105 protein-coding genes, 4 tRNA genes and 1 pseudogene (1 of these 110 running past the window's edge) are annotated in these 113823 nt (G+C 70.1%); 55 read left to right on the top strand and 55 right to left on the bottom strand.

The window, feature by feature from the left end:
• Positions 1–75 precede the first annotated feature (75 nt).
• The 4 genes from desA to CG723_RS16070 are packed head-to-tail and all read left to right on the top strand — an operon-like array spanning position 76 to position 5156.
• On the top strand, positions 76–1527 hold the full coding sequence (gene desA, locus CG723_RS16085; RefSeq protein WP_100594088.1) for a lysine decarboxylase DesA: 1452 nt from the start codon (positions 76–78) through the stop codon (positions 1525–1527).
• Positions 1511–2791 (top strand): lysine N(6)-hydroxylase/L-ornithine N(5)-oxygenase family protein, encoded by a 1281-nt coding sequence (locus CG723_RS16080; protein WP_100594087.1) that lies wholly within the window; start codon positions 1511–1513, stop codon positions 2789–2791. The genes desA and CG723_RS16080 overlap by 17 nt, the downstream gene beginning before the upstream one ends.
• A complete protein-coding gene (locus CG723_RS16075) occupies positions 2788–3348 on the top strand; it encodes a GNAT family N-acetyltransferase (RefSeq protein ID WP_100594086.1) in 561 nt (186 codons plus the stop codon). The genes CG723_RS16080 and CG723_RS16075 overlap by 4 nt, the downstream gene beginning before the upstream one ends.
• Positions 3345–5156, top strand: coding sequence for an IucA/IucC family protein (locus tag CG723_RS16070; protein WP_100594085.1), 1812 nt, complete (start codon positions 3345–3347; stop codon positions 5154–5156). Before CG723_RS16075 ends, CG723_RS16070 begins: the two co-directional genes overlap by 4 nt.
• An 82-nt stretch (positions 5157–5238) precedes the next feature.
• Here CG723_RS16070 and CG723_RS16065 read toward each other — a convergent pair whose 3' ends face one another.
• The gene (locus CG723_RS16065) at positions 5239–6933 is read right to left on the bottom strand and encodes a beta-N-acetylhexosaminidase (RefSeq protein WP_100594084.1); all 1695 of its coding nucleotides are present in this window, start codon (positions 6931–6933) and stop codon (positions 5239–5241) included.
• A 204-nt stretch (positions 6934–7137) separates the two neighbouring features.
• A complete protein-coding gene (locus CG723_RS16060; protein ID WP_100594083.1) occupies positions 7138–8718 on the bottom strand; it encodes a purple acid phosphatase family protein in 1581 nt (526 codons plus the stop codon).
• Positions 8719–8930: 212 nt separating this feature from the next.
• Here CG723_RS16060 and CG723_RS16055 point away from each other — a divergent pair, with 212 nt between their 5' ends.
• Together CG723_RS16055 and glmS are read left to right on the top strand one after the other, a co-directional pair.
• Entirely contained in the window at positions 8931–9188 is a 258-nt protein-coding gene (locus CG723_RS16055) for a hypothetical protein (RefSeq protein WP_100594082.1), read from the top strand.
• A gap of 17 nt (positions 9189–9205) precedes the next feature.
• Positions 9206–11023 (top strand): glutamine--fructose-6-phosphate transaminase (isomerizing), encoded by a 1818-nt coding sequence (glmS, locus tag CG723_RS16050; RefSeq protein WP_100594081.1) that lies wholly within the window; start codon positions 9206–9208, stop codon positions 11021–11023.
• A gap of 128 nt (positions 11024–11151) precedes the next feature.
• Here the strand turns inward: glmS and CG723_RS16045 are convergent, their stop codons facing one another.
• Together CG723_RS16045 and CG723_RS16040 are read right to left on the bottom strand one after the other, a co-directional pair.
• The gene (locus CG723_RS16045) at positions 11152–11721 is read right to left on the bottom strand and encodes a GPR1/FUN34/YaaH family transporter (RefSeq protein WP_100594080.1); all 570 of its coding nucleotides are present in this window, start codon (positions 11719–11721) and stop codon (positions 11152–11154) included.
• Positions 11722–11869: 148 nt separating this feature from the next.
• Complete coding sequence (locus CG723_RS16040; protein WP_100594079.1) at positions 11870–12394, bottom strand: universal stress protein; 525 nt, start codon at positions 12392–12394, stop codon at positions 11870–11872.
• Positions 12395–12724: 330 nt separating this feature from the next.
• On the opposite strand from CG723_RS16040, the gene CG723_RS16035 reads away from it, so the two are divergent.
• The 4 genes from CG723_RS16035 (at position 12725) to CG723_RS16020 (ending at position 15507) form a co-directional block, all read left to right on the top strand.
• The gene (locus CG723_RS16035; protein ID WP_442802561.1) at positions 12725–13081 is read left to right on the top strand and encodes a hypothetical protein; all 357 of its coding nucleotides are present in this window, start codon (positions 12725–12727) and stop codon (positions 13079–13081) included.
• A gap of 407 nt (positions 13082–13488) precedes the next feature.
• Entirely contained in the window at positions 13489–14700 is a 1212-nt protein-coding gene (locus CG723_RS16030; protein ID WP_100594078.1) for a helix-turn-helix domain-containing protein, read from the top strand.
• Positions 14701–14710: 10 nt separating this feature from the next.
• A complete protein-coding gene (gene orn / locus CG723_RS16025; RefSeq protein WP_100594077.1) occupies positions 14711–15313 on the top strand; it encodes an oligoribonuclease in 603 nt (200 codons plus the stop codon).
• Between the two features lie 121 nt (positions 15314–15434).
• Positions 15435–15507: transfer RNA gene (locus tag CG723_RS16020), tRNA-His, on the top strand.
• Positions 15508–15609: 102 nt separating this feature from the next.
• On the opposite strand, the gene CG723_RS16015 is transcribed toward CG723_RS16020, so the two are convergent.
• On the bottom strand, positions 15610–16656 hold the full coding sequence (locus tag CG723_RS16015) for a LacI family DNA-binding transcriptional regulator (protein WP_100594076.1): 1047 nt from the start codon (positions 16654–16656) through the stop codon (positions 15610–15612).
• 254 nt (positions 16657–16910) lie between these two features.
• On the opposite strand from CG723_RS16015, the gene CG723_RS16010 reads away from it, so the two are divergent.
• From CG723_RS16010 to CG723_RS15995, 4 genes are all read left to right on the top strand, one after another.
• A complete protein-coding gene (locus CG723_RS16010) occupies positions 16911–18239 on the top strand; it encodes an ABC transporter substrate-binding protein (RefSeq protein WP_100594075.1) in 1329 nt (442 codons plus the stop codon).
• Positions 18236–19267, top strand: a complete 1032-nt coding sequence (locus CG723_RS16005) for a carbohydrate ABC transporter permease (protein ID WP_100594074.1) — start codon at positions 18236–18238, stop codon at positions 19265–19267. The genes CG723_RS16010 and CG723_RS16005 overlap by 4 nt, the downstream gene beginning before the upstream one ends.
• Positions 19264–20166 carry a carbohydrate ABC transporter permease gene (locus CG723_RS16000; protein WP_100594073.1) on the top strand — a complete coding sequence of 301 codons (903 nt, stop codon included), beginning with the start codon at positions 19264–19266 and terminating at the stop codon, positions 20164–20166. Before CG723_RS16005 ends, CG723_RS16000 begins: the two co-directional genes overlap by 4 nt.
• A gap of 66 nt (positions 20167–20232) precedes the next feature.
• The gene (locus tag CG723_RS15995) at positions 20233–21699 is read left to right on the top strand and encodes a GH1 family beta-glucosidase (protein WP_100594072.1); all 1467 of its coding nucleotides are present in this window, start codon (positions 20233–20235) and stop codon (positions 21697–21699) included.
• Positions 21700–21989: 290 nt separating this feature from the next.
• Here the strand turns inward: CG723_RS15995 and CG723_RS15990 are convergent, their stop codons facing one another.
• From CG723_RS15990 to CG723_RS15980, 3 genes are all read right to left on the bottom strand, one after another.
• The gene (locus CG723_RS15990; protein ID WP_100594071.1) at positions 21990–23471 is read right to left on the bottom strand and encodes a glycoside hydrolase family 18 protein; all 1482 of its coding nucleotides are present in this window, start codon (positions 23469–23471) and stop codon (positions 21990–21992) included.
• 173 nt (positions 23472–23644) lie between these two features.
• On the bottom strand, positions 23645–25045 hold the full coding sequence (locus CG723_RS15985) for a sensor histidine kinase (protein ID WP_100594070.1): 1401 nt from the start codon (positions 25043–25045) through the stop codon (positions 23645–23647).
• Positions 25042–25749 (bottom strand): response regulator transcription factor, encoded by a 708-nt coding sequence (locus CG723_RS15980; protein WP_199841786.1) that lies wholly within the window; start codon positions 25747–25749, stop codon positions 25042–25044. Before CG723_RS15980 ends, CG723_RS15985 begins: the two co-directional genes overlap by 4 nt.
• 119 nt (positions 25750–25868) lie before the next feature.
• On the opposite strand from CG723_RS15980, the gene CG723_RS15975 reads away from it, so the two are divergent.
• Positions 25869–26402: a hypothetical protein gene (locus tag CG723_RS15975; protein WP_199841801.1), complete on the top strand. Its 534-nt coding sequence runs from the start codon at positions 25869–25871 to the stop codon at positions 26400–26402.
• A gap of 4 nt (positions 26403–26406) precedes the next feature.
• Here the strand turns inward: CG723_RS15975 and CG723_RS15970 are convergent, their stop codons facing one another.
• Both CG723_RS15970 and CG723_RS15965 read right to left on the bottom strand, forming a co-directional pair.
• Positions 26407–27288, bottom strand: a complete 882-nt coding sequence (locus CG723_RS15970) for a spermidine synthase (RefSeq protein ID WP_100594069.1) — start codon at positions 27286–27288, stop codon at positions 26407–26409.
• A gap of 78 nt (positions 27289–27366) precedes the next feature.
• A complete protein-coding gene (locus CG723_RS15965) occupies positions 27367–27804 on the bottom strand; it encodes a hypothetical protein (protein WP_100594068.1) in 438 nt (145 codons plus the stop codon).
• A 288-nt stretch (positions 27805–28092) separates the two neighbouring features.
• Here CG723_RS15965 and CG723_RS15960 point away from each other — a divergent pair, with 288 nt between their 5' ends.
• Positions 28093–29490 (top strand): transcriptional regulator, encoded by a 1398-nt coding sequence (locus tag CG723_RS15960; RefSeq protein ID WP_100594067.1) that lies wholly within the window; start codon positions 28093–28095, stop codon positions 29488–29490.
• A gap of 29 nt (positions 29491–29519) precedes the next feature.
• Here CG723_RS15960 and CG723_RS15955 read toward each other — a convergent pair whose 3' ends face one another.
• Positions 29520–30125 carry a histidine phosphatase family protein gene (locus CG723_RS15955; protein WP_100594066.1) on the bottom strand — a complete coding sequence of 202 codons (606 nt, stop codon included), beginning with the start codon at positions 30123–30125 and terminating at the stop codon, positions 29520–29522.
• Between the two features lie 224 nt (positions 30126–30349).
• Here CG723_RS15955 and CG723_RS15950 point away from each other — a divergent pair, with 224 nt between their 5' ends.
• From CG723_RS15950 to CG723_RS15920, 7 genes are all read left to right on the top strand, one after another.
• Positions 30350–31327, top strand: coding sequence for a phosphatase PAP2 family protein (locus CG723_RS15950; RefSeq protein WP_100594065.1), 978 nt, complete (start codon positions 30350–30352; stop codon positions 31325–31327).
• On the top strand, positions 31278–32429 hold the full coding sequence (locus tag CG723_RS15945; protein ID WP_100594064.1) for a hypothetical protein: 1152 nt from the start codon (positions 31278–31280) through the stop codon (positions 32427–32429). Before CG723_RS15950 ends, CG723_RS15945 begins: the two co-directional genes overlap by 50 nt.
• On the top strand, positions 32420–34018 hold the full coding sequence (locus CG723_RS15940) for a hypothetical protein (protein WP_100594063.1): 1599 nt from the start codon (positions 32420–32422) through the stop codon (positions 34016–34018). The genes CG723_RS15945 and CG723_RS15940 overlap by 10 nt, the downstream gene beginning before the upstream one ends.
• Complete coding sequence (locus tag CG723_RS15935; protein WP_100594062.1) at positions 34015–35391, top strand: AAA domain-containing protein; 1377 nt, start codon at positions 34015–34017, stop codon at positions 35389–35391. Before CG723_RS15940 ends, CG723_RS15935 begins: the two co-directional genes overlap by 4 nt.
• 88 nt (positions 35392–35479) lie before the next feature.
• Positions 35480–35833 (top strand): hypothetical protein, encoded by a 354-nt coding sequence (locus tag CG723_RS15930; protein WP_100594061.1) that lies wholly within the window; start codon positions 35480–35482, stop codon positions 35831–35833.
• 143 nt (positions 35834–35976) lie between these two features.
• On the top strand, positions 35977–36603 hold the full coding sequence (locus CG723_RS15925; RefSeq protein ID WP_107489201.1) for a bifunctional DNA primase/polymerase: 627 nt from the start codon (positions 35977–35979) through the stop codon (positions 36601–36603).
• Positions 36594–36667 (top strand) — tRNA-Lys (locus tag CG723_RS15920). The genes CG723_RS15925 and CG723_RS15920 overlap by 10 nt, the downstream gene beginning before the upstream one ends.
• Positions 36668–37034: 367 nt before the next feature.
• On the opposite strand, the gene CG723_RS15915 is transcribed toward CG723_RS15920, so the two are convergent.
• A complete protein-coding gene (locus CG723_RS15915; protein WP_100594060.1) occupies positions 37035–38342 on the bottom strand; it encodes a M6 family metalloprotease domain-containing protein in 1308 nt (435 codons plus the stop codon).
• A 337-nt stretch (positions 38343–38679) separates the two neighbouring features.
• Here CG723_RS15915 and CG723_RS15910 point away from each other — a divergent pair, with 337 nt between their 5' ends.
• Complete coding sequence (locus CG723_RS15910; protein ID WP_442802560.1) at positions 38680–40587, top strand: putative bifunctional diguanylate cyclase/phosphodiesterase; 1908 nt, start codon at positions 38680–38682, stop codon at positions 40585–40587.
• 75 nt (positions 40588–40662) lie between these two features.
• On the opposite strand, the gene CG723_RS15905 is transcribed toward CG723_RS15910, so the two are convergent.
• The 3 genes from CG723_RS15905 to CG723_RS15895 all read right to left on the bottom strand — a co-directional run bounded on the left by CG723_RS15905 (position 40663) and on the right by CG723_RS15895 (position 43398).
• Positions 40663–41754, bottom strand: a complete 1092-nt coding sequence (locus CG723_RS15905; protein ID WP_100594058.1) for an LLM class flavin-dependent oxidoreductase — start codon at positions 41752–41754, stop codon at positions 40663–40665.
• 97 nt (positions 41755–41851) lie between these two features.
• On the bottom strand, positions 41852–42583 hold the full coding sequence (locus tag CG723_RS15900) for a maleate cis-trans isomerase family protein (protein WP_100594057.1): 732 nt from the start codon (positions 42581–42583) through the stop codon (positions 41852–41854).
• Positions 42580–43398 carry a maleate cis-trans isomerase family protein gene (locus tag CG723_RS15895; RefSeq protein ID WP_100594056.1) on the bottom strand — a complete coding sequence of 273 codons (819 nt, stop codon included), beginning with the start codon at positions 43396–43398 and terminating at the stop codon, positions 42580–42582. The genes CG723_RS15900 and CG723_RS15895 overlap by 4 nt, the downstream gene beginning before the upstream one ends.
• Between CG723_RS15895 and CG723_RS46210 the strand changes: the two genes are divergently transcribed.
• The 3 genes from CG723_RS46210 to CG723_RS15885 are packed head-to-tail and all read left to right on the top strand — an operon-like array spanning position 43397 to position 46085.
• Entirely contained in the window at positions 43397–43684 is a 288-nt protein-coding gene (locus CG723_RS46210; protein ID WP_159032465.1) for a hypothetical protein, read from the top strand. The genes CG723_RS15895 and CG723_RS46210 overlap by 2 nt on opposite strands.
• 52 nt (positions 43685–43736) lie before the next feature.
• A complete protein-coding gene (locus tag CG723_RS15890; RefSeq protein ID WP_100594305.1) occupies positions 43737–44624 on the top strand; it encodes a D-2-hydroxyacid dehydrogenase in 888 nt (295 codons plus the stop codon).
• Between the two features lie 57 nt (positions 44625–44681).
• The gene (locus CG723_RS15885; protein ID WP_100594055.1) at positions 44682–46085 is read left to right on the top strand and encodes an amidase; all 1404 of its coding nucleotides are present in this window, start codon (positions 44682–44684) and stop codon (positions 46083–46085) included.
• Here CG723_RS15885 and CG723_RS15880 read toward each other — a convergent pair.
• Positions 46072–46572, bottom strand: coding sequence for a DUF3830 family protein (locus tag CG723_RS15880; RefSeq protein ID WP_199841800.1), 501 nt, complete (start codon positions 46570–46572; stop codon positions 46072–46074). The genes CG723_RS15885 and CG723_RS15880 overlap by 14 nt on opposite strands.
• A gap of 109 nt (positions 46573–46681) precedes the next feature.
• Here CG723_RS15880 and ehuB point away from each other — a divergent pair, with 109 nt between their 5' ends.
• The 6 genes from ehuB (at position 46682) to CG723_RS15850 (ending at position 50903) form a co-directional block, all read left to right on the top strand.
• Positions 46682–47599, top strand: a complete 918-nt coding sequence (gene ehuB, locus CG723_RS15875; RefSeq protein ID WP_100594054.1) for an ectoine/hydroxyectoine ABC transporter substrate-binding protein EhuB — start codon at positions 46682–46684, stop codon at positions 47597–47599.
• Positions 47596–48342, top strand: a complete 747-nt coding sequence (gene ehuC / locus CG723_RS15870) for an ectoine/hydroxyectoine ABC transporter permease subunit EhuC (RefSeq protein ID WP_100594053.1) — start codon at positions 47596–47598, stop codon at positions 48340–48342. The genes ehuB and ehuC overlap by 4 nt, the downstream gene beginning before the upstream one ends.
• A 47-nt stretch (positions 48343–48389) precedes the next feature.
• Positions 48390–49007 (top strand): ectoine/hydroxyectoine ABC transporter permease subunit EhuD, encoded by a 618-nt coding sequence (ehuD, locus tag CG723_RS15865; protein ID WP_234374352.1) that lies wholly within the window; start codon positions 48390–48392, stop codon positions 49005–49007.
• 34 nt (positions 49008–49041) lie between these two features.
• Complete coding sequence (gene ehuA, locus CG723_RS15860) at positions 49042–49812, top strand: ectoine/hydroxyectoine ABC transporter ATP-binding protein EhuA (RefSeq protein ID WP_199841799.1); 771 nt, start codon at positions 49042–49044, stop codon at positions 49810–49812.
• A 197-nt stretch (positions 49813–50009) separates the two neighbouring features.
• Complete coding sequence (locus CG723_RS15855; protein ID WP_100594051.1) at positions 50010–50768, top strand: IclR family transcriptional regulator; 759 nt, start codon at positions 50010–50012, stop codon at positions 50766–50768.
• Positions 50769–50829: 61 nt separating this feature from the next.
• Positions 50830–50903: transfer RNA gene (locus tag CG723_RS15850), tRNA-Lys, on the top strand.
• A gap of 274 nt (positions 50904–51177) precedes the next feature.
• On the opposite strand, the gene CG723_RS15845 is transcribed toward CG723_RS15850, so the two are convergent.
• From CG723_RS15845 to CG723_RS15835, 3 genes are read right to left on the bottom strand one after another with little or no spacing between them, the layout of a single operon-like run.
• Positions 51178–51837, bottom strand: a complete 660-nt coding sequence (locus tag CG723_RS15845; RefSeq protein ID WP_100594050.1) for a response regulator — start codon at positions 51835–51837, stop codon at positions 51178–51180.
• Positions 51822–53087: a sensor histidine kinase gene (locus tag CG723_RS15840; protein WP_100594049.1), complete on the bottom strand. Its 1266-nt coding sequence runs from the start codon at positions 53085–53087 to the stop codon at positions 51822–51824. Before CG723_RS15840 ends, CG723_RS15845 begins: the two co-directional genes overlap by 16 nt.
• A complete protein-coding gene (locus tag CG723_RS15835) occupies positions 53084–53515 on the bottom strand; it encodes a winged helix-turn-helix transcriptional regulator (RefSeq protein ID WP_100594048.1) in 432 nt (143 codons plus the stop codon). Before CG723_RS15835 ends, CG723_RS15840 begins: the two co-directional genes overlap by 4 nt.
• A gap of 109 nt (positions 53516–53624) precedes the next feature.
• Here CG723_RS15835 and CG723_RS15830 point away from each other — a divergent pair, with 109 nt between their 5' ends.
• Positions 53625–54461: an NAD(P)H-binding protein gene (locus tag CG723_RS15830; protein WP_100594047.1), complete on the top strand. Its 837-nt coding sequence runs from the start codon at positions 53625–53627 to the stop codon at positions 54459–54461.
• 37 nt (positions 54462–54498) lie between these two features.
• Here CG723_RS15830 and CG723_RS15825 read toward each other — a convergent pair whose 3' ends face one another.
• The 7 genes from CG723_RS15825 to CG723_RS15795 all read right to left on the bottom strand — a co-directional run bounded on the left by CG723_RS15825 (position 54499) and on the right by CG723_RS15795 (position 61246).
• Positions 54499–56166: a long-chain-fatty-acid--CoA ligase gene (locus CG723_RS15825; protein ID WP_100594046.1), complete on the bottom strand. Its 1668-nt coding sequence runs from the start codon at positions 56164–56166 to the stop codon at positions 54499–54501.
• A gap of 52 nt (positions 56167–56218) precedes the next feature.
• On the bottom strand, positions 56219–56644 hold the full coding sequence (locus CG723_RS15820; protein ID WP_100594045.1) for a DUF3592 domain-containing protein: 426 nt from the start codon (positions 56642–56644) through the stop codon (positions 56219–56221).
• Between the two features lie 12 nt (positions 56645–56656).
• Positions 56657–57103 (bottom strand): DUF3592 domain-containing protein, encoded by a 447-nt coding sequence (locus CG723_RS15815; protein ID WP_324903285.1) that lies wholly within the window; start codon positions 57101–57103, stop codon positions 56657–56659.
• 92 nt (positions 57104–57195) lie between these two features.
• Positions 57196–57792, bottom strand: a complete 597-nt coding sequence (locus CG723_RS15810; protein ID WP_100594044.1) for a lytic polysaccharide monooxygenase auxiliary activity family 9 protein — start codon at positions 57790–57792, stop codon at positions 57196–57198.
• Positions 57793–57872: 80 nt separating this feature from the next.
• Positions 57873–58514, bottom strand: a complete 642-nt coding sequence (locus CG723_RS15805; protein ID WP_100594043.1) for a nucleoside/nucleotide kinase family protein — start codon at positions 58512–58514, stop codon at positions 57873–57875.
• 11 nt (positions 58515–58525) lie between these two features.
• Entirely contained in the window at positions 58526–59770 is a 1245-nt protein-coding gene (locus tag CG723_RS15800; RefSeq protein WP_100594042.1) for an SPFH domain-containing protein, read from the bottom strand.
• Between the two features lie 156 nt (positions 59771–59926).
• Positions 59927–61246, bottom strand: a complete 1320-nt coding sequence (locus CG723_RS15795) for a peptidoglycan-binding protein (RefSeq protein WP_100594041.1) — start codon at positions 61244–61246, stop codon at positions 59927–59929.
• Between the two features lie 186 nt (positions 61247–61432).
• Here CG723_RS15795 and CG723_RS15790 point away from each other — a divergent pair.
• From CG723_RS15790 to CG723_RS15775, 4 genes are all read left to right on the top strand, one after another.
• Positions 61433–61506: transfer RNA gene (locus CG723_RS15790), tRNA-Lys, on the top strand.
• A gap of 274 nt (positions 61507–61780) precedes the next feature.
• On the top strand, positions 61781–62491 hold the full coding sequence (locus CG723_RS15785) for a FadR/GntR family transcriptional regulator (RefSeq protein WP_100594040.1): 711 nt from the start codon (positions 61781–61783) through the stop codon (positions 62489–62491).
• A gap of 536 nt (positions 62492–63027) precedes the next feature.
• Complete coding sequence (locus CG723_RS15780; protein WP_100594039.1) at positions 63028–64953, top strand: glycosyltransferase family 2 protein; 1926 nt, start codon at positions 63028–63030, stop codon at positions 64951–64953.
• On the top strand, positions 64950–66887 hold the full coding sequence (locus CG723_RS15775) for a kelch motif-containing protein (RefSeq protein WP_100594038.1): 1938 nt from the start codon (positions 64950–64952) through the stop codon (positions 66885–66887). Before CG723_RS15780 ends, CG723_RS15775 begins: the two co-directional genes overlap by 4 nt.
• Positions 66888–66955: 68 nt before the next feature.
• On the opposite strand, the gene CG723_RS15770 is transcribed toward CG723_RS15775, so the two are convergent.
• The 11 genes from CG723_RS15770 to CG723_RS15720 form a co-directional block, all read right to left on the bottom strand.
• Positions 66956–67993 (bottom strand): glycoside hydrolase family 6 protein, encoded by a 1038-nt coding sequence (locus tag CG723_RS15770; RefSeq protein ID WP_100594037.1) that lies wholly within the window; start codon positions 67991–67993, stop codon positions 66956–66958.
• A gap of 395 nt (positions 67994–68388) precedes the next feature.
• Positions 68389–69075: a class F sortase gene (locus CG723_RS15765; protein WP_100594036.1), complete on the bottom strand. Its 687-nt coding sequence runs from the start codon at positions 69073–69075 to the stop codon at positions 68389–68391.
• A 13-nt stretch (positions 69076–69088) separates the two neighbouring features.
• Positions 69089–69649 (bottom strand): hypothetical protein, encoded by a 561-nt coding sequence (locus CG723_RS15760; protein ID WP_100594035.1) that lies wholly within the window; start codon positions 69647–69649, stop codon positions 69089–69091.
• A 98-nt stretch (positions 69650–69747) separates the two neighbouring features.
• Positions 69748–70527 carry an HAD-IIA family hydrolase gene (locus tag CG723_RS15755; protein ID WP_100594034.1) on the bottom strand — a complete coding sequence of 260 codons (780 nt, stop codon included), beginning with the start codon at positions 70525–70527 and terminating at the stop codon, positions 69748–69750.
• 140 nt (positions 70528–70667) lie between these two features.
• On the bottom strand, positions 70668–71729 hold the full coding sequence (locus tag CG723_RS15750; protein WP_100594033.1) for a 2-aminoethylphosphonate ABC transporter substrate-binding protein: 1062 nt from the start codon (positions 71727–71729) through the stop codon (positions 70668–70670).
• Between the two features lie 39 nt (positions 71730–71768).
• Positions 71769–72566: an ABC transporter permease gene (locus CG723_RS15745; protein WP_100594032.1), complete on the bottom strand. Its 798-nt coding sequence runs from the start codon at positions 72564–72566 to the stop codon at positions 71769–71771.
• Positions 72553–73425, bottom strand: coding sequence for a 2-aminoethylphosphonate ABC transporter permease subunit (locus CG723_RS15740; protein WP_100594031.1), 873 nt, complete (start codon positions 73423–73425; stop codon positions 72553–72555). The genes CG723_RS15745 and CG723_RS15740 overlap by 14 nt, the downstream gene beginning before the upstream one ends.
• Positions 73418–74473, bottom strand: coding sequence for an ABC transporter ATP-binding protein (locus CG723_RS15735; protein ID WP_100594030.1), 1056 nt, complete (start codon positions 74471–74473; stop codon positions 73418–73420). The genes CG723_RS15740 and CG723_RS15735 overlap by 8 nt, the downstream gene beginning before the upstream one ends.
• Before the next feature lie 186 nt (positions 74474–74659).
• Positions 74660–75418, bottom strand: coding sequence for a GntR family transcriptional regulator (locus tag CG723_RS15730; protein ID WP_100594029.1), 759 nt, complete (start codon positions 75416–75418; stop codon positions 74660–74662).
• A gap of 91 nt (positions 75419–75509) precedes the next feature.
• On the bottom strand, positions 75510–76541 hold the full coding sequence (locus CG723_RS15725; protein WP_100594028.1) for a hypothetical protein: 1032 nt from the start codon (positions 76539–76541) through the stop codon (positions 75510–75512).
• A 121-nt stretch (positions 76542–76662) separates the two neighbouring features.
• On the bottom strand, positions 76663–77901 hold the full coding sequence (locus CG723_RS15720; protein ID WP_234374331.1) for an ROK family transcriptional regulator: 1239 nt from the start codon (positions 77899–77901) through the stop codon (positions 76663–76665).
• Positions 77902–77968: 67 nt separating this feature from the next.
• On the opposite strand from CG723_RS15720, the gene CG723_RS15715 reads away from it, so the two are divergent.
• Entirely contained in the window at positions 77969–79066 is a 1098-nt protein-coding gene (locus CG723_RS15715; protein WP_100594026.1) for a Gfo/Idh/MocA family oxidoreductase, read from the top strand.
• Positions 79063–79527, top strand: a complete 465-nt coding sequence (locus tag CG723_RS15710; protein WP_100594025.1) for a heme-degrading domain-containing protein — start codon at positions 79063–79065, stop codon at positions 79525–79527. The genes CG723_RS15715 and CG723_RS15710 overlap by 4 nt, the downstream gene beginning before the upstream one ends.
• 106 nt (positions 79528–79633) lie before the next feature.
• On the opposite strand, the gene CG723_RS15705 is transcribed toward CG723_RS15710, so the two are convergent.
• From CG723_RS15705 to CG723_RS15690, 4 genes are all read right to left on the bottom strand, one after another.
• Positions 79634–80491, bottom strand: coding sequence for a fumarylacetoacetate hydrolase family protein (locus CG723_RS15705; protein WP_100594024.1), 858 nt, complete (start codon positions 80489–80491; stop codon positions 79634–79636).
• Between the two features lie 115 nt (positions 80492–80606).
• Positions 80607–81380 carry a YidC/Oxa1 family membrane protein insertase gene (locus CG723_RS15700; protein WP_100594023.1) on the bottom strand — a complete coding sequence of 258 codons (774 nt, stop codon included), beginning with the start codon at positions 81378–81380 and terminating at the stop codon, positions 80607–80609.
• A 106-nt stretch (positions 81381–81486) separates the two neighbouring features.
• Positions 81487–81798 (bottom strand): DUF6412 domain-containing protein, encoded by a 312-nt coding sequence (locus tag CG723_RS15695; RefSeq protein WP_100594022.1) that lies wholly within the window; start codon positions 81796–81798, stop codon positions 81487–81489.
• A gap of 111 nt (positions 81799–81909) precedes the next feature.
• The gene (locus tag CG723_RS15690) at positions 81910–82728 is read right to left on the bottom strand and encodes a class E sortase (RefSeq protein ID WP_234374330.1); all 819 of its coding nucleotides are present in this window, start codon (positions 82726–82728) and stop codon (positions 81910–81912) included.
• Positions 82729–82988: 260 nt separating this feature from the next.
• On the opposite strand from CG723_RS15690, the gene CG723_RS15685 reads away from it, so the two are divergent.
• From CG723_RS15685 to CG723_RS15660, 6 genes and pseudogenes are all read left to right on the top strand, one after another.
• Positions 82989–83438, top strand: a complete 450-nt coding sequence (locus CG723_RS15685; protein ID WP_100594021.1) for a DUF3592 domain-containing protein — start codon at positions 82989–82991, stop codon at positions 83436–83438.
• Between the two features lie 40 nt (positions 83439–83478).
• Positions 83479–84543: an SEC-C domain-containing protein gene (locus tag CG723_RS15680; RefSeq protein ID WP_100594020.1), complete on the top strand. Its 1065-nt coding sequence runs from the start codon at positions 83479–83481 to the stop codon at positions 84541–84543.
• Positions 84544–84582: 39 nt separating this feature from the next.
• Positions 84583–84822, top strand: a pseudogene (locus CG723_RS15675) (ATP-binding protein); the annotation flags it as partial.
• Between the two features lie 487 nt (positions 84823–85309).
• Positions 85310–85690 (top strand): very short patch repair endonuclease, encoded by a 381-nt coding sequence (locus CG723_RS15670; RefSeq protein WP_100594300.1) that lies wholly within the window; start codon positions 85310–85312, stop codon positions 85688–85690.
• 18 nt (positions 85691–85708) lie between these two features.
• Positions 85709–86704: a DNA cytosine methyltransferase gene (locus CG723_RS15665; RefSeq protein WP_100594019.1), complete on the top strand. Its 996-nt coding sequence runs from the start codon at positions 85709–85711 to the stop codon at positions 86702–86704.
• Positions 86705–86715: 11 nt separating this feature from the next.
• On the top strand, positions 86716–88092 hold the full coding sequence (locus CG723_RS15660; protein WP_100594299.1) for a DNA cytosine methyltransferase: 1377 nt from the start codon (positions 86716–86718) through the stop codon (positions 88090–88092).
• 27 nt (positions 88093–88119) lie between these two features.
• Here the strand turns inward: CG723_RS15660 and CG723_RS15655 are convergent, their stop codons facing one another.
• From CG723_RS15655 to CG723_RS15645, 3 genes are read right to left on the bottom strand one after another with little or no spacing between them, the layout of a single operon-like run.
• Positions 88120–88986, bottom strand: a complete 867-nt coding sequence (locus tag CG723_RS15655) for a DUF6339 family protein (RefSeq protein WP_100594018.1) — start codon at positions 88984–88986, stop codon at positions 88120–88122.
• Positions 88983–89975, bottom strand: coding sequence for a hypothetical protein (locus CG723_RS15650; protein ID WP_100594017.1), 993 nt, complete (start codon positions 89973–89975; stop codon positions 88983–88985). The genes CG723_RS15655 and CG723_RS15650 overlap by 4 nt, the downstream gene beginning before the upstream one ends.
• Positions 89972–92125, bottom strand: coding sequence for a helix-turn-helix transcriptional regulator (locus CG723_RS15645; protein ID WP_100594016.1), 2154 nt, complete (start codon positions 92123–92125; stop codon positions 89972–89974). The genes CG723_RS15650 and CG723_RS15645 overlap by 4 nt, the downstream gene beginning before the upstream one ends.
• Before the next feature lie 546 nt (positions 92126–92671).
• Here CG723_RS15645 and CG723_RS15640 point away from each other — a divergent pair.
• The 5 genes from CG723_RS15640 (at position 92672) to drmB (ending at position 104876) form a co-directional block, all read left to right on the top strand.
• The gene (locus tag CG723_RS15640; protein ID WP_100594015.1) at positions 92672–92932 is read left to right on the top strand and encodes a hypothetical protein; all 261 of its coding nucleotides are present in this window, start codon (positions 92672–92674) and stop codon (positions 92930–92932) included.
• 133 nt (positions 92933–93065) lie between these two features.
• Positions 93066–97820 (top strand): DEAD/DEAH box helicase, encoded by a 4755-nt coding sequence (locus CG723_RS15635; RefSeq protein WP_100594014.1) that lies wholly within the window; start codon positions 93066–93068, stop codon positions 97818–97820.
• Positions 97817–99727 (top strand): UvrD-helicase domain-containing protein, encoded by a 1911-nt coding sequence (locus tag CG723_RS15630; RefSeq protein WP_100594013.1) that lies wholly within the window; start codon positions 97817–97819, stop codon positions 99725–99727. The genes CG723_RS15635 and CG723_RS15630 overlap by 4 nt, the downstream gene beginning before the upstream one ends.
• Positions 99724–103014: a helicase-related protein gene (locus CG723_RS15625; protein ID WP_100594012.1), complete on the top strand. Its 3291-nt coding sequence runs from the start codon at positions 99724–99726 to the stop codon at positions 103012–103014. The genes CG723_RS15630 and CG723_RS15625 overlap by 4 nt, the downstream gene beginning before the upstream one ends.
• Positions 103011–104876 carry a DUF1998 domain-containing protein gene (gene drmB, locus CG723_RS15620; protein WP_100594011.1) on the top strand — a complete coding sequence of 622 codons (1866 nt, stop codon included), beginning with the start codon at positions 103011–103013 and terminating at the stop codon, positions 104874–104876. The genes CG723_RS15625 and drmB overlap by 4 nt, the downstream gene beginning before the upstream one ends.
• Before the next feature lie 8 nt (positions 104877–104884).
• Here the strand turns inward: drmB and CG723_RS15615 are convergent, their stop codons facing one another.
• From CG723_RS15615 to CG723_RS15605, 3 genes are all read right to left on the bottom strand, one after another.
• The gene (locus tag CG723_RS15615) at positions 104885–105262 is read right to left on the bottom strand and encodes a hypothetical protein (RefSeq protein WP_159032464.1); all 378 of its coding nucleotides are present in this window, start codon (positions 105260–105262) and stop codon (positions 104885–104887) included.
• A 157-nt stretch (positions 105263–105419) separates the two neighbouring features.
• Entirely contained in the window at positions 105420–105641 is a 222-nt protein-coding gene (locus tag CG723_RS15610; RefSeq protein WP_100594009.1) for a DUF397 domain-containing protein, read from the bottom strand.
• Entirely contained in the window at positions 105634–106428 is a 795-nt protein-coding gene (locus tag CG723_RS15605) for a helix-turn-helix domain-containing protein (RefSeq protein WP_100594008.1), read from the bottom strand. Before CG723_RS15605 ends, CG723_RS15610 begins: the two co-directional genes overlap by 8 nt.
• A 194-nt stretch (positions 106429–106622) precedes the next feature.
• On the opposite strand from CG723_RS15605, the gene CG723_RS15600 reads away from it, so the two are divergent.
• Together CG723_RS15600 and CG723_RS15595 are read left to right on the top strand one after the other, a co-directional pair.
• Positions 106623–106943, top strand: a complete 321-nt coding sequence (locus CG723_RS15600; RefSeq protein WP_234374329.1) for a hypothetical protein — start codon at positions 106623–106625, stop codon at positions 106941–106943.
• Positions 106940–107323, top strand: coding sequence for a hypothetical protein (locus CG723_RS15595; RefSeq protein ID WP_100594006.1), 384 nt, complete (start codon positions 106940–106942; stop codon positions 107321–107323). Before CG723_RS15600 ends, CG723_RS15595 begins: the two co-directional genes overlap by 4 nt.
• A gap of 38 nt (positions 107324–107361) precedes the next feature.
• Here CG723_RS15595 and CG723_RS15590 read toward each other — a convergent pair whose 3' ends face one another.
• The gene (locus CG723_RS15590) at positions 107362–107778 is read right to left on the bottom strand and encodes a nuclear transport factor 2 family protein (protein WP_100594005.1); all 417 of its coding nucleotides are present in this window, start codon (positions 107776–107778) and stop codon (positions 107362–107364) included.
• A gap of 402 nt (positions 107779–108180) precedes the next feature.
• On the opposite strand from CG723_RS15590, the gene CG723_RS15585 reads away from it, so the two are divergent.
• Entirely contained in the window at positions 108181–108603 is a 423-nt protein-coding gene (locus CG723_RS15585; RefSeq protein ID WP_100594004.1) for a hypothetical protein, read from the top strand.
• Positions 108604–108617: 14 nt separating this feature from the next.
• Here the strand turns inward: CG723_RS15585 and CG723_RS15580 are convergent, their stop codons facing one another.
• The 6 genes from CG723_RS15580 to CG723_RS15550 all read right to left on the bottom strand — a co-directional run bounded on the left by CG723_RS15580 (position 108618) and on the right by CG723_RS15550 (position 112940).
• On the bottom strand, positions 108618–109319 hold the full coding sequence (locus CG723_RS15580; RefSeq protein ID WP_100594003.1) for a contact-dependent growth inhibition system immunity protein: 702 nt from the start codon (positions 109317–109319) through the stop codon (positions 108618–108620).
• Between the two features lie 34 nt (positions 109320–109353).
• Positions 109354–109659 (bottom strand): RNase A-like domain-containing protein, encoded by a 306-nt coding sequence (locus CG723_RS15575; protein ID WP_100594002.1) that lies wholly within the window; start codon positions 109657–109659, stop codon positions 109354–109356.
• A 17-nt stretch (positions 109660–109676) separates the two neighbouring features.
• Positions 109677–110339, bottom strand: coding sequence for a hypothetical protein (locus CG723_RS15570; protein ID WP_100594001.1), 663 nt, complete (start codon positions 110337–110339; stop codon positions 109677–109679).
• A 19-nt stretch (positions 110340–110358) separates the two neighbouring features.
• Entirely contained in the window at positions 110359–112065 is a 1707-nt protein-coding gene (locus CG723_RS47560; RefSeq protein WP_234374328.1) for an RNase A-like domain-containing protein, read from the bottom strand.
• Complete coding sequence (locus CG723_RS15555; protein WP_234374327.1) at positions 112065–112376, bottom strand: WXG100 family type VII secretion target; 312 nt, start codon at positions 112374–112376, stop codon at positions 112065–112067. The genes CG723_RS47560 and CG723_RS15555 overlap by 1 nt, the downstream gene beginning before the upstream one ends.
• Positions 112377–112535: 159 nt before the next feature.
• Positions 112536–112940, bottom strand: coding sequence for a WXG100 family type VII secretion target (locus CG723_RS15550; RefSeq protein ID WP_100593999.1), 405 nt, complete (start codon positions 112938–112940; stop codon positions 112536–112538).
• A gap of 204 nt (positions 112941–113144) precedes the next feature.
• Here CG723_RS15550 and CG723_RS15545 point away from each other — a divergent pair, with 204 nt between their 5' ends.
• The gene (locus CG723_RS15545; protein ID WP_100593998.1) at positions 113145–113450 is read left to right on the top strand and encodes a hypothetical protein; all 306 of its coding nucleotides are present in this window, start codon (positions 113145–113147) and stop codon (positions 113448–113450) included.
• A gap of 17 nt (positions 113451–113467) precedes the next feature.
• Here CG723_RS15545 and CG723_RS15540 read toward each other — a convergent pair whose 3' ends face one another.
• On the bottom strand, positions 113468–113823 hold the 3' portion of the coding sequence (locus CG723_RS15540; protein WP_100593997.1) for a VOC family protein. It continues 43 nt past the right edge of the window; the window shows 356 of its 399 coding nt (coding positions 44–399); the start codon falls outside the window, past its right edge; it ends in the stop codon at positions 113468–113470.

Here is a 113823-nt window from a genome sequence, read left to right as displayed (position 1 = left end):
GGGACCTCGCCCCTCTTCCCATGCCGCCCGTCTTCCCGCTCACCCGCATTCCTGCCCCCACCCGGAGGACCGTCCATGCGCTCGCACCTGCTCAACGACACGACCGCGGAGCACTACCGCCGTTCCGTGACCGAGGGAATCGAGCGGGTGGCGGCCAAACTCGCCACCACCGACCGGCCGTTCACCGGAGTCACGGTCGACGAGCTCTCGCCCCGGATCGACGCCGTCGACCTGGACACGCCCCTCCTCGACACGACCGCCGCCCTGGACGAGCTCGAAGAGGTCTACCTCCGCGACGCGGTCTACTTCCACCACCCGCGCTACCTCGCCCACCTCAACTGCCCGGTCGTCATCCCGGCCGTGGTCGGCGAGGCCGTCCTCTCCGCGGTCAACTCCTCCCTCGACACCTGGGACCAGTCCGCCGGCGGCACCCTCATCGAGCGCAAGCTCATCGACTGGACCACGAGCCGCATCGGCCTCGGCCCCGCCGCCGACGGCGTCTTCACCTCCGGCGGCTCCCAGTCCAACCTCCAGGCGCTGCTCCTCGCCCGCGACGAGACCAAGTCCGAGAACGCCGAACACCCCACGAAAATGCGGGTGTTCGCCTCCGAGGTCAGCCACTTCAGCGTCAAGAAGTCCGCCACGCTCCTCGGCCTCGGCCCCGACGCCGTGGTCACCATCCCCGTGGACCGCGACAAGCGGATGCAGACCGTCGCCCTCGCGCGTGAGCTGGAGCGCTGCCGCGAGGAGGGCCTCGTGCCCATGGCGGTCGTCGCCACCGCCGGGACCACCGACTTCGGCTCCATCGACCCGCTCCCCGAGATCGCCGAGCTCTGCGCCCAGCACGGCACCTGGATGCACGTCGACGCCGCGTACGGCTGCGGGCTCCTCGCCTCCGTCCAGAACCGGCACCTCCTCGACGGCATCGAGCGCGCCGACTCCGTCACCGTCGACTACCACAAGTCGTTCTTCCAGCCCGTGAGTTCGAGTGCCGTCCTGGTCCGGGACGCGGCCACCCTGCGGCACGCCACGTACCACGCCGACTACCTCAACCCGCGCCGCATGGTCACCGAGCGCATCCCCAACCAGGTCGACAAGTCCCTCCAGACGACTCGTCGCTTCGACGCGCTCAAGCTGTGGATGACGCTGCGTGTGATGGGTGCCGACGGTGTCGGGCAGCTCTTCGACGAGGTGTGCGATCTGGCGGGCAAGGCCTGGGAGCTGCTCGCCGCAGACCCCCGGTTCGACGTCGTCGTCGAGCCGCAGCTGTCCACCCTCGTCTTCCGCCACATCCCGGCCGGCGTCACCGACCCCGCCGAGATCGACCGCGCCAACCTGTACGCCCGCAAGGCCCTGTTCGCCTCCGGCGACGCCATCGTGGCGGGCACCAAGGTGGGCGGCCGCCACTACCTGAAGTTCACCCTGCTCAACCCCGAGACCACCGTCGACGACATCGTCGCGGTCCTCGATCTGATCGCCGGCCACGCCGAGCAGTACCTGGGAGAGAACCTTGTCGAAGCTTCCTGAGTCCCGTGATCCCCTCGACTTCATCGGGATCGGCCTCGGCCCCTTCAACCTCGGCCTGGCCGCCCTCACCGAGCCGATAGCCGAACTGAACGGTGTCTTCCTGGAGTCCAAGCCGGACTTCGAATGGCACTCGGGGATGTTCCTCGAAGGCGCCCACCTCCAGACCCCGTTCATGTCGGACCTGGTCACGCTCGCCGACCCGACCTCCCCGTACTCCTTCCTGAACTACCTCAAGGAATCGGGGCGGCTGTACTCCTTCTACATCCGCGAGAACTTCTATCCCCTGCGGACCGAGTACAACGACTACTGCCGCTGGGCCGCCGCGAAACTCACCAGCATCCGCTTCGGCACGACCGTCACGCAGGTCTCGTACGACGAGGCCGCCGAGGTGTACGTCGTCAGCACCGAGGGCGGCGAGACGTACCGCGCGCCGCGCCTCGTCCTCGGCACCGGCACCCCGCCGCACATCCCCGAGCCCGTCCGGGGCCTCGGCGGCGACGCGATCCACAACTCCCGCTATCTGCACCACAAGCAGGAGCTCCAGCAGAAGGACTCGATCACCCTCGTCGGCAGCGGCCAGTCCGCCGCGGAGATCTACTACGACCTCCTCAGCGAGATCGACGTCCACGGCTACCGCCTCAACTGGGTAACCCGCTCCCCGCGCTTCTTCCCCCTCGAATACACGAAGCTGACGCTGGAGATGACCTCCCCCGAGTACGTGGACTACTTCCACGCGCTGCCCGAGGAGACCCGCTACCGCCTGGAGACCCAGCAGAAGAACCTCTTCAAGGGCATCGACGGCGACCTCATCAACGAGATCTTCGACCTGCTCTACCAGAAGAACCTGGCCGGGCCCGTCCCCACCAGACTGCTCACCAACTCGTCTCTCCAGAATGCGAGTTATGAGAACGGCACGTACACGCTCGGCCTGCGCCAGGAAGAGCAGGGCAAGGACTTCGAGCTGCGCACCGACGGCCTGATCCTGGCCACGGGCTACAAGTACGAGACGCCCGCCTTCCTGGAGCCGGTCCGCGACCGGCTCAACTGGGACAGCCGGGGCCGCTTCGACCTCGCCCGCAACTACTCCGTCGACACCACGGGCCGTGGCGTGTTCGTCCAGAACGCCGGCGTGCACACGCACTCGATCACCTCGCCCGACCTGGGGATGGGCGCGTACCGCAACGCGTACATCATCCGTGAGCTGCTCGGCACCGAGTACTACCCCGTAGAGAAGACCATCGCGTTCCAGGAGTTCGCCGCATGAGCACCCCCACCGGCTCCCCCACCGGCACCTTCAGTATCCGCCCCCTCGACCCCGTCGCGGAGGCCGAGCTGCTGCACCGCTGGGTCACCGACCCCAAGGCCGCGTTCTGGCTGATGCAGGACGCGAAACTGCAGGACGTGGAGCGCGAGTACATGGCGATAGCCGCCGCCGAGCACCACGACGCGTTCATAGGCCTCCATGACGGCGAGCCCGCCTTCCTCATGGAGCGCTACGACCCGGCGCACGTCGAACTCGTCGGGCTGTACGAGCCCGAGCCCGGCGACGTCGGCATGCACTTCCTGACGGCGCCCAGCGACGTCCGTATCCCCGGCTTCACCCGCGCCGTGATCACCACGGTGATGGAGTTCCTGTTCGCCGACCCGGCGGCCCGGCGTGTCGTCGTCGAGCCCGACGTGCGCAACAAGGCCGTGCACGCCCTGAACGAGGCCGTCGGCTTCGTCCCCGACCGCGTCATCCAGAAGCCGGAGAAGCAGGCGCTGCTCAGCTTCTGCGCACGCGAGCAGTTCCTCGCCGCCACGGGGGTGGCCGCCGTATGACGCTCTCCGACGCCGTCACCCACCTCTCCCCCGAGCGCTGGGCCGAGGCCAACCGCCTCCTCATCCGCAAGGCACTCGCCGAGTTCACCCACGAGCGCCTCCTCACCCCCGAGCCCCTCGGCGACGACCTTCCCCAAGCTCTCGGCTCCGCTCGAGCAGGGGAGGCCCCATTCGCCGTGCGCTCCGACGACGGCGCGACCGAGTACCGCTTCACCGCCCGCCGCCTGCGCCTCGACCACTGGCAGGTGTCCGCGGACTCCATCTCGCGCCACCGCGAAGGCTCCGAACTCCCGCTCAGCGCCCTGGAGTTCTTCATCGAGCTGAAGACCTCGCTCGGCCTGAGCGACGCGATCCTGCCGGTCTACCTGGAGGAGATCTCCTCCACCCTCTCCGGCACCTGCTACAAGCTCGCCAAAACCCCCGTCACCGCGGCCTCCCTCGCCCGCGACGGCTCCTTCCAGGAGATCGAGACGGGCATGACCGAGGGCCACCCCTGCTTCGTCGCCAACAACGGCCGGCTCGGCTTCGGCGTCCACGAGTACCTCTCGTACGCTCCGGAGACCGCGAGCCCGATCCGGCTGATCTGGCTGGCGGCGACGCGGGAGCGGGCCGCGTTCACGGCCGGTGTCGGGCTCGACTACGAGTCCCACCTGCGCGCCGAGCTCGGGGAGGAGACCCTGGCTCGGTTCGCCGCCACGCTCACCGCCCAGGGACTGGACCCGGACGACTACCTGCTCATCCCCGTCCACCCCTGGCAGTGGTGGAACAAGCTGTCGGTCACCTTCGCGGCCGAGGTCGCCCAGCGCCGCCTGGTGCTCCTGGGCGAGGGCGACGACGAGTACCTCGCCCAGCAGTCGATCCGCACGTTCTTCAACACCTCGCACCCGGACCGCCACTACGTCAAGACGGCGCTGTCCGTCATCAACATGGGCTTCATGCGCGGCCTTTCGGCCTCGTACATGGAGGCCACGCCCGCCATCAACGACTGGCTCGCGCAGCTCATCGAGAACGACGAGGTCCTCAAGGCGACCGGCCTGACGATCATCCGCGAGCGCGCCGCCGTCGGCTACCGGCACCTGGAGTACGAGGCCGCGACCGACCGCTACTCCCCGTACCGCAAAATGCTCGCCGCCCTGTGGCGCGAGTCGCCCGTCGCGTCCCTGGCCGAGGGCGAGCGCCTGGCCACGATGGCGTCGCTGCTCCATGTCGACGCCGGCGGCCGCTCGTTCGCCGCGGCCCTCGTCGAGCGCTCGGGCCTGACGCCCGCCGAGTGGCTGCGCCCGTACCTGCGGTCGTACCTCACGCCGCTGCTGCACAGCTTCTACGCGTACGACCTCGTGTACATGCCGCACGGCGAGAACGTCATCCTCGTGCTCGGCGAGGACGGCACGGTCCAGCGGGCGATCTTCAAGGACATCGCCGAGGAGATCGCGGTCATGGACCCCGACGCGGTCCTCCCGCCGGGCGTCGAACGCCTCCGGGTCGAGGTCCCCGACGACCAGAAACTGCTGTCCATCTTCACGGACGTCTTCGACTGCTTCTTCCGTTTCCTCGCGGCGAACCTGGTCACGGAGGGCGTACTCGACGAGGACACGTTCTGGCAGGCAGTCGCCGACTGCGTCCGCGACTACCAGGAGTCGGCGCCCCAACTGGCCGACAGATTCCGGCAGTACGACATGTTCGCCCCGGAGTTCACGCTGTCCTGCCTCAACCGGCTCCAGCTGCGCAACAACGAGCAGATGGTGGACCTCGCGGACCCGGCGGGGGCCCTTCAGCTGATCGGGACACTGCCGAACCCGATCGCGTAGACGTGAGTGGGGCTCCGGAGACGCTGCAGTCCACAGCGACTGCGTCGCGGGTCCGGAGCCCCACTCGCTTGCCTGCTGTGACCTAGCCGGCGGGCCAGGGCACCTGCGTCGACTTGTAGTAGCCGATGCCGAGCGCGTCCCAGCGCGGAGCCTGCGCCGCGAGCCGCACCTTGTACGTGTTCCAGTCGTGCGTGGCCTCGGGCGACCAGCCGAGTTCGGCGACACCCGGCAGCCTCGGGAAGGCCATGTACTCGACCTGCGCCGAGGTCGACAGGGTCTCCGACCACAGCGGCGCCTCGACGCCCTGGACGGCCGACGCCGGCACGCCCGGAAGGTAGCTGCCCGGGTTCCAGTCGTACGAGCGCTGCACCTCGACGTACCCGGCCCAGGCGAGGCCGAGCGGGGTGTCCTTGTTGTACTTCATGTCGAGGTAGAGCCGGTCGGCCGGCGACATGACGATCCCCGTCCCGTTCTGCGCCGCCGCCGCGACCTGCGCCTTCTCGGCCGCGCTGGTCCCGTCGAGACCCCAGTACTGGGCGAGGGCGCCCTTCGCCGGAGTGGCTCCGGTCAGCTGGTGCCAGCCGATCACGGTCTTCCCGTACTTGGCGACGATCGGCTGCACCTTGTCCATGAAGGCGACGTAGTCCTCATGGCTGGTGGAGTGCGCCTCGTCGCCGCCGATGTGGAGGTACTTGCCGGGCGTGATGGCGGCGAGCTCACGGATCACGTCGTCGACGAAGTCGTACGTGCGGTCCTTGTTGACGCACAGCGAGCTGAAGCCGACGTTCGTGCCGGTGTAGAGCGGTGGCGCGACACCGTCGCAGTTCAGCTCCGCGTAGGAGGCGAGCGCCGCGTTCGTGTGGCCCGGCATGTCGATCTCGGGGATGACCTCCAGATACCGCGAGGCGGCGTACTGGACGATCTCCTTGTACTGGGCCTTGGTGAAGTAACCGCCCTGCCCACCGCCGACCTGAGTGGACCCGCCGTAGGTGGCGAGCTTCGGCCAGGAGTCGATGGCGATGCGCCACCCCTGGTCGTCGCTCAGGTGCAGATGCAGCTTGTTGACCTTGTACAGGGCGAGTTCGTCGATGTAGCGCTTGACCTTGTCGACGCCGAAGAAGTGGCGGGAGACGTCGAGCATGGCGCCGCGGTAGCCGTACCGGGGGCTGTCCTCGATGGTGCCGCCCGCGACGAGCCACGGACCGGACTGCTTGCTGCTCTTCTCCACCTTGGCGGGCAGCTGCTGGCGCAGGGTCTGCACCCCGTGGAAGAGACCGGCGGCCTTGTGGGCGGTGATGGTGACGGAGCCGCGACCGGACACGAGCCGGTATCCCTCGGCTCCCAAGTCCTTTGCCCTGCCGCTCAGTTCGAGCCGGATGCCATCGCGTCCGCCGCCACCCGTGACCGGCAGCCGATAGCCGGTGGAGGGCCGGAGGACGTCCGCGAGATAGCCCGCGACGCGCCGCGCCTCCTTCGAGTCCTTCTCGACGCGGATCCGCGTCTTCGAGGTGATCTCGTACGCCGGTCCGCCCGCGGCCACCGAGGCCGGAGCGGGCACGACCTGGCCCAGCGGGGTCGCGGCGGCGGATCCGACACCCGGTGACGGGGCGGCGCCGACGGCGGACACCCCCGCGGCCGCGACGAGCAGCAGCGACCCGAACAGCCGGGCGGTCCTGCGGCGCTGCTTCTGTTGCTGTCTCACAAACGGTCCCTTCGACGAGCGACTGGGTCGTGGATCGCGGGGGGTTTCACATCTGTGCAGCCGAACAGTCACCATGGGTACCGTCCGCCCCATGAGCGGGTCAAGGGTGTAGACCAATTCTCACCGGTGTGGACTCCAGAATCCCGGCATGGCATGCCTGGGCGAACCGGCCGTTCCGGCAGCCGCGTCGGCGGCCGTTCAGCACGGCGAAGAGCTTGGCGCCGAGGAGGACGTGGCGCAGGGCCCGCCCCTCCCGAAGGGGCGGGCCCTGCCGTGGCCTCAGCCCCGCCGCACCTTGCGGGCGATGACGAAGCGGTCGATCTCCTCGCCGGTCTCCGCGAGGCCCCGCACCGTCAGCTTCGCCGTGTGGCCCGCCGGCGCCGGCTCCACGTCGACGCGCAGGAACGAGTAGTTCGTGTAGCGCACGCGCGACCAGTCGACGGTGATGTCCTTCTTGCTGCCGTCGGGCTGGACGACGAAGGACGTGAAGGGGTCGATCTCCTTCTCGTGCCCCTCGTACGTGTCGTCGACCGGGAACGCGTACAGGCTCCGGCCCGCGGCGCCCGCGGTGACGTACACGATGCCGTCGGTCTCGGGATACGCCGTGCCGCCGATCGGCAGCTCCTTGGTGACCCGGTCACCCTTGAGCGCGTCGGTGCGCTCGTAGACGTGGTTGTGCCCGTTGATGACGAGATCGACGGCGTACTTCTCGAACAGCGGCACCCACTCCTTGCGCACGCCGCCCTCGGAGGCGTGGCTCGTGGCGGTGCAGTACGCGCAGTGGTGGAAGAAGACCACGATGAAGTCGATGCCGCGGTCGGCGCGGAACTTCTTCAGCCGGCGCTCGAACCACGAGGTCTGCGTGCCGCCGGACAGGCCGAGGTTGGCCGGGATCTCCCAGGACACGTCGTTGGCGTCGAGCGAGATGACCGCCGTGTTGCCGTGCACGAAGGAGTAGACGCCGGGCAGGTTCTCCGCGTCGGGGCCGTTGTCCGGCAGGGTGAAGCGGGCCTGCTGGCTGCCGTACCCGTGCGGCGCGTACCAGGCCTCCATGTCGTGGTTGCCGTACGCGACCATCCACGGCACCTGCTTGGCGACGGACTCCGTCTGGGCGAGGAACTGGTCCCAGGTCCGGGCGTCGAAGGTGTCGCTGGTCTGGCCCGAACCCGACGGGTCGGCGTAGGCGATGTCTCCGGCGTGCAGGTGGAACGCCGGGTTCTGCGCCAGGATCAGGCTGTCGTTGGCCAGGGCGTGGTAGCTGACGCCCTGGTCGCCGAAGGCCGTGAAGGTGAACGGCTCGCCGTGCGAGGGCGCCGTCCTGAAGGTGCCGAGCGTGCCGGCCAGGTGCGCGGCGGCCGGGTCGAAGCCGTCGTGGCCGACGCCGTAGTAGTAGGTGGTGCCGGGGCGCAGCCGGGTCAGCTGGGCATGGAGGTAGTACTGGGTGTGGTCGGCGCCGGTGCCGACCCCGGCCGGGGTGTAGAGGGGCCGGACCTCGGCCTCGATCTTCCGCGAGAGGTCCCAGGGGTGGACGCCGACGCGGATGTACGGGTTCTTGACGGCGACCGGGACCTGCCAGGAGACGGTCATCTCGGTACGGGCGTCCGTGCCGTAGGCGAGGTGGCGGGCGAAGGGCGCGACGAGCGCGCCGTCGACCTTCTGGGCGGCGGGTACGTGGCCGGGGGTCCGCCCGGTCCGGGTGGGAACGGCGGCGCTCGCGGCGCCCGGCACGAAGGCGCCGCCCGCGATCGCGCCCAGGGTGACGGCGCCGCCGCGCATCATCGTGCGGCGGGAGAACTTACTGCGCAGGTACTCGTGCTGCTCGGCCAGGCTCCGGTCTGCGAGCTGCTCGGGTACGCCCATACGGGGAATGTCCATGACCAGAAAAGTTGCTCGGGTCACTCATCCCGGCCGGATACGGCATGTGAACGCAACGGGAACAAGCGGCATGGCGCCCTTCAAGCCTTGACCACAGCTCTCCCAAGAACCCCAGCACCCACGCCGGATGACGCACTCCTGCCCGGAATCGGGCAGAATTCTTGCGAACGGCCCCCTCTTCCTCCAGGATCATCCGAGTGCACGACGAACTTGTTGATCACCTGACGCGCAGTTCGCCCCTGAACCGGGGCGAGGCACTGCGGGTGATCCAGGACGTGCTCGCCTACTTCGACGAGACGACCGAGGTGTTCGTCCGTCGCCGCCACCGCGAGCTCCAGGGTCAGGGCCTGGTGAACGCGGAGATCTTCGAACGGATCTCGGCGGACCTGAAGTACCGCGCGGTCGCGCCGCCCGAGCTGTCCCTGCGGCAGCTTCGGCGCATCGTCTACGGCTAGAGGGGATCAGTACTCATATGTGCGGAATTGTCGGTTACATCGGTAAGCGTGACGTGGCACCACTGCTGCTCGAGGGGCTGCAGCGCCTGGAGTACCGCGGCTACGACTCCGCGGGCGTCGTCATCACCAGCCCGAAGGCCAACGGCCTGAAAATGGTGAAGGCCAAGGGCCGCGTGCGCGACCTGGAGGCCAAGGTGCCCGCCCGCTTCAAGGGCACCACGGGCATCGCCCACACCCGCTGGGCCACCCACGGCGCACCGTCCGACGAGAACGCGCACCCCCACATGTCCGCGGACAACAAGGTCGCCGTCGTCCACAACGGCATCGTCGACAACGCCTCCGACCTGCGCGCGAAGCTGACCGCCGAGGGCGTCACCTTCCTCTCCGAGACGGACACCGAGGTCCTCACCCACCTCATCGCCCGCTCCCCCGCCGAGAAGCTCGAGGACAAGGTCCGCGAGGCGCTCCGGCTGATCGAGGGCACGTACGGCATCGCCGTGCTGCACGCCGACTTCCCCGACCGCATCGTGGTGGCCCGCAACGGCTCCCCGGTCGTCCTCGGCATCGGCGAGAAGGAGATGTTCGTCGCCTCGGACATCGCCGCCCTCGTCGCCCACACCCGCCAGATCGTCACCCTCGACGACGGCGAGATGGCCACCCTCAAGGCCGACGACTTCCGCACCTACACGACGGAGGGCACGCGCACGACCGCGTCCCCGACCACCGTCGAGTGGGAGGCCGCCTCGTACGACATGGGCGGTCACGACACGTACATGCACAAGGAGATCTTCGAGCAGCCGGAGGCCGTCGACCGCGTCCTGCGCGGCCGCATCGACGAACGCTTCTCCGCCGTGCACCTGGGCGGCCTCAACCTCGACGCCCGCGAGGCGCGCAGCGTGCGCCGCGTGAAGATCCTCGGCTGCGGCACCTCGTACCACGCGGGCCTGATCGGCGCGCAGATGATCGAGGAGCTGGCGCGCATCCCCGCGGACGCCGAGCCGGCCTCCGAGTTCCGCTACCGCAACCCGGTCGTCGACCCCGACACCCTGTACATCGCCGTCTCCCAGTCCGGCGAGACGTACGACGTCCTCGCCGCCGTGCAGGAGCTGAAGCGCAAGGGCGCCCGCGTCTTCGGCGTCGTGAACGTCGTCGGCTCGGCGATCGCCCGCGAGTCGGACGCTGGTGTGTACGTCCACGCGGGCCCCGAGGTCTGCGTCGTGTCGACCAAGTGCTTCACCAACACCACGGTCGCGTTCGCGCTCCTCGCCCTCCACCTCGGCCGCATCCGCGACCTGTCCGTCGCCGACGGCAAGCGGATCATCGAGGGCCTGCGCAAGCTGCCGGGGCAGATCACGCAGATCCTGGAGCAGGAAGAGCAGATCAAGAAGATCGCCGAGGAGTACGCCGACGCCCGCTCGATGATGTTCATCGGCCGGGTCCGTGGCTACCCCGTCGCCCGCGAGGCCTCGCTCAAGCTCAAGGAGGTCTCGTACATCCACGCCGAGGCCTATCCCGCCTCCGAGCTGAAGCACGGCCCGCTCGCCCTGATCGAACCGGCGCTCCCCACGGTCGCGATCGTCCCGGACGACGACCTCCTGGAGAAGAACCGCGCCGCCCTCGAGGAGATCAAGGCCCGTTCCGGCCGCATCCTCGCGGTCGCGCACCAGGAGCAGGAGAAGGCCGACCGCACGATCGTCGTTCCGAAGAACGAGGACGAGCTCGACCCGATCCTCATGGGCATCCCGCTCCAACTCCTCGCCTACCACACGGCGTTGGCCCTGGGCCGCGACATCGACAAGCCGAGGAACCTGGCGAAGTCGGTCACGGTCGAGTAGGCAGCCCACGCAGTACGAGTACAGAAGCTGCGAGTAAAGAAGAACGGGTCCCCATGCGCGCCACCAAGCGCACAGGGACCCGTTCTTTATGGGGGGCCGGGGGCGCCCATTCCCCCGGCCCGCAGCTGTCAGCCGGTGGCCGTCACCCCCCGGCCGGCAGCACGCCCCGGCAGGGCCGTGGGCAGCCCGCCCAGCGCGGCCGTCGCCGCGTACCAGGCGAGCAGCCCGCCCACCGCGGCGAACCAGCCGCCGACCTTGGCGAGCCCGGCCGTGTCACCGAACGCGGCCACGGCGAGCAGCAGCAGGGCCACACACAGCGCCCCGTACGCCGCGCGCACGAGAGTCCCGGAGCCGGCGGCCCCGAGGGTCAGGCTCAGGGCGAGCAGCGCGAAGAGAAGCAGGAACAGCCCTTGCGCGTTGGCCGACATGGGATCGCCTGCCGTGACGCCCCAGGTGAACCAGAACGCGCCGAGCGCGGCGAAGGCCGTACCCGTCGAGGCGTCACTGGCGCGATAGGCGAGCAGACCGGCGACGAACAGGGCGATGCCACCGACGTATGTCGCGAGGGATACGGCGTTCGCGGCCGTCACGCCGTCGATCACTTCGGTATGACCGAGGCCGAAGGTCAACAGGGTGAGTCCCAGGGCGAGATGGCCGAGAGTGGAGGTCGTGCTTCCCGCGGAGACGTCTTTGTCCACGGCGGGCTCCCTTCGTGCGGGTGCAGTTGTGCTGCGCGCGGTACTGGGCCCTGCGATGGTCCAGCGACCGGTATGTACCCTTCACAAAGGCACAAAGCACCTCTACGCGCGAGTAGGATTCGCCCATCTCACCTGGGGCTCAAGGGAGTTACGGGATGACTATGACCGGGCGCCTGGCGCGCCGCGCGAGCCGTCCCGCGACCGAGCCGAAGATCCGGCCGACGATCCCGTGCGTGGAGCCGACGACGATCGCGTCGGCCTCGTACTCCCGGCCCACCTCTTCGAGTTCGTGGCAGATGTCGCCGCCGCGCTCGACGAGAATCCAGGGCACCTCGGACAGATACTCCGCACACGCGAGTTCGAGCCCGAGCACCTCGGTGCGGTGGTCCGGCACATCGACGAAGACCGGCGGCTCGCAGCCCGCCCACACCGTGGTGGGCAACCGGTTGGCGACGTGGACGATGATCAGGCCGGAGCCCGAACGGTATGCCATGCCGATGGCGTAGGCGAGGGCCCGCTCGCTGGAGGTCGAGCCGTCGAAGCCGACGACCACTCCGTGCTTGAAGGCGGGATCGCAGGACTGACGTGTTTCTTCCGCCGCCTGGGGGGTCGCCGTGGGATCGGCGACCTGCCGCTTGCGGTCCGCGGGTTCAGGGAATTCGTGACCGGCCATGGGTATCTCGGCGATTAGGTCCTCTGGATCCTCGACGGATCCTCGGTGGAGGGACGACAGGGAGCGGCGGAGCTGTGTCCGGGAATCATCTTCCCAAGCCCATACCCCCAAGGGTACGGCGACACTCCTCCTCTGCCCAGAGTCGTCTGCCCGGTTAAGCGCACGCTCCGCGGCGTTCAGGGGAGCATGCCCGAGGCCGCGCCCGTATGGCAATGGTTGCTGCCCCGTACAGACGGTTTGGGTACGGTACCGGCACCCCCGGTTCGGCCGAGTGACCGGTCGCACGACCACGCGTTGAACGTGCGTACCCACAGCAACAGGGAGCGCGCCGTGCCCGGACCGTCCATCGTGTACCCGTCCGCCGACGCTCCATGCGAGGAGCCGCCGCCCGAGGGCCGACGGGAGGCGACGCAGGCGTCCCGCACGGACACGGTGAGCGACGTCGTCCGCTGGGCGGCGTTCAGCTGCGTCCTGGTCCCGGTCGTCCTGGTGGGATACGGGTTCTCACTGGCCGGGGCGATGGGCGCGGCGCTCGGGCTCGCCGCGGTGACCGGGGTCTGCCGGGTGCTGCTGCGCCAGTCCGAACGGAGCGCGGCGCGGCCGGCTCCGGTACGGTCCTGCGATCACAGGGGCCGACGCGGCAGGACGGTGCCGGGGGCGCGCAAGGGCGGTCGCCGCACGGGATGATGTGCGCCGGGGGGCTGACTGGTTCCCGCGCACTACTGCGTATATTTTCAGCCAACTTCGCCCGGCCATGCATTTCTTGCCGTCACCCGCCTCCAACCCCCGTGCCACCAGGCATGAAAGGACCGTAGAAGGCGCTTGCACCCTACGGGGACCGGCCACTGAGTTGAGGCGCACTTCCCTGCAACGCCCCTGAGTGCCACGCTTCGTGATCGAATGCTTCACGCCAAGTTGCCATGTCGACAATCTGCCGGATCCTCAACTGGTCACGACGGGACCACCGGACACAGTAGATTCGATCATGACTGTCCATCGGCGGGGGACTCTGCAGGACCGAGGGGAAACGTGCTGGAGCGACAAGCCCGTCACACTACAAAGGGCGCCGCGACCACCGAGGGGGGCTTAGCGGGATGAGCCACGACTCCACTGCTGCGCCGGAGGCCGCAGCTCGGAAGCTTTCCGGGCGACGCCGCCGGGAAATAGTCGCGGTGCTGCTGTTCAGCGGCGGACCCATCTTCGAAAGTTCCATTCCGCTCTCCGTGTTCGGCATCGACCGCCAGGACGCCGGGGTACCGCGTTACCGGCTGCTGGTGTCCGCTGGCGAGGAAGGCCCGCTGCGCACGACGGGCGGCCTCGAACTCACCGCGCCCCACGGGCTCGACGCGATCTCGCGGGCGGGCACCGTCGTCGTGCCCGCGTGGCGGTCGATCACCTCGCCGCCACCGGAGGAAGCCCTCGACGCGCTGCGCCGCGCGCACGAGGAAGGCGCGCGCATCGTCGGACTGTGCACCGGCGCCTTCGTGCTCGCCGCGGCCGGCCTGCTCGACGGCCGGCCGGCGACCACCCACTGGATGTACGCGCCGACGCTGGCCAAGCGCTACCCGTCGGTCCACGTGGACCCGCGCGAGCTCTTCGTGGACGACGGTGACGTCCTGACGAGCGCCGGGACCGCGGCCGGTATCGACCTGTGTCTGCACATCGTGCGCACGGACCACGGCAACGAGGCGGCCGGAGCGCTCGCCCGCAGACTCGTGGTCCCGCCGCGCCGCAGCGGCGGCCAGGAGCGCTACCTCGACAGGTCTTTACCTGAGGAGATCGGCGCCGACCCGCTGGCCGAGGTCGTCGCCTGGGCGCTGGAGCACCTCCACGAGCAGTTCGACGTGGAGACCCTCGCCGCGCGCGCCTATATGAGCCGCCGCACCTTCGACCGCCGGTTCCGCTCCCTCACCGGAAGCGCTCCCCTGCAGTGGCTGATCACCCAGCGGGTGCTGCAGGCCCAGCGGCTCCTGGAGACCTCCGACTACTCGGTCGACGAGGTCGCCGGGCGCTGCGGCTTCCGTTCACCGGTCGCCCTGCGCGGGCACTTCCGGCGCCAGCTCGGCTCGTCCCCGGCCGCGTACCGCGCGGCCTACCGGGCCCGCAGACCGCAGCCGGAGAAGCCGGTGGAGATCGCGGCGGTGCCAGGACCGGAGACCCCGGTCCCGGCCCAGTCACGGCGCACCGCGGCGGCCGGAACCTACCCGGGACCCACCGCCTCACTGCCGACAGATCCGGGCAAACCCAGCTCGGACGCGTATGCGGCGGGGCGTGCGAGTCTGCCCGGGCAGAGGAGTGCGCCGTAGGGTAAGGCGTATGAACGATCGCATGGTGTGGATCGACTGCGAGATGACCGGGCTCTCGCTGGCGAATGACGCGCTCATCGAGGTGGCCGCACTGGTCACCGACTCTGAGCTGAACGTACTCGGCGACGGTGTGGACATCGTGATCCGCCCGCCCGCCGAGGCCCTGGAGACCATGCCCGAGGTGGTGCGGCAGATGCACACCGCCTCGGGCCTCCTCGACGAGCTCGCGGGCGGCACGACGCTCGCCGACGCCGAGGAGCAGGTGCTCGCGTACGTACGCGAGCACGTCAAGGAACCGGGCAAGGCGCCCCTGTGCGGGAACTCGGTCGGCACCGACCGCGGCTTCCTGCTCCGGGACATGCCGACGCTGGAGGACTACCTCCACTACCGGATCGTCGATGTGTCCTCGGTCAAGGAACTGGCGCGCCGCTGGTACCCGAGGGCGTACTTCAACAGTCCGGACAAGAACGGCAACCACCGCGCGCTCGCCGACATCCGCGACTCCATCGTCGAGCTGCGCTACTACCGCGAGGCGGTCTTCGTCCCGCAGCCGGGACCCGACTCCGACACCGCGAAGAAGATCGCGGCCAAGCACGCGCTGCCTGCGGAATAGCAGCTCGCACCGCGTTTCCGTCCCCTGTGTACGGGGTCCGGAAAAGGCGTGCGCGAGCACCCCTTCGGACCCTGTACACTTTTTCTCGGCCGGTCGGAAGAAACACAAACGACCGGACATGGTGGGTGTAGCTCAGTTGGTAGAGCACCTGGTTGTGGTCCAGGTGGCCGCGGGTTCAAGTCCCGTCACTCACCCTGAATGATCAAGGCCCCGGTTCGAAAGAACCGGGGCCTTGATCGTTGTGGCACCCCGCGCCGCTCAGGACGACACGCACGCCTGAGGCCGACGCGCACCCCTCAGGACGAAGCGCGCTCCACCAGTTCGTTCGGAAGGACCAGCTGGCGGCCGTCGAGTGCGCGGGACGCGACCGGGCGGCGGTCGGCGATCTCGGCGAGGAGCAGGTCGATCATGGCGCGGCCCATCTCCTCGATCGGCTGGCGGACGCTGGTCAGGGGCGGGTCCATGTGCCGGGCGATCGCCGAGTCGTCGTAGCCGACCAGGGCGACGTCGTCGGATATACGGCGCCCCGCCTCGCGCAGCACCTGGCGGGCGCCCGCCGCCATCACGTCCGACCCGGCGAACACCGCGTCCACTTCGGGGCAGCGCTCCAACAGCTCGGTCATCGCGCGCCGGCCGCCCTCCTCAGTGAAGTCCCCCGGCACGATGAGCCGCTCGTCCACCTCGCGGCCGGCCGCGCCGAGGGCGGCGCGGTAGCCGTCGACGCGGCGCTGGGCGCCGTACACGTCGAGCCGGCCCGTGATCGTGGCGATGGCGGTGCGGCCGCGGCTCAGGAGGTGTTCGACGGCCGAGTACGCGCCCGCGAAGTTGTCGGAGTCCACCGAGGGCAGCGTCTCGGCGGCGGAGCGGCGGCCGCTGATGACGGCGGGGATCTCCAGCTGGCTGAGCAGATCGGGCAGCGGGTCGTCGGCGTGGACGGACACCAGCAGGACGCCGTCGACGCGGTGGGCCGCGAGGTACTGGGCGAGGCGCTGCCGCTCCCGGTCGTTGCCCGCGAAGATCAGCAGGAGCTGCATCTCGGTCTCGGCGAGCTGGGCGCCGACGCCGCGCAGCATGTCGGAGAAGTAGGGCTCGGCGAAGAAACGTGTCTCCGGTTCGGGCACGACGAGGGCGATGGCGTCGGTGCGGTTGGCGGCGAGGGCGCGGGCCGCCGTGTTCGGTACGTAGCCGAGCTCGGCGACGGCGGCCTCGACCGCGGCGCGGGTCGCGTCGCTCACCCGGGGCGATCCGTTGATCACCCGGGAGACCGTGCCCCGGCCCACACCCGCGCGGGCGGCGACCTCCTCAAGAGTCGGACGCCTGCTGTGTGTGCCGCGAGCCGCCATGACTCCTACCTCCCCAAGTCTCACGCGGAATCTAACAGCCCTATAACCGCGCCAAGTTGTCACTGCCGGGTGTCTTGACACCCCCGGGCCGAGCGACGACTCTTCAACACATCACCGGTGGGAGCGCTCCCACTCTACTGGACGCCTACAGAAGCCGCACGTTCCCCGCCCGAGCCGCACGTGAACAAACGGGCGTAACAAGGCAGTTGGCCGGGGTTGGCACTTCAGAGCAAGTGAGTACTTTGGAGGACGCAATGCGCACGACTGCCCGCACGTCCCGACGCGCGATGACCTTCGCGGTCGTCGCCGCCCTGGCCACAGGGCTGCTCGCCGGATGCGCGACCGATGACGACTCAGGATCCGACGGCGGTTCGAGCGGGGGTGGCGGCAACAAGGGCGGCACCACGATCACGATCGGCACGTTCGGCGTCTTCGGCTACAAGCAGGCCGGGCTCTACGACGAGTACATGAAGCTGCACCCGGGCGTGACGATCAAGGAGAACGTCACCACCCGCACCGACGTCTACTGGCCGAAGACGCTTACCCGGCTGCAGGCCGGATCCGGCACGGACGACATCCAGGCGATCGAGGTCGGCAACATCACCGAGGCCGTCCAGACGCAGGCCGACAAGTTCGTCGACCTCGGCAAGGAGGTCGACAAGTCGCAGTGGCTGGACTGGAAGAACGCCCAGGCCACCACCAAGGACGGCAAGCTCATCGGGCTCGGCACGGACGTCGGCCCGATGGCGATCTGCTACCGCAAGGACCTGTTCGAGAAGGCCGGCCTGGAGACCGACCGCACCAAGCTCGCCGCGCAGTGGAAGGGCGACTGGAGCAAGTACGTCGACCTCGGCAAGCAGTACATGAAGAAGGCGCCGGGCAAGACCAAGTACGTGGACTCCGCGTCCTCCGTGTACAACGCGGCGCTCGGCGGCGAGAAGCAGCGGTACTACGACAAGGACGGCAGCGTCATCTGGGACAAGTCCACGGGGGTGAAGAAGTCCTGGAACGCCGCCATGGAGGTGGCGACCAGCAACATGTCGGCCAAGCTGAAGCAGTTCGACAAACCGTGGCAACAGGGCTTCGCAAACGGCACCTTCGCCACGGTGGCCTGCCCCGCGTGGATGCTCGGCTACATCCAGGAGAAGTCCGGTGACGCCGGCAAGGGCAAGTGGGACGTGGCGGCCGCACCGACCGCGGCCAACTGGGGCGGCTCGTTCATCGGTGTGCCGACGGCGAGCAAGCACCAGAAGGAGGCCATCGCGCTGGCGAAGTGGCTGACCGCGCCCGCGCAGCAGGCGAAGGTCTTCGCCAAGCAGGCCAGCTTCCCGTCGATGCCTTCGGCGTACGCCGACCTGAAGCCGCAGGCCGCGACGACCGCGTACTTCTCCGACGCGCCCCTGACACAGATCTTCTCCGACTCGGCGAAGACCATCCCGGTCCAGGTCTTCGGCATCAAGGACCAGCCGATCGGCACCGCGATCACCGACACCGGCATCCTCCAGGTCGAGCAGAAGGGCAAGTCGCCCGCGCAGGGCTGGGACGCGGCCACCAAGGAAGTCAAGGACGTGCTCGACCAGTGACCAGCTCCGACGAGGCTCTCGCGCAGTCCGCGACGAGCGCCGACACCGCGCCCGGCTCCCAGGAGCCGGGCGCGGCCCGGGGCGCTCAGGGCCGCGGTACGGCGCCGACGGGCGCCGGCGCCTGGCGCAGCCGGCTGTACCGCTGGGACATGAAGGCGTCCCCGTACGCGTTCATCTCCCCCTTCTTCATCATCTTCGGCGCCTTCTCAATGGTGCCGCTGCTCTACACCGCCTGGTACTCGCTGCACCATGTGCAGCTGTCGAACCTGGACGGCCAGACCTGGGCGGGCCTGGACAACTACACGAACCTCTTCCAGTCGGACTTCTTCTGGAACGCGCTGAAGAACACGTTCACCATCGGCGTGATCTCGACCGTGCCGCAGCTGATCGCGGCGATCTGGCTCGCACACATGCTCAACTACCGGCTGCGCGGCTCCACCGTGTGGCGCGTCGTCATGCTCACCCCGTACGCCACCTCGGTGGCGGCGGCGACGCTCGTCTTCGTGCTGCTCTTCTCGCCCGACACCGGCATGATCAACTGGGCGCTCGACCTGGTCGGCATCGACCCGGTCAACTGGCGTGAATCCGACTGGGGTTCGCAAGCAGCGGTCTCCTCGATCGTGATCTGGCGGTGGACCGGATACAACGCGCTGATCTATCTGGCGGCGATGCAGGCCATCCCGGCCGACCTGTACGAGTCGGCGGCCCTGGACGGCGCGAACCGCTGGCAGCAGTTCCGGCACGTGACCATTCCGATGCTGCGTCCGACGATCCTGTTCACGGTGGTCGTCTCCACGATCGGTGCGACACAACTCTTCGGCGAGCCCCTGCTGTTCGGCGGTGTCAGCGGCACCAAGGGCGGGTCCGAGCACCAGTACCAGACGCTCGGCCTGTACATGTACGACCAGGGCTGGATCGTCGGCAACCTCGGCAAGGCGTCCGCGATCGCCTGGTCGATGTTCCTGATCCTGCTCATCGTGGCCGCGGTCAACCTGCTGATCACCCGACGGCTGAGGAAATCCCAATGACCACCATCACCGACGCGACACCGCCTCAGGTCGCGCAGGACGCCGAACCGCCGCGTCGGCGGCGGATCCTGGGCGCGGGCAAGCAGCTGCACGCGGGGCCGGTCACGTACCTCGTGCTGATCCTGTTCGCCGTGATCTCCCTCGCCCCGCTGCTGTGGACGACGATCGCGGCCTCACGCACCAACACCCGCCTCGCGCAGACACCACCCCCCTTCTGGTTCGGCGGAAACCTGTTCAAGAACCTGGAGACCGCCTGGAACCAGGCCGGCATGGGCACCGCGATGTGGAACACCATCCTCGTGGCGGCGACCATCACCGTCGGCACGGTGCTGTTCTCCACGCTCGCCGGTTTCGCCTTCGCCAAACTACGTTTCCGATTCTCGACCACGCTGTTGCTGATCACCATCGGCACGATGATGATCCCGCCCCAACTCGCGGTGGTCCCGCTGTACTTGTGGATGACGGACCTGGGCTGGGCGAACCATCTGCAGACGGTCATCCTGCCGACCCTGGTCAGCGCCTTCGGTACGTTCTTCATGCGCCAGTACCTGGTCCAGGCGCTGCCCACCGAACTCATCGAGGCCGCCCGGGTCGACGGGGCGAGCAGTCTGCGGGTCGTCTGGCACGTGGTCTTCCCGGCGGCGCGCCCGGCGATGGCGGTGCTCGGGCTGCTGACGTTCGTGATGGCGTGGAACGACTTCCTGTGGCCGATCATCGCGCTCAACGGAGAGAACCCGACGGTCCAGGTGGCCCTCAACCAACTGGGCACCGGCTACATCCCCGACGACTCGGTGATCATGGCCGGTGCCCTGCTCGGCACGCTGCCGCTGCTGATCGCGTTCCTGCTGTTCGGCAAGCAGATCGTGGGCGGCATCATGCAGGGCGCGGTAAAGGGCTGACGTTTTTGGGGGCCGCCGCAAGCGGCGGCCCCACCCCACAAACTTCCTACCGATGGGAGCGCTTCCATGCCTGAGCCCATTACCCAGACACCCACAACAGATCCCACCCCCGCGTCCCCCGCCACCCCCACGTTCCCGCCGAACTTCCTCTGGGGGGCGGCGACATCGGCGTACCAGATCGAGGGGGCGGTGAGGGAGGACGGCAGGACGCCGTCGATCTGGGACACGTTCAGCCACACGCCGGGCAAAACGGCCGGCGGTGAGACGGGCGACATAGCGGTGGACCACTACCACCGCTACCGGGACGACGTGGCGCTCATGAAGGACCTGGACCTGGGCACGTACCGCTTCTCGGTCTCGTGGCCGAGGGTGCAGCCCACGGGCCGCGGCCCCGCGGTACAGCGGGGCCTGGACTTCTACCGACGCCTGACGGACGAACTCCTGGCCAAGGGCATCAAGCCGGCCCTGACCCTCTACCACTGGGATCTGCCGCAGGAACTGGAGGACGCGGGCGGCTGGCCGGCACGCGACACGGCGTACCGCTTCGCGGAGTACGCGGGCATGGTCGGCGAGGCGCTGGGCGACCGGGTGGACTTCTGGATCACGCTCAACGAGCCGTGGTGCAGCGCGTTCCTGGGCTACGGCTCGGGTGTGCACGCGCCAGGCAGGACGGACCCGGCGGCAACGCTCCGAGCGGCCCACCACCTCAACCTGGCCCACGGCCTGGCAACACAGGCACTGCGCCAGACGCTGCCATCCCGAGCGGAAGTAGCAGTAAGCCTCAACTCCTCGACGGTCAGGCCCCTTTCACCCGAGAGCCCGGCCGACAACGACGCCCGACGCCGCATCGACAACCTGGCCAACGGCGTGTTCCACGGCCCGATGCTGCACGGGGAGTACCCGGCGGACCTGATCACGGACACCGCGAGGATCACGGACTGGTCGTTCGTGCACACGACGGACCTGGCGGCGATCCACCAGCCCCTGGACGCCCTGGGCCTCAACTACTACACGCCGTCCCTGGTCTCCGCGGCCCCGTCAGCACCGGCCACCCGGGCCGACGGCCACGGGGCGAGCGACCACTCGCCCTGGCCGGGAGCGGATGACATCGCGTTCCACCAGTCCCCGGGCGAGCGCACGGAGATGGGCTGGACGATCGACCCGACGGGCCTGCACGACCTGATCATGCGCTACACCAGGGAGGCGCCGGGCCTGCCGCTGTACATCACGGAGAACGGCGCGGCGTACGACGACAAGCCGGACCCGGAAGGCCGGATCCACGACCCGGAGCGCATCGCGTACCTCCACGGCCACCTGTCCGCCGTACACCGCGCGATCAAGGACGGCGCGGACGTCCGTGGCTACTACCTCTGGTCGCTGATGGACAACTTCGAGTGGGCGTACGGCTACGAGAAGCGCTTCGGGGCGGTCCACGTGGACTACGCGACCCAGAAACGTACGCCGAAGTCGAGCGCGCACTGGTACGCGCAAGCGTCACGCACCAACACGCTCCCGCCCCCACCGCAGAAGTAGCACCGGCGGTCAGCCGCGTACGAGAGGGGAGGGCACGTGGGGCATGTGCGCGCAGCCACCAGCACCACATCCGGGCAACCAACTCGCTGACGAGCACTCATAGAACAGCGAGCACGTACATGCCCCCGCGGCCCCGCACCCGACAACAAACCCGGCGAAACGGCGGCGCACCCAGAACGCGAGCCGCACCAATGCGACGGCACCCCTCAGAACGGACCGGAACACAAAGGCGCGCCCCGGCCGAGTGGGGGATGGGGATCCGGCCGGGGCGCGCAGCTTCCCGCGGGGGGCTACTTGAAGGAGGCGAAGGCCTTCTGGAAGGCGTTGGCCGACTGCTCGATCGAGGAGCAGGTCGGCTGGGCCGAGTTGGACGCCCCGCCCTCGCACGCCTTGTCGCGGGTGGCGGACCACATCGACAGACCGCCCAGTCCCTTCTCCTTGGCGAAGGTGACCAGCTGCGTGGCGTCGTCGACCTTGAAGATCTCGGACGAGACGTCGTTGACACCGATCATCGGGGTGACCGCGACGGCCTTCCAGGCAGCGGCATCGGACAGCCCGAGCGCGCTCTTGATCTGCGCCTGCGTGGCGGTAGCGGCCTGCTCGGCGTACGTGCCCATGTCGCCGCTGTACGAGGCGCCGTAGTCCATCGCCATGATGTTGACGAGGTCGGTCGAGACGCCGTTGGACTTGGCGTTCTTCAGGAAGTTCACGCCGTCGGACGTGAGGCCCTCGGGCATCACGGGGAGCGTGAAGGAGACGTTCAGCTCCGGGTTGTTCTTCTGCAGCGTGGCGATGGCCTGGGCGCGCTTGGTGTTGGCGGCGGTGTCCGGCAGGGCGCCGCCCTCGACGTCGAAGTCGACCTTGGTGAGCTTGAACTGGTCGATGACCTTCTGGTAGGCCGCCGCGAGGTCGGAGGCCGAGGAGCAGGCCTGCGCCAGCTCGGTGCCGGATGCGCCGCCGAAGGAGACCCGGACGTCGCCGCCGGAGGCCCTCAAGTCCCCTATCTGCGCGGCGACTTCGTCACTGCCGAGGTCGGTGACGCCGCCCCACTTCGGGGTGCAGGATCCACCGGAGGTGATGAAGGCGAGGTTGAACTCCTTGACGCCGGTGGCCTTGGAGGAGGCGACCAGGTCGAACTTCGGGTAGAGCGAGGTGTCGACGTACGGGGCGAAGCCGCCCGCGGCCGTGGTGCCAGAACCCGTACCGGAGGACGAGGACGGCGAGGGGCCGGCCGTCGACGTGGCGGTCGCGGTGGGCTTGGCGGTCGCTGAAGCGGAGGCGCTGGCGCTCGGGGTGGGCGTCGCGGACTCCGTGGGGCGACCGCTGGGCTCCGGAGTGGCCCCGTCATCCACGGAGCACTTGGCCCCGTTGATGAGGCACCCGGCCGGATCGGAGTCGCCGGTGACGACGAACCCGACGGTCACGGACTTCCCAGCGGCGATGCCTTCCTTGTCCCAGGAGGCGGGCTTCACGGTGACGTGCGAGCCGGAGACGGACGACTCGGCGTTCCAGAGGGAGCCGAGCTTGGTGCCGGACGGCAGGTCGAACTCCAGCTTCCAGTCCGACTGGGCCTTGTCCGAGTCGTTCTTGACGACGTACTGGGCGGTGTACCCGCCGGACCACTCACTGGTCTTGGTGTACGCGGCGCCGACGCCCGCGGCCTGCGCCGTACCGGAGAACAGGAAGGCGCCGCCGCCCACGACGGCCGCGGCGACGAGCCCGCCTATCGCCTTGTTCCTGCCGCTGACCCTGCGCCGGTGCGTGCTGCTCATCGCGTGCCTGCCTTAGCTGTACGGGGGTGGGGGTGCGGCAGCACGCTAGCGATCCGGAACCTGGCAAATGGGGCACCAGTACCGGCGGTTGAGGTTCTTATGGAGGGCTTAAGGAAGCCATCGGAACGGATTAAAGGTAGAGACCAACCCCGAAACGATGAGGTCCCACCCGACTACACAGCGGCACCGGACCCGGCGCCGGCCCCCCGCTTCCGGCCACGCCGCACCCCACCCCGGTGCCCCCGCCGCACAGCCCCACGGGACCCGGGCCCCCGCCCGTCCAGCTGCACCCAGATCCGCACCTCGGTCCCCCCGAGCACGGAGGACCCGATGCGCACATCACCGCCGGTCGACTCGGCGAGCCGACGGACGATGTCGAGCCCGAGCCCGGTGGACCCGTCACTGCCGGAACCCCGCCCCCGGGCCATCGCGGCGTCCGGGTCCAGGATCCCGGGCCCCGCATCCGAGACGAGCACGATCACGGCGTCCTCGCCGCTGTGCACGTCGACGGCGAAGGCGGTGCCTTCGGGCGTATGCCGAAAGACATTCCCGAGCAGCGCGTCGAGTGCGGCAGCCAGCTCCCCCCGGGCCACGGGGATACGTACAGGCCGGTCAACGCCGGCGACGCGCACCTTGCGCCCCTCGTCCTCGGCGAGCGCGGACCAGAAGTCCATGCGCTCACGGATGACCTCGGCGGCATCGCACCCGGCCCCCGGCCCCGCGGCGGCGGTCTGCGGCTTGGCGTCGCGGGCGGTACGGATGATGGTGTCGACCTCGCGCTCCAGCTGCTCGACGGCGGCACGGGTCTGCTCGGCGGCGGCGCCCTCCCCCAGCGAGACGGCGTTGAGCCGCAGAACGGTGAGGGGCGTACGCAGCCGATGGGAGAGATCGGCCGCCAGCTCCCGCTCATTGGCGAGCAGTTGAACGACCTGATCGGCCATGGAGTTGAACGCGACGGCCGCCAGCCGAAGTTCCGTGGGCCCGTCCTCCGGAACACGCGCCCCGAGCTTCCCCTCGCCCAGATCGTGCGCGGCGGAGACGAGCCGCTGGGCGGGCTGCACCATGCGTACGCCGAGCCGGTCGGCGACGGCTACGGACCCTATGACGAGGGCGACGCCGACGCCGGCCAGGACGAGCCACGCGGTGGCGACGCCGTTGGTGACCTCGGACTCCGGCACGAACACCTCGACGACGGCGATGCCGGAGCTGACGGCGATGGGCTGGAGCCACACGGACCCGCCGGGCACATCGGCGACGGTGGCCTGCCGGAGGCCGACGTGCCTGTCACCGGCGCGCGACGTGCCGACCTGGATCGCCGGGGCGCCGCCGGAGGCCGGGATGTACACGGCCATGCGGCCGTCGGCGCCGGCCTCGGTGGAGGCGACGGCGCGGGTCAGCTCGTCGCGGTCGGCGGTGATGGAGAGGGTGGGCCCGATCGCGGCGGCGGTCCGCTCGGCGTTGGAGAAGGCGCGGTCCCTGGCCATCTCCTTGATGACGAGGCCGAGTGGAACCGCGAAGGCGACGACAACCATGGCGGTGACGGCGAGGCACACCTTGACCAGGGCCCACCTCATGCCGGCCCGCCCTCCGGCCGCGGCGGCTCCAGCTTCACGCCGACGCCCCGCAGGGTGTGCAGATAGCGCGGCCGTGCGGCCGTTTCGCCCAGTTTCCTGCGCAGCCACGACAGATGCACGTCGATGGTCTGATCGTCCCCGTACGACTGCTGCCACACCTCGGCGAGGAGTTCCTTGCGGGGTACGACGACGCCGGGCCGGCCCGCGAGGAAGGTGAGCAGGTCGAACTCGCGCCGGGTGAGATCGAGCCGCGCCCCGTCCAGCTCGGCCTGGCGCCGCAGCGGGTCTATCGCGAGGCCGCCGACCTGGAGGAGGCGCGAGGGCGGCTCGGCGGCGGCGCTGGAGCGCGCGCGGCGCAGCACGGCGGCCATGCGGGCGGACAGGTGCTCGGGCGAGAACGGCTTGGTGAGGTAGTCGTCGGCGCCGTCGTTGAGGAGCCGGACGATCTCGGTCTCGTCGTCGCGGGCCGTGGCGATGATCACGGGTACGTCGGTGATGCCGCGCAGCATCTTCAATGCCTCGGATCCATCCAGATCGGGCAGACCGAGGTCGAGAATCACGACGTCGAAACGGAAATGGGCGACCTCGCGCAGCGCCTCCAGGGCCGTGCCGACGCTCCGTACGGTGTGGGAGGCCTCGGCCAGGTGCCGGATGAGGGCCGAGCGCACGAACTGGTCGTCCTCGACCACGAGCACACTTGCCATGGGCGGCACCGTACGCCATACGGGGGACCCCGGTCCTCCTTCCGCCCAGGTCCGGGGCAACCCCGGTCCCCCCGGGACACGGGTGTGGCGGGTGCGGCAGTATGGCCGCGATGCACCCCATGCGCAGAGGACTTGTTCACACGGCTGCCTGGCTGCTGGCCACCGGCGCGGCCGTCACGCTGTCGTGGTGGGGCGTGCACACGGTGATGGCGGGCACGGCGTACGACCCGCCGCGTGCGGTGCCGATCGCCGCGGGAGCGGTGGAGGCCCGGTCGTCGTCGACGCACCGCCCGGAGCCGTCACCGTCAGGGTCGCCGTCCCGCTCCGCATCGCAGAAGCCGTCGCACTCCCCCGGCTCGGCCACCCCGTCCCCGAGCCGCCCGGAGAAACCGAGCACCTCCGCGAAGCCGCCCGCGTCTGCGTCGGCGTCCGGCACGGTGAAGGGCTACGCGACAGCGGGCGGCCGTGCCGTGTTCGACCTGGGCAAGGATTCGGCGACGCTGGTCTCGGCGACACCCGCGGCCGGCTGGTCGGTGCAGGTGTGGAAGGACTCGACGTGGATCAGGGTGGAGTTCACCTCGGGCACGGACAAGGTCTCGGTGTTCTGCACGTGGCACGACCACGCGCCGAGTGTGGAAGTCGCCAAGTACTGAACGTCTACCGGAAGACGGAAGGCGGAGGAGCGGGCGAAGCGACGGCGTCCGAGTCGCTGACGGCACCGGCTCCCCCGGTGAAGTCCGAGAGGGACTTGCCGTGTTCGACACGGGCGGGGTGCGGATCACCGGCCGCGCGCCGGGTCAGTTCGGCAACGGGCAGCACCCGGCCGGAGGCGACAAGCACGGCGTTGCCGAAGCGCTTGCCTCGCAGGACGGCGGGGTCGGCGACGAGGGCGAGCTCGGGGAAGACGGCCGCGGCGGTGGCGATCTGGCCGCGCAGATGCGCGAGGGGCGGCCCGTCGGCGAGGTTGGCGACGTAGCACCCGTCGGGCTTGACCACGCGGCGTACCTCGGTGAGGAACTCGGCGCTGGTGAGGTGTGCGGGCGTACGCGCTCCGCTGAACACGTCGGCTATCAGGAGGTCGGCCCAGCCGTCGGGGAGTTTCGCGAGACCCTCGCGGGCGTCACCGGCGCGGACGCGTATCCGGGAGCCGGGGTCCAACGGCAGTTCGCGGCGCACCAGTTGGATGAGCGCCTCGTCGCGTTCGACCACTTGCTGGGTGGAGCGGGGGCGGGTCGCGGCGATGTAACGGGCGAGGGTGAAGGCGCCGCCTCCCAGGTGCACGGCGTGCACGGGGCGGCCCTTGTCCACGGCGAGGTCGATGACATGGCCGATCCTGCGCTGGTACTCGAATTCGAGGTGCCCGGGATCGCCGAGGTCGACATGCGACTGCGGGGCACCGTCCACGAGCAGCGTCCAGGCGCGCGGCCGGTCCCGGTCGGGTATCAGCTCGGCGAGCCCGCCGTCGACGGCCTCGACGACGGCCTCCCGGCCGCCACGGGCCGCTCCGGCCTGCTTGTTCTTTGCCCTTGCCCTTGCCATCCGTCCATTATCGACGGGCGGCGACCAGTCGGCCCAGCGGCCGCTGGGCCAGGGCCCACAGGCGCCCGGCAGGCGGCCTCAGCAGCAGTTGTCCGCGGCTTCGATCATGCGGGCCGCCTCGTCGAGTGCCGCCCTCAGGACCGTCGGGTCGGTGACGAGCTCGGCCTCGCCGGGCGGGAGCAGCCAGCCGCCGCCCTCCACGGGGGCGGGCGGCACGGGGCCCGCACCGGGGCCGCGCTTCTGCGAGGACGACGCGGGGGTGTGGGTGCAGGCGCTGCCGGGGACGTCCCAGCCGTCGGCGGTGCCGGGCGGCACGAGGAAGCCAAGGGTGTCGCAGTCCCCGTCGTGCAGGACCGGGCCGACGGCCTCGGTGGCGCCGCGGCGCAGGATGTCGACCGCTTCGAGGCCCTGCCGGGCCGGGACGGTCACCACGTCGCAGGACGCACTGTCACGGGGTGGCGCGCTGTGGTCCTGGGTCGGCCGGTGCCGCGCCGTCGAAAGTGATGCCTCCAACACGTCAGCCCCTCCTCGCTCTCGCGTACGGGTTGCACGACCGGAACGCGACCGCTCCGGCCCCGCAAGGTTCAACGCCCGTAAGCGTCAACAGCTACGGCGGTACGCCGCCGCAAAGGATGGCACTTCATGGCGGATGCGGGGTGAGATATCCGGTTTGTAGCTAAACACTGTGTGTCGGGGTCGTTACAGCAGGTACCTTCGTGCCCCGTCGGAACAGGGGTTGCACCAGGGCCCACAGAGACCCAACTCCCCGGTGATCCGGCACGGTTCGCACGAGAGGGCCCGGTCATGACGCCGTCACCGGTGGCATCGTCAACGCAGTCCCCGCGGCCGAATCTCGCCTTCAGGCGGCTGCGTGGGCAGCGCTCTCCCGGCGAGTTCGCAGCCGCGGTGCGACGGGCCGCCCGGGAGATCGGCGAGCGGGTCAGCTGCGACGCGCGCTACATCGGGCGGGTGGAGGCCGGCGAGATCCGCTGCCCCAACTACGCGTACGAGCGGGTGTTCCTGCACATGTTCCCCGGGCGCTCGCTCACGGACATGGGTTTCGCGCCCCGCTCGGCCGTACGCGGCCGGGCGGCGCGCCCCGCAGACCCCGTACCCCTCGCGCACACCGAGTTCGAGTACCCGCACCACGACGAGGAGAGCGACGTGCGGCGTCGCGCATTCATGACCGGAGGGACGGCCACCGTGGCCATCGCCTCCCTGGCGCCCTTCGGCATCGCGGCCGACGGCACGGCAGCCCACGCGGCGAAGTCGACCGCGGCGGGCCACGGCGGGCGCGCGGCGCCCGCGGCCGGTGTCGGCGCGGTCGAGGAGGCCATCCGCCGGATCCGGCTGCTCGACGACCGGCACGGCGCCGACGGGCTCTACAAGAGGGCCGCGGCCCCGCTGCGTACGGCGTTCGCGCTGCTCGACGCGGGGACGGCGGCGCCCGGCACGGCCGAGCGGCTCCAGGCCGGGGCGGGTGAACTGGCCATCTCCGTCGGCTGGCTGGCGCACGACTCGGGCCGCTTCGACGACGCGCGCTCGCACTACGCGGAGGCACTGGCCACCGCGCGCGTGGCGGGCGACCCGGCCCTCGAGGCGCACGCGTTCTGCAACACGGCGTTCCTGGCGCGGGACGCCGGGCGGCCGCGGGAGGCGGTGCGGGCGGCGCAGGCGGCCACGCGCGTCGCGGCCCAGCTGGCCTCGCCGAGACTGCTCTCGCTGCTCGCGCTGCGCGAGGCCGGCGGCTGGGCGGGGCTCGGGGACCGTACGGGGTGCGAGCGGGCGCTGGCCCGGGCGCAGGCCCTCTTCGCGCGCGGGCGGTCGGACGACGACCCGGAGTGGATGACGTTCTACGGCGAGGCCGAGCTGGAGGGCCTGGAGGCGCAGTGCTACTCGGCGTTGGGCGACTGGACGCGCGCCGCCCGGCACGCGCGCCGCGCAGCTGCCCTCCAGGACCCGCACTTCACCCGGAACATCGCCCTGTACACGGCGGAGCTGGCCGACGACCTCGCGCGCGCCGGACAGCCCGACGAGGCCGCGTCCGCGGGGATGCGGGTCCTGCACCTGCTGACCGAGGTCCAGTCGTCGCGCATCCAGTCGATGCTGGCGACCACCGCGCGCGTGCTCCTTCCGCACCGCAGGGCGTCGGGCGTCTCGGCGTTCCTGGAGCAGCACGCATCGGCTCCGCGCACGGCGTGAGCCCTACCGGCGCCGCTGTCGGCGAGGCCCTAGCCCTCGTGGCCCGCGAGGTGGCCGATGTCGTTCCACGACTCGATCGCCGGATCCCCGTAGGCCCAGCCGAGGACCGACAGTGACGTCGGGTTGAGGCGGATGCGGGCCGCGAAGTCGAGCGGGAGGCCCAGCCAGCGCGCGCCGATGGAGCGCAGCATGTGGCCGTGCGCGAACACCAGGGCGTCGCGGTTCTCGGATCTGGCCCAGGCGACGACCTCGTCGGCACGCGCGGTCATCTGCTCCAGTGTCTCGCCCTCGGGGACTCCGTCGCGCCAGATGAACCAGCCGGGGCGCCGCTCCTGGATCTCGGCGGGGGTCAGCCCCTCGTACGCGCCGTAGTCCCACTCCATGAGCGTGTCCCACTCGGTGGCCCGGTCGCCGAAGCCGGCGAGGTCGCAGGTCTCGCGCGCGCGGGAGAGCGGGCTGGTGCGCACCTCGGCCCCGGGGAGTCCGTCGAGGGGCGACCGGTGCAGACGTTCGCCGAGGAGCTTCGCGCCGCGCCGTCCCTCTTCGAGGAGGGGGATGTCGGTCCTGCCGGTGTGCCGTCCGGACAGTGACCATTCCGTCTGTCCATGCCGGGCCAACAGGATGCGCGGTGCCATGGGTGACCTTTCCGAGGACGGGTGAAAAGGGCTGCCATGTACCGATAAGTCAGGCCAGGCGCGCCCGCTCGTTCCATCATCGCTCACCCGGGATTCAGGCAACCTCCCGGGTGATCGTTGCGTCTTCGTGGGTCGGAGGCGCCCCTTCCAGGCGGACACATACACCGTAAAGTGAGCCACATGGCCACGGGCCGCCGTACACGGAGTTAAGGGGGAGCGGCGGGATGTCGCAGACCGAGGCACCGCCCACTGCGGCGACAGAGGGCGACCGGCTGCGCTGGTGGACCGAACTGCCGGTGCTCTTGCTGGTGTACGCCGCCTATTCGGCGGGCCGGCTCATGGTGCGCGGGGAGGTGTCGACCGCCGTGGACCACGGCCTCGCGATACTCCGGGCCGAGAAGGCACTCCATCTCAACCTCGAACACCCGCTGAACCGTCTCTTCACCTCCGAGGCCTGGATCGGTGTCCCCGCCGACTTCTGGTACGCCTCACTGCACTACCTCGTCACGCCGGGCATCCTGATCTGGCTCTTCCGCAGCCGCGCCGTCCACTTCCGCGCCGCCCGGACCTGGTTGATGACCTCCACCCTGATCGGCCTGATCGGCTTCGCCCTCGTACCGACCTGCCCGCCGCGCCTGCTTTCCCCCGGCCACGGGTTCGTCGACACCATGGCCCAGTACAGCTCGTGGGGCTGGTGGGGCGGCCAGGCGAGCGCCCCGCGCGGGCTCGGCAGCATGACCAACCAGTACGCGGCGATGCCCAGCCTGCACGTCGGCTGGGCGGTGTGGTGCGGGGTCATGCTGTGGCGCCACGGCCGTACGCCGCTGGTCAGGGCGGCCGGTATCGCCTATCCGCTGATCACCGCCTTCGTGGTGATGGGCACCGCGAACCACTACTTCTTCGACGCGCTCGCCGGGGCGGCCGTGATGGGCCTCGGATTCCTGGTGAGCCGGCGCGTGACGCGGGCCGCGGACCTCGTACGGGCCCGGGTGCGCCGGGCGCCGACGGCCGGTTCCGTACGGCCCCGCCGCACCTCTCCCGCCCCGGCCTCCACGGCGGCGTCCTCGATTGTCAGTGGGGAGTGCCAGACTTCGGCGGGTGAGCGAATTCCCCGACAGCGCAAGGTCAGTACAGGACCGGGCGGCGGCCCGGGTGCCCGCTCCTCCGACGCGGGGGACGGCGCTGCGGCAGCAGCTCGCTGAGCTGCGTGGCGCCGACATAGCGCCACGGGCACTCGACGCGCGGGCGCTGGCGGCGCTCGCCGCGAACCCGGGGTGCAGGCGGCGCGCGCTGCTCGACGGGGCGGGCGTCGACAAGGCGCTGCTCGCGGACGCGCTCGGGGCGCCGTCCGGATTCGGCCAGTCGCAGTTCGCGTTCACGCGGGGGAACGCGTTCGAGGCGAAGGTCAAGGCCGACGGGGGCGCGGAGCTGCTCCGACTCGTGCACGAGCGCATGGGCGGCGGGCCCGAGCCGGTGCCGGGCGAGGCGCGTACGCCGGATCTGACGGCGGTCGGACCCGAGGGCCGCACGGCCCGTACGGCGCTCGCGCTGCGCGAGGCGACGGCGGAGGCGGCCGGTTCCGGCGCCTGGACGTTCCTCGAGCACCCCATGCTTGCGCTCGACGTCGCGGGCACCCCGGCCTTCCTCGAACCGGACGCGGTGGTCGTGCACCCCGACGGGACGTGGACGGTCGTCGAGATCAAGTCCTTCCCGATGATCGACGGCAGCGCGGACGCGGCGAAGGTCGGCGCCGCGGCCCGCCAGGCCGCGGTGTACGTGCTGGCCCTCGAGCGGGTCGCCGGGCACCTGGACCCGGCGCCCGAGGTCAGGCACCGGATCCTGCTCGTCTGCCCCAAGGACTTCAGCAACCTTCCGGCGGCGTCCGCCGTCGACGTACGCAAGCAGCTGTCGGTGACGCGGCGGCAGCTGGAGCGGCTCACCCGCATCGAGGACATCGCGGACGCGCTCCCCGAGGGCACCTGCTTCGACGTCACGCGACCCGCGGAGGAACTCACGGAAGCGGTCGAGTCGGTGCCCGCGACGTACGCGCCGGAGTGCCTGGCCGCGTGCGAGCTGGCGTTCCACTGCCGCGACCGGGCCCGCGAGGAGGGCGCGGTCACCTCGCTCGGCCGCGGCCTCCGCGCCGAACTGGGCGGTCTGACCACGGTCGACGAGGTCCTCTCCGCCGCCCATGGCCACTCCGGCGATCCGCTGGACCCGGCGGTCGCCGCGCTGCGCCGGGCGGCGTGGCTGCGGGCCGAGGCGCTCGGCGCGCGCGGAGAGGCGGCGCCGGCATGCCGCTGATCAACGATCTGGCCCGTCTGGAGGCCGTGCAGAGCGGGCGCGCCCAGCCGGTCGCGACCGTGCGGCACCGCCATCTGTCGCAGCGCCCCCTCGTCCTCGTCCCGCTGATCACGGCCGGTGAGGCGGGTGCTCCGCTCGGCGCGCTCGTCGGCACGGAGCGCACCTCGCCCCGGCTGCTCGTGGTGCCCCAGCCCCGCGACCGTGACCTGCGCTTCGCGTTCCTCGCCGAGCTGGCGGGGATCGTCCTGCCGTACGTCGACGGGTTCGCGGCCGACGTCGAGGCCGCCGAGCGCGCGGAGACGGACCCGACGACCGGGAAGCGGGCCAAGGTGGAGGTCGAGCTGTGCGCGGACGCGCCCCAGCTGATCCTGCCGAGCCGGTCCGGCATCGAGTTCGTGCGGCTGCTCGGGCGCTCGATGCGGTTCCGCCGCACCGCCGAGCAGGAGCCCGAGGCGCCCTATCCCGCCCCGCCGCACGTCCCGCTGCTGGGCCGCTGGCTGACGCACTTCGGGGAGCGGGCCAGAGTTCCCGGTTCCGCGCTCCTGCTCGCCATGACGGACCTGCTGTCCCGGCACTGGGCGACGGGCCAGTCCACTCTGGAGGACCAGCACCTGGGCGCGCTGCTCGCCTGGATCGAGGCCCCGGAGGGCACGTCGGGCGCCGAGGCCGCGCTCCGCGCCGAGCTGGCCCGGGACAAGGACGGCCAGCTCGTCTGCCCGCCCGCGGGCCCGGCCACCGACCCCGCGTTCGACAACAAGCTGCTGGCTCCCGCGATCGAGCATTACGACAAGGCCCGCACCCTGCTGGCCGCCGCCGAGGACGGCATCGAGGCGGACGCGAGGCTCGCCGCGCTGACGGCGGCCGAGCGCGACATCCACGCGCTCGTCGAGAGCCGCACCCGGCCCACGTGGGACGCGGTGTGGCGCGGCCTGGACACGCTGTGCACGCTCCCCGAGGGGCCGCGCGCCGCGGAGCGCTGGACGCGCGACCGCTGGTCGTTCACCGGCCACCGGGACCGCGTCGCCGCGGGCGAGCCGCCGCAGCCGCGCCGCGACGACGCGGTGACGGCGGCCAACAAGCTGGCGACGCGCGAGCGCGAGCAGGCCAGGCTGGACGCGCAGGAGGCGCTCGACGACCCGCTGGTCATGGCGGGCCGCCGGCTCACCGGGGAGGCGTTCGCGGGCGAGGTGACGGAGTCGGTCCCGGCGTACAACGAGAAGAACCGGCCGCGCCCACTGATCACCGTCCGCACCGACGACGTGCCGCATCTCGGCGAGCGCACGAAGGTGTACCGCTCGCTCGACGGCAAGCCTCAGGCGGCGGAGTTCGTGTCGTACGACGCCGAGGGCGGGGTCGTCCTGCGCGTCCTGGACAAGATGGGCCGCGGCAAGGAGCCGGAGCCGGGATCCGTCCCGGAGAAGGGTGACCAGGTGTGCTTCACGCTCTTCGAGCACGAGCAGCGGGGCGGTCCGAAGCTGCCGGACCCGGAGGAGACGCCGTGGACGCACGGCGGCCCGCCGCGTACGGACCGTTCGGGTGTGCCGGTGCCTGAGGCGCCGGACGCCGTGACCACGGAGGATCTGTTGTGACGGCCGCACCGCATGCGCCCGGCCGCTCCGGCACGAACGGCGACACCCCGTTCGACCCGGGGGCGGAGGCCGGCCGCGCCACCGACGGCATCCTCCGCGACACCCTGCACGGCACGGCCCGCGGCATCGTCGTGGACTCCCCGCCCGGCGCCGGGAAGTCGACACTCGTGGTCCGGGCCGCGCTCGAACTGGCCGAGGCGGGCCGCCCGTTGATGGTCATCGCGCAGACGAACGCGCAGGTCGACGACCTCGTCCTGCGCCTCGCCGAGAAGAACCCCGAGCTGCCCGTCGGGCGCTTGCACAGCAGCGACCCCGACCCGTACGACAAGGCGCTCGACGACCTGGCGAACGTGCGCAAGTCGACCAAGGCCGGTGATCTCGCGCCGTTGCCGGTCGTCATCTCGACGGCCGCGAAGTGGGCGCACGTCAAGGACATCACCCCCTGGCAGCACGCCATCGTCGACGAGGCGTACCAGATGCGCTCGGACGCGCTGCTCGCCGTGGCGGGCCTGTTCGAGCGGGCGCTCTTCGTGGGCGACCCGGGCCAGCTCGACCCGTTCGCGATCGTCGGGGCCGAGCAGTGGGCGGGCCTGTCGTACGACCCGTCGGCGTCCGCCGTGACGACGCTCCTGGCGCACAACCCCGAGCTGCCGCAGCACCGGCTCCCGGTCTCCTGGCGCCTCCCGGCGTCCGCCGCGCCGCTGGTCTCCGGCGCGTTCTACCCGTACACGCCGTTCCGCAGCGGCACGGACCACGGCGACCGCAGCCTGGGGTTCGAGGTCGCCTCCGACGGCTCGGGCCCGGACCGGGTGATCGACGAGGCAGCGGAGTCGGGCTGGGGCCTGCTCGAACTCCCGGCGAGGCACACGCCCCGCACCGACCCCGAGGCCGTACGGGCCCTGGCCCAGGTGGTACGACGCCTGCTGGACCGCGGCGGGGCCACGGTCTCGGAACGCGGCCCCGACCCGTCCCCCCTCACGACGGACCGCATCGCGGTCGGCACGGCGCATCGCGACCAGGCCGCGGCGGTGCGCTCGGCACTCGCGGACCTCGGCGTCACGGACGTCACCGTGGACACGGCGAACCGGCTGCAGGGCCGTGAGTTCGACGTCACGGTCGTCCTGCACCCGCTCTCGGGCCGCCCCGACGCGACGGCGTTCCACCTGGAAACGGGCCGCCTCTGCGTCCTGGCCTCCCGCCACCGCCACGCGTGCATCGTGGTCTGCCGCGCGGGCGTCCCGGCCCTGCTGGACGACCACCCGTCGACGGAACCGGTCCAGCTGGGAGTCACGGTGAAATTCCCGGATGGCTGGGAGGCGAATCACGCGGTACTGGCCCGCCTCGCGGAACACCGGGTGGGGTGGATGCCTTGAGGTGGGAGGGCGCTCTTGCGGGCCTGCGGAGAATAGAAGGTGGCCCCGGCGGCGACGTGGGGCTGGACACCGTACGAGGAGGAACATCATGGCCGAGCCCGAGCGGGCCCGTACCGAGAGGCGGATGCGTCCGGCCCCGCTGCTCTTCGAGCCGGCCGAGGCCGCCGCGGACCCGGAGCACTTCTTCGGCCTGGAGGCGATCGAGGACCCGCGCGAGCTGCTCGCCCGCGCGACGGAGCTGGCGCTTGCGTTCCGCGCCGCGACCGACCGGTCCGTGGAGTTCCAGGCCCTGGCGGCGGCCCAGCTCGCCGACCCGCGCCGCTTCGACCGGCTGACGCCCGCGGCGATCGCCGAGCGGGCGCAGTGGACCGAGGACTACGCGAAGAAGATGGTCGAGTTCGGCCGCGACCTGATGCGCGGGCCGGCCGAGAACCGGCCGTAGCGGAAGGCGGTGGCAATGCAACCGCACCCGTAAAGATCCTTTGGCATATGCCGTGGGGCAAGATACTCCACCCCGCCCCCTCCTGTCCCTATTTCCGGCAACCCTGGGAAGTCGCGCGCTCACGCCCGGTAGATGTAAGTGTCATGAGCGCCACACACTCCCAGAACAGCGCCGGCCGGCTGACCCGGTCCGACCGATTCGACATCGCGGGCGCCACCCGGGAGGGCGCCGCGTGGCTCGCCTCGGCGGGAACGTATCCGCGCAGCACCCTCGCGTTATGGGAGTCCCGGCCGGACGCCCCTGTGGTGCTGCCCTGCGGTACCGCCTTCGACGTGGTGAACGTGCCGTCGATGTTCGGGCGCCGGATGCTGGACGCGCTCTGGGAGGACGGCCCCGGCTCCGGCCCGGTCGCCGCGCACCGCGGGCGCATGCTCCTGTTCGCGGCCCCCGGCACCGCTCACCGGCTGCCCTCGCTCCTGGAGTGGGAGGAGTGGGGCCCGGCGGTGCCGCCGCTGCTGTGCCACGGAAGCGGCGACGCGGTGACCGTCCCGCCGCCGGCCGGGGGCGCCGACCACGCCGGGGGACCACGCGCCGACTCGCGCTGGGTGGTCGCCCCCGACACCCTCCACCCATGGCTGCCGGGACCCGAGGTACTGCTCTGGGCCTGCGTCCGCGCGGCCCGCGCGAGCACCAAACCTTCAGTGCGGATATCGATTTTTCCTGGCCCGGATCAGGATGCTAAGGTCTACGACGTCAGCAGGCGCCGCTAGCTCAGTTGGTTAGAGCAGCTGACTCTTAATCAGCGGGTCCGGGGTTCGAGTCCCTGGCGGCGCACAGACACGGTGAATGCCCTCCACGCGAGTGGGGGGCATTCGCTATTTGCGGGCTGACCCCGACTCGGCAAAGGCGGCTGGGGGTCCGGGGGTCGCCCCCCGGGAAGACACAGCATCAGCGGGTCCGGGGTTCGAGTCCCTGGCGGCGCACAGACACAGCGAATGCCCTCCACGCGAGTGGGGGGCATTCGCTATTTGCGGGCCGACCCCGACCCAGCAAAGGCGGCTGGGGGTCCGGGGGTCATCCCCCGGGAAGACACAGCATCAGCGGGTCCGGGGTTCGAGTCCCCCACGGCGCACAGACACAGCGAATGCCCTCGCGAGAGCGAGGGGCTTCTTGCGTATGCCGACGCCTTCCCGGAAGGCGTTCAGCCCTTGCCCACACCCACCTTCACCGTCCAAGCCCCCGACCGCGTACGCCCCTCGACCTTGATCCGTACGTTTTCGCCCGGCACCCTGTAGCTCTCGCCCACCCGTACCGGTGCGTCCGCGAGCGCCGGGTACACCGAGTCGCCGAAGCACGCATCCGTGTCGGGGTGTGCGTCGAGCACCTCGACCGGGCCGTGGCCGGAGGCGGTCTCGCTGCGCACCCGGTAGACGAGGATGCCCTCGGAGCACGTCGCCGCGTCGTTGCCGTCGGCGTCGCGGGCCTCCAGGGCGATCGCGCTGTCCTCCCCGGTGCGCACGACGGCCAGCTTCGTCCCGTAGCCCGAGCCGAACGGCGCCCCGTTGGTTCCGGGCGCCGCGCCCGGCCGCGCGGGCGCGGACGCCAGGGGTTCGAGGGTGACCCGTCGACTGCTGGTCACGCACACCACCTGCCGCCGGTCCAGCCACCCCAGCTTCCACTTGTGCCAGCCGAGAAAGTCGGGCGCGAGCCCGAACTGACTGCCCATGACGTCCCAGTCACCGACATACGTGTCCCAGTCACCCTTGCCGTCGGTCGGCCGATGGTAGAGGTCCGGCAGGTCGAAGACGTGGCCCGTCTCGTGGGCGAGGACGTTGCGGTCGGGCGGATGCTGCTCGAAGACGGTGACGATGCGCTTGATGTCCGTACCGTCGGCCCGCATCGGCTTGTCGAAGTTGACGACCTTCGTGGCGTCCGAGTCGACGCCAGGCGCGTCGGGGTCGGCGACGAAGTAGACGACGTCGAACTTCCTGAAGTCGGTGTGCCGGTCGGCCGTGTGAAGGGCGTCGCGCAGATAGGCACCGCGGTGCGCGGCGTCCCAGTCGCGCTCTATGGCGTACGAGGTCGAGCTGTGCGGCATGCGGAGCCAGCGGCGCTGCGGGTGCGGGACCAGGTGGAACTTCCCGTAGGAGGCCCGGTCGTAGAAGTCGCTGGTGGCGGGGAAGTAGTCGGCCGTGAGTTCCTTGGGGGTCGTCGTCGGCCGGGCGTCGGGGAAGGACAGGAAGACCATCACCGCGTTGAGGGTCCTGACCGGGCGCGGATAGGCGCGGTTCCAGGTGTCGAGGCCCTCCGAGTGGTGGGCCGCCGTGCGCTCCAGCGAGCAGGGACCCGCGTACGGGGCGGAAATCGCGGGACCCGCGACCAGGGACGTGGCGGCCATGGCGGTGAGCGCGGTGAGAGCCGCACCGACGGAGCGCAGGCGCGGTCTCTCCACTCCCCCGGGTGGCAGCGGACGCGGCAAGTCGACCTCCGGATCGGGAAAGCGGGACACCCAACCCAGAGTGTGGGGATTTGTAGTACTACGCCCTGTTTATCTGGCCCGGTCGGGTGAGGGGGCGACACCCCGGGCGGTCACAGAACGTCACGCGCGATCGCGGGAGGCCAGAAGCTGTGCCGGGCACGAGCAGAAACGATCTGCCGGCTACCCCGGGATGCCGCCGAACCGGCGGATCGGGCGGGCAAGGCTGGCTCGCGCCTCGGGGCTGCCTCTATGATCGGCACACTTTCCTGCGCGGGCCCGGCTGCGAAGGCCGTTCGCCACCCAGGCTGTGATGACCCGGGAGCAACCCTCCCGGACCCCCGGAACGACTGCACTGCAGGAGCGAGCGGTGAGCGGAATGTCCGAAGGGCCGACGACCGCGGCCGACGCGGCGCCCGACTCCACCCGCCGCGCCGTCACGGAGAGTTCCGCAGCGGTGGCGGCGCCCTCGCACGCCTCCACCCCCGACTCCGTACTCGCGGGCCAGGACGCCCGGGCCCACGAGGCGCTCGGCACCGCACCCCCTCCCCCGCCGGCGTCCCCGCCCGCCCCCTACCTCTCGGCCTTCCTCGCCGCACCCCTCGCCCTGGCCGTCGTGGACCGCCAGGGCCAGGTGATCACCGCCAACGCCGCGCTCGCCGCGATGCTCGGCGTGGAGGACCCCGGCGGGCTCACCGGGCACACGGCGGCGGAGCTCGTGGACCTGGCGTCCGACTCCCGCACCTGGCACACGTACCGCGAGGTGCTGCGCGGGCGGCAGGCGCGGCTGACGTGCACCCGCAGGATCAAGCACCCCGACGGACACTCCGTGTGGGTCCAGGTCACCGTCTCGCCGGTGCCGGGCGGCCGTACGGTGCTGCTCTCCCTCACCGACATCAGCGCCCGCCGTGAACTCCAGGCGCGGCTGCGGCACTTGCAGATGCACGACCCGGTGACCCGGCTGCCGAACCGCACGCTGTTCTTCGAGCGGCTCTCCGCCGCGCTGGAGGCGGGCGCGTACGACGGGGCGGGCAGTGGACGGATCGGGCTGTGTTACCTCGACCTCGACGGGTTCAAGGCGGTCAACGACTCGCTCGGGCACGGCGTCGGGGACCGGCTGCTCGCCGCCGTGGCCGAGCGCCTCACGCGCTGCGCCGACCGGATCGGCTACGGCCGTGGGGCGGCGGCCCCGCTGGTCGCGCGGCTCGGCGGCGACGAGTTCGCGCTGCTCGTCGAGGACTCGGCCGGCACGGAAGAGCTCTCGGCGCTCGCCGAATCGGTGCTCCGGGCGGTCCAGGAACCGTTCGACCTGTCGGGGCAGCGGCTCGCCGTGTCGGCCTCGATCGGGGTCGTGGAGCGGCACATGAAGGGCACTACGGCGACGGGCCTGATGCAGGCCGCGGACACCACGCTGTACTGGGCGAAGGCCGACGGCAAGGCGCGCTGGACGCTCTTCGACCCGGAGCGCAACGCGCACCGGATGACCCGACAGGCCCTGTCGTCGAGCCTGCGCCCCGCGGTGGAGCGCGGCGAGTTCGTCCTCGAGTACCAGCCGCTGGTGAATCTGGGCGACGGGGTGCTGCGCGGCGTCGAGGCGCTCGTGCGCTGGGATCACCCCCAGTTCGGGATGCTCACGCCGAATCGGTTCATCGGACTGGCCGAGGAGGACGGCTCGATCGTGCCGCTGGGCCGGTGGGTCCTGCGTACGGCGTGCCGGCAGGCGCGCAGCTGGCAGCTGGAGCACCCCCGGACTCCGCCGGTCTATGTGAGCGTGAACGTGGCGGTGCGTCAGGTGTGGGACTCGGACCTGGTGGCGGATGTCGCCGAGGTCCTCGCGGAGACCGGACTCGCCCCGGAACTCCTGCAGTTGGAGCTGACCGAGTCCGCGGTGATGGGCTCGGCGGGCCGCCCCCTCCAGACCCTGCAGTCGCTCAGCGACATGGGCGTGCACATCGCCATCGACGACTTCGGCACCGGCTACTCGAACCTCGCGTACCTGAGCAGGCTCCCGGTGTCGGTCCTGAAGCTGGACGGCTCGTTCGTGCGCGGATTCCAGTACGACGAAGGGGGCGAGCACGCGACCCCCGCGGACGCCGTGATCGTCGAGGCCATGGTGCAGCTCGCGCACCGGCTCGGCCTCACGGTCACCGCCGAGTGCGTGGAGACGGCGGCGCAGGCGGCGCGCCTGCGCCAGATCGGATGTGACACGGGCCAGGGCTGGCTGTACTCGCGCCCGGTGGCGCCGGATCGTATCTCCGCGCTGCTGACGGCTTCCTGACGCCTTCCCGACGGGTCGGGAAAGAACGCGGGGTGCCGCCTCCCCCCGTGCGAGGCGGCACCCCGGTCGGCCGGGTCAGGCCTGCGGCAGCCCGTACGCGTCGGCGACGAGTTCGTACGAACGCAGGCGGATCTCGGCGGTGTGGGCGTTGGCGGTGAGCATCAGCTCGTCGGCTCCGGTGCGCTTCTGCAGGTCGTCGAGGCCGGCGCGGACCTCGTCGGCGGTGCCGTGGATGACGTTCGAGTTCCAGCTGTCGACGAACTCCCGCTCCATCGGGCTGAATTCGTAACGCTCGGCCTCCTCGGGGGTCGGTACGAGGCCGGGGCGGCCGGTGCGCAGGCGGACCATGTTGAGGGCGGCCGCGAGAACCTGGCGGCGGGCCTCCTTCTCCTCGTCCGCGGCCAGCGCGGAGACGCCGATGAGGGCGTACGGGGAGGACAGGACCGCCGACGGCTTGAAGGACTCGCGGTAGAGGTCGAGGGCCGGGACCGTGTTCTGCGCGGAGAAGTGGTGCGCGAACGCGAAGGGCAGGCCGAGGACGCCGGCGAGGCGGGCGCTGAAGCCGGAGGAGCCGAGCAGCCAGATGGGCGGGCGGTGCGGGGACTGCACGCCGCCGGGGGACGTCGCCTGGACCGGGCCCGGGACCGCGTGGATGCGGGCGTAGGGATGGCCGTCCGGGAAGTCGTCGTCGAGGAAGCGGGTCAGCTCGGCGAGCTGCTGGGGGAAGTCGTCGGCGCCCTCGTTGAGCCGGTCCGTGCGGCGCAGGGCGGCGGCCGTCGCGCCGTCGGTGCCGGGGGCGCGGCCGAGGCCGAGGTCGATACGGCCCGGGGCCATCGCCTCCAGGGTGCCGAACTGCTCGGCGATGACCAGGGGCGCGTGGTTGGGCAGCATGACGCCGCCCGAACCGAGGCGGATGCGCTCGGTGTGGGCGGCGAGATGGGCCAGGATCACGGCCGGGGACGAGGACGCCACTCCGGGCATGGAGTGGTGTTCTGCGACCCAGTAGCGGTTGAAGCCGCGGTTCTCGGCCAGCTTGGCGATCTTCACGCTGGTGCGGAGGGCGTCGGTGGCGGTGCGTCCGGCGCCGACGGTCACCAGATCGAGGACCGAAAGGGGCACGGGGGCGGCGCCCTGGGCGGTTGCCCGGATCTCGTCGTTTCCGGCCACTGAGTCCTCCTGTAAGTACGGTGCTGTCTGCGCCCGGACTTAACGGAGGATGGCTCCGGTTTATTCCGGACACCTTGATCCGGACGCTGGACAAGCATCAGACCTGCACCAGCGGCTCCTTCGTGAAGAGCGCGCCGAGCGCCGGCGCGTTCACCCGCCGCCCCGCGAGCCGCAGCGCCTCCCACACGGTGACCTGGTTGGCCGTCAGGACCGGCTTGCCCAGCTCCTGCTCCAGGTCACGGACGTAGGCCGCCGTGTGCAGGGCCGTGTCCGGCAGGAGCAGCGCCTGCGCGTCCTGGTGATCGCCCGCCACGGCCATCGCCCTGACCTCGGGCCACCCCCAGGTGCCGACCTCGGCCGCCGTGATGATGCCGCTGCCGCGCACCGAGACGACCTCGATGCCGCCCGCCTTCAGGAACGTACGGAAGTGCTCCGCCACGTCCTCCGGGTACGTCGCCGCGATCGCGACGCTGCGCGCGCCGACCTCCGGTACGGCGTGGGCGAACGCGAACGACGTACTGGAGGCGGGCAGGCCCGCGGCCCTGGCCAGGTCCCGCACCTGTTCGTGCGCGCCCTCCCAGCCCCGGACGAAGCTGCCGCTGGTGCACGCCCAGACGACCGCCTCGGCGCCGGCCAGGCGCAGCTCCTCGACACCGGCGGCGAGCCGCTGCGGGGAGCCCATCTCGATCAGCGCGTCGACGCGGTGCGCGTCCTCACCGATGTCCGTGTGGACGACCGACAGCCTCACATCGCTGTCGATCAGCATTTCGATTCGCGGATAGTCGTCCTCGGCCGAGTGTCCCGGGTAGAGAAATCCGACTGCGGTCATGCCCACCCTTCCTGTTCTTCCGGCAGCTCACCGGCCGGTTCCTGCGGCAGCTGCGGCAACTCGCGGGCCGGCCAGTGCCGCGCCGACTCGTCGAGCAGCGCCTGATACGGCCCCACGGCACGGGTACCCAGCCTGCGCAGCGCTGCCCATACCGTGACCTGATTGGCTGAGATCACCGGGATCCGCAGCTCGGCCTCCAGCTGCGGGATGACGTCGTACGTCGGCAGGTTCGTGCAGCTGATGAACAGCGCGTCGGCGTCCTGGCGGGCGGCGCCCCTGGCCATGTCGGCCACGTCCCGGTACGGCACCTTCCAGATGTGCCGGGTCAGGCCGAGGAAGGCGCGGCCCGTGACGGTGATGCCGGCCTCGGCCAGATACTCCTCGAGCGACTCGGTCACCGACCTCGTGTACGGGGTGACCAGGGCGATCCGGCGGGCGCCCAGCTCGGTGAGCGCTTCGAGGAGCGCGCCCGACGTGGTGACGGAGGGGCGTTCGCCCGACCGGAACATCGCCTCGCACATGGCGCGTTCGCCCGCGATGCCGCCGACGAAACTGCCCGACGTACAGGCGTACGCGAGAACCTCGGGTTCGGCGGCGCTCAGCGCGCGCACCGCCTCGCCGAGGGTCTCGTGCTCACTGACCAGACGGGCCAGGTCGAGGCTGACCTCGACGGGCACGAATGGGGTACGGGTGAGGTGCAGTGACACCTCGTCCGGAACCCAGCGCCACAGCTCGCGGTCGAGGGCGAAGTCGAAGGGTGCGACGACACCGACACCGCGTTGCGGGTGCGGTCCGCCGAGGAAGGAGACGTCCATGACAGGCCCCAAGTCTCTTGAGACGTTCGAGACGATGCTGCGGAGAGCCGGCCGGCGGGCCGGGACGTCGGGACAGGGCGGGGGCAACAGAAAAGTGCCTCTGTTGACGAAGGTAGGTTCGGGTGCCAGCGTGGTCAATCCGCACTTTTTCCTACCAATGAAGCGGACCCTCGTTGCCAAACGGTTTCTGCCGATGACCGGCCCGATGACCGGCTCGACGACCAGCCAGATTCCCGGCCCGATGCCCCCCAGTGCGCGGCCCGACGACCGGAGCGAACGTGTCTGAAGTGACTTTGCTGGTGCTCGACGACGACCCCCCGCCGCGCCTGGGCAGGCTCATGGGCCGGGCGCGCGTCGTGCACGCCGACGAGTCGACGCTCGCCGCTCAACTCCCCTCGGCCGACGTGCTGCTCGTCTGGGACTTCCTGTCCGACGCGGTGCGCCGCGCCTGGCCGGGCGAGGGCCCCCGCCCACGCTGGGTGCACACCGCGAGCGCGGGCGTCGACCGGCTGATGTGCCCGGAACTCGCCGCGTCGGACACGGTCGTGACGAACGCGCGCGGCGTCTTCGACCAGCCGATCGCCGAGTACGTGGGCGCGCTCGTCCTGGCCATGGCGAAGGACCTGCCACGTACTCTCGCTCTCCAGGGCGAGCGCGAGTGGCGCCACCGTGAGACGCAGCGCGTCGCGGGCACCCGGGCCTGCGTGGTGGGTTCAGGGCCGATCGGCCGGGCGATCGTCGCGACGCTGAAGGCGCTCGGGATCACGACGGCGCTGGTCGGGCGCACCGCGCGGGCCGGAGTGCACGGGCCGGCGGACCTCGGGCGGCTGACGGCCCGCGCGGACTGGGTGGTGTGCGCGGCGCCGCTGACCGACGACACGCGCGGCATGTTCGACGCGCGGCTCTTCGGGATGATGCAGCCGTCCGCCCGCTTCATCAACGTGGGCCGCGGCCAGCTCGTGGTCGAGGACGATCTCGCGGACGCGCTGGCCAAGCGGTGGATCGCGGGCGCGGCGCTCGATGTCTTCGAGCACGAGCCGCTGCCGGGGGACAGCGCCCTGTGGACGGCGCCCGGCCTGATCGTCTCCCCGCACATGAGCGGTGACATCGTCGGCTGGCGGGACGAACTGTCGCGCCAGTTCGTGGAGTTCTACGAGAAATGGGCGTCCGGTGAGCAGCTTCCGAACGTGGTCGACAAGAAACGTGGGTATGTCCCCGGACACTGACCGATCTGAATGATCACGTCCTGGATCGGCACTCCCGGATCGACCTGAGGAGAGCGGATGACCGACCTCACCGAGCTGACCGCGGAAGCGCTCGTCGACGGCTACCGCAAGGGCGGGTTCAGCCCCGTCGATGCCACGCGGGCCGTCCTGCGCCGCATCGAGGAGGTGGACCCCGCGGTCAACGCCTTCGTGCGGCTCGACACGGAGACCGCCCTCGCGCAGGCGAAGGCGAGCGCGGAGCGCTGGCGGCGAGGTGAGCCACAGGGCCTGGTGGACGGGGTCCCGGTGTCGGTGAAGGACATTCTGCTGATGCGCGGCGGGCCGACGCTGCGCGGTTCGCGCACGGTGCGGGCCGAGGGCGCGTGGGACGAGGACGCGCCGTCGGTGGCGCGGCTGCGCGAGCACGGCGCGGTGTTCGTGGGCCGTACGACGACGCCGGAGTTCGGCTGGAAGGGCGTCACGGACTCGCCGCTGTCCGGCGCGACCCGCAATCCGTACGACCTCTCGCGCACCTCGGGCGGATCGAGCGGCGGCAGCGCGGCGGCGGTGGCGCTCGGGGCGGGGCCGCTGTCCCTGGGCACCGACGGCGGCGGCTCGGTGCGGATCCCGGCGGCGTTCTGCGGGATCTTCGGCCTGAAGCCGACGTACGGGCGGGTGCCGCTCTATCCCGCGTCCGCGTTCGGGACGCTCTCGCACGTGGGGCCGATGACGCGGGACGTGGCCGACGCGGCGCTGATGATGGACGTGATCACCGGTGCGGACTGGCGCGACTGGTCGCAGCTCGGCCCGGTGGAGGGCGGTTTCCGCGACGGGCTGAGCGGCGGGGTGCGGGGACTGCGCGTCGCGTTCTCACCGTCGTTCGGCGGGCAGGTCGCGGTGCGGCCGGCGGTCGCGGCGGCGGTCCGCAAGGCCGTTGAGGGGCTCGCGGGGCTCGGGGCGTACGTCGAGGAGGCCGATCCGGACGTCACGGACCCGGTCGAGGCGTTCCACACGCTGTGGTTCAGCGGGGCGGCACGCGTGACACAGAACCTCTCGCCCGCGCAGCGCGCGCTGCTCGATCCGGGCCTGCGCGAGATCTGTGCGCAGGGGTCCGGGTACAGCGCGCTCGCCTATCTCGCGGCGGTCGACGTGCGGGCCGAGCTCGGGCGGCGGATGGGCCGGTTCCACTCGACGTACGACCTGCTGGTGACGCCGACGCTGCCGCTGACGGCGTTCGAGGCGGGGACCGAGGTGCCGAAGGGGTCGGGGCTGCGGCGCTGGACGGGGTGGACGCCGTTCACGTACCCGTTCAACCTGACGCAGCAGCCGGCCGCGACCGTCCCGGTCGGGGTGGACGCGGACGGGCTGCCGGTGGGGCTTCAGATCGTGGGCGCGCGGCACGCGGACGCGCTGGTCCTGCGTGCCGCGCACAGCCTGTACGAGGCGGGGATCGCCGGAATTCCGGCGCCTACGCTCGCCTGAACTCGAGCGTCTCGCCCAGCGCGCCACCGCGCCACAGGTCCTGGCAGGCCTCGGCCATCCGGTCGAGGCCTTCCACGACCTGGCCCCAGACGATGCCGGGGACCCAGCCGACGTCGCCGTTGATCAGCAGGTTGTTGCGCTCGTAGAAGAGGGCGAGGTCGACGACGACGGCGCCGGGCTTCAGCTCGGCGCCGGATTCATAGCCATATGCCTGGGTCCCCAGTTCCGTACCGGAAAAGGAGAAATAGCAGAGGTCCCCCGGAATGGGGGTGATGGTCGGGTTCTCCAGGGGTGGTTCCCGGTCCGCGAATGCCGGGAAAAGGGCGTAGATCTCGTTGCGCGCGTATTTCGCGTGGTAGACGTCGGAGCCCAGTGGAAGCGCGTCCCACACCGCCGCGCAGGTCAGCGGAGCGCGGTCGTCGAGCAGCTTTGCCGTGCACTGAACTCCCCGCTTGGCGAGGGAGACTTCGATGTATCGGTCGGCCATGCCCTCCATGTTCAGCCCCATGGTCCCCCCTGGGTCAAGGGCGCCCCGCTCGCATCAGGGGCTTGAATTGATACGCATAGGTCGTGTCGAGTCGGGTAGCCGCGCGCCCATGGCTCCACCTATTTGGAATGTCACAGAAGGAACACAAAGCCTAGAAGGCAACAGAAAGGGCATACGTCGACGATCTCTGCTCATCGGTGCCACCGCTCTCGGCGCGACGGGCGCCCTCGGGGCCGCGGGGTGCAGCCGCGTACCGAACGGCGACACCCTCGCCCGGCTCCAGGGGCAGGGCACGGTGCGTCTCGGGATCGCGGGCGAGGTGCCGTACGGCTACATCGACGACAACGGCGAGTTCACCGGTGAGGCAGTCGAACTCGCCAAGGTCATCTTCAAACGGCTCGGTGTCGGCCATGTCCAGCCCGTCGCCACCGACTTCAGCTCCCTGATACCCGGCCTGCAGACCCAGCAGTTCGATGTGGTGTCGGCCGGGATGTACATCAACAAGGAGCGCTGTCGGCAGGTCATCTTCTCCGACCCCGAGTACCAGATGCTCGACTCCTTCATCGTCCGCAAGGGCAACCCGAAGGACCTGCACGACTACGCGGACTGCGTGAAGGCGAAGGCGAAGTTCGGCACGGGCACCGGCTACGCGGAGATCGCCTACGCGGTCGAGGCGGGCTACAAGGAGAGCGACATCGTCATCCTCCAGGACCAGGTCGCCGGCCTGAACGCCGTGGAGGCGGGACGCATCGACGTGTTCGCCGGCACCGCCCTCACCACCCGTGAGGTGACGAAGAAGAGCCGCAAAGCCGAGCACACCGAGCCGTTCGCGCCCCTGGTCGGAGGCAAGAAGCACGTCGACGGCGGCGGGTTCACGTTCCGCTCGAACGACACCGCGATGCGCGACGCCTTCAACAAGGAGATCCACAAGATGAAGGCGAGCGGCGAACTCTTCCGCATCCTGCGGCCGTTCGGTTTCACGCAGGCCGAGATGACGAAGCTGACCGCAGAGGAGCTGTGCAAATGACAGCGGGACTGTGGGAACACTGGGTCCTTCCGGGCATCTGGATCACGATCCAGCTGGCCGTGTACAGCGCGGCCCTCGCGACCGTCGTCGCCTTCGGTGTGGGAATGGCCCGCACCCACAGGCTGTGGATCGTGCGCTTCGCCGCGGGCTTCTACACCGAGGTCTTCCGCGGCACGTCGGCGCTGATCCTGATGTTCTGGATCTTCTTCGTGCTGCCGCAGCTCGCCGGCTGGTCCCTGGTCCCGATGTGGGCCGCGGTCCTGGCGCTCGGCCTGTCCTACGGCGCGTACGGCGCCGAGGTGGTGCGCGGCGCGCTGAACTCGGTGACGCCCGCTCAGCGCGAAGCGGGGGTCGCGCTGAGCTTCACCCCCTGGCAGCGGATGCGGCTGATCCTGCTGCCGCAGGCCGTGCCGGAGATGATCCCGCCGTTCTCGAACCTGCTGATCGAACTCCTCAAGGGCACCGCCCTGGTCTCGCTGCTCGGCATCGGTGACGTCTCCTTCGCCGCGTACCTGGTGCGCCTCGCCACCCAGGAGAGCGCCGAGATCTACGCGATCACCCTCGTCATCTACTTCGTGATCGCCTTCCTGCTCACGCGCGGGATGCGCGCGCTCGAGCGCAAGACCAAGGCCGGTATCGGCCAGCGCCCCGACCCGGGAATCGGCATCATGCGCAAGCTCAACATCCGCCAGACGACGGACGTCTCACAGGTTCCCACCAGCGCGGGAGGTGGCGGCGCGTGATCACTACCGCTTCCGACACCTGGGACTGGTCGGCCGTCGCCGACTTCATGCCGCACTTCTGGGACGGCGTGCTCGTCACGCTTCAGGCCCTCGTCCTCGGCTCGCTGATCTCCTTCAGCGTCGGCCTGGTCTGGGCCCTCGCCCTCCGCGCCCCGACGCGCTCCGTGCGCTGGCCGGTGGGCGTCGTCACCGAGTTCATCCGCAACACCCCGCTGCTCGTGCAGCTCTTCTTCCTGTACTTCGTGCTGCCGGAGTGGGGCATCCAGTTCTCCGCCCTGACCACCGGCATCGTCGCCATCGGCCTGCACTACTCGACGTACACCGCGCAGGTCTACCGCGCGGGCATCGAGGCCGTGCCCGTCGGCCAGTGGGAGGCGGCACGGGCGCTGAGCCTGCCGTACGGCAGGACGTGGACGGCGGTGATCCTGCCGCAGGCGATCCGCCGCGTGATCCCCGCGCTCGGCAACTACGTGATCGCGATGCTGAAGGACACCCCGCTGCTCGCCGGGATCGGCGTGCTCGAACTGCTGCAGCGGTCCCGCCTGGAAGCGGCCCAGACCTTCCAGTACACGGAGGCCCTCACGGTCGTGGGTGTCGCCTTCATCGTCATCGCCTACCCCTCCTCCCTCCTCCTCCGAGCCCTGGAGCGACGTCTTGTCCGCTGACCCGAACCTCCCCGTAGACCAGGCCAACCCGAAGGTGGACGGCAGCGAGCTGATCCGCTTCGACAAGGTCGTCAAGCGCTTCGGCGGGAACACCGTCCTCGACGAGCTCGACTTCTCCGTCGACTCCGGCAAGCACGTCACGCTGATCGGCCCGTCCGGCTCCGGCAAGACGACGATCCTGCGGCTCCTGATGACCCTGATCAAGCCCGACGAGGGCACGATCAAGGTCAACGGCGAGTTCCTCACGCACGAGGAGAAGGCCGGCAAGCTCGTCCCGGCCGGCGAGAAGCACATCCGCGAGGTCCGCAAGAACATCGGGATGGTCTTCCAGCAGTTCAACCTCTTCCCGAACATGAAGGTCCTGCGCAACATCATGGAGGCGCCGGTCACCGTGCTCGGCCTCTCCAAGGACGAGGCGGAGCAGCGCGCCCGCGAGCTGCTCGACATGGTCGGTCTCGGCGACCGCTGCGACGCCTACCCGACGCAGCTCTCCGGCGGCCAGCAGCAGCGCGTCGCCATCGCCCGCGCCCTCGCGATGCGCCCGCAGGTACTGCTCCTCGACGAGGTCACCTCCGCGCTCGACCCGGAGCTCGTCGCCGGCGTCCTGGACGTGCTGCGCGACATCGCGCACACCACGGACATCACGATGCTCTGCGTGACCCACGAGATGAATTTCGCCCGGGACATCTCGGACCAGGTCCTGATGTTCGACGCCGGCCGGGTCATCGAGTCGGGGCCGCCGGAGAAGATCTTCAGCGATCCGGAGCACGAGCGGACGCGGGAATTTCTCAGCGCAGTGCTGTGACCACGATCAGTGAGGTCCACTAAGTCCCGAGGTCCCGAACCTGGGGCATGACCTTGGCATATGCCAGGGTGGCGCGCTCCTGCTGACAGGCCCGGAGCGCGCCACCAAAGTCGCCAACTGGCGCCCCACAAAGGCCCCTTGGCAGCTATCGTGGACCGAAGCCAGCTGTCCGGAACCGGTCCTTGCAGGGGGATGCCGTGGCGCTGAAGCACGAGCCGATCGCGCAGCACCAGTCGGTGCAGCACGCCCTTCGTGTGCTCGAAACCGTCGCACGACGCGGCGTCGGCGTCACCGACACCGAGCTCAGCAACGAGACCGGACTGCCCGCCGAGCGACTCGCCCCACTGCTGCGCATGCTCCGCCGCGAGGGGTACGTGGAGCAGACCTCCGACGGCGCGTACGTCACGGGCGAGACGCTGACCAGCCTCGGCTCGACGCAGGGCCGCGAGGACGCGCTCACCGCGAGCCTCCAGCACACCCTCGACCGGCTGCGCGAGACCCTGGGCGCCGCGGTCTATCTCAGCCGGTACGTGGACGGCGAGATCCGCATCACCCAGCTCGCCCAGGGCCCCACGACCCCCGCGGTCAACGAGTGGGTGGACTTCCGCTCCGCGGCGCACGCCAGCGCGATCGGCAAGAGCCTCCTCGGCCAGCTCGACCTCAACGCGCGGCGCGACCACCTCTCCCGCCACAAGATGGCCCGCCTCACCTCGCGCACGATCACCAACGAGCGCGTCCTGCTCTCCAAGCTCGACGCCCAGCCCGCGACGGTGCCGGTCCTCGACCTCCAGGAGTACGCGGTGGGCACGGTGTGCGCCGCCGTCCCGCTCACGGCCGGCTCCTCAGTGGGCGCACTGGCCCTCTCGCTCCCCATCGAGCACGCCCACCGGCTGCACCACGCGGCAAACACGCTGAACCGCGGAGCGGCCCCGGTCCTGCTCTCCCTGGCGATCTAGGCACCCGCCCGGGTGTGTCAGGAGCACCCCTCAGAACCAGGTATTATTTTCGAGTCAGCAGGCGCCGCTAGCTCAGTTGGTTAGAGCAGCTGACTCTTAATCAGCGGGTCCGGGGTTCGAGTCCCTGGCGGCGCACAGACACGGTGAATGCCCTCCACGCGAGTGGGGGGCATTCACTATTTACCGGCCCGCCCCGACCCAGCGAAGGCGGCTGGGGGTCCGGGGGTCGTCCCCCGGGAAGACACAGCATCAGCGGGTCCGGGGTTCGAGTCCCTGGCGGCGCACGTTGTCGTTGGCGAGGCGTGTTCGCGTAAAGCGCGAACCGTCTCGCCAACGTTGTTTCTGCGCGGCTGCGCCGCGCGTTGTGGGGGCTCTGCCACCCACACCCCCAGGTTCGGGTCCCCGCCCCTCAAGCCCGCAAGTACGCCAGCACAGCCAGCACCCTGCGATGAGTGTCCGTATCGTCCGCCGGGGGCAGGTCCAGTTTTCCCAGGATGTTGCCGATGTGCTTGCCGACGGCCGCCTCGCTCACCACCAGGTCCCGGGCGATCGCTCCGTTCGATCTGCCCTCGGCGACCAGGGCGAGGACCTCGCGTTCCCGCGGGGTGAGGCGATCCAGCGGGTCGCGGCGGCGGCGCAGCAGCTGGCGTACGACTTCGGGGTCGACCACCGTGCCGCCGGAGGCAACCCGTTCCACCGCCTCGACGAACTGCTCGACCTGGCCCACGCGGTCCTTGAGCAGATAACCGACGCCGGTGCCGTCGCCCGTGTCGAGGAGCTCGGCCGCGTACGAGCGCTGCACGTACTGGCTGAGGACCAGCACCGGCAGGCCGGGGCGGTCCGCGCGCAGGGCGAGCGCGGCGCGCAGGCCCTCGTCCTGGAAGCCGGGCGGCATCCGTACGTCGGTGAGCACGAGGTCCGGCGTGTGCTCGGCGACGGCGGCGCGCAGCGCGTCCGCGTCACCGACCGCGGCGACCACCTCGTGCCCGAACCGGGCGAGCAGGCCGACGAGACCCTCGCGGAGCAGCACGGCGTCCTCGGCGAGGACCACTCTCAGAGCGCTGGACACGGGATCTCCAGGGACAGGGCGGTCGGCCCGCCGGCCGGGCTGATGATCGTCAGTGTGCCATCGAGGACGGCGAGCCGGTCGGCGAGGCCGGTGAGCCCGCTGCCGCGCGCGGGATCGGCGCCGCCGCCCCCGTCGTCCTGTACGTCGATGACGAGCCGGCCGCGCTCGTGGCGTGCGGTGAGGACGACACGGTCGGCGCCACTGTGCTTGGCGGTGTTGGCGAGGGCCTCGCACACCGCGAAGTAGGCGGCGGATTCGACGGGTCCGGGCAGGCGGGGCAGGTCGATGCGGGTGTCGACGGGGACGGCCGAGCGGTCGGCGGCGTCGTCGAGGGCGGCCGCGAGCCCGTAGTCGGCGAGGACCTGAGGGTGGATTCCGTGGATCAACTCCCTCAGCTCCACGAGCACTTGGCCCGCCTCCTCGTGCGCGGTGGCGATGTGCTCGGCGAGCGGTCCCGTCGCGGGGGCGTCGAGGCGGGCGAGCCCGAGGCTCATCGTGAGGGCGACCAGGCGCTGTTGGGCGCCGTCGTGCAGGTCTCGCTCGATGCGGCGCCGCTCGGCCTCGAACGCGGCGACCAGGCGCGCTCGCGACCTGGTGACCTCCGCGAGCCGCGCCTCCTCCTCCGTCTCGCGGGGCGCGAGCAGCAGCCGGGCGAGCGCCGCCCGCGCGGCGGCGTAGGCGCCGAGCGGGTAGAGGAGCACCGCCAGCAGGGCGAGCCCGGCGACGGCGCACAGGCCGGCCTGCCAGTAGGAGTCGATGAGCCACAGCTTCACGACCCGGGTGTCGTGCCCGGCGCTCACCAGCTGGACCGGCGCCGCCGCCACCGCCCCCGCGAGGCCGATCGTGCAGATCAGGACCAGCAGGTCCAGCGGCCACAGGACGAGCGCGAGGAGCGCGGCGTAGGCGAGTTCACGCCAGGTCGCCTGTTCGCCGAGGCGCAGCCGCAGCCAGGCCGTGGCGCCGGGCTCGGCCGGTGTGCGGTGCGGGCTGGGTGCCGCCTGCCCGGTCACGGGCCGCAGTCGGCGTCGCTCCAGCGCCCCGACCGGGACCCCGGCGAGCGAGAGCAGGGCGAGCAGCGGCAGCCCCACGAGGACGAGGGAGAGCACGGCGCCCGCGACGCCGAGCGTCACGAAGGTGACCAGGAGCGGCGCTCCGACGAGCACCCCTCCCGCGAGATACCCGGCGGCGCGCCACGGGGCGCTGCCGCGCAGGTAGGAGGGGCCGCGCGGAGAGGCGGCGAGGGAGGTCACCGGGCGGGCCCAGCGGCTGGGGACGGCCCGGTGACCGGGGCCGTCCCCGCCCCCTCCCCCGCGTCGAACCTCTCCCGCGCCTCCTCGACCAGGGGCAGATGCCCGGACGACCACTCGGCCAGCGTCGCGAACAGCGGGGCGAGGCTGCGGCCCAGGTCGCTGATCTCGTACTCGACCCGCGGCGGCACCTCCGGGTAGTACGTGCGCACGACGAGTCCGTCGCGCTCCATCTGCCGCAGGCGCTGCGTGAGCACCTTCGGCGTGATGGTGCCGATGGCGCGCTGGAGCTGCACGAAGCGCTGGGTGCCGTACTCGTTGAGCGCCCACAGGATCGGCGTGGTCCAGCGGCTGAAGACGATGTCGAGAACCGGCGAGATCGGGCAGGCCTGCTCGGGCCCCCCGCCCTTCCGCCATGCACTGCCGCTCATAAAGACCTCCCGGAAAGTCACTTTCCTCTAGGTACCTACTTTACTCAGGATGCTAGCTTTCGAGAACAGAGCGGGGCGCCAAGGTCCCCTCAGTTCAAGGGAGTTGAAGATGATCGTTGTCACGGGTGCCACCGGGAACGTCGGCCGTCCGCTCGTCGCCGCCCTGACCGCCGCCGGTGAGCAGGTCACCGCCGTGTCCCGCCGCCCCGCGCCGGACCTGCCCGTACGCCACGTACAGGCGGACGTCGGCGACGCGGCCGGCCTGCGGCCCGCGCTGGAGGGGGCCGACGCGCTGTTCCTGCTGATCGGGGCGGAGCTGCACCAGGCCGGGGAGCCGCCGGCCGCCGTGCTCGACGTGGCGAAGGCGGCCGGTGTACGCCGCGTGGTCCTGCTCTCCTCGCAGGGAGCGGTGACGCGGCCCGACGCCGTCTCGCACGCCAGGCTGCACGCGTTCGAGGAGGCCGTGCGACAGTCGGGCCTGGACTGGACGCTGCTGCGCCCCGGCGGTTTCGCCTCGAACGCCTTCGCGTGGGCCGACTCCATCCGCGCCGACCGCACCGTCGCCGCCCCCTTCGCCGATGTGGCGCTGCCGGTCGTCGACCCGGCGGACGTCGCGGCGGTCGCGTCCGTCGCGCTGCGCGAGGACGGTCACGCGGGCCGGGCCTACGAGCTGACAGGACCGGTGGCGGTGTCACCGCGCGAGCAGGCCGCGGCGCTCGGCGAGGCGATCGGCGCCGAGGTGCGGTTCACCGAACTGAGCCGCGCGGAGGCCCGCGCCTTCATGACGCGGTTCATGCCGGAGCCGGTCGTGGACGGCACGCTCGACATCCTCGGCTCGCCGCTCCCCGCCGAGCAGCGGGTGAGCCCGGACATCCGCACCCTGCTCGGCCGCGAGCCCGGCACGTTCGCACACTGGGCGGCCCGCAACGCGGCGGCCTTCGCCTGAGCAGTCCCCCAGGGGCGCGCGCCGAGGTGCACACGCCTCACCGGTCGAGCAGCTCCGATCTCCCGTGTGCCGCGTACTCCTGCGAGAGCGCCGTGACGTCGGCATCGGTGAGGCTCCGGTACCCGCTCTCCCCCGGCGGCCGCCACCACACGGGGTCCGCGCACCGGAACCCCTCGCGGCGCAGCCCCACCCGGTGCACCTTGTTCGTCGCGGTGACGGGCATCCGCCCCACGATCCGGACGAAGCGAGGCGCCATCTTCGTCCCCAAGTCGGCCTGCGAGAGCAGGAATTCGGCGAAGCCGAGCGGGTCGAAGGGTTCGGCCGGGTCCGTCCCGCGCAGGGCGAGCGTCGCCATCACCTGGTCGCCGGCCACCGGGTCGGGCACGCCGTACACGGCGACCGCGGCAGCGTGTTCGTACCGGGCGAGGATGTTCTCGATCATCGCGGGCGCCAGGTTCTCGCTGTCGACCCGGAGCCGGTCGTCGGTGCGACCCGCGAAGTACAGGAACCCCTCGCGGTCGCGGTAGAAAAGATCCCCCGTCCAGTACCAGCCGTCCCGTACGCGCTGTGCGTGCGCGTCCTCGTTGCGCCAGTACCCCTCGAAGGGCGTGCGGCCACGGTTGACCAACTCCCCTATCGCGGCCGCCCCGTTGAGGAGACGGCCGTCCGCGTCGAACTCCGCGGGCGGGCACTCCCGACGGGTGGCCGCGTCGACGACGGCCAGGTCGTCCCCCGGTGTCGCCCGCCCTATCGCCCCGGCCGGTGTCCCCGCCGAGCGCTGGATGGCGGCGCCGCCCTCGGACGACCCGTACCCCTCCACGAGCCGCACCCCGAACCGCTCGGCGAACCGCGCCGCGTCCACCGCCCCCGCCTCCGTGCCGAATCCCATCCGCAGCGGGTTGTCCCGGTCGTCGGGCCGCTCGTCGGTGGCCAGGATGTACTGCACGGCCCGCCCGACATACGTGAAGTACGTGGCCCCGTACGCCCGTACGTCGCCCAGGAAGCGGGACGCCGAGAACCGGCGCCGCAGCGCCACGCCCGCACCCGCCGCGACGGCCGGCGCCCAGTCGGCGATCACCGCGTTGCCGTGGAACAGCGGCATGCAGATGTAGTGGACGTCGTCGGGGCGCACGCCGAACTGGCCGACGAGCGACTGCCCGGCCGCCGCAAGGCGCCCCTGCGAGCAGATCGCGGCCTTGGGCGCGCCCGTGGAGCCGGAGGTGAAGTAGAGCAGCATGCGGGTTTCGGGGGTGGCGCGCGCGGGGTCGGGCTTGGCTCCCTCGTACGGCGCGAGCAGCTCACCGTAAGCGTCGGAGTCCGTCACCAGGATGCGTACCCCCGGGAGTCGGAGCCCGTCGAGCAGCGGCAGACGAGACCGCTCGGTGACGAGGACGCGGCAGTCGGTGTGGAGGATGTCGCGGGCGAGTTCGGGGCCGCGCCGGGTCGGGTTGACGCCGGCGACGGCGGCGCCCGCGAGGGCGGCGGCGCTCAGCCAGAGCGGGAACTCCGGGGTGTTGTCGAGGAGTACGCCGATGTGCGGCTCCGCTCCCCTGGGCAGCAGGTCGGCGAGGAGCGCGGCCCGGGCGGCGGCGCCCGCAGCCACCTCGTGATGACTGAGGACCTGGTCCTCGCACCACAGTCCGGGGCGGTGGTCGCCCCAACGCTCCTGTACGAGTTCCGCGACGGTACGCCTCATGGGACCCATGACCGGGCACCATAATTGACGCATCGTCAGAAGTGGAGACCTCGGCGACGGATCAGCCGTACTGGATCACGACGTTGATGAGTATGCCGATGGTCGCGACGATGACGACGAGGCCGAAGATCATGCCGAACGCGTCCTTGCCGGGACTCGGCTCCGACGCGGTGGCCTTGTCGGGCTGCTGGACCGTGTAGTAGACGACCGCCTCGTCACCGGCGGCCCGGCTCGGCGGCCCACCGGACTCCTTGAACCGGATCGCGCGCCGGTCGGCGGTGGTGAAGTCGTACTCGTGCCACTGGATCCGGCGGGCGATGTTGTTGACCACCTGGACCGTCACATAGGCCCGGACGACCCGCGCCCGCGCGGTCAGCCCACTCTGCCAGGCGGCCTGCCGCTGGTTGCTTCTGCGGACGATCGCGTAACCGGCCCAGACCAGGACGAGGATCAGGACCGGGAAGAGTATGTGGAACACGGCATCCATGGGGGCCTCGGGTCAGAAGGGCATCTCGGCGGCGACGACCACGAAGAATACGCAGAAGGCGACGACGAGACCGAGGAAGCCGAGCAGGAACACCATGCCCGCCGCGGCCCGCACCGGGGCCGGGGCGTGCGCCGTGGCACGGTCGGGGCGGTCGGCGGTGTAGTACACCATCACGACATCGCCCTGCACGGTGGTCGCGGGTCCGTTGGCCTCCTCGAACCTGACGGGACGTCCGTCACCGGCCGTGAACTCGTAGACGTGGTGCTGCGTGGTGCTCCGGAAGCCGTCGTCGTCACGCCTCGTCGAGGTGAACGCGCGCAGGCAGCGGGCCTCTGCGGTCAGGCCGCTCGCCCAGGCCCTTCTCATCTGCATCGAGCGGCGCGTCAGCGCCACCGCCATGAAGATCGCCACCGACGCGATGAACACGGGCACGATCAAGAACAACACCTGCATGGCCATCCCCCGACACCACGTTCCGTGCACGCCGCCCCGGTCGGAACGGCGTGCACGGAACGTACCCGCGCGAAGGCCCCGGGAGCCTCAAGACAGGCTCAGAACTGAACGTCCGAGCACGCGTAGAACGCGTTGGCCGTGTCCGCGATCGTCCACACCGCGAGGATCACGTGGTGGCCGCTCCTGCCGGAGGGCAGGGTGCCGGTGTGCGAGAGCGTGGCCGGGGGCTGCCCGCTGAACGGCACGGTCAGGAACGGCGCGGTGTCCAGGCCGGCCCTGGTCAGCGGCTTGCTGTCGTCCCAGCCGTTCTTGGTGATGTAGTAGCGGAAGTCCGTGGTGGAGTGCCGCGCGGTGAACTGCCAGCGGAAGGTCTGACTTGCCCCCGCGGTGACCTTGGTCGTCGGCCAGGCGGTGCCGTTGGGTGCCTTCGCGCCGTTGAGGGCGCCGAACTCTCCGTGGTTGGCGGAGCAGATCGTCCCGTCGGCGGGGCCGGCGGCCGGGAAGCCCTTGGGGCCCTCGACGCTCTGCGGCTCCCACTGGATGTTGCCGCATCCGGTGACGGTGCCGTCGGCGCAGAGTTTCTGCCGGCTGATGGGGAGGTCGGTGTAGCCGTGGCTGCTCGCGCCGCCCGACGAGAGCACGAAGGCCCCGGCGGTGGTGAGGCCGAGCAGGGCCGCGTACATCTTCTTTCGCATGCTGCCGCTCCTGGAGAACGTGGGGGAGTTCCGGTGAGCCGTGCGCACAGCGCTAGATCAGGTCTAGACCAGACCCCAGATTATTGCCGGGAGTTGAACATGTCCATACCAATAGTGGAGAGGATCCTGTCGCATCTCCCCCGGGAGGTCTCGACCAGCTCCCCGTTCGGCGTGTCATTTCCGGCCACCCACGCGCGAGCCCCCTCCGCGTCCCGGCCGCCCGCCAACTGCCGCTCCACAAGCCGAACTTGACGCACCTTTGGCGAAGCCTCGACATACCAGCACCGCGCCATCAGCTCCCGCGCCTCGCGCCAGCCCGGCAGGTCGCACGCCAGATAGTTCCCTTCGGTCACGACGAGCCGCGCCGCCGGCGACACCACGTGCCGCGCCGCGACGGGCTCGTGCAGCGTGCGGTCGTAATCCGGTACGTAGATGTCCGCGGCGGTGTCGTCGAGGACCCGGCGCAGCAGCGCCACGTACCCCCGCACGTCGAAGCTCGGCTCGGAGCCCTTGCGGTCGGTCAGCCCGAGGCGCTCCAACTGGGCGTTGGCCAGATGGAATCCGTCGAGCGGCAGATACGCGGCCTGCTCGCCGATCCGCGCCACGAGGGCCCGGGCGAGCGTGGACTTCCCGGCGCCGGGCGGGCCGGCGATCCCCAGCAGGACACGCGGGCCCGACGCGGTGAGCTTCCAGGCTTCGGCCGTCAGTCTCGAGATCCCCATGGGCGGGGACTCTACGACCCGTCGCCGCCCCGGCCGGTGTAGAAGGCCACCGTCAGATCCTTGACCAGCGCCTTGCGTTCGTAGTCGTCCAGCTCGACCAGACCGCGCGTCGTCAGCCGCGACACCGTGTCCTCGACGGAGTCGACCACGGACGTGAGCACGCTGTCGCGGTGCTGCGCGTCGAGCGCCGCGATCCGGTGGCGCTGCATCGCGGCGGCGACCTCGGGCGCGTACTCGATCCTGGTCGGCTGCGCCGAGAACACCTCGATGCCGACGGGCGCCGCATCGGCCGCGAGCTGCCGGGTGAGCGCGTCGCCGACGGCCTCGGCGTTGCGCAGGGTCGGGGCGTCCTGGTGGATGGGGGTCCCCCCAGCGTTAGTTGGGGGAGCATCGACAGGGAACTGCGAGAGCACCCTCGCCATCGCCGCCTCCACGCACTCGCGCAGATACTCCTGGTGGTTCTCGACGGCGAGCGCGGCGCGCGCGGTGTCCTTGATGCGCCACACGACGAGGACGACGACGCGCAGGGCGACCCCGTTCGCGTCGACCGCGGGCATCGCCTCACTGCGCCAGTGCCGCAGGCGTACGTCGGTACGGCGGTGCAGGAGCAGGGGGTTCACCCACATCAGGCCGGTGCGGCGGACGGTTCCGCGGTAGCGGCCGAAGAGGGTGAGCACCCCCGCCGTGCCGGTCTGGCCACGCGCGAGACCGCCGAACCCGAACAGGGCGAGCGTGAAGCCCGCGACCGCCGCCCACTGGACGGCCCCGAACTGCGCGCCCGCGGGAGCGTGCAGCGCCGTGATGTGCGGCAGCACCCCGCCCCACCACAACGACGCGGCACCGCCCGCCACGCCGACGAGGCCGCCGAGGACTCCGAGGGCCCCGGGCAGCGTGCGCCCGGGGCGCTCGACGAGCTCCGGGTCGACGACCGGCTCCGGGCGCGAGGGCGGCCGCGGCGGCATCCGGCGCGGTACACGCGGCTCCTCGCCGCTGCTCTGCCTGCGCGCGACAGTGGCCGGCGGCAGCGGCACCGAGACGGAGTCGGACCCGTCCCGGTAGAGCAGATGGACCGGGATCTCCGTGGTGGACTCGCTGTGGATCAGCCGGGCGGGATGGCCACCGGACGTCTCGGTTCCCGGCTCGTCGAAACCCGCGGCGCAAAAGCCCTCGGGCACCCCGTGACCGTCACGCGCATCGCCGCCGCCGGCCTCCGAGGGCAGCTCGGGCCCCTCCGGCCGCTCCGTCGTCGTACTCATCCTTGCCTCCGTGCTGGATCCGTACATCCGCGATGGCCTCCGGGCCGGCGGGGCCGGAGGGTTCGGGGGGTGCGGCGAGGCGAGTCGCCGCGCACCCCCGGGGCCGCGTGCGGCCGGCGGGGCCTCACGCCCCGCCGGCGGCCGGCCGGTGGGCGATCACGAGAAGAGCCGTCGCCAGGTCTCGGGCCCCGGGTAGCCGTCGGCCGCACCGCCGCGCCAGCCCTGGGACCGCTGGAACGCCTCGACGCTCCGCCGGTCGCCCTCGCCCCAGCGGGGCCCCGGGCCCTTCGTGTAGTTCTTGCCGAACCCCTTCTTCACGAGTTGCCTGCCGAGCTGGGTGACGTATGGGCTGCTCGCGCCCGGCCGGAACATGCCGCGCCCGGGATAGGCAGGCACCTTGGACACGGCGGAGCCGTGGCCGGCGGCGCCGGTGGTGGGCCGGATGTCCTTGCCCTTGCCACCGACGAGATAGGCCCAGGTCTTGGGGCCGGGCAGGCCGTCGGCCTCCGCGCCGGTCCAGCCCTGCGCGCGCTGGAACGCCTGCGTGGCGAGCCGGTCGGCCTCACCCCAGCGCGGTCCGGGCCCGGTCGTGTAGAAACGGCTGCCGCCCCGGTCGACGAGCATCTTCCCGAGCCGCGTGACGTTCGCGCTGTCCGCCCCGGGACCGAACGACTTGACGCCCGGGAACTCCGTCGACGCCGAACCGCCGACCGCCATCTCCTCCTGCTTCAGCCCCTTGTAGCGATAGGGCACATAGAGGGACGAGTTGCTCCAGTAGGCATAGGGCGTGGACTGCTTGCGGGTGCGGGGCGGCGTCTGCTCGTACGCGACGTAGTAGGTGTGCGTGTAGTCGGTCCAGCCGCCGAAGATGACGACGTGCGAGCCCTTCTGAGGGTCCGCCGGATTGTGGAAGAGCAGCATGTCGCCGGGCTGGAGCTGCTCGCGCGTGATGCGCGTCCCGAATTTGTTGAGACTCCCGGTCCATTCGTTGCTGCCGAGCTTCCACACCATGGAGACGAAGCCGGAGCAGTCCTGCCGGTAGCCGTCACTCCAGAACTTGACCATGCTGTACGGCACCTTGGCGGCGATCCAGAGCTTGGCCCGGTTGATGATCGCCGCGCGGGTCGTGGCCGGCAGTCCGGTCACCTGGCCCGGATGCGTGGCCGGGCTGCCCGCCGGTCCGTGCAGCGGGCCCGTACCGCCCTGCGGGGTCGGGGGCTCGTCCGAGGACGGCAGCCCCGGCCTGGCCGGTCCGTGGGCGGACGCGACGGCGGGCACCGTGTGCGCGCCGCCGATGACCGTGCCGGCCGCGGCGGCGAGGACGAGGGCGCGCCGGGCGCCGTGGGCGGCGGGGTGGCCACCGAGCCCGATCGCCAGCGACGACGGGGAGCTCCCGGCGGCATGCCGCCAGCGAAGGCACCCCGGGCAGTCACAGTCGCTCGCAGGATCGAATTCCTCGAACACCGGAGCTTCCATGCGATTCCCCTCACACTCCAGAATGAAATGTCCAACTATCAGTACAAACGGAAGCCTCTCAACTCTCCGGTGATATCGCATGTTGACGGTCCAAATGATGCATTTACCTAACAAATAGGGTGATACGGACAGGCGTGGTGGTCCGGAGCACCCCAGGGATTCAGGTAGAGTTCTCCAGGTCAGCAGGCGCCGCTAGCTCAGTTGGTTAGAGCAGCTGACTCTTAATCAGCGGGTCCGGGGTTCGAGTCCCTGGCGGCGCACAGACACAGCGAATGCCCTCCACGCGAGTGGGGGGCATTCGCCATTTACCGGCCCGCCCCGACCCAGCGAAGGCGGCTGGGGGTCCGGGGGTCGTCCCCCGGGAAGACCCAGCATCAGCGGGTCCGGGGTTCGAGTCCCTGGCGGCGCACAGACACAGCGAATGCCCTCGCGAGAGCGAGGGGCATCCGCCATTGCCGGGCCCTCCGCGTAAGCGGGAGTCTTTCTGCTGTTCGGGGGGCGTACGGACGCCGTTCCTGCCGATAACGTGGGGCCATGGCGCGCGACCTCCAGGAGCGGATCAAAAAGCTCATCATCGACCGGCGGCTTCCCTCCGGTGCCTCCCTGCCCACCGAGCCCGAGTTGATGGAGCTCCTCGGCGTCAGCCGGAACTCCGTGCGCGAGGCGCTCAAGGCTCTCCAGGCGATGGGCATCGTGGAGATCCGGCACGGCTTCGGCACATACGTCGGGCCGATGTCCATGGCCCCCATGATCGAGGGGCTCACCTTCCGCACCGTCGCCGGGCACTACCGCGGCGAGGACAGCCTGCTCCAACTCCTCGAACTGCGCGAGGCCGTCGAGACCGGCCTCATCGCCCGCCTCGCCGGACGCGTCCCCGACGCCGACCTCGCCGAACTGGACGCCCTCGTCGACCGCATGGACACCGAGGCCGCAGCCGACGGCGCCGTGAGCCCGGGCACCGACCGTGCCTTCCACGCAACGCTCTACCGCGGCCTCGGGAACCCGCTGCTCGGCGAGGTCATGGAGGCGTTCTGGGACGCCTTCCACCGCGTGCGCACCGACCTCGTCGCCATCCCGCACGACCCGAAGGTCACCGGACTCCAGCACCGCGAGATCGTCGACGCGGTGCGCTCCGGCGACCCGCTGCGGGCGGAGCGCGCCATAAGGGAGCACTTCGGCGACATCCGCGCCCGGCTGAGCACCCCGGCGGACACGCGCGGCGAGCGCCCCGCGAGCAGCACCTGAGCACCCCGGCGGAGGCCCGCGGCGAGCGCCCCGCGAGCAACACCTCACCACCTCGGCGAGCACCCTGGCAGGCACCCCCGCAAGCACCCCCGGCGAACGCTCCGGCGCGCGCCCGATGCGCAACACCTGAGCCCCCGGCGCGCGCCCCGTGGGTGACGCCGGCGCGCCCCATCCGCCCCAACAGACGCACCAAATCGCGCGTATGACCGGTAAACAGCTTGTTTCGCTTCGTATCGCCCTTGCGATCATGATGAGGTGCGTAGAACCCTGTCCTGGAGCAATTGGCTCCGATGAGGCAGGCGGTACACGGCAGTTGGGGCCGGCACTCGGCCAGCGCCGGTTGCGCTCGATTCAGGGGTGGGGGCCCCGTTCATGAAGCGATGCCGAGGGGGGCATCATGCAACCGGAAGGCCGTCGTCTCAGTCTTAGACGGGGGATGGTGGCCTGCCACTGACACGTCCGGCAAGGTCGAGGGGGACCGAACCGGACGGATGACCGACGACCACGCAGTGACTTGCGTGCGGGGGGAATGACTCATGACGTCGACGCCGACGGGCGCCCGGCAGAACTTCGATCCGTCCCAGACCACCCAGCTACGCGTGCCGCCGCATCGCACCGGCGGCTTCCGGCGCATCAAGAAGGCCCTGCCGCGCTACGACTACGAGCACTACAGCCGGCTCGCGGGCCCGCTGACCCAGCCCGAACCCGGCAAGCCGTACAAGGTGCAGTACCGCTCGCTGCTCTCGCAGGAGCCGCACCGGCTGCGGGCCGCGCTGATGCTGGGCGCCGCGCCGCTGCTCTCCCTCGTGCTCCTCTTCTGGCTGCTCCAGCCCGAGCACTGGACGCAGCGGGACTACCCGGCGTACGACTTCCTGCCCGCGCTCGACGTCGTGATGCTGGTGTCGATCGGCCTGATCGAGTTCTTCCGCTGCATGAACGTGCTGTCGAACGCGCACGCCACGCTCGTCGCCCGTGACCCGATCCCGGTGGTGCCCGAGACCGGCACGAGAGTCGCGTTCCTGACCTCGTTCGTGCCCGGCAAGGAGCCGATCGAGATGGTCACGAAGACCCTGGAGGCGGCGGTCAAGCTGCGCCACCGGGGCCTGCTGCACATCTGGCTCCTCGACGAGGGCGACGACCCCGAGGTGAAGGCGGTCTGCGAGCGCCTCGGCGTGCACCACTTCTCCCGCAAGGGCGTCGCGCGGTGGAACCAGGCCAAGGGCCCGCACCGCGCCAAGACCAAGCACGGCAACTACAACGCCTGGCTGGACGCGCACGGCGACGACTACGACTACTTCGCCTCCGTCGACACCGACCATGTGCCGCTGCCCAACTACCTGGAGCGGATGCTCGGTTTCTTCCGCGACCCGGACGTCGGCTTCGTCATCGGCCCCCAGGTGTACGGCAACTACGACAACTTCGTCACCAAGGCCGCCGAGTCGCAGCAGTTCCTCTTCCACGCTCTGATCCAGCGCGCGGGCAACGCCTACGGCGCCCCGATGTTCGTCGGCACGTCGAACGCGGTCCGTATCAAGACCCTCAAGCAGATCGGCGGTCTGTACGACTCGATCACCGAGGACATGGCGACCGGTTTCGAGATCCACCGCGCCAAGAACCCTGCCACCGGCAGGAAGTGGCGGTCCGTGTACACGCCGGACGTGCTCGCCGTGGGTGAGGGCCCGAGCGCCTGGACGGACTTCTTCACGCAGCAGATGCGCTGGTCGCGTGGCACGTACGAGACCATCCTCAAGCAGTACTGGAAGGGCTTCTTCTCGCTCCCGCCGAGCAAGCTCTTCAACTACACGATGATGATCATCTTCTACCCGATGTCCGCCATGAACTGGATTCTGGCGGCGCTGAGTTGCGCCCTGTTCCTCGGTCTCGGCGCGTCCGGCGTGAACATCGACCCGACCATCTGGCTGATGCTGTACGGCAACGCATCGGCGCTGCAGATCGGCCTCTACATCTGGAACCGCCGGCACAACGTCTCGCCGCACGAGCCCGAGGGCTCCGGCGGTGTGGCCGGCATGGTGATGTCCGCGCTGTCCGCGCCGCTGTACGCGAAGGCCCTGTTCGACGCGGTGCTGCGCCGCAAGAGCAAGTTCGTCGTCACGCCCAAGGGCGACTCGGCCAGCCCCGACCGGTGGTTCGGCACCTTCCGCTACCACTGGTACTTCATCCTCGTCTTCGCCGGGTCGATCGCCGCCGGCTTCGTGTACGGGCACTCGCACCCGGCGATGATCACTTGGGCCTGCTTCGCCCTGCTGATCACGGCGCTGCCGATGTTCGCCTGGCGGTACATGCTGCGCCAGGACAGGAAGAAGCCGAAGCCGCCCGCCGCCGAGACGTCCGGGCCGCCACATCCGCAGCCGCACAGCGTGCCGCAGCAGAAGCCCGCATGGGCCGCAGACGGGGGCAACGACCAGACCATGCAGATCTCCCTGGGGGGACGTAACAAGTGAAAGACGGTGCCAGCCGCCGCCGTGCCCGACGCATAGCCATCGGCTCGGTGGTGGTGCTAGCGCTTGCCGGGATGAACGGGCCGTGGCTCTACCGGTTCGGGTCGGCCAAGTACCACGACTACAAGATCAACAAACCCGAGTACAAGGCCGAGAACGGCAAGTGGGACATCGTCGAGTTCCCCAAGGAGTACCGGCAGAACACCATCCACGCCGCCCTGCTGCACACCGGCAAGATCCTGCTCGTGGCCGGCTCCGGGAACAACCAGGACAACTTCGACGCGAAGAAGTTCGACACCCGGCTGTGGGACCCGGTGAAGGGGACGATCAAGAAGATCCCCACGCCCACCGACCTGTTCTGCACGGGCCACACCCAGCTGGCCAACGGCAATCTGCTCATCGCGGGCGGCACCAAGAGCTACGAGAAGCTGAAGGGCGACGTCACCAAGGCCGGCGGCCTGATGATCGTCCACAACGAGGACCCGGACGAGCCGAAGACGATCCCCAAGGGGTCCAGGTTCACCGGCAAGGAGAACGGCAAGACCTTCGTCACCAGCGAGAACATCACCATCGAGCGGGCGAAGAAGGTCTTCGACCCCAATACGGGCAAGTTCCTGCGCAACGACCCAGGTATCCGCCGGGTCTACGTCGAGGCGCAGAAGAGCGGTACGAAGTACGAGACGGGCACGCAGGACAACTACCGCGTGCAGGGCCTCAAGGGCGCCGACGCACGCAACGTCTACGGCATCGCGCAGAAGCTCGCCCTCGACAAGAAGGACTTCCAGGGGATCAGGGACAGCTACGAGTTCGACCCGGTCGCCGAGAAGTACATCAAGGTCGACCCGATGAACGAGGCGCGCTGGTACCCGACGCTGACCACGCTCTCGGACGGCAAGGTCCTCTCGGTCTCCGGGCTCGACGACATCGGCCAGCTCGTCCCCGGCAAGAACGAGACGTACGACCCGAAGACCAAGAAGTGGACGTACACCAAGGGGATCCGCCAGTTCCCGACCTACCCGGCCCTCTTCCAGATGGAGAACGGGAAGATCTTCTACTCGGGAGCCAACGCGGGCTACGGGCCCGACAACGTCGGCCGCACGCCCGGTATCTGGGACCTCGAGACCAACAAGTTCCGGAAGATCCCCGGGCTGAGCGACCCGAAGCTGATGGAGACCGCCGGCACGGTCGAGCTGCCGCCGGCACAGGACCAGCGCTACATGGTGGTCGGCGGTGGCGGGGTCGGCGAGTCCAAGGAGTCGAGCCGCAGGACGCGGATCGTCGACCTGAAGGCCAGGGACCCGAAGTTCGTCGACGGCCCCGAGCTGGAGAAGGGCACGCGCTATCCGCAGTCCTCCACGCTCCCCGACGACACGGTCCTGGTGTCCGGCGGCTCGGAGGACTACCGCGGCCGAGGCGACTCGAACATCCACCAGGCGCGGCTGTACGACGTGAAGACCAACACGTTCAAGCGCGTCGCCGACCCGCTCGTCGGCCGCAACTACCACTCGGGCTCGATCCTGCTGCCCGACGGCCGCGTGATGTTCTTCGGCTCGGACTCGCTCTACGCCGACAAGGCGAACACCAAGCCCGGCGTCTTCGAGCAGCGCATCGAGATCTACACGCCGCCGTATCTCTACCAGGACTCGCGGCCGACGCTCAGCGGCGGCACGAAGACCGTCGCGCGCGGCGGCACGGCGACGTACGGGTCGGACCACGCGACGGCGATCAGGACGGCCCGGCTGATCAGGCCGAGCGCGTCCACGCACGTCACGGACGTCGACCAGACGTCGATCGCCCTCGACCTGAAGAAGTCGAAGGACAGCGTCACGGTGACCGTCCCGAATGACCGCAGCCTGGTCGAGTCGGGCTGGTACATGCTGTTCGTGACGGACGATCAGGGCACGCCCAGCAAGGCGCAGTGGGTGCACGTGCCGTAGGGGAACGTACGTAAGGGGGTGCGGGGCCGAAGCCCCGCACCCCCTTGCTGCTTTCCCTGCCGCCGGCCCTACTTACTGGCCTTGGCGAGACCGATCGCGTACTCCGGCCACCAGGCGCCCGCCTTCGGACCGCCCTTGCAGCCGCCGTCCGACTCGCCGGGCCGCTTGACCCACAGGTACGCCTTGACCAGGGGGTCGCCGGTCTTGGTGCCGGGCTCCTCGCCCAGCGCACGGCCGGGCGGGTTGCACCAGCGCTGGTCCGGATCGCCGCCCGTGTAGGGCCCGTTCCCGTTGCGGCTGGTGTCGATGACGAACGGCTTGTTGCCGACCTTCGCCGAGAGCTCCTTGCCGTACTTCACGGAGTCCTCGGTGGTGTAGAAGTTCGACACGTTGACCGAGAAGCCGTCGGCCTGGTCGATGCCGGACCACTGGAGCGGCTGGAAGATCTGGTCCGGCTTGCCCCAGCCGGCGTTCCCCGCGTCGAGGTAAACCGTCGTGTTCTGCAGCGACTTGAGCTTGCCGACAGCGCCCTTGAGGAGGTCGTAGCGCTCCTCGTGGAACTCCTCCGGCGTGCAGTTGTCCACCATGTGCTGCACGGCGTCCGGCTCCAGGATCACCGTCGCGTGCCGGTCGCCGATGCCCTTGGCGACACTGTCGATGAACGCCCGGTACTGGTTCCCGTCGGCCGCGCCGCCCTTGGAGAACTGGCCGCAGTCGCGGTGCGGGATGTTGTAGAGCACGAGCAGGGCGTCCCGGTCGGCCTTGTCGGCCGCCTCGGTGTAGCCCCGGGCCTGGTCCTCCGCGTTCTCCGGGAGGATCCACTCGCCGCTCGGCTGCTCGGCTATCTTCCGGATCTGCTCGGCGTCGTCGTTCTTGCCGGACCTCTCGTAGGCGGCGACCTGCTTGGCTGCGCTGCCGTCCGGGTTGACCCAGTACGGGTCGGACCCCTTCGGCTGCTGTTTCACGGGTGACGGTGAGCCGTTCTTGTCCTTGCCGTCCCCGGAGGAACAACCGGACACCAGCAGCGCCGCCCCCACGGCCGCCGCTCCCGCCCTCACCCCCCAGGCGCCGACACCGCGTACGCGGCCTGCGTCCTTGCGGTACATCCACTCCCCCTTGGGTGCCCTGTACGACTCTCAATCCTGGCATACGGGCCGCCGCGACCACGAGGGCGGACAGGGTTCGTCAACTACCTGTTACAGCCCCCGTGTTCGGTGTTCACCAGGTGAGCGAGCACATCCGGACTTGGCGTCGAACAGCCTCTAGGCCACGTCGCCCATCCGCTCTACAGTCGTCGTGAGCGGCCCGAGCCCTCGCCGGCACCACCTCTCCGAGAGGGCAGGTCTCTCTCCCGACCTCCCGCGCCGACGCCGGGTTACTCCCGCAGGCCCGAGCGCGCGCGGTCGAGGACCAGCCCGGCCAGGCGGCTCCCCGGGGGGAGCGGGTCGCCGGCCGGGCCAGGTTGTCCGCGCTGTCGGTGTTGCCGGCGTCGTTGCCCCTGTCAGCTCACGGACGCGGGCGCGTTGGTCACTCCGGTGAGGTACGCGGACACGACCACGTTGGCGGTGTAGGTGTGCGACGCCCGGTCGAAGGAGCCGCCGCACGTGATCAGTCGCAGCTCGGCCCGGTCGGACTGCCGCTGCCCGTACGCCTTCTTCGCGTCGAACCGCGCGCGGCTGAAGACCTGCACGTCGTCGACGGTGAACTCGGCGACGGAGCCGTCGTCCCGCCCTACCCGCACCTTGTCGCCCGGCTTGGCCGAGCTGAGGTGGTAGAAGACGGCGGGCCGGGTGTCCGTGTCGACGTGCCCGACGAGCAGGGCCGTGCCGCGCTCGCCCGGCTTCGCGCCGCCGCCGTACCAGCCGACGACACCTGCCTCCGAGAAGGGCGGCGGGTCTATCGCGCCGGCCCCGTCGAGGCCGCTGACCGTCACCGGCGCCTCGATCTTCAGTGCGGAGACGTCGATGCTCTGCGGCTTCGCGCCGGACATCGACATCGGCTTGTGCGCGGGCGGCAGTTCGATGCCGAGCGGCCGTCCCACTGCGGCCGCGTCGCCGGTCGTGGGCGCGGACAGGCCGTGGAAGTCGGTGACTTCGCGGCCCCACACCCACAGGCCGAGCAGCAGTACGGCCCAGGCCACTCCGGTCACGAGCCGCCCGTTGCCATGAGGTCGTTCGCCGTCAGCCATGATCGGCCCCCGCTCAGTCGGAGCGACGCCGGCGGACGCTGCGGAAGGCCACGGCCACAGCCGCGACCGCCGCGAGCACCAGGCCGATCACCGCGTGCCGGGTGCCGGGGCCCTCCCCGCGCACACCGGCGATCTCGGTGGTGTGGGCCGCGGCGACCTGCGCGGTCCCGCCGCCGCCCGCGTGCACGGCCGCGGTGGGGGTCGGCGTGGGCCGGCCCGGCTGCAGGACCTGGACGCTGCCCCTGACCTTGTCGTCGGCGCCGTCGCAGGTCACTTTGACCTCGTAGACCCCGGGCGTCGCTGACGAGCGGATGCGGGCCTGCGTCGTCAGGGTGGGCTGGTCGGCGGACCGGGCGAGGTCGCCGGGCGTCTCGAAGGCGTCCGAGTAGACCTTGCCCCTGGAATCCTTGCAACCGGAGACCCTGAGGTCGACCTGGGTCCCCGGGGCGGGGGCGTACGGGGTGACGGTTATGGAACCTGTGGATCCGTCGGATTCCCCGCCCTCCGCGTGGGCGGCGGCGACGGGCAGTGTCACCAGAACGGCCGCCGCCCCTATGGCACGGAGAGCGAACATCTCTCTACGCATTGTGAACCTCCTGTATTGGAAGGGTCACGCGCGCAGGCCCGATCCGCATCCCGGGGCCGCCGGAGAAGGCCGCCCCGGGAGCGGGATCAGACGAGTTCGACCAGGTCAGCGATGGAATTGACGACCTCGGAAGGCCGGAAGGGATAACGGTCGATGTCGGCCCTGCCGGTCAGCCCGGTCAGGACGAGGAAGGTCTTCATCCCGGCCTCGAGGCCCGCGAGGACGTCGGTGTCCATGCGGTCGCCGATCATGGCGCTGCTCTCCGAGTGCGCCCCGATCGCGTTCAGGCCGGTGCGCATCATCAGCGGGTTCGGCTTGCCCGCGAAGTAGGGCTGCTTGCCGGTCGCCTTGGTGATCAGCGCGGCGACGGCGCCGGTGGCGGGCAGCGGGCCCTCGGTGGAGGGGCCGGTCTCGTCCGGGTTGGTGCAGATGAAGCGGGCGCCGTTGTTGATCAGGCGGACGGCCTTCGTCATGGCCTCGAACGAATAGGTGCGCGTTTCGCCGAGAACCACGTAGTCCGGGTCGTGGTCGGTGAGGACGTACCCGATGTCGTGCAGCGCCGTCGTCAGGCCGGCCTCGCCGATGACGTACGCCGTGCCGCCGGGGCGCTGGTCGTCGAGGAACTTGGCGGTGGCCAGCGCCGACGTCCAGATGTTCTCGACCGGCACCTCCAGGCCCATGCGGGTCAGCCGGGCCTGGAGGTCGCGGGCGGTGTAGATCGAGTTGTTCGTCAGCACCAGGAAGGGCTTGCCCGACTCGCGGAGCTTCTTGACGAAGGCATCGGCGCCGGGGATCGGCACGCCCTCGTGGATGAGCACACCGTCCATGTCGGTGAGCCACGAATCGATGGGCTTGCGCTCTGCCATGTGCCGGTCTCCTGCCATACAAGAAAACACTGGGGTCAAGAAATAGCTGGGGCGCCGGGACCACTCTGTGCCGACGGCCCCCAGCCTAATCAGGACATGCTGATCTTGGCCCCGTCGAGCCTTGCGTGAGCGGCGGCAGGTCAGCTGCCGGTCGCCGACTTCCAGTCCTCCACGTACGTCTGGAGGTTCTTGTCGATGTCGTTCCAGTCGGGCTCGAAGATCTCGACGCCGTCCATCACCTTGGAGAGGGCGATGGCGTTCTCGTCGGTGGCCTTGACGTCCTTGCGCGCGGAGAAGCCGCCGCCGATGGAGCTGACCTGCTGCTGCGCCTTGGTGGACAGCATGAAGTCGAGGAGCTTCTTGCCGTTCTCGCTGTGCGGGGCGTTCTTCACGAGGCCGCCGGCGTAGGGCAGGGCGAACGAGGTCGGCTTGCCGCCGGCCTTCTTCGGGAACCACAGGCCGAGGTTCGGCATGGTCTTGGACTGCGCGAAGCTCATCTGCACATCGCCGTTGGCGACGAGGAGTTCGCCCTTGTCGACCTTGGGGGCGAGCTTGCCGGTGGAGGCGGACGGGCCGACGTTGTTGGCCTGGAGCTTCTTCAGGTAGTCCATGGCGGGCTTCTTGCCGCCGAAGTCGTGCATGGCCTTGACGACCACGGCGGTGCCGTCGCCGGCGACGCCGGGCGTGGAGTACTGGAGCTTGTTCTTGTACTTGCCGTCGAGCAGTTCGTCCCACGTGGTGGGCGCCGTCTTCAGGTCCTTCTTGTTGTAGACGAAGCCGAAGTAGTTGTTGACGACGGAGGTCCAGGTGCCGTCGGCGGCCTTGTCGGCCCCGTCGACCTGGTCGGCGCCCTGGGGTGTGTACTTCGCCAGGAGGCCCTTGCCGTCGGCCTGCTGGATGAACGGCGGGAGCGTCACGATGACGTCGGCCTGGGTGTTCGACTTCTCGCGGGCGGCGCGCTGCACCATCTCGCCGGAGCCGCCCTCGACGTACTCGACCTTGATGCCGGTCTTCTTCGTGAAGTCCTTGAAGACCTGGTCGTACCAGCCGTCGCCGTTCTCGCCCTTGAGGCCGTCCGCGCTGTACACGGTGACGGACTTCTCGTCGGAGGCGGCGGAGTTGCCGCCGCAGGCGGAGAGGGTGGCGGCGAGGGCGAGGCTTCCGGTGACGGCGGCGATCGGCTTGAGCATGTTTCTGCGCATGGCGAGGTGAACTCCTTGCAGCGATGTGGGTGTCGGGGGTCAGCGGTAAGAGGCTTTGGTGCGGATCCGCGAGACGAGCAGCAGGACGAGCAGCGTCGTCGCCATGAGGATCACGGAGATCGCCGATCCGGTGAACAGGGAGCCGCGGTCGGTGATCGCGTAGATCTGCACGGGCAGCGGCATCCAGTCCGGCGGGTAGAGCATCATCGTGGCGCTCAGCTCGCCCATGGACAGGGCGAAGCAGAGTCCCGCGGCCGCGTTCAGCGACGGCAGCAGGAGGGGCAGCTTGACCTTCCACAGGACGTACGAGGGGCGGGCGCCGAGTGACGCTGCGGCCTGTTCGTACGCGGGGTCAAGTCGTACGATCGCGGCCGAAACCGACTGATAGGCGAACGCCGTGACAAGAATCGTGTGCGCCAGGATGACGATCCAGCGGGTGCCGTTGAGCACCATCGGCGGCTTGGAGAACGCGACGAGCACGGCGAGGCCGACCACGACGGACGGTACGGCGACCGGCAGCATGAACAGGGCGTCCAGCACCCTGCGGCCGCCCTTCTTGAGCGCGGCGGCCGCGAGCGCGGCCCAGGTGCCGATCAGGAGGGCGAGGAGGCTGGCGCTGACGGCGGTGACCAGGCTGGTGGTCAGCGCCTGGAGGGACGCGCCGCTGGTGGCGGCCTGGTAGTGGCCACCGGTGAATCCGGTCGGAAGGGCGCTCGACCAGTTCGTGGCGAACGACGCGGCGACGATGACGAGCAGCGGCAGCGCGAACAGAGGCAGGAAGAGGGCGAAGAAGAGGACCCAGGTGGCCCACTTGCCCTTACGGCTATGCACCAGCACGGCGGCTCACCACCCGGTAGAGGCCGTAGAGGCCCACGGAGATCAGGACGTTGACGACGGCGACCACGCACGCGCCCGGGTAGTCGGACTCGAGGATCGCCTTGCTGTACACGAGCATCGGGAGCGTGGTGACGCCCTTGGCGCCGGTGAAGAGCACGATGCCGAACTCGTTGAGGCACATGACCAGGACGAGGCTGCCGCCGGCGGCGAGCGCGGGCAGCGCCTCGGGCAGGATGACCTGCCGCACGATGCGGGCGGGCTTCGCGCCCAGGGAGGACGCCACCTCCAGCTGCGCGGTCTCGATCTGCGAGAACGCGGCGAGCAGGGGCCGCATCACGAACGGTGTGAAGTACGTGATCTCGGCGAGGAGCACGCCCCACGGGGTGGTGAGGAACTGGAAGGGCCCGGAGGCGGCGCCCGTGACGTCCGTCCACAGTCCGTTGGCCATGCCCACGGAGCCGTAGACGAAGAGCAGCGCGAGGGTGATGAGGAAGGACGGGAAGGAGAGGAACACGTCGATGAACTTGGCGACGGCCTTCCCGCCGGGGAACGGGACGAACGCGATGACGAGCGCGAGCGCGAACCCGAGCACGAGGCATCCGACGGTCGCCCCGACCGCCAGCCACACCGTCGTGCCGAGTGCCTCCCGGAACGCGGACGACGCGAAGACGTCGGCGTACGGCTCGAGGGAGGTGCCGCCGGTGTCGGGCTGCACGGACTGCTGCACGACGAGGGCGAGCGGGTAGAGGAACACGAGGGCGAGTACGGCGACGGGCGGCAGCGCCCACACCCACTTCGGCGTTCCCTTGCGGGGCTTCGTGGCCTTGCTCACCGGCGTGCTCAGCGTGGCGCTAGCCATCCTTGCTCACCCCGGCCGAGAGCAGCACCGCGTCCTCGGGTGCGAAGTGCACGGTGACCTCGTCGCCGAGCGCGGGCGGGGTGCGCAGTTCGCGCAGGTCGGCCTTGAGCCGGTGCCCGTCCACGTCGACGTACAGGCGGTGGGTGGAGCCGCGCCACTGGACCTCGGACACGGAGCCGGTGAGGGCGTTGGGCCCGTCGCCGAGTCCGACGAGGTGGGGGCGCACGCACAGGGTGGCGGACACCCCGGAGGCGACGTCGCCTGTGGGCACCTTCAGCTGGGCGCCGGCGAAGGACACCGAACCCGAACCCACCTGTACGGGAAGGAGGTTGGCGTTGCCCACGAAGGACGCGGTGAACTCGGTGCGGGGCCTGCGGTACAGCTCCTGCGGGGTCCCGCAGTCCTGGAGCCGCGCCTTGTCCATGACCGCGATCCGGTCGGCGAGGGTGAGTGCCTCGACCTGGTCGTGGGTGACGTAGAGGATCGACACGTCGGGCAGTTCGCGGTGCAGGCGGGCCAGTTCGGCCAGCATGCCGGAGCGCAGCTGCGCGTCGAGCGCGGACAGCGGCTCGTCGAGCAGGAGCACCCCGGGCCGGATGGCGAGGGCCCGTGCGATGGCCACCCGCTGCTGCTGTCCGCCGGACAGCTCGCGCGGGTAGCGCTTCGCGTAGGACGCCATGCCGGTCATCTCGAGGGCCTCGGTGACCCGGGCGGGGATCTCGGCCTTGGCGACCTTCTGGGCCTTCAGGCCGAAGGCGACGTTGTCCTCCACGCGCAGGTGCGGGAACAGGGCGTACTGCTGGACGACCATGCCGATGCCGCGCCGGTGGGGCGGCAGGTCCGTGACGTCGCGGTCGCCGATCAGGACGCGGCCCGACGCGGGCCGCACGAATCCGGCGACGGCGCGCAGGGCCGTCGTCTTGCCGGAGCCCGACGGGCCGAGCAGCGCCATGACCTCGCCGGGCTCGACCGTCAGGTCGAGGGAGTGGAGGACGGTGTTCGAGCCGTAGGCGACGGACACCTTGTCGAAGCGGATGCCGCTGGCCATCAGCTCTCAGCTCCAAAGCACACGGCGGGTATGGGGTCGGTCTTCTCTCTCACGGCGGCCACGCTCCTTGGGGCGGATGACCCGTGCCGGTCCGCACGGCAACGGGACGGTGAACGGCCACCCAAGGTTGGCCTAGACCCGTTACATTCCCGTTACCGAACTGGGTCAACTGCCACCCCCCGGCGATCAGTTGCCCAAACGCGTGGTGAACGAGAACCGGTCCCCCCGGTAAAGCGTCCGCACCCTTTCCGTGGGCCGGCCGCTCGTGTCGGACGACACCCGGTGAATGAGAAGCATCGGCAGCGCGGGCGGCGTGCCGATCAGGAGGGCCTCGCGCGGGGTGGCCAGCACGGTCTCGATGCGCTCGTCGGCGGACCCGAACTCGATCCCGAGCCGCTCGTGCACATACGAGTAGAAGGACGAGTCCGGGTCGAAGTCGACGTCCAGGCGCGGCATCCGCGCCACGGCGACGTAGGTGCTCTCCAGGCCGACGCGCTCGTCGTCGGCGAGCAGCACACGCTCCATGTGCCACACCGGCTCGCCCCGCTCGACCTCGATCTCGTCGGCGAGGGCGGGCGGGCACGGGAAGCGGTCGAGGCCGATGAGCGTACGTCCCGGGCGGCGGCCCTGGCGGCGCACGCCCTCGGTGTAGCTGGCCATCGACAGTGGCTGCTCCAGCTTGGGCCCGGCCACGACCGTCGCCCGGCCCTGGCGGCGCAGGCGCCCTTCGAGCAGCAGCTCGCGCAGCGCCTGGCGCACGGTCTCGCGCGCCACCTCGAAACGCAGGGCCAGGTCCCGTTCGGTGGGCAGCGGCTCACCCTCGCCCAACTCGTCGAGGAGGGCGGAGACATGGGCCTTGACCGCGTAGTACTTCGGAATGCGGCCGTGCTCGGGGATGCCGGCGCGTACGGGTGCGCCAGGTGCCTGGTCGTTCGGGTAATCCACCCAGGGATGTTCGCAGACATTTGTTAACGGGGTGTCGGGGGCGGTCCCGGAGTGCGGTGCGCGCGGCGGACGGCGTGGCCGGAATCCGCCCTCACCGGCGGTCGGTGCGCAGCCGCCGGGAGCCCGCCACGAGGGCCGCGCCGCCGACGAGCAGGGCGCCGGACACGAGGACGAGTCCGCGCAGGGAACGCGGCCCGGTCCGCGCGAGCTCGTCGGGCGTGAGGGGGAGGCCGCCGGGGTCGGCCCCGATGCCTGCGTCCGCGCCCGTGTCTGCGTCTGCGCCCGTGTCTGCGTCGGTGCTGGTGTCGGCGCCTGGGTCGCTGCCGGCCGTGGGGCCGGTGCTAGGTCCGCGGGTGGGGCCGGTGGTGGGTCCGCGGGTGGGGCCGGTGGTGGGTCCGTGGGTAGGGCCGTGGGTAGGGCCGGTCTCGTCGGTGGCACGGGCGCTCGCGGTGCCGCTGTCGCGGCCGGGCTCGAGCACGCCGTCATCTCCGGTGTCAGGTTCGTCGCGCTGCTCGCCGGGGCGCCTTCCGGACCGCTCGCCCTCCTCGTCGTCGGTGAGTGTGAACCGGTAGTCGCCCGACTCCCCCACCCAGTCGCCGTCGTCGTCCCGGCGCTGCACGACGGCCGCGTTGGCGACGACGCTGTTCGGCTCGGCGTCGGAGGTGAACGTGAGCCGGGCCCGGACGGTGACGGTCTTGCCCGGGCCCACCCGGAAGCCGGGGAAGCCGTCGTCGAAGACGCCGACGTTCTCGTCCCACTCGGTCCGCTCGAAGTGCACGGGGTGGTGGCGCTTGCCGTCGGAGAACTCCAGCTGGATCTGCCGCGTCGCCAGCGTCCGCTTCTTGTCGATGAGTACGAGGACGGGGTGGATGCGGGCGCACTCGGCATCGGTCTTGTTCGTGAGGTCGAGGGACCAGGTGTGGAAGCCGCCGCCGGGGTGGTACGTCGTGGGGCCGCCGCGGATCCGGGTGCTGATCGGGAAGTCGGCGGGGTACTGGGTGACACAGGTGGGCTCGAGCGGGGCGGACCCGGCCGGGACCGGGTCGGCCGCGAGGGCGGGGCCGCCGGTCACCACGGAGGTCAGGGCCACGGCAGTGACGGCGAGCGGGATACGCGGTCGCATGAGGAGCCTTTGTGATCGCGGGCGGGAAGGGTACTGCCGCCGCGACCGTGTCACGCGCGACGCGCCCCGTGCCGGACCAGCAGGGCCCCGTACGGCCCGATGCACGAGCGATTCCGCTCGATCAGCTCAGATTTCTGTCATTCCGGTTGGCCGGGAAGTGACCGTGCGCCCGGCCGAACAGGGGTGCGAGGACCAGTTGGGCGGCGCCCTCGACGACCGCCGTCGCGGCGCCGGGCGCGCGCAGGACCGGGACCTCGACCGTGCCGCCGCGCCGTGCCCGCTCGCCGAGCACCGCCCGCACCCCTCCGACGAAGCGCTCCTCGGCGGCTGCGACCGTGCGCCCGCCGAGCAGGACGAGGTCGATGTCGAGGAGGCCGACCATGTTCGCCGCGCCCTCGCCGAGCACGCGCGCGGCCTCGTCGAAGGATCCGGCGGCGACCGCCGCGAGGCAGAGAGCCTCGATGCAGCCGCGGTTGCCGCAGCTGCAGAGCGGACCGTCCAGCTGGATCACCTGGTGGCCGAATTCACCCGCTCCCGTGTGCGGCCCGCGATACGGCGCGCCACCCAGGACGAGTCCGGCGCCGAGCCCCGTACCGAGGTGGAGGTACGCGAACGCGTCGCCGGACCCGGCGAGCGCGAGGCCGAGCGCGGCCGCGTTGGTGTCCTTGTCCACGACCACGGGAAGCCCGAGCCGCTCCGCGAGCGCGTCCCGCAGCGGGAACCCGTCCCACTCGGGGAACCCGGTGACGCGGTGCAGCACGCCGGAGGAGTGGTCGAGGGGCCCGGGCAGCGCAACGCCCACGCCGAGGACTCGGGAGGTGGGGGGTTCTGGATGTACGGGGTCCTGCGCGTCGGGCTCCTGTGCGTCGGGGTCCCGTACGTCGGGGTCCCGTACGTCGCGGCGGTCCGGCTCTCCGGCATCCGCGTCCCCACCGTCCGCGTCCGCGAGCAGCGCCTCCACCTCGCTCGCCGCCGCCTCCACCACCGCGTCGCCGCCCGCGCCGAAGGCGAGCGGGGAGCGGCGTTCGGCGACGACCGTGCCCGCGAGGTCGACCAGGACCGCCGTCAGTTCGTCGCGGTCCAGGTGGAGCCCGACCGCGTGCCCCGCGTCCGGCACGAGACGCAGGACGGTGCGCGGCTTGCCGCCCGTCGAGGCGCGGCGGCCGGTGTCCGTCACCAGGCCCTGTTCCCGGAGTCGCGCCGTGATCTTGCTGACGCCCTGCGGGGTGAGGCCCGTGCGCTCGGCCAGTTCGAGCCTGCTGATGCCCTCGTCGCCCGCCGTGCGCAGCAGATCGAGTACGAGTGCGGCGTTATGGCCTCGCAGCACCGCCAGATTGACCCCGGAGTTAGCCCTGTTCACTCCCCCATTGTCCCTTCCGCTTGCACTTTGGCAACACCGTTGCTTAAGTGGATGCATGACTGAAGGCATGACATCAGGTACGGCTGGGGCCACCGGCTCCCCCCTCCGCGTCGGTCTCGTCGGCTACGGCCTGGCGGGCTCCGTCTTCCACGCCCCGCTGATCGCCGCGACCGACGGCCTCGTACTCGACACGGTCGTCACCTCGAACGCGGAACGGCAGGCGCAGGCCCGCGCCTCCTTCGGTGACGGCATCCGCTTCGTGGCCACGCCCGACGAGCTGTGGCCCCTGGCCGACGAGCTCGACCTGATCGTCATCGCCTCCCCGAACAAGACGCACGTACCGATCGCGACGGCCGCCCTCAAGGCGGGCCTCCCGGTCGTCGTCGACAAGCCGATCGCCGGCACCGCGGCCGAGGCGCGCGAGCTGGCGGCGCTTGCCGAGGAGCGCGGCCTGCTCCTCTCGGTCTTCCAGAACCGCCGCTGGGACAACGACTTCCTGACGCTGCGGAGCCTGATCGCGGACGGCGAGCTCGGCGACGTCTGGCGCTTCGAGTCGCGCTTCGAGCGCTGGCGGCCGCAGCCCAAGGGCGGCTGGCGCGAGTCCGGCGACCCGGAAGAGATCGGAGGTCTCCTCTACGATCTCGGCAGCCACGTCGTCGACCAGGCCCTGGTCCTGTTCGGCCCGGCCGTCTCGGTCTACGCGGAGTCCGACGTGCGGCGCGCGGGCGCGGCGGCCGACGACGACACGTTCATCGCGATCACGCACGCGAACGGCGTCCGCTCCCACCTGTACGTCTCCGCGACCGCGGCCCAGCTCGGCCCGCGCTTCCGCGTCCTCGGCTCGCTGGCCGGCTATGTGAAGTACGGCCTCGACCCGCAGGAGGCGGTGCTGCGCGAGGGCACGATCCCGGCGGCCGGCGAGCCCTGGGGTGTGGAGCCCGAGTCGATGTGGGGCCGGATCGGTTCCGGTGAATCCCCGCTGACCGGCGGCGGACGCCCCGTCGAGACGCTCCCCGGCGCCTACCCCGCGTACTACGCGGCCGTCGCCGCCGCCCTGCGCGGCAGCGGCGAGAACCCGGTCACCGCCGAGCAGGCAGCGTCCGCGCTCGACGTCCTGGAGGCGGCGCGCCGCTCGGCCCGCGACGGTGTGACGGTGACGCTGTGAGCGCGCCGACGGCCGAGGAGATCGAGGAGCAGGAGCGCCGTCTGGTCCTGCCGAAGTTCACTTACGACGACGCCTGGGAGCTGGGCTCGCTGCTCGTCGAGCTGGCCAGGGAGCGCAAGGCGCCGGTGACGATCGACATCACGCGCGGCGGCCAGCAGCTCTTCCACGCGGCGCTGCCGGGCTCGACCCAGGACAACGACGCCTGGATCGCCCGCAAGCGCCGCGTCGTCGAGCGCTATGCCTGCTCGTCGCTGCTGGTCGGAACCCGTTTTCGGGCGAAGGGCACGACGTTCGAGGACTCGTCCAGGCTCGACCCGGACACGTACGCGGCGCACGGCGGCGCGTTCCCGCTGGCCGTCGAGGGCGCGGGAGTCATCGGAGCGGTGGTGGTCTCCGGCCTCCCCCAGCTGGAGGACCACGCACTGGTCGTAAAGGCCCTGGACCTCTTCGTCGCAGGCTAGACAGGCGCCCCCGGAAGGGGCGCGGGGAACTGCGCGACCAGCCCCGGCGGGCCCGCGGCCGACGACCGGCCGACGACCCCGCAGTTCCCCCGCCCCGCGCGGAGCGCTACGCGTCCTTGAGTTCCTGGCGCTGGCGCCCCAGACCCTCGATCTCCAGCTCCACCACATCCCCGGCCCGCAGATACGGCTTCGGCTCGGGCTGCCCCATCGCCACGCCCGCCGGCGTCCCCGTGTTGATCACGTCGCCCGGGTACAGGGTCATGAACTGGCTGACGTACCGGACCACCTCGGCGACCGGGAAGATCTGGTCGGCCGTCGAGCCGTCCTGCTTCAGCTCGCCGTTCACCCACAGCTTCAGGCCGAGCGCCTGCGGGTCCGCGACCTCGTCCGCCGTCACGAGCCAAGGGCCCAGCGGGTTGAACGTCTCGCAGTTCTTGCCCTTGTCCCAGGTGCCGCCGCGCTCGATCTGGAACTCGCGCTCGGAGACGTCGTGCGACACCGCGAAACCGGCGACGTGCGCGAGGGCCTCCTCGTGCGACTCCAGGTAGCGCGCCGTACGCCCGATGACGATCGCCAGCTCGACCTCCCAGTCCGTCTTCACGGACTTGCGCGGTACGAGCACGGTGTCTTCGGGGCCGACGACCGTGTCCGCCGCCTTGAAGAAGACGACGGGCTCCGACGGCGGCTCGGCGCCGGTCTCGGCGGCGTGGTCGTGGTAGTTCAGGCCGATGCACACGACCTTGCCGATCCGCGCGACCGGCGGGCCGACCCGCAGGCCGTCCGCGTCGAGCACGGGCAGCTCGCCGGACTCGGCGGCGGCCCGTACGCGTCCCAGCGCCGCGTCGTCGGCGAGCAGCTCCCCGTCGATGTCGGGGACGACTCCGCCCAGGTCACGCAGGACACCTTCGGCATCGAGCAGGGCCGGGCGCTCCGCCCCCGCGGTACCGACTCGCAGCAGCTTCATGGTTGAGACTCCCTTGATCGAGGAGGGACCTCGCGACGGGTGCAGCCATCGGAGGACTGGTCGATCGTCCAAGGTCCTCGTCCAGTCCGCAATACCTCGTTCACGGACTGGACCTTTACGCGGCAGTAGCAAGCGCCGCGGCAGAGGGCATGTCGCGGTACAGGACGGCCCGCTCGACGGCGCTCCACGTCGTGCTCGTGACCACGTACAGGGCAGCCGCGAGCGGCACGAAGCCCACCGTGAACAGCGTCATGAACGACATCAGCGGCATGATCTTCGTCATCGAGGCCATCGCGCCCGCGCCCGGCGCCTGCGGCCCGTCCGCGGCGGCCGGCAGCATCGGCTGGGCCGCCATCTGCCGCTTCGTACGGCCGTAGTTGAAGCTCGCCACCGCCGCGACGATCGCGAACAGGACCAGATAGACGACGCCCTGCGCGCCGAAGAGCCCGCCGTCCGCGAGCGCGTCCTTGAAGCGCCCGCCGAGCGGCGCGGCGCCGAGGGTGTGGCCGAGCAGGGCGTTGGGCTCGCCGCCGATGCTGCCGTTCGAGAACAGGTGGTAGAGCAGGAAGAAGGCGGGCAGCTGGAAGAGGCTCGGCAGGCAGCCGGACAGCGGCGAGACCTTCTCCTCCTTGTGCAGCTCCATGATCGCCTTCTGGAGCTTCTCGGGGTTCTTCTTGTGCTTCTTGCGCAGCTCGGCGATGCGCGGCTGGAGCTTGGCGCGCTGGCGCTGCCCGCGGGCCGAGGCCCGGGACAGGGGGTGCACGAGAAGGCGTACGAACGCGGTGAAGAGGACGATCGCCGCTGCGGTCGCCGAGGCGTGGAAGAGCGGGTCGAGCAGGTCGGCGATGTGCTCGACCAGGCTGGCGAAGACAGACATGAACGTCGACATGGGTGAGCCCTCCGGGGGTCCCGTCGTGCCGGAATCGGAAGACCGCCGGGAAGGGCGGCCGATCGGCGTGACGGCCCGTAGGGGGACTGCGGGTGGAGCGGGTCCCCTACGCGGCCGTCAGGAGGAGACGGCCGGGTGCTCGGGGTCGGCTGCGCCCGCGGGCGTCGGGATCGCGCTGCGGCAGGAACGCGGTGCGTTGCTCACGGTCGCGCATCGTGGTGCGGACCCGGGTGCGGGGCACGGCGGGGGCGCAGCGCGCGGAGAGCAGGGAGCAGACGGCGAGCGCGGAGCCCGCGGCGGCGGTCGCGGCGAGCGCGACGGCGGCGGTGAGGCTGCCGGTGTCGACGAGAACGGTCTCGACGAGGAGGAACAGCAACAGGGCGGCGGGCCGCAGGGCCGTGCCCCAGGTGCGCGTCATGTCCGGCGTCCCTCCTTCCCGCTGTTCGGTCCGTGGCCACGTGTTGTGGCGTTCTGCCCGTTATACAGGATGGGCCCGGATCAGATGAAGGGGCGGCTTCTCGTCCCTCGCTCACCGCGGCCGCATCGACCGCAGCTTCCCCCACACCGCGAGCCGGTACTTGGACGTGTACTCGGGCGTGCAGGTGGTGAGCGTGATGTAGTACCCCGGCTCGCTGTACCCGGCGCCGCGCACGACCTCGCTGCGCGGCACGCCCGCGATGACGCCACCGTCGCGCGCGGAGGTCTGGGCGAGGGTCTTGTCGACGACGTACGTGTACTCGGCGCTACGGGTACGGACCCGGACCTCGTCGCCCTTGCGCAGCCGGTTGATGTACCGGAAGGGCTCCCCGTGGGTGTTGCGGTGCCCGGCGAGCGCGAAGTTCCCGGCGCGGCCGGGCTGGGCGGTGGCCGGATAGTGACCGACGTAGCCCTTGTTGAGGACGTTCTGCTTCCCGACGCCCTCGGCGACGGGGACGGTGAGGCCGAGGCGGGGGATGGTGAGGACGGCGTAGGCCTGGTCCCAGCGGGGCGTTTCCCGGGAGGCGGAGGTGGAGTCGGCGGATGTCCGGCCCCCGGACCCGCCACCGGACCCCTCTCCCGAGGAGCCGCCCGGGGTGTCGTCACCGGCCTGATCCGAGGCGCTTTCCTGACCGCCGTCGCCCTGCCCGTCCGCGGGGGCGGCCGCCCACTCGCGCTCCAGCGCCTGCACCTTGCGCTCGGCCCCGGCTCTGGCCTCGCGATTCGTCCACCACAGCTGATGGACGACGAGAAGGAGAAGGACGACCCCGAGGGTGACGGCGACCTCGGCGCCGGTCCACAGGGTGCGGCGCAGGGTCGAGGGGCGTCGCCCCTGCGGGGGACGCAGGGCCGAGGGGCGTCGCCTGGGCACACGGCGTCCCGCGCGTAGAGCCGAGGGGCGGCGGCCGGGCACACGGCGTCCCGCGCGCGGCCCCTGCCGCACGACGACCGGCTGACGCTCCCGATCCCGGTCCCGTTCCCAGTCCCGATCCCGCCGCCACTCCGGCTCCCGCTTCCGCTTCCGCTTCGGCTCGCGCACGGCCGCAAGATAGGCCCTGCCTCCGTAACTCACCAGGGAAGTCACCAGGGGAAGTCACCAGTGAAAGGGCCGGCACCCTAAGCTCGCGCCCCATGGGTCCCCTCTGGCTGCTCGCACTGATCCCCTTCATCGCAGGACTCGCCCTGGCCGTCTCACAGGTGCTGCAACTCGTCACCGAGACGCTCCGGCGCAGCACCGGCACGGTGGTCGACGCGACGGTGACGGGCCATGTCGCGTCGAACGAGGCGTCGTACGCGGTGCTGCATCCGGTGGTCAGCTGGACAGCGCCCGACGGCACGGCACACGAACAGGCGCTCCCCGACGAGGTGGGCGCCCACGCGCTCCCCGAGGGCCGCCGCGTACGCGTCCGCTTCGACCCGGCGCACCCCGCTCTCGCGGCCCTGGACACCGACGGCCGCTACCGCTCGTGCGTGGCCTGGCTGTGGGCGGGGACGGTGCTGTGGGCGGGCACGCTGGCCGTGGTGGTCGGGCGCATGGCGTACGTATGGAACGAAAGCGACGGCTACGCGAGCGGGTGGTGACCTGGCGCCGGTGACGGTGGTCGGCAGTACGGTGTCACCCATGCGCCCCGACACGCCTGCTACGCCCGCCGAGCCTGTAGACCCTGTCAACCACATCGCCGAAGCCGAGCGCCTGGAGCGCATCGCCGGCCTGTACCCGGAGGACGCCGAGCAACTGCTCCTCCAGGCCGCGGCGCACTACGAACTCGCCGACGCGCGCCAGCGCGCCGCCTCGCTGTACGACGGGCTCATCGCCGGCCCGCCGTCAGAGCTGGAGCAGCCCCACCTGGTGAAGGCCCTGATGGCCGCGAACCTGTGGGAGTACGGCCACGAGGCGGAGGCCCACGCGATCATCACGGGCATCCGGACAGCGGGCCCGAGGGACCCGGCCGCGTACGTGATCGTGGCGGAGGCCCTGGAGTCGCACGACGAACTGGAAGCGGCGCACGAGTCCTTCACGGAAGCCCTGACGCTGCTCCTGCCGGAGGCGGAGCGCACGAACCCGCCGTACGAGACGCACCCGCTCCTCCTGGGCCGCCACCGTGTGCGCCGCATGATCGGCGCGGAGCACGACGAGTGGGACGCCCTCGCCGACCGGGTCCACCGGGCCGCGGTGTCCCTGGACGAACTCCACGACCCGAAGCGGACGTGGGCGCTGGGCTCGAACAACCCGGCGGAGCTGAAGGCCGAAATCCTGCGCCTGCGCGCGGAATTGGGCTCGTACAGGCAGGCCCTGTCCCGCCCGTTCCCGGTGGCGGTACTGCACTGGCCGGCGACGGAGCTGACGGAACTACTGGCCGCGTACCCGACCCTTACCTCCGAATACCCGTCCCACGAAGAGCACTTGGCGACCATAGAGTCCTCCCTCCGCGAACTCGCGGCCTCGGGCACACCGAACCTGGGAATCGTCGCGGGCACGGTCCCGTCGTACGAGGCGTTCGCGGCGTCGGAGTCCTCGTCCCCCACAGATGCGTCGCTGCTACCGCAGTACGCCACGACACTGGCGGCCCGAGGCCGCGCGATCCCGTGGCCGCCGGAGCGGGGGGCGGAGTGCTGGTGTGGGTCGGGGCGGGGGTATGGGGAGTGTCATGGGTGGGGGCGACGGACTGACCCCACAGGGGTCTGACTGACGTCTGGGGGAACGGGGTTGGGCGGGCTGGAGGGCACCCTCCTGATCATCGACAACGGCACGGGCATGGACGACGCCGGACTCGACGCTGCGATGACCGTCGGCCGTCGCCGGGACTACGGCGACGGCGCACTCGGCATGTACGGCACAGGCCTCAAGGCCGCCTCTCTGTCCAATGCGTCGGCGCTGACCGTGATCAGCCGTACCAAGCGCAGCCGGGCCGCCGGGCGCCGGCTGACCGCCGAAGGCATCGAGGACTCGTTCCGCTGCGACACTCGACGACTGGTTCGTGGTCGCGCCGATGCAGACGTCGGCCCGGTGCCGCCCTGATACGCGGATCCTTGGCCATGGCCCCTTCTCCCTCGCCCGACGGACCCGGCGTCGCGGGGCCCTGTTCGGCGCGATCCGCGAGCCCCGTCATGCGGCCGCCGCGATGCGTCTGGCGGGCGCCACGTATCTGAACGGGAACGCGACGGCCGAGGAGAACGTACGGCCGCCTCGGGGTGCGTTGGTGCTGTACCCCGTGGTGGAATCCGAGCCCCGGATCGCGTCCGACGGTTCGGCCGATCCGCGCGACCTCGTCATGGTGTTCGCATTCGTCGCCCCAGTGTCGGCGGCGACCGGCGGCCGTCCGCTGGTGCGCTTCCGCGCCGTCGACTCGGGCAGGAGCGACGCTGCGATCATTGATCGTGACGACGCGCGTGCGGGAGGCACTAGGGCTGTGACCGAGATGAAACCCTCCTCTCCTGACGTATCGGCCCGCATGAGCAGGCAGGCCAGCAAGGACACAGGTGCCGAGCTGGCGGTGCGGCGGCTGCTGCACGCGGCGGGACTGCGGTACCGCGTGGAATACCCGGTGCCAGGGATGGCCCGGCGTCGGATCGACGTGGCCTTCACCCGCGCCAAGGTCGCCGTGCTGATCGACGGCTGCTTCTGGCACGGCTGCCCGCAGCACGCGACGCAGCCCAAGGTCAACGTAGAGTGGTGGCGCCAGAAACTGGACAGGAACATGGCGCGGGACCGGGAGACCACCGGGCACCTGACGGCAGCGGGGTGGACCGTACTGCGGTTCTGGGAGCACGAGGACCCGGAGGACGTGGCGGCGCAGATCAGAGCCGTCGTGCTGCGGAGCAGCGATCGATGAGCAGAGGGACGGGGGAACATGGGCGCGCTGAGCTTCGTAGATGTCTGCGCAGGAGCAGGCGGTCTCGCGCTCGGCCTGGAGCAAGCCGGATTCGAACCTCGCCTTCTGCTCGACAACGACAAGCGCACCGTCGCCACCCTCACGGCCAATCGGCCGCACTGGAACGTGCTGCTCGAAGACCTCCTGGACTTCGACCCGATCGAGCACCCCGAGAGCTACGACGTGGATCTGCTCTCCGCGGGGCTCCCCCGGGTGAAGTCGAGTGCGACGGTCGGCCGGCCGGATTCGGGCGAGGAAGAGCGGCTGCTGCGGGCCACCATCTTTCTGGCCCATGCGATCAAGCCGCGGGCGGTACTCATCGACAATGTCCCCGACCTAGCGTACTCGGACGACTACAAGCCGTTCCGGGACTTCGCTCGCGCCGAACTGGCGCACCTCGGTTATGAGTTCAGCTGGTTCGTCGTGGACGCCGTCGGCTTCGGGGTCCCACAGAACCGTAGGTCGGGCGTGCTCGTGGCGCTCGAGCGAGGCCACGGTGACGCGTTCCGTCCTCCGATTCCCACAGTGGACGAGCCGACGACCGTCGGCGCCGCTCTGCAGCGTTCGATGAGCGCCCGGGGCTGGCCGGACGCCGCCCGCTGGGCCGCACAGGCGGACCGACCGGCGCCGACCCTCGTCGGCGGCTCCAAGAACCGCGGGGGAGCCGATCTGGGTCCGACCGGCTCCAAGAAGAAGTGGGCGACCATGGGCGTCAATGGGCACACCCTGGGTGATCAGGTGCCCGGCGAGGACTTCGTCTGGGATCCCGAGCGCGGACGGGAGTACCTGGTGAAGATCACGCCCGAGCAGGCGGCCACTCTCCAAGGCTTTCCCGAATCGTGGTCGATCAGCGGCCCCAAGACTCCCCGTTATCGCCAGATCGGGCACGCTCTGCCACCGCCCGTCGGGCGGGCCCTGGGCGGGGCCGTGGCGGATGCGCTCAAGGGGGATCCAGCATGCCTCCCGGCCGGCTAGAATTCGGCACCATGACCAGCACGGCGTCCCACAAGTCCATCCTTGACACGCCCTTCGTCTTGGACTTGTTCGCCGGCCCGGGTGGACTCGACGTCGCCGCGCACGCGCTCGACATTCCGAGCCTTGGCATCGAATGGGACAAAAGTGCATGTTTGACCCGTTATGCCGCTGGCCTCGACACACTGCACGCAGATGTGAGCGCCGTACGCAGGGAACAGTTCGAGTCGTTGCCGCCCGAGATCAACATCCTCGCCGGCGGTCCACCGTGCCAGACGTACTCGGTGGCCGGCAGCGGCGCCGGTCGGAAAGCCCTGGCCGAGGTGAAGAACTACATCGACCGCCTGATGCACGGCGATTCGGATCAGGACATCGACAAGGCCCTGGGGAATCTCAGCGACCCGCGTACCGCCCTGGTCCTGGAGCCGCTCCGGTACGCGATCCAGGCCACCCGGAGCCCGAACCGTTCGCACCGGCCGTACGACGTCATCGTGTTGGAGCAGGTTCCGGCCGTCCAGGCGCTCTGGCAGCAGTACGCGAAGGTGCTGCAGGAGCAGGGTCTGCCTGACGGCACCCGGTACGAGGTCGTCGTCGACGTCCTGGGCACCGAGACCTACGGTGTGCCCCAGACCCGAAAGCGCGCGGTACTCATCGCGCGGCGCGTCGGGCTCGGCGGACCTTCGCTTCCCGCTCCCACCCACCGGGCGTACGAGCCCAAGAAGTGGAACCGCGGCTCGGCCCCGAAGGCCGAGGAAGCGGTACAGCAGGCGACGCTCGACCTCAGCTCGCCGGAATCCGACGGACTGTCGCCCTGGAGGTCGATGGGTGACGCGCTCGGTGATCCGGCCGGCTCGCACCGTGGTCGCCCTACGCCGTTCCTGGTGCGCTCGAACTACGGAAGCTCCGGCAATCCGGGACGCCGCGGTGTACGCAGCGACCGGCAGCCGGCGACCACCGTGACCGGACGTATCTCTCGCTTCGTCGTCTTCCAGCACCTGGACGAGGACATCGTCTACGAGGGCGACCGGTTCAGCATGAACGAAACCGGCATGCTGCAGAGCTTCCCGCCCGACTACCCCTGGTCTGGCACCGCCCAGGCCCAGCAGGTGGGAAATGCCGTACCGCCGCTGTTCGGCGCCCACTTGCTGAGTGCCGCCCTCGGGCTGCCGGCGCCGTCACCTGAGCTGATGGCCAAGCCCTGGATCGCCGCCACGGAGGAACAGCGGGCGAAGCGGCGAAGCCACGGCTGCGGGGCGCCCGACAGCTGCACCGACAGGTGTCCCCGCTCCGACGACAAGGCGCCGTCCGGCCCGACCTCACCGAAGGCCGGCAGGCCGAGCACGAAGGCGTCGGAGGCGGCACGCGGGATGGTGCTGCAGTACGCCTTGTGAGCGTGCAGCAGCACCATCAGCCGCATTCTACCTACCCCTGACAGGCGCGGTCTCGAACAGTTCCGCGAAGTACTTGGTGAGACCAGCCACGGACTCCTCGGGCGCGGGATCCTCGTCCGGTCCCTCCGGAAGCGTGTAACGGCCGACCGGCGGCGCCGACTCGGCTTCCGCGATCCAGCGGCGCAGGGACTCGGGATCGCGAGGCCCGTCCGGGGCGAAGGCGTCGTAGACGATCGTCGCCCCGGCCGCGTTGATCGCGACGCTCAGGCCGTCGATCTCCCGGCCCGTGGTGACGGTTCCGCTCTGCAGGAGCCGGACCAGGGCCTGGGCTGTCGGACGATGGTCGATCAGCTCTTTCCGCAGGACGCTGTGGATGAGGTCCTGGTTGCTGCAGGCTGTCTCGACGGGCGCGTAGTCGGACCCGTTCCTGAAGAGTTCCGCCGCCCACCACAGACGTGAGAAGCACTGCCGGTCCGGCGAGCCGAGGAAGCGCTCTGCCGCGACTCGCCGATCCCTCCGCTTCACGGTCGCTCCCGGCAGATGCCGCCACACCACGTACTCGGGAGCCACCGCCACCGCCATGTGGTTCCACAGGCGCTTGTCGGCTGCCTCGCGGCGCGTCAGCCTCAGGGTGGCGTGGAGCCGCGGGGCGAGCCAAGCGTCCGCGCGGGCCCGATCCGCGGCGAATTCGTGCATGGCATCTTCGACCAGGCCACGGACGGGCTCCACGGCCCATCTGGCATCGTCCTCGGCAAGTGGCTCCACCACCTTGGCGACATCGATCCCGCCGTGCACCTCCTCGCCCCTCAACAGTCCCTCGGTGAGGAACGGGTCGGCGGCGGAAGTGTCCAACAGCCCGAGACGATCGGGCACGTGGTTCGGTTTGTTGATCACGTCGCGCTCTCTCGGTTCATCTGTTCCAGCCGCCGGATGGCGTGGCTCAGTGCCTTCGTGGTGTCGGAGCGGCGCACCGCCGCATAGTGGATACGGGTCTGCAGTTCGGCCCAGCCGGAGTCGCCGGTGCGACGGCGGTGGACCTGGCGCAGGGCGTCCTCGACGTGCAGGCCGGGGACCACATCGGGAAGCATCTCCCGCAGCACCTCACCCTTCCAGTCGGTGGGGAACACCGGGTCACCACCGTCGAGTTCCAGGTCTCCGAGGGCGCTGTGGAAGACCGCGCTCCAGACATCGGTGGCCATCTGCGAGATCAGCAGGTCGCTGACCTTGCTCTCGACACCGGACCCGACGCTGTCCAGCAGGCCGAGGAATCCGTCGACGTCCGTGTTCACGAAGACCGTGGGAAGGCGCGCCGAGGTGTCGACGATCCACGGCACATCGGCGTAGGCGCGCAACCATTCCCGTGCGCTCGTCCTGAACGGCGCTTTCTGGACACTGAGTTGGAGCTCGCTGACCGGGTCGTCGGACAGCGTGTCGACAATCCAGTTCGCGCTGCTCTCGGCGATCACGCGGCCCGGCACCGCGTCGACGGTACCGACGGCGAAGGCTGACAGGGATGCCCTACCCGCGTGGTCGTCCCGGAGCACGTCCACCGTGCCGGACCAGTCCCGGCCGTCCTCCGTGTCACGCGCCAGCTCCACACAGGTGCGCATGTTGGTCTCGCCGTCGGTCAGCACGGCGAGAACACGGAGTTCGGACCAGGGTGCGTCATCCGCGTCCGCCCCGGGCGGCATCGTCGCGGAGACCCGGAGGCCGGCGCTCACCCAGCTGTTGTGACCGGCTGTGCCGAGCGCGACCGCCCGTTGCGCAGTGGAAAAGGCACTGGTCTCCAGCGGGTCCCGCGTACCGTCGGTGAGCTTGAGCGACACCGCCGTCACCCGGAGGGAGATCGGCCGGTTGAGCCGCTTGTACGGGTAGACCTTCACGCGTCCTCCCGCTTGCCGGTGCGGAGTTCGACGACCAGGCGGCTGAGCGCCGTCCGGACGGGGTGGCTGGTGACGTCAGTGGCACCACGGAACGTGGCTCGGCGGGCGCCGGGGGCAAAGCGGAGGGTGCCGTCGACCACCTCGCAACCCTCGATTCCCTCCAGCTCAGCCCACCGCAGGTTGGGACGGCCGCCGGACCGTACGTCGAGTTGGGCGATCGGCGCCATGGGCGTGATCTCGTCGCCGCGAGGAATGGTCACCTGGGCAGTGATCCGCCAGTCTCCCCCGTCGCCGATCTCCGCCTCCAGCGTGTCCAATACGGGTACGACAGGTCCGCTCGGCGCCTTGGCCTTGGGCTTCGCCTTCACGGTCAGCGCCTTCCGCAGCGCCGCACCGCCCTCCGTACTCCCGCGTTTGGGTCGTGCGACGAGATCTTTGACAGCCTGATTGACCTCGGCGGTGAGCGCGTTGATCCGTCGGTACGCAGCCGGGGACCACCTCAGGGTCAGCTCGTCGGTCTGTCCCCAGCCGTCGTGCTCAGGGGGCTCCGCGGCGCGCAGGAAGTCTTCGGACTCGCGGGTGAAGGCGGCTGTCTCGCCGGCGGCGTCTCCGAGCAGGAGCACCGCTTGGAAGGGGTTGACCCCGAGTGGCAGCCCTGGGACCCTGGACCGCTTGACGGTCATCCGGTTTCCGCGCAGGGAGTGGACCTGATTCTTGCCGCCGTGGTCGTTCTCCTCCGCGTCGGTGAGCAGGAGGACACCTTGGTGGGTGCCGAGCGATCCTCGGGCCCCGCCGGACAGTGGCAGCTTGAGCGGGATCTGCCGCATCGCGACCTGCCCCGCCTCGGTGAGCTTCTCCACCGTGGCGCCGTCGTAGTGCGCCTTCAGCGCGCGGGTGCGGGCCGGCTGCTCGGCGGAGGGGTCGATCTGCTCCTCGGGCACGACGACTTCGCCGTTTCGCATGGTCCGCACGAAGACTTCGAGCAGGGGAAGCCTTCCACCACCACCCGTCATCGCCGCCCAGAAGTCCCGGCCGAGAGCCTCCACGAGCCGGAAATGCATGCGCTCGATGTTGCGCGGGTCCGTGCCCTCGTCGTCGGCTTCGTCGACGTCGTCGTCGATCCCGGAGGTCGACGCGTCCAGACTGGCGACGTCGTGCGCGCCGACGACGAGGAACGAGGTGCCGGGTTCATCGCTCTCGCGGGTCAGGTGCAGCCGCTCCACCTCCGCCTCGTCGGCCCACCAGGAGCGGGCCACCGCCGCGCCCGGGGTGTCCGGGTCGGGGCGACCCAGCCAGGCAGGACCGGCATAGGGTGCGCCGTCGACCTCACGCCAGGGCAGTTCGAGTCGCCCGATGACCCGGCGCTCGGTACGGCCCTCGTGCGCGGCGGACAGAGTGGAGTTGATGAGTACGAGGCCGAGCGCGCTGGTGGCCCACAGGGTCGCCTTGCCCAGGCCGTACGAACCTCCCGCACCGGGGCCGGACTTGAGGCTCTCCAGCTGACGTCTTACGACGGCGGCGAACTTGCCGTCGCCGTAGTCGTCACCGGTGAGCCCGGAGGCGTTGTAGTCGTCGATCCGCAGCAGGACCAGCCGCCCTTGCTCGTACATGTCCCGGACACCCGAGTCCACTACGCGGCCGACCTTCTGATTCCCGGACGCGTCGGAGACGGCCGAGTAGTGCGGGAACAGGTCGTTCCAGAGGATGGCGTCGCGGAAGTCGTCCAGTGCGTCGCCGGTCAGCTCGTGGAGGGTGTAGCGGACACGGACCGGCCGGCCGTTCTCACGCAGGCGCTCGTCGAGGCTGTTCTGACAGGTCTCGCGGGCGAGCACCTGCACGTCGGCGTCGAAGGCGAACGCGGCCGCGTTGCCCAAGTCCCGGCCGCCGTCCGGGTATCCAGGACGGTGGTACCAGGTGACCGGCAGGCCGGACTGCGTGTCGGTGGTGCGGGTGTGCACCGTGCCGATGTCCGTGCCGAGCGCCCTCGCGATGTCCGTCATGACCGTCGGACGCGGGGTCGACCTACCGGTGATCCAGGCGGAGACCGCAGCTCGGGTGAGCTTGAGTTCGTCCGCCAGTTCCGCCTGCGACTTCCCCGCGAACTTGAGCTGTCGAGCCAACCAGGGCCCGAACTCCTCGCCTGTCTCCACGCTCCGCTGCTCCTCTCTCGGGACCCCGGCCAGACCACATGTGACCGGATGATCCCGCAGCGTAATTTGACACCACACCCAACGTCAACTGCCGGTTGACCAGGGCTCTTTCATGATTCCCCCTTGAAGACCCAGTCCACTTGTCCAGATATATCCCTTTCTTGTCGATCCGCCCTCCTCCAAAAATCGGAAGCGTCAGTTCCACACAGCCACCTCAACTCGCCGAACTCCAGGGCGAATTGAAGGTTGCGCACCGACCCCCGGCACCGCTACCTTCGACGGCGATGCAGTGCATCTCGCTCGGCCAAACCTCCAACAAGAGGCGGCGTGCGGCATAGGGAGAGGTGTATCCACACACCGAAAACCAAGACGTCCGAAGAATCATTTCCCCGAATCGACAGGATCCACCGGCAAGACGACCGCCACCCCTGGTCGGCTTGGTGTTCAGTCGACCCTCGGACACAGCCACCGAGAAATCTTCCCGCAGATGACTCATGCCTGAAATCAACTCGCCGCCACTTCTAAGAAAAAGAGGCAACGCGCTTCATGATTGAACCGAGTGATGACAATTTCATCCTCTCCTCCCGGGAGCTCAGCGCCATCGAGTTGGACATCCTGATGGAGGGCAGACAGGCCGAGGCGAAGAAGATCCTCGACCTCCACGAGCTGTCCGAGGATTCCCTTCCGCACCACCACCCCGGCCTGGCAGAGTCGATCCAGAGGCTCCCCGAGGACCTGCAGTCCCCTGTCCAGGGGGACGAGGACCGTTCGGAGGACTGGCCTGACGCGCCCTCCAGGGACATCTGACGCCGTTCCCCTGGAGGAGGGCGCGTCAGTCGAGTCCTCCCCCGCTCCGGTGGGCCGGCCGCACACGTTTCGGCGGCCGGCCCACCTCCATCCCAGTCTTCAACGCATTTGACGCACCAGGAGCGCAGCAGCCGTGCAGCCTTCAGACCAGCGGGTCGTTCAGACCGTCCTCGAGCAGTCCTCACGCGTCCTTCAGACCTATTCCGTAGACCCCGGCCTCGTGGCCGAGCACGCGAACGGCGAGCGTCGAATCACTCAGGGTGGATACGGGGACAGACAGCTCTTCGAACTCGTCCAGAACGCCGCTGACGAAATCTCCGCAGCACCCGGCGGAAGGATTCAGGTCGTTCTCACAGCAACACATCTCTACTGCGCCAACGAAGGTGATGCCGTCACCCCCGAGGGCGCCGAGACAATTCTCCGTATGAGCATGTCCAAAAAGCGCGGAGGTCAGATCGGCCGTTTCGGCGTGGGCGTGAAGTCCGTTCTTGTCGTGACCGACACGCCTGAATTCTTCAGCAAGTCAGGAAGCTTCGGATTCGATCGGTCCTGGTCCTACGAGAAAATCAACGCCGTTCCGGGCGTCACCGACCGGTACGGAGAGAATTTCGATGCACCGGTGCTTCGCATGGCCCGCCCTCTCGACATGCCGACTGAACGAAACACCGACCCCGTGCTGAAGGAGCTGCTGACCTGGGCGACCACCGTGGTGCGCCTCCCGCTGCTCGCCGGCGCCGACGATCGGTTGGGCCGGGACATGCACGGAGGTCGAGCCAAGAACCATGGCGAGATCCGTGATGAATTCCCTGTCGGCTTCCAGTTGTTCTCCCCGCACGTCGGCCAGGTGGTCTTGGAGGACCGAAGGCCTCGCCCTGTGTTGCGTCGCGTTCTGACCTCTCACCAGTCGGACGACCTGCACACCATCGACGAAGAGCGGACCGGAAAGGCCGTCGCCAAAACCTCCTGGCGCGTGTTCACCACCACGCACGAGCCTGGGCCGGCGGCGCGCGCGGACGCCGGTGAGCTCCACGACCGCGTCGCGCTGGACCTGTCCTGGGCCGTTCCGGCGTTGGCCGAGGACCCGTCGACCGGCCTCTACACCGCCAACGCCCGTGGCCGCGGTCGGTTCTGGTCCTTCTTCCCGACCAAATACGATATGACGTTGAGCGGCGTTCTCAACGGGGCCTGGAAGACGAACGAGGACCGCCAGAACCTGCTGGACTCCTCGCCGTTCAACCAGGAGATGATCCGGGTGGCCGCGCGTCTCGTCGTCGACTCCCTTCCTTCGCTCGCTCCGGAGCAGGATCCCGCCGCTTATCTGCCGCTGCTGCCCGGCCGCGTGAAGGAGTCGATCAGCTGGGCCGACGAGTTCCTCACCCGCGAGATCTGGAACCGTGCCGCGAGCAGTCCGTCCCTGCCGGACCAGGACGGGACTCTGCGCAACCCGGCGGATCTGCAGGCCCCTCCCCGGTTCAAGGACGCGAAGGACAAGGCGAAGTGGCTGGGACTCTGGCACGACTGCCCGGGCCGTCCGTCGAACTGGCTGCATCCCAGCGCCGACGCGGACACGCTTCGTTCCGGCAAGGTGGAGCACATCCTCGGCGAGCGGCGCCAGGAACGCGCAGGTGTGCGTGAGTGGTTGGAAGCTCTGGTGCAGTGCGGCACAGCCGAGTCGTCCAAGGCGGCGATCAAGATCCTCGCCGCTCTGGTGGAGTCGAAGCGCCCCGAGGCCGAAGAGGCACGTAAGGCGCGTGTCATCCTCACCGAGGAGCACGGATTCGTCGCGCCCATGCACGGCAAGGTCTTCCGCCGCACCGAGCAGGGCGGACTGCGCGAGTCGCTGGTGTACGTGGTCGACGCGCTGGCACAGGACAGCGAACTGACGCACGAGCTCAACGTCCTGGGGGTTCGGGAAGCCGACGTCGAAGGTCGGTTCACCAGCGTCCTCGATCAGGGCTTCGACCACTACGGCGAAGCCGAATGGCAGCGCTTCTGGGAACTGTTCCGCCAGGCAGGCATCAGGCAGCAGACCTACAAGGTGCTGGAGCGGATGTCCGACCCTCGCGACACACTGCATGTCCGGACCGGTGACGGCCGCTTCCGGCCGATCGTGGACTGCATGCTGCCCGGTCCCGTCGTCGACGTCAGCCGTGATCCCGAGATCGCGGTCGACGTCGTGTTCCACTCGGACGACCTTCCGTTCTTCGCCCAGGTCGGGCTGCGTCCGAAGCCGTCGAGCGGTGTCCGACCGAGCACGCACGAAGAGTGGTTCCAGGACTACCGGGAAGCCGTCCACGCCTCGCATCTGCGTGGGCTGGACAGTCGCGCTCCTCGACCTGCGATCAATCGGCTCAAGCTGGAGGGCGCGCCGATCGGTGGGCCTCTGCACCTCTTCCGTGCCATGTCCGAGGAGTCCCGGGCCAACTTCCTCAAGGCTCTCCCCGACGAGTCCGTGGTGGACAACTGGACCCGCCAGTTCGGTGCGCAGGCGAACACCCGGCAGGCGGTTCCCTCTCCCATCCGGTGGATGCTGCGGAAGTACGGGGTCGTCGGGACCACCCAGGGCCTGAAGCCGCTCAAAGAGGCAGTGGGGCCACAACTCGCCTCGTACCACGATGTGTTGCCCGTCGCCGACATCTCTCCGGAGAAGGCACGCAAGCTCCATCTGCCCGTCACGGTCGACGAGGTGCCGCCCCAGCTCTGGCAGTCGCTGCTCGACGCGGTGGCCCGCAGCGAAGACGACGTCTTCGTCGGAGCCACGTACGTAATGCTCACCCGGTTCGAGGCCGACTTCCCCGAGGACTCCCTGACACGATGCCGCATCGGCGACACGTGGGGCGCCCGGCCCGACGACGAGATCACGCTTGCCGTCGACACGACCGAATATCGCGCGCTGCGCGCAGAGCAGCTTCCCGCGCTCCTGGTCCCGTCTGCTGCCGACGCCGAGCTCATGGTCGAGCGGTGGGGCATGCTCCGCTACGCCGACGTGATCAGCACGGAGACGCGTGAGGTCCCCGACGGTGATCCGGTGCTCCTCGTCGACCTCTACCCGGGGCTGCGCCAGCGTCTGAACAGCACGAACCGCTCCAGTTCCGTCCAGCGCTGCAGTGAGCTGGAGGAGGTGATCCGCACTCCGAACGGAACGCGCTCGGCACCCCTCAAGGCCGTGCGCCAGGGCGACGTCGTGAAGGTGCGGGTGCCGCTGGAGCGCGCACCGATGCTGGCCCTGATCGACACCGGGCTCGGGCTCGGGCTCCGCGCCGAAGGGTGCCGTGCCGTGCTGGAGCTCGAAGAGCGCATGGCCCGGGACAGCGCGATGCAGGCCGCCGTGAAGGCCGTACGCGAGGCACAGGACATGGTCACCAAGATCGAGCTGCTGATCGGTGCGGACGCCCTGCGCGCAGGCCTGCCCGAAGGGCTCGTCGAGGCTGAGATACAGGAGGGGGACGGCGAGCCGACCCCGCGCCGCATCGCGCAGATGGCGTTCAACTCGCACGGTGACGGCGTGCTCCAGCAGCACGCGCGCGACGTCCAGGCGCGGTTCCCCAATGCCCCGGGCAGCTACACCGGAACGTCCAACGCGATCGCGTTCGTCTCCGATCTCAGGCTCCCGGTGTCGTTCGCGGGATCGCGCACACCCTCGCCTCCTCCCTTCGAGACGATCGACGGCCCCCAGGACTTCCCGAGCCTCCACGACTACCAGGAGGACCTGGTCCGCAACGTCACGACCATGCTCGACCGCCTCGCACCGCAGCGCGGCATGCTGTCACTGCCCACGGGCGCGGGCAAGACGCGTGTGACAGCCGAGGCCGTGATCCGTTGGGTCAAGCGAGTCAGGGATCTCACAGGTCCGCTGCTGTGGATCGCGCAGACCGAAGAGCTCTGCGAACAGGCCGTCCAGAGCTGGAAGTTCGTATGGAGCAAAGTCGGAGCGGAGCGTCCTCTCGTCATCAGTCGGCTGTGGGGCAGCAACGAGGTCGGCGACGTGGTCGACCACCCGCATCTCGTGGTCGCCACGGACGCCAAGCTGGAACGCTGCCTCGGCACGGACCAGTACGACTGGCTGCGGCAAGCCGCTCTGGTGATCGTGGATGAGGCGCACACCGCCGTCTCCAAGCGCTACACGGAGATCCTCGGCCGGCTCGGGCTCACGCAGTACGAGACCGAGCGCCATCTCCTGGGCCTGACCGCGACGCCGTTCCGCAACAACAACGAGGACGAGACGCGTCGCCTGGTCAGCCGCTTCGGAAACCGCCGGCTCGACGAGGGCGTCTTCCCCTCCGGCGACCCGTATCGGGATCTCCAGAAATGGGAAATGCTCGCCCAGGTGGAACACCGCACTCTGGAAGGCGGCCAGATCGAACTGACTCGGGACGAAAAGAGCCACGCCGACACCATGGCGATGCTCTCCCGGTCCGCCGAACAGAGGCTCGCCGACGACCACGCGCGCAGCCGTCGCATCGTCGATGCGGTGGCCGCGCTGCCAAGTGACTGGCCGACTCTGCTTTTTGCCACATCTGTGGACCACGCCAAGTACCTGGCTGCCATGCTGAACGACCGCGGTATCCGCTCCGCTGCTGTGGACTCGACCACCAGCACCCAGGACCGCCGCACCCGCATCGAGAACTTCCGGAACAATCGAATCCGCGTGCTCACCAACTACGGCGTCCTCACCCAGGGCTTCGATGCCCCGGCCACCCGCGTCGTGGTCGTGGCCAGGCCGGTCTTCAGCAAGAACGTCTACCAGCAGATGATCGGGCGTGGCCTGCGCGGGCCCAAGAACGGCGGCAAGGACACCTGCCTGATTCTCAACGTGAGCGACAACATCACGAACTTCGATACCGACCTCGCCTTCGCCGAGTTCGAACACCTCTGGAGCCGTAAGTGACCGACGCCTACCTCGACACCCCTCCGCTCACCGAAGAGCAGCGGGCCGTGGTCGAGCAGCCCTGGGACGCACGCGTCCTGGTCACCGCCGGGGCAGGCGCCGGGAAGACACACACCCTGGTGCGCCGGCTCGACGAGCTGTGCGGGCACGAGGACCCCGAGGAGGCTCTGGAGGCCTCCGAGATTCTTGTGCTGACGTTCTCCCGGGCCGCCACACGTGAGCTCCGCGAGCGGATCGCCCGGCACGGGGAGCGAGCCAGGCGCGTCCGCGCGCAGACTTTCGACGCCTGGGCTTACAGCATCGTCGCCCAGGCGTACCCGGACCGCGACTGGAGTGCGACGGGCTTCGACGAGCGGATCAGGACGGCGGCCGACGCGATCGCCGCCGGCGCGTTGGAGGCCGGTGACGCCGTACCCCCCGCCCATGTCGTGATCGACGAGGTCCAAGACCTCGTCGGCGACCGCAGGGAACTCGTCCAGACCCTGCTCGACGTGTACCAGCGGAGCTGTGGCTTCACCGTGGTCGGCGACGCCGCGCAGTTCGTCTACGGCTTTCAGATCGAGGACCCGGCCGAGCGCGCCGACGAGACCGGTCTTTTCTTCGCCTGGCTGCGCGCCTCGTTCCTCGACGACCTCGTGGAGCTGCGCCTGACCGAGAACTTCCGGGCCACCACTCCTGAGGCCCGGGCCGCGCTCGCGGTCGGTCCCCCGCTCCAGGAGATCGCCGAGGAGGACGCGGCCGCGACCCTCTTCGAAGAACTGCGCGAGCTGCTGCTCACGCCCGCGAACAGGATGGCCGACCTCACCGATCCGTTCACCCTGGACGGCCTGCGCACCTCCGACGGCACCACAGCCATCCTCACCCGCGACAACCGCCAGGCTCTCGTCGTCTCCGGCCTGCTGCACGCCAACGGCGTCAAGCACCGGCTGCGGCGGTCCCTGGAGGAGCGGCCCGTGCCGTACTGGGTGGCCGAACTGCTGCGCCGGACCGAGGCGTCCGGGCTGTCCGAGGACAGGTTCCGCTCGCTGCTCGCCTCGATCCCGCTGCCGTACGATCCGAACGCGGATGTCCTGTGGACCGTGCTGCGGCGTGTGGCGCGCGGCCCCGGGCGCAACGTGGTCGACCTCGACCGGCTGCGCCGCGCGGTCGCCGACCGGCGCTTCCCGGACGAGGCGGCCGACCCCGAGACGGCAGGGCTCACCGTCTCCACGACGCACCGGGCCAAGGGCCTCGAGTTCGACCGGGTGATCGTGCTGACGCCGCCGACCGTCGCCGAGCTGCGCAAGCAGTTCAAGGACAACCTGGATATGCGGGCCGAGGCCTGGGCCCTCTACGTGGCGATGACCCGCGCGCGGGCGGACCTCCACTTCATGGACGGCCCGCGGCTGCCGATCGTGAAGCGCGCCGAGAAGCGGAGGAACGGCCGACAGTACGTCGGCGGATTCAAGTCGTGGGACCGGTACGGCATCGTGGCCGGCGCCCACGACGTATCCCCGGACGCCCCGTCCGGGGGCGAGGTCGAAGCCGTCGCGACCCAGACCTACCTCCTGGAGAAGGTCCGGCCCGGCGACGAGGTCGTCCTGCGCAGGCGGCACGACCTCCCCCTCGGCGAGTGGCAAAGCCCGCCGTACGTCCTGCTGCACGAGGGACGCGAGATCGGCGAGGCGTCCGAGAGGTTCACGCAGGAGCTGTACCAGGTGCAGAAGGTGAATCGCGGTTGGGATCCCTGGTGGCCCGACGAGATCCGTGAACTGCGGGTGGACACGCTGGAGACGGTGTCTGGCAGCACCGCCACCGGCGCGAACGCCGGGCTGGGCGACCGGGGTGTGTGGATCGCCCCGCGCATCACCGGCATCGGCTGGTATCGGAAGAGCGAGACGGACGAGGAGCAGGAGCAGCTCGCATGACGCACATTGCAGGCCGGCACGCCGAGCACTATCGGGTCCGCGACGAGGAACTGCTTGTGGGACTGCGCCGTGAGCTGTTCGGCCCGGTCCCGGACGCGGCACCCGAGGACCGGGCGGAGGTGCTGACCCAGGATGCCCCGATCGACCGCTATCTGTCCGGTGTTCTGTATCCGATGCCGTCGGACGCCGCCTCGGAACGGGTTCTTCGTGAGGACGCCGACGAGCACGAGGGCGACGACGAGACGCCCCTTTCCGCTCGCGCGGACGGAGACGAATCGATGACGGCCCCGGAGCCCGACACGGCGGGAAGCCGGCGTCCGTCATCGATGGGCCTGAGCTTCGCGGTCGACCCGCACATCTGTGGCTCGATCCGCGTGGACGTCCGGGCCGCGATGTACGAGCCGATCAACGCCGAGGGCAAGGCGGTCTCCGCCCGTCGCGCCGAGGCGCGCACCACCTCCGACCAGCGCGAGCACTGGCGCCGCAAGGAACTCGAGTTCGCGCCGATCGCTCCGATCGACGTGACGACGCCGAACCCGAACGTCGAGATCTCTCTGGGCTCCGACGTCATGCTCCGTCTCATCGTCCGCCGTCCCAGCCCGATCACCGGAACGGTGACGGTCACGGTCACCCTGGTCAACGAGAACAAGGTCGGCGAACGGGAGCTCCAGGACGCCTTCGCGCTCTTTCAGTGCGGCCTGACGGTGCGCTCGGCCGACGGCTCGAGCTCCGTCGTCGAGCGCAGGGCGCACACCGCCGCCCACGACCCCGAAGTGGCCACCAGCCGACTGCTGCACCGCCACGCCCCAACCTTCGCGGTCGGTCACGGCTGCGCCGCCGAATGGGACTGGACCCCTTCGCCGGTCGGGATCAGCGAGTCCCGGGAGGCCGCGGTCCCCGAGGTACGCAGTTCGTTCGTGCCCTCGGTCGAGGTGCTGCTGACCGACTCCAACCCGGAGATCGACACCTCCGCTCTGTCCATGGTCGGCCTGGCCGAGCGCCCGGACGCCGAGGTCCTCGCCGCCCTGCGGGCGCTCTCCGACGGCTACGAGCACTGGATCAAGGCCAAGGAGTTCGAGGCCGCCACGTTCAAGGACGAGGCACACCACGGGCCCGCGCAGGAACGAGTCAGCGACTGCCGCGAGGCCCTGGCCAGGATCCGCGAGGGCATCGACCTGCTCGGCACGGAGCCGGACCTGATGCAGGCGTTCCGGCTCGCCAATCGGGCCATGGCCGAGCAGCGGGCGCGCAGCGCCTGGGTGAAGGGTGGCCGGCAGGGGGCCCCGAAGCCCGAGGCGGGGCACTGGCGGCCCTTCCAGATCGCGTTCATGCTGCTGTGTCTGGCAGGTCTCGACGACCAGGACCACACCGACCGCGGTTTCTCGGACCTCTTGTGGTTCCCCACCGGCGGTGGCAAGACCGAGGCGTACCTCGGCCTGATCGCGCTCACCTCCTTCCTCCGTCGTATTCGCCTCGGCGCGGACGGCGGCGGTGTCACGGTCCTGATGCGCTACACGTTGCGCCTGCTCACGCTCCAGCAGTTCGAGCGTGCCGCGATCCTGCTGTGCGCCATGGAGCGGATGCGGCGCGCCGACCCGTCGACGCTGGGCGACGAGGAGTTCTCCCTGGGGATGTGGGTCGGTAAGTCGGCGACGCCCAACACTCTCGACAGCGCCGACAAGAAGCTCGCGGAGCTCCGTGCCGACCTGGACAAGCGTCTCGCCAAGGAGAACCCGGTCCAGCTGCACGCCTGCCCGTGGTGCGGCACCCGCCTCGACGCGCGGAACTACGACGCGGACCTGGAGGCCCGACGGATGTTCGTACGCTGCCCGGGCACGGGTTGCGACTTCGCGGACGGGCTGCCGGTGCACATGGTCGACGAGGCCGTGTACGCGGCACGCCCGACGCTGGTGATCGCCACCGTGGACAAGTTCGCGTCCATGCCGTGGCGGCCGGCCACAGCCGCGCTCTTCAACCGTGACCGGGACGACGCGACTCCGCCCCCGGAGCTCATCGTCCAGGACGAACTCCACCTGATCTCCGGCCCACTGGGCACTCTCACGGGCCTGTACGAGACGGCGGTCGACGCCCTCGCCTCGCTCCCCACCGATCCCGATCGCCCCTGGGCGGGCCGCCCCAAGGTGATCGCTTCCACGGCGACGATCCGACGGGCACAGGATCAGGGCACCAACCTCTTCGACCGGGAGGTCCGCCAGTTCCCGCCGGCCGGTCTGGACGCCCGCGACTCCTGGTTCGCCGTCGAGACTCCGCGCGAGGACAAGGCCAGCCGCCGGTACGTGGGTCTGTTCGCCCCTGGCACCAGCCAGTCGACCCTGCTCATCCGTACGTACGCCACGCTGCTGCACCGGGCGAAGAACGCACGGACCGAGGACGAGGTGCGCGACGCGTACATCAGCCTCGTCGGCTACTTCAACAGCCTGCGGTTGCTGTCCGCCGCGGAGCTCCAGGTCCACGACGACGTCGTGGCCTACCTGGAACTGCTCGCCGCGCGCGAAGGCGTCGACGTCCGGTCCGTGGCGAACTACTCGGAGCTGACGAGCCGGATCGACGCGAGCGAGATCCCGGCCCGACTCAAGGGCATCGAGAAGAAACTGCCCGACGAGGACACCGTGGACGTCCTCCTCGCCACCAACATGATCGCCGTCGGTGTCGACGTGGACCGCCTCGGTCTCATGGCCGTCATGGGTCAGCCGCAGACCACGGCCGAGTACATCCAGGCCACGAGCCGTGTCGGCCGCGCGCACCCCGGGCTCGTCGCCGTGATGCTGAACTCGGCGCGCTCCCGCGACCGTTCCCACTACGAGAACTTCCAGCGCTTCCACTCCGCGCTCTACCGCGAGGTCGAGTCCACCTCGGTCACCCCGTTCTCAGCACGCTCCCGGGAGCGTGGGCTGCACGCGGTCGTCGTCGCGCTGGCCCGCATCCTCGTCCCGGCCGCCCGAGCCAACGAGGGTGCCGGCCGGGTCGCCGACTACGAACACCGCCTCAGGGGAGAGATCAGGGACTTGCTGCTCACCCGTGTGGCCAAGGTCGCCTACAGCGAAGTAGCCGTCACCGCACGCGAGTTCGACAAGATCGTGGACCGGTGGTGCGCCGAGGCCGAGATCCATGGCGGCCTGTTCTTCGAGCCCGTCCCGGGCAGCCGCATCCCTTCGCTCCTGAAGCCGTACGACGACGAGACCGAGGACCGCGAGGCGTGGCGCACCCTGTGGAGCCTGCGCGACGTCGACGCCGAGTCCGCCCTGTTCATGGAGGCTTCCCGATGACCCCGCCCCCCGCCCGTCGCCGCAGGACCGGCGGAAACGGTTCCACGCCCGTTCTCAACCTTCGCCGCCGCGGCGCCGTCCGTCGCGCGCAGGCGATCACCACTTACGGCGTCGGCGCGATGATCGCCGTCGACCAGGAGTCGTTCATCGTCTCCGGACTGGACGATGCCGAGGAACACTGGAACCGCGACGAGTCCCCTCGCATCCATGAGCAGCGTCTGTCCCGGCTGCTGGGTGTCGGCCACTTCAGGCTGCCTCCCGCGTCCGACGAGAGCAGCAGGGACGGCCTGCGCGTCCGCCGCTTCCCCGTCATGCACTCGTGCCCCGAGTGCAAGGACCTGCAGCGACACCAGGCCTTCAACTCTCCGGCCGGTCGCAGTGTGTGCGGGACCTGCGAGGTCGACCTGGTGCCCTCCCGCTTCGTCGTGGCCTGCGAGGCTGGGCACATCGACGAGTTCCCGTACTGGCACTGGGTCCACCGCTCGTCGGAGCGCGGCGGAGGATCCGGGGCCACGGCAGGCTCGTGCGGCGGCACGCTCAAGATGCGTTCCTCGGGCCGGAGCTTGTCGCTGCGTTCGGTCCTGGTCTCGTGCACCTGCGGAGTTCCCGAGGTGTCCATGGAGGGCTCCTTCCGCAAGAACGCGCTGAAGGACCTCGGCCTGCGCTGCCGCGGCACCCGCCCCTGGCTCGGCACCTCGGTGCCCGCGCAGTCCTGCGCCGAAACCGCGCGCACGATCCAGCGCGGTTCGTCCTCCGCCTGGCAGCCGGTCCTCAAGTCCGCGCTGTCCATCCCGCCGTGGAGCGACGGCCGCGCCGACCCGCTCGCCGACCGTTGGCCCCTGCTGCGTAAGCTGGAAGGTCGCGCAGCGATCGAGGGCTTCCTCTACGGAGCGTTCCCGGACGGCCCTCCGGTCTCCGTGGACGAGGTGATGGAACTCCTCGAGGCCGAGCGCGAGGAGGACCCTCAGGACGAGGGGACCCCCACCTTCGAGCACCGCTACCAGGCCCTGCGCAACAAGGAGTACGAGCGCCTGCGTGCTGGCAACGACGACCGCGAGCGCTCCCGCGACGAGCAGTTCGTCTGCGAGCCCCCGGTCGGCGACCCGAAGCTCCTGAACCCGCTGGGCGTCACCGGCCCCATGCTGGTGAAGAAGCTGCGCGAGGTGCGCGCCCTGAAGGCGTTCACCCGGCTCGCAGAACCCGAGTCGGCGTCCGAGGCGTACGAGGCCGCTCTCTCCGCGTCGGGTCTGAACTGGTTGCCGGCGATGGAGGTGCGCGGCGAGGGTGTCTTCTTCCGTCTGGACGAGGCGCGTCTCGCCGCCTGGGAGGCGGCCACGGCCGCCCGGGTGCAGCGAATGCGCTCAGCTCATCAGAAGCTCCTGGAGCAGAGTGCCAAGGACCCGGGACACGTCCCGACGTCTCCCGCGACTCCGCGCATGGTGCTCCTGCACACACTGGCGCACGTGCTCATCAACGAGTGGAGCCTGGACGCCGGTTACCCGGCGGCAGCCCTGCGCGAGCGGCTCTACGCCGACGAGCACATGGCCGGCGTGCTGATCTACACGGCCACGAGCGATTCGGCGGGCAGTCTCGGCGGTCTGGTGGCCCAGGGTGAGCCCGAGCGCCTGGCGGACACCCTGCACTCGGCCGTGCGTCGCGCGGAATGGTGCTCGTCCGACCCACTGTGCATCGAGTCGCGCAGGTCCGGCACCGGTGGTACCAACCTCGCCGCGTGCCACGCCTGCGTGATGCTCCCCGAGACGAGCTGCGAGCACAACAACATCCTTCTCGACCGAGCGCTCCTCGTCGGAACCCCCGACGCCCCGTCCATCGGGTTCTTCACCGGGCTCCTGGACGGCTGAGGCACACATCAGCTGGATTCCCTCGCGCGCACCTCGGCCTCGAAGTGCCCCTTCGCCCGGTTCAATGCCTCGTCCGGGTCGCGGCCGTGGGCGCGTAGCCAGTGGAGGAGGTCCGTGATCACGTCGATCGCGGACTCTTCCGCGAGGGCGATGCTCAGGTGTGTGCGCCGGGCTTCTCTCGGTGCGCCGGCCTCGCCGTGCAGAGTGATCAGTGACTCGGCCCTGGCCGCACGCAGCCCACCAGCATGGCCGTTCGGGGTGGACAGACCCGTGGCCAGTTCGCACCACGTGAACTTCGAGTCGGCGGACGGTACGACGCCCCATCGGTCGACGAACGCGTCCACCAGCAGGTCTCCCCTGGGGCCGAACACCGAGATCCTCAACACGCCGTTAACCAACGTAAGTTCCACTTAAAGGAGGCCGCGGCCGTACAGCAGTGCGTTCGCCGCAAGCTCCGAGACCAGAAGCGCAACCACACCTGCCTGCGCAGTCGGCTACCGCTCGCGACCAGTCCAGCCACCACGCCCGAGCCGGCGCGAAAGGTCAGAAGTGGAAGCTTCCGGCCTTGACCGCTGTGATGAATGAGGACCAGCCAGTTGAAGGGAAGACCAGTGCGGGCCCGTTCGGGGTCTTGGAGTCGCGGACAGGGATACCTGTGGGGTGGTTGTCCAGGACTTCCAGGCAGCTGCCGCCCTCGCTGCCGCTGTAGGACGACTTCCGCCAGCCGTTCAGTCCGGCAGCGTTCCAGATGATCGGTTCAGTCATGATGTCCGTAGTCCTTTGCCGTCGCCCGTAGCAGGGCCAGTGACTCCTTGAGCGGCAGTGCGTCGCTTAGCGCAAGATCGTAACGACCTTGAAGCTCCTGAACCATGGCCGGGGAGTCATGCACCTTCCCCATGCGTACCCCCTCGCTGTATGCCACCGGCGGCTGATCGTCGAACCACATCAGCGTCAGCATGCTCTCCAGCAACGGGTGGAACCCCAAGGAGCGCGGCAGTACATGCACGCGGACGCGTCCCGACTCGGCCAGCCTGACGATGTGCATGATCTGCTCGGCCATAACGTCAGGGCCACCAATGGGTCGGCCCAGCACGGCCTCGTCCAGGAGAGCCCACACTACGGGCGATACGGGATCCTCAAGGATCTTCGCTCGCTCAAGCCGTGTGACAACGAGCCTGTCACATTCCTTTTGCCTCACAGGAGGGTAGGAAGGGCTCAGAACCGCACGGGCATACCTTTCCGTCTGCAGGATGCCGGGGACGAAGGAGAGCGCGAACTCGCGTAGCTCAACGGCCTGTTGTTCGAGCGCATGGGCTGACTCGAAGTGTTCAGCGACCGCCCCGTCGCTGTCGGGAAGGAAGCTGCTCAGCACATTGCCGGTGTTCAGGGCCTTGTCCAGCCTCCGTGCGTCCGCCTTCGACGGAAGCCTTCGCCCCGCCTCGATGTGTGAGATGTGCGAACGCGTCATGACCGCCGCCGTGGCCAGCTCCTGCTGCGTTACGCCCGCCGCCTCGCGCTGCGCCTTCAGCCATTCCCCATAGGTGTTGCTCATCGTCAACTCCCGTGCGACAGATGCTTTGTCACCTCTGACCCCCTGGCGAGCCTAACCCGGCCTATCTCACTCTGTAAGCGGATCGCTACACAGCGATGTCCATGCAGGTCGACCTGCCCTCAGGCACGGAAGACCCCCGCGACCGTCCTCGAATCGGCCGGGGCATGGACACCAACTTCGGAGGAGTTGATGACGTGTTGAACCCTGTCGCCCGCCTCATCGAGGCGCTGCTGCGGCTTGGCTGGCCCGCCTCCGGGCGGCACCGGCAGCACACGGCGGCGGCTCCACCAGACCCCGCACCCGCACCCGCACCCCACACTCCGCCTCGCCGCCCCTCCCCGCACACGGCCCCCCTCCGCGGTGAAGACTCCCGACTCGTCCGCCCCTACCTCCTCGCCCACGAGCAACGCGAGCAGGCGAAGCGGCAACGCGGCCGGCGCCGTGCCCTTTGGCTCGCCGTGCACGGAGTGGACATCGGCCCGCGCCGTATCCACGGCGTTGAGGTGGTCGCGTGATCTACCAGAGCCACGACGCCACAACCGTCAGCCGGCCCAGGCTCCTGCCCTGGTCCAACCTGGACGGGAACCCCTGCTACCTCCTCAGCGACGGCACCGGCAGCAGCCATCTCTCCCGCGTAGCCGACAACGTCGAATCCGTTCAGCTCGACATGGCAGAAGAGCTCCTCGACCACGCCGCCGACCTCCTTGGCGACGGCGACGGCGACGGCGACGGCAAGACCACCGCGCACCAACTCCGCTTCCTGACAGCCCGATTGGTCGAGGCGCTGCACGACGTGCACCGCATCGCCTGTAGCAGAGGGGCCCGCCTCCCCGTGCCTGACGGCGATGACGACGAGCCAGCCGACGCCGAGTTGCAGACGAGCGCGGGTCGGTAAGAGATCGTCGATAACGCCCGGTTTCCGCGCGGCGTCGGTCAGGGCCGGTCGAACCAGATGAACGACGCGATGCGCCAGCCCTCCGGCGTGCGGACGAACTGGATTGACTTCGTGCCGCCGCCCTCGAACGGTTCGCCGTTCATGATGCCGGACTTGCGGTATTCGCCGAAGCGCGCGGCGATGTCGCCCGCGATCTGGGTCCGTTCGGTCGTCTCCCACTCGGAGAACTCCACCAGCCGGCCGTCCGAGAGGAGCTTCCGGCGCGGCTCGATGAACTCGTCCACCGTGTAGGCCGTGGTCGCCGGGCCGGTGCTCACGATCACGGCGCCCGGGATCGTGAGGCGGCGGATCCGGTCGACGTCCGCCTCGCTGCCGCCCCTGTTGTCGAACGCGCCGAAGAACTCGGCCGTGATCGCGTCGATTTCGGTCTTGGTGGTGCTTATGGTCTCCGACATGGCGGGGACGGTAGCACCCGGCCGGACGGACCTGTCGGGGCGACGGTTCGGCCGCGCTCCGCGCCTGGTGGGGCCGCCGAACTCCCGGAACTCGCCCGGGCTTTGACACCCGTCGGCCACCAATCCGGGCGGACGAGTGAAGCTCCTGTCGGCGACGCTCCAGCCGCCCCCACTCAGGGCGAGATGAGTACACGTCCCCGTCTCCCGGGCCGCGGCCCTGCGCTGGGATGGGGGCATGGCTCCCACCCGTGCCCGTGCCCATGCCCATGCCCGTACCCGTACCCGTACCCGTATCCCACGCGCCGCCGGGGGCTCCGCGTCGCCGCTCTCCTCGCCCTCGCCGGCGCCATGACGGCCTGCTCCACCCACGTCGGCCCGGCCCGGCGCACGTACCGGCAAGCCATGGACGCCATGTATCCGGATGTCTACGGCGCGGCCGAGGCCGTCGATCCTGGGCGTGAGCCCGAGGAGTTCGGTGGCGGCAGCAGTGCTTGTCACCCTCAGGACTTCGTCGGGGATTCCATGGATGACGCTCAGGTCGTCGCTTCTGCCGATGTCAGCGTGACCCTCAGCGCCTCCGATTCACGCTCCCCCGATCAGCTCGTACGCGAAGTCGTCACGCGGCTTGAGGGCAAGGGATGGAAACGGTCGGGCGGCGAGGAGAAGGGGGGCGGAGACGTGGCCGTCCGGGTGAAGCGGCCCGGTTCCGGCAGCGCCCATGTCTCCGCGCACCGCGAACATTCGGAAAACAGCAGGGACTTCACCGTTCTCGACGTCGGCGTCGTCACCGTCTGCTTGCGGAACCCCAGCTTCGGCAGCCGCTGAGTGCGGGCGAGGCCCTACTCTCCGCCCTGGGCGCGCCCCTCCCCGTAATCCGCCACGAAGCCTCCCCCGCCCATCTGCTCCGCCACCCGCGCCAGCCAGCCCGACGGGGAGTACGGGGTCTCCGGGTCGACCTCCATGCCCAGTTCCGTCAGCCCCTGTGCGTAGTCCGACTCGTCCAGGGGCAGGGCCAGCAGTTCGTGGAGTTCTCCCGCCAGGCGCGCCTTGAGGTGGAGGTCCGTGGTGGTGATGTAGTCCCTGGTCGCCGCGTCGTGGTCTTCGAACTCGTCCGGCATGTCCTGGGAGAACCAGCCGCCGAGGAACTGGGCGGCTTCGGGGAAGCGGGCGTGCCACTCCCAGTGGGTCACGGGGGCGGAGGGCGGCGGGACTTCGCCCGCCTCGATGCTGTGCTTGATGTGGTCGGCGAGGATACGCAGCCAGTCCTGGATGTCCGCCTCGGGCAGCCCGACGTCGGGGACGGGGTAGAACTCGCCCAGGCGCAGGCGCACACGGCCCGGGGGGTTGCGGGAGTACTCGCGGAGCTGTTGTTCGGCGTCGGCCAGTGCCCAGGGGCGCGTGTGCCAGGTGTGGCGGAGGTAGGCGGTGAGCGCTGCGCCCGGCTTGTCCTCGGTGTCATCGGCCGCCTGGCCCACGTACGCGCGCATCACCTGGTCCAACTCGCCGTATCGACGGTCGTGTTCGAGGGGATTCATGGGCACGGCTGCGACATCCTCTACGGGTGGTTACAGATGGTTACAGGTAGACCGGGAACGTGGCGTGCACCACGAAACCGTGCGGGCTCGCGTCGTCCCGCCTGAGGATCACGCGTGCGGCTCGTACGTCGACCGGGTCGCGGCCTGCCAGCATCATCGCCTGGAGCAGGACCCGGCCGACCGGGTCCTGGCGTGACGGCCAGGCCGCCTCGACGGTGAGGCGGGGGCGGGTGGACTGGGCCAGCCATCGGTGGACGAGCTGCTCGTTGGCGGTGACCACCTGCTGGGTCGCCCATTGGGCGGTCTCGCGGTCGGGGTACGTGGAAGAGCGGATTCGGGTCGGCACTTTACCTTCCGTGTGTCTCAGTGTTCATGCCGCATATGGTCATTGATCAACCCAAGCAGTTCCCTGACCGACGCGATGGAAGCCCACGGAATCTGCTCCGAGATGTTGACGCGGAAAGATTCCTGCTCCGGGAACAGGACCAAAGCCGTTTGCGCCTCGGCCGCCAAGGGAGACAGGAATTCAGGGCAATAGGGGTGCTCTGAATCAACGGCCGCCCGGACCGATTCCTCGATCGACGAATACTCGCCATCATAGATCCAGTTTGCACCGAATCCGCCTAGCCGAGGAAATAGGACGCGAGCCTCCCATGCGGCCATGGGGAGTTCCGCGTAATCCGCAACCGGACCTTGGGCCAGAATCCTGATGATTCCCGCCAGTGTGCGCAAATACTCACCTCCACCCACTCCATCGGCGACCCGCAGCAGCCTCTTCTGGAATTCGGCAGGGACAAAAGGCGCGGAGTCGCCGTCCACGACATCTCCCACGAACTCCAGGAGTGCGGCGACGGTGGAAATGGGGCAGGCCCAGTGAGCGGCATTCGAATTCTCCACAATCCGAATGAAGCGCCTCAGATCGTCGTCCAACGGACTGGCGCCGGAAGATTCCTGACATCTCGCCGCGAGATCGAGGAGCCTCTCCACCGGGCCGCTGTTGAACAGCGCACCTGTGTACGACTTCACTTGCTCGGCTCCTCGTTGACTAGGGTGCTGCGGGGTAGGACGTTATGACGACGAACGGCGGATCGATCCCGGACTTGTATTTTAGCGCCACTTCCACGGACTTCACGTCTCCGGCCGTGGCGTTCATTCCGTGCGCGTCATATTCGGCCCGGGTGACTGATTTCCCTGTCGCCTCATTGAAGGTGAGAGTGAGCGGAGGGTCGATCTTAGAGTTGTCGGGATTCCGGTTCGGATTGTTCCTGGCCCGCCGCTCAACCCCTTCGATCCATTTTTCCACCCGCTCTGCATTGGTGGCGTCATCGAGCGTCGCCTGAGTGAAGCGTTCGGCGGACGGCATGTCTTTGAACGTGGAGGCGGACGGAGGCTGGCTCTGGTCACGCAAGCGCTGGCTCAGCTGATCGGTAGTGAGGCCAATGTGCTTGTCCACCGGGTGACTTCCGTGGATCCCTTCCTGGTTCGCCAGGTCGATGGCGTAGAAGTGGTTCTTCTCGTCCGCGTCCTTGGTGTACTTGTGCTCCTGCTTGAAGTCGTTCAGCGAGCGGGCGCCGAACGCTTCCGCGCGGGCCTCCTCCGCCGCGTACGTCGGAGCGCTCCGATACGCCTCGTCCAACGCCTCCATGAGCGCGTCGAGTCGGGGCCAGAGCGCGTTCACGCGGCGGTTGTACTCCTCCACGACGCGGTTGAGCGCGGCCGTGTCGATGTTGAGCGTGATCTCGACGCTCAGCTCCGCGCCGCCCTTGGCGAGGCCCTTGAGGAAGCGGCCTACGCCCTTCGCGCCCTCCTTGAGGTCCTTGAGGTCGACGCCGTCACTGAGGTCGATGTCGCCGACGGCCTTCTTGACCGCGTCGAAGTAGATGTCCCAGACCTCGCCGTTCACGTACACCGCCGCCTCGGCGAACTCGCGCAGCAAGTCGCTGATCTTCATCGCGGTGTCGAACAGGACGGACATGACCGGGTGGCTCGGCTTCTGGTTGGCAGCCTTGTCGTGCGCCCACTCGTAACCGGAGGTGGTCTGGCCCCACGCCGTGGTTCCCCACAGCGAGCTGCAGAACTGGCGCATGGCGTCGTGCCATTCGCTGTTGCTCTGCTGGGTGATGCCGTACATCTGGCCCGTCAGATTGCCCTCGGCCCAGGACAGCGCCTTCGTCATGTCCGCCCAGGACTGCGACAGCGAATTGAGGTAGTGCTGCTGCGGATACGGGTAGACCTCGGCGACCTTGCCCCAGCGGAAGGCATGTTCGAGCAGCGGGCGGATGAGGTGCCAGACGACGTCCGGGATGCACTCCAGGAGCGAGCGGATGAAGTCGTCTCCGCCGTCGTCGTCGCCCCACTTCAGGTCGGGGACCGAGCCGTAGTCCGGGACCTTGTCGATGACGACGGGCGGGGGCTGTGTCTGGGGCTTGGTCTTGCCCGAGGCGTCGTTGGCGGCCTCCGCCTTGGAGTAGTTGTTCGCGGTGGTGGCGAAGCCGACCGCGGCGCCTCCGATACTGACGACGGCCTTGGCCCACACCTCGAGGTAGCGGTTGGCCGCCTTGAGGTAGGAGGCGGCGAAGGCCTGCGGGGCCGTGCCGTATCCGCCCGCGTCGGGGTACTCCTTGAGCTCCTTGATCAGGTTCTTGGCGGCCTTGTCGAACGGCGTCTGTTCGCCCGCGAACCCGCCCGCGACCTGATGCAGGGTGGACGGCTTGACGTCGATGGTGCCGCTGCTCGGCGCCGGCGTCCCCATCAGGCCGCGCCCCAGCCGCGCAGGACCGCCCGGTGCGCCGCCGCGTAGTTGATGTGGCCCGTCGTCACGATCTCGTGCAGCCACTTCTGGGCCGCCTGGAGATCCTGCGCCGAGTGGTCCCACTCGTCGAGCTTGTCGATGAACGTCTCCCGGGCCTCGCCCTGCCAGGACAGGACGACCGGCTCTACGCGCTCGTAGAGGTCGTCGATCCGCCCGTTGAGCTGCTTGAGGATGTCCTCCAGCTCCACCGCGAGGTGGTGGAGGGTGGTGAAGGTGACCGATATGTGGTCGTCGGCGTCGCTGGGCGGCACGGATCCCCCTTGTCGCTGTGCACGTCTGCGGCTACGAGTTGTGGCGTACGGCTGTGGCATGGCTAGGGCTGCATCCGCGTACGGGGTTCCGGTCCACGGCTGCGTACGGATGCGGCGGCGAATGGTGAATGGCGAGGGCGAGTGCGTGGACCCGCCGGATCAGAAGCTGTCCAGGCCGCTGCGCGGCCGTGAAGGCGGCGCGGGCGCGTCGATGTTCGGCGTGGACAGCTTGTCCGCCTCGCCCGCCACATCGACGTTGACCTGGATCCGGCGGAACTGGTCGAGCTTGTCCAGTTCGAGCTGCGTGAAGCCGTCGCGGCTCATGCGGACCGCCTGCTCCAGGACCTTCATCACCTCGCGGATCCGAACGGCGTCCTCGGCCGCCGCCCGGTGAAATCCCCGGTACGCCGTCGACGCCGGGCCGCTCCAGCCCGCCTCGATGCTGTCGACGATCGTGTCCATGCGCTTCACCTGCTTGTCCAGGTGGTCCTGCATGCCGTCCAGGTCGTCCGCGAGCTTGGTCAGCTTCTCCGGCGGAACCCGTAGATCTTTTGGATCGCCCATCACACCGCTCCCCCGGTCACATGTGGCGCTCAACCCCCGTTGATCGCACAGGAATTCTAGAGCACCTCGGGCCAAACGCGACGGCCCCCTCGGCCCCCGCATTCACGGAGAACCGGCCTGCCCGCAGGCACCGCAATCCCGCGCGTTAGCCTCGAATCGGTCCACGTCCACCCGGGCCGCACCTGACGGAGAAGCGAGGCAGCGATGGCGAAGGTACCGGCGGCAGCAGTGGCCGCGAGCGGAATTGTCGGCGGGTACGCCGTGGCCCGGTTCACCAAGAAGCGGCAGCTCGGCGGCGTCGTGCTGGCCGCCGCGGGAGTCGCGGCCGGGGCCCAGTGGCGGCAGGCCGCCGGGGGCAAGGTGGCTGCCGTGCTCGGTGGTGCCTACGTCGCCGCCTTCGCCGGGTCGCACCCGCTCGCCAAGAAGCTCGGCGCCTGGCCCGCCGTGTTCACGACCGCCGGGGGCGTCGCCGCCGCGTCCTGGGCGCTCGCCGACCGCCGCGCCGCGTAGGGCGGACCCCTGAGGGGCTACGCGCCCCGGTGCCCCAGCACATTCACCACGCGCCCCTCCGGGTCCCGCACGAAGAAGCGGCGCACGCCCCACTCCTCGTCGCGGAGGTCGTGGACGATCTCCGCGCCGGATGCCCGTACCTGCTCGTAGACCGCGTCCACGTCCTCGACCTCCACGCTGAGGTCCGGGATCACGGGCGCGGTCTCGTCGTGGGTGAGGAAGCTGACCTGAGCGGTCGGGTTGGAGGGGGACGCCAGGGTCATCACCCAGGCCTCGGGGGTCCGGGGGTCTCCCGCTCCCCCGGTGGAGAGGCGCATGACCTCCTCGAAGCCGAGCAGGCCGTAGAAGCCGCGGTTCTCGGCCATCGACTCCG

This window comes from Streptomyces sp. CB01635 (assembly GCF_002803065.1).
In the GTDB taxonomy this organism is placed as follows: domain Bacteria; phylum Actinomycetota; class Actinomycetes; order Streptomycetales; family Streptomycetaceae; genus Streptomyces.
This window is presented reverse-complemented; position numbering and strand designations above follow the sequence as displayed.

Coding starts and splice junctions, on each gene's coding strand:
- desA (WP_100594088.1), top strand. CDS start 76: ATGCGCTCGCACCTGCTCAACGACACGACCGCGGAGCACTACCGCCGT.
- CG723_RS16075 (WP_100594086.1), top strand. CDS start 2,788: ATGAGCACCCCCACCGGCTCCCCCACCGGCACCTTCAGTATCCGCCCC.
- CG723_RS16070 (WP_100594085.1), top strand. CDS start 3,345: ATGACGCTCTCCGACGCCGTCACCCACCTCTCCCCCGAGCGCTGGGCC.
- CG723_RS16065 (WP_100594084.1), bottom strand. CDS start 6,933: ATGGTGACTGTTCGGCTGCACAGATGTGAAACCCCCCGCGATCCACGA.
- CG723_RS16060 (WP_100594083.1), bottom strand. CDS start 8,718: ATGGGCGTACCCGAGCAGCTCGCAGACCGGAGCCTGGCCGAGCAGCAC.
- glmS (WP_100594081.1), top strand. CDS start 9,206: ATGTGCGGAATTGTCGGTTACATCGGTAAGCGTGACGTGGCACCACTG.
- CG723_RS16040 (WP_100594079.1), bottom strand. CDS start 12,394: ATGGCCGGTCACGAATTCCCTGAACCCGCGGACCGCAAGCGGCAGGTC.
- CG723_RS16030 (WP_100594078.1), top strand. CDS start 13,489: ATGAGCCACGACTCCACTGCTGCGCCGGAGGCCGCAGCTCGGAAGCTT.
- orn (WP_100594077.1), top strand. CDS start 14,711: ATGAACGATCGCATGGTGTGGATCGACTGCGAGATGACCGGGCTCTCG.
- CG723_RS16015 (WP_100594076.1), bottom strand. CDS start 16,656: ATGGCGGCTCGCGGCACACACAGCAGGCGTCCGACTCTTGAGGAGGTC.
- CG723_RS16010 (WP_100594075.1), top strand. CDS start 16,911: ATGCGCACGACTGCCCGCACGTCCCGACGCGCGATGACCTTCGCGGTC.
- CG723_RS16000 (WP_100594073.1), top strand. CDS start 19,264: ATGACCACCATCACCGACGCGACACCGCCTCAGGTCGCGCAGGACGCC.
- CG723_RS15995 (WP_100594072.1), top strand. CDS start 20,233: ATGCCTGAGCCCATTACCCAGACACCCACAACAGATCCCACCCCCGCG.
- CG723_RS15990 (WP_100594071.1), bottom strand. CDS start 23,471: ATGAGCAGCACGCACCGGCGCAGGGTCAGCGGCAGGAACAAGGCGATA.
- CG723_RS15985 (WP_100594070.1), bottom strand. CDS start 25,045: ATGAGGTGGGCCCTGGTCAAGGTGTGCCTCGCCGTCACCGCCATGGTT.
- CG723_RS15980 (WP_199841786.1), bottom strand. CDS start 25,749: ATGGCAAGTGTGCTCGTGGTCGAGGACGACCAGTTCGTGCGCTCGGCC.
- CG723_RS15975 (WP_199841801.1), top strand. CDS start 25,869: ATGCGCAGAGGACTTGTTCACACGGCTGCCTGGCTGCTGGCCACCGGC.
- CG723_RS15970 (WP_100594069.1), bottom strand. CDS start 27,288: ATGGCAAGGGCAAGGGCAAAGAACAAGCAGGCCGGAGCGGCCCGTGGC.
- CG723_RS15960 (WP_100594067.1), top strand. CDS start 28,093: ATGACGCCGTCACCGGTGGCATCGTCAACGCAGTCCCCGCGGCCGAAT.
- CG723_RS15955 (WP_100594066.1), bottom strand. CDS start 30,125: ATGGCACCGCGCATCCTGTTGGCCCGGCATGGACAGACGGAATGGTCA.
- CG723_RS15950 (WP_100594065.1), top strand. CDS start 30,350: ATGTCGCAGACCGAGGCACCGCCCACTGCGGCGACAGAGGGCGACCGG.
- CG723_RS15940 (WP_100594063.1), top strand. CDS start 32,420: ATGCCGCTGATCAACGATCTGGCCCGTCTGGAGGCCGTGCAGAGCGGG.
- CG723_RS15930 (WP_100594061.1), top strand. CDS start 35,480: ATGGCCGAGCCCGAGCGGGCCCGTACCGAGAGGCGGATGCGTCCGGCC.
- CG723_RS15925 (WP_107489201.1), top strand. CDS start 35,977: ATGAGCGCCACACACTCCCAGAACAGCGCCGGCCGGCTGACCCGGTCC.
- CG723_RS15900 (WP_100594057.1), bottom strand. CDS start 42,583: ATGACCGCAGTCGGATTTCTCTACCCGGGACACTCGGCCGAGGACGAC.
- CG723_RS46210 (WP_159032465.1), top strand. CDS start 43,397: ATGACAGGCCCCAAGTCTCTTGAGACGTTCGAGACGATGCTGCGGAGA.
- CG723_RS15895 (WP_100594056.1), bottom strand. CDS start 43,398: ATGGACGTCTCCTTCCTCGGCGGACCGCACCCGCAACGCGGTGTCGGT.
- CG723_RS15890 (WP_100594305.1), top strand. CDS start 43,737: ATGGGCCGGGCGCGCGTCGTGCACGCCGACGAGTCGACGCTCGCCGCT.
- CG723_RS15885 (WP_100594055.1), top strand. CDS start 44,682: ATGACCGACCTCACCGAGCTGACCGCGGAAGCGCTCGTCGACGGCTAC.
- CG723_RS15880 (WP_199841800.1), bottom strand. CDS start 46,572: ATGGCCGACCGATACATCGAAGTCTCCCTCGCCAAGCGGGGAGTTCAG.
- ehuB (WP_100594054.1), top strand. CDS start 46,682: ATGGCTCCACCTATTTGGAATGTCACAGAAGGAACACAAAGCCTAGAA.
- ehuC (WP_100594053.1), top strand. CDS start 47,596: ATGACAGCGGGACTGTGGGAACACTGGGTCCTTCCGGGCATCTGGATC.
- ehuD (WP_234374352.1), top strand. CDS start 48,390: ATGCCGCACTTCTGGGACGGCGTGCTCGTCACGCTTCAGGCCCTCGTC.
- CG723_RS15835 (WP_100594048.1), bottom strand. CDS start 53,515: ATGAGCGGCAGTGCATGGCGGAAGGGCGGGGGGCCCGAGCAGGCCTGC.
- CG723_RS15830 (WP_100594047.1), top strand. CDS start 53,625: ATGATCGTTGTCACGGGTGCCACCGGGAACGTCGGCCGTCCGCTCGTC.
- CG723_RS15825 (WP_100594046.1), bottom strand. CDS start 56,166: ATGGGTCCCATGAGGCGTACCGTCGCGGAACTCGTACAGGAGCGTTGG.
- CG723_RS15820 (WP_100594045.1), bottom strand. CDS start 56,644: ATGGATGCCGTGTTCCACATACTCTTCCCGGTCCTGATCCTCGTCCTG.
- CG723_RS15815 (WP_324903285.1), bottom strand. CDS start 57,103: ATGGCCATGCAGGTGTTGTTCTTGATCGTGCCCGTGTTCATCGCGTCG.
- CG723_RS15810 (WP_100594044.1), bottom strand. CDS start 57,792: ATGCGAAAGAAGATGTACGCGGCCCTGCTCGGCCTCACCACCGCCGGG.
- CG723_RS15805 (WP_100594043.1), bottom strand. CDS start 58,514: ATGGGGATCTCGAGACTGACGGCCGAAGCCTGGAAGCTCACCGCGTCG.
- CG723_RS15800 (WP_100594042.1), bottom strand. CDS start 59,770: ATGAGTACGACGACGGAGCGGCCGGAGGGGCCCGAGCTGCCCTCGGAG.
- CG723_RS15795 (WP_100594041.1), bottom strand. CDS start 61,246: ATGGAAGCTCCGGTGTTCGAGGAATTCGATCCTGCGAGCGACTGTGAC.
- CG723_RS15785 (WP_100594040.1), top strand. CDS start 61,781: ATGGCGCGCGACCTCCAGGAGCGGATCAAAAAGCTCATCATCGACCGG.
- CG723_RS15780 (WP_100594039.1), top strand. CDS start 63,028: ATGACGTCGACGCCGACGGGCGCCCGGCAGAACTTCGATCCGTCCCAG.
- CG723_RS15770 (WP_100594037.1), bottom strand. CDS start 67,993: ATGTACCGCAAGGACGCAGGCCGCGTACGCGGTGTCGGCGCCTGGGGG.
- CG723_RS15765 (WP_100594036.1), bottom strand. CDS start 69,075: ATGGCTGACGGCGAACGACCTCATGGCAACGGGCGGCTCGTGACCGGA.
- CG723_RS15760 (WP_100594035.1), bottom strand. CDS start 69,649: ATGTTCGCTCTCCGTGCCATAGGGGCGGCGGCCGTTCTGGTGACACTG.
- CG723_RS15755 (WP_100594034.1), bottom strand. CDS start 70,527: ATGGCAGAGCGCAAGCCCATCGATTCGTGGCTCACCGACATGGACGGT.
- CG723_RS15750 (WP_100594033.1), bottom strand. CDS start 71,729: ATGCGCAGAAACATGCTCAAGCCGATCGCCGCCGTCACCGGAAGCCTC.
- CG723_RS15740 (WP_100594031.1), bottom strand. CDS start 73,425: ATGGCTAGCGCCACGCTGAGCACGCCGGTGAGCAAGGCCACGAAGCCC.
- CG723_RS15735 (WP_100594030.1), bottom strand. CDS start 74,473: ATGGCCAGCGGCATCCGCTTCGACAAGGTGTCCGTCGCCTACGGCTCG.
- CG723_RS15725 (WP_100594028.1), bottom strand. CDS start 76,541: ATGCGACCGCGTATCCCGCTCGCCGTCACTGCCGTGGCCCTGACCTCC.
- CG723_RS15715 (WP_100594026.1), top strand. CDS start 77,969: ATGACATCAGGTACGGCTGGGGCCACCGGCTCCCCCCTCCGCGTCGGT.
- CG723_RS15705 (WP_100594024.1), bottom strand. CDS start 80,491: ATGAAGCTGCTGCGAGTCGGTACCGCGGGGGCGGAGCGCCCGGCCCTG.
- CG723_RS15700 (WP_100594023.1), bottom strand. CDS start 81,380: ATGTCGACGTTCATGTCTGTCTTCGCCAGCCTGGTCGAGCACATCGCC.
- CG723_RS15695 (WP_100594022.1), bottom strand. CDS start 81,798: ATGACGCGCACCTGGGGCACGGCCCTGCGGCCCGCCGCCCTGTTGCTG.
- CG723_RS15685 (WP_100594021.1), top strand. CDS start 82,989: ATGGGTCCCCTCTGGCTGCTCGCACTGATCCCCTTCATCGCAGGACTC.
- CG723_RS15680 (WP_100594020.1), top strand. CDS start 83,479: ATGCGCCCCGACACGCCTGCTACGCCCGCCGAGCCTGTAGACCCTGTC.
- CG723_RS15670 (WP_100594300.1), top strand. CDS start 85,310: ATGAGCAGGCAGGCCAGCAAGGACACAGGTGCCGAGCTGGCGGTGCGG.
- CG723_RS15665 (WP_100594019.1), top strand. CDS start 85,709: ATGGGCGCGCTGAGCTTCGTAGATGTCTGCGCAGGAGCAGGCGGTCTC.
- CG723_RS15660 (WP_100594299.1), top strand. CDS start 86,716: ATGACCAGCACGGCGTCCCACAAGTCCATCCTTGACACGCCCTTCGTC.
- CG723_RS15640 (WP_100594015.1), top strand. CDS start 92,672: ATGATTGAACCGAGTGATGACAATTTCATCCTCTCCTCCCGGGAGCTC.
- CG723_RS15625 (WP_100594012.1), top strand. CDS start 99,724: ATGACGCACATTGCAGGCCGGCACGCCGAGCACTATCGGGTCCGCGAC.
- drmB (WP_100594011.1), top strand. CDS start 103,011: ATGACCCCGCCCCCCGCCCGTCGCCGCAGGACCGGCGGAAACGGTTCC.
- CG723_RS15610 (WP_100594009.1), bottom strand. CDS start 105,641: ATGACTGAACCGATCATCTGGAACGCTGCCGGACTGAACGGCTGGCGG.
- CG723_RS15605 (WP_100594008.1), bottom strand. CDS start 106,428: ATGAGCAACACCTATGGGGAATGGCTGAAGGCGCAGCGCGAGGCGGCG.
- CG723_RS15590 (WP_100594005.1), bottom strand. CDS start 107,778: ATGTCGGAGACCATAAGCACCACCAAGACCGAAATCGACGCGATCACG.
- CG723_RS15585 (WP_100594004.1), top strand. CDS start 108,181: ATGGACGCCATGTATCCGGATGTCTACGGCGCGGCCGAGGCCGTCGAT.
- CG723_RS47560 (WP_234374328.1), bottom strand. CDS start 112,065: ATGGGGACGCCGGCGCCGAGCAGCGGCACCATCGACGTCAAGCCGTCC.
- CG723_RS15550 (WP_100593999.1), bottom strand. CDS start 112,940: ATGGGCGATCCAAAAGATCTACGGGTTCCGCCGGAGAAGCTGACCAAG.
- CG723_RS15545 (WP_100593998.1), top strand. CDS start 113,145: ATGGCGAAGGTACCGGCGGCAGCAGTGGCCGCGAGCGGAATTGTCGGC.